This window comes from Leucobacter sp. VD1, assembly GCF_037150695.1.
Lineage (GTDB): Bacteria > Actinomycetota > Actinomycetes > Actinomycetales > Microbacteriaceae > Leucobacter.
Genome location: NZ_JBBCPO010000003.1, coordinates 1 through 113,530, shown reverse-complemented (window position 1 = coordinate 113,530; position 113,530 = coordinate 1). Strand labels below are relative to the sequence as shown.

109 protein-coding genes, 2 tRNA genes and 3 pseudogenes (1 of these 114 cut by a window edge) are annotated in these 113,530 nt (G+C 66.5%); 64 read left to right on the top strand and 50 right to left on the bottom strand.

The window, feature by feature from the left end:
* Positions 1-1,357, top strand: partial view of an RNA degradosome polyphosphate kinase gene (locus WFL22_RS09570; RefSeq protein WP_336992535.1) — the 3' portion only. The gene continues 770 nt to the left of window position 1, outside the view; only the last 1,357 of its 2,127 coding nucleotides appear in the window; its start codon lies beyond the left edge, outside the window; its stop codon occupies positions 1,355-1,357.
* A complete protein-coding gene (locus WFL22_RS09565; RefSeq protein ID WP_336992533.1) occupies positions 1,354-2,370 on the top strand; it encodes an NUDIX hydrolase in 1,017 nt (338 codons plus the stop codon). Before WFL22_RS09570 ends, WFL22_RS09565 begins: the two co-directional genes overlap by 4 nt.
* Positions 2,371-2,377: 7 nt before the next feature.
* On the opposite strand, the gene WFL22_RS09560 is transcribed toward WFL22_RS09565, so the two are convergent.
* Positions 2,378-3,364 carry a LacI family DNA-binding transcriptional regulator gene (locus WFL22_RS09560; protein WP_336992531.1) on the bottom strand — a complete coding sequence of 329 codons (987 nt, stop codon included), beginning with the start codon at positions 3,362-3,364 and terminating at the stop codon, positions 2,378-2,380.
* A 155-nt stretch (positions 3,365-3,519) separates the two neighbouring features.
* On the opposite strand from WFL22_RS09560, the gene WFL22_RS09555 reads away from it, so the two are divergent.
* The 6 genes from WFL22_RS09555 (at position 3,520) to WFL22_RS09530 (ending at position 9,144) form a co-directional block, all read left to right on the top strand.
* Positions 3,520-4,392 carry an ABC transporter substrate-binding protein gene (locus tag WFL22_RS09555; protein ID WP_336992530.1) on the top strand — a complete coding sequence of 291 codons (873 nt, stop codon included), beginning with the start codon at positions 3,520-3,522 and terminating at the stop codon, positions 4,390-4,392.
* Entirely contained in the window at positions 4,389-5,492 is a 1,104-nt protein-coding gene (locus tag WFL22_RS09550; protein WP_336992529.1) for an amino acid ABC transporter permease, read from the top strand. Before WFL22_RS09555 ends, WFL22_RS09550 begins: the two co-directional genes overlap by 4 nt.
* A 4-nt stretch (positions 5,493-5,496) precedes the next feature.
* Positions 5,497-6,240 carry an amino acid ABC transporter ATP-binding protein gene (locus tag WFL22_RS09545; protein WP_336652078.1) on the top strand — a complete coding sequence of 248 codons (744 nt, stop codon included), beginning with the start codon at positions 5,497-5,499 and terminating at the stop codon, positions 6,238-6,240.
* A gap of 35 nt (positions 6,241-6,275) precedes the next feature.
* Complete coding sequence (locus WFL22_RS12445) at positions 6,276-7,046, top strand: type 1 glutamine amidotransferase (protein ID WP_442918974.1); 771 nt, start codon at positions 6,276-6,278, stop codon at positions 7,044-7,046.
* Positions 7,047-7,144: 98 nt separating this feature from the next.
* Positions 7,145-8,425 (top strand): diaminopimelate decarboxylase, encoded by a 1,281-nt coding sequence (locus WFL22_RS09535; RefSeq protein WP_336992525.1) that lies wholly within the window; start codon positions 7,145-7,147, stop codon positions 8,423-8,425.
* Positions 8,422-9,144 carry a type 1 glutamine amidotransferase gene (locus WFL22_RS09530; RefSeq protein ID WP_336992523.1) on the top strand — a complete coding sequence of 241 codons (723 nt, stop codon included), beginning with the start codon at positions 8,422-8,424 and terminating at the stop codon, positions 9,142-9,144. The genes WFL22_RS09535 and WFL22_RS09530 overlap by 4 nt, the downstream gene beginning before the upstream one ends.
* On the opposite strand, the gene WFL22_RS09525 is transcribed toward WFL22_RS09530, so the two are convergent.
* A complete protein-coding gene (locus tag WFL22_RS09525; protein ID WP_442918649.1) occupies positions 9,131-10,375 on the bottom strand; it encodes a CapA family protein in 1,245 nt (414 codons plus the stop codon). The two genes, WFL22_RS09530 and WFL22_RS09525, sit on opposite strands and share 14 nt — an antisense overlap.
* A gap of 153 nt (positions 10,376-10,528) precedes the next feature.
* Here WFL22_RS09525 and pstS point away from each other — a divergent pair, with 153 nt between their 5' ends.
* The 5 genes from pstS (at position 10,529) to WFL22_RS09500 (ending at position 14,886) form a co-directional block, all read left to right on the top strand.
* Positions 10,529-11,623 carry a phosphate ABC transporter substrate-binding protein PstS gene (gene pstS, locus WFL22_RS09520; RefSeq protein WP_336992521.1) on the top strand — a complete coding sequence of 365 codons (1,095 nt, stop codon included), beginning with the start codon at positions 10,529-10,531 and terminating at the stop codon, positions 11,621-11,623.
* 149 nt (positions 11,624-11,772) lie between these two features.
* Positions 11,773-12,711 carry a phosphate ABC transporter permease subunit PstC gene (pstC, locus tag WFL22_RS09515; protein WP_336652084.1) on the top strand — a complete coding sequence of 313 codons (939 nt, stop codon included), beginning with the start codon at positions 11,773-11,775 and terminating at the stop codon, positions 12,709-12,711.
* 2 nt (positions 12,712-12,713) lie between these two features.
* Positions 12,714-13,793 carry a phosphate ABC transporter permease PstA gene (gene pstA, locus WFL22_RS09510; RefSeq protein WP_336992519.1) on the top strand — a complete coding sequence of 360 codons (1,080 nt, stop codon included), beginning with the start codon at positions 12,714-12,716 and terminating at the stop codon, positions 13,791-13,793.
* Positions 13,794-13,844: 51 nt separating this feature from the next.
* A complete protein-coding gene (gene pstB, locus WFL22_RS09505) occupies positions 13,845-14,624 on the top strand; it encodes a phosphate ABC transporter ATP-binding protein PstB (protein WP_336652086.1) in 780 nt (259 codons plus the stop codon).
* 187 nt (positions 14,625-14,811) lie between these two features.
* A tRNA-Lys gene (locus tag WFL22_RS09500) sits at positions 14,812-14,886 on the top strand.
* Between the two features lie 5 nt (positions 14,887-14,891).
* Here the strand turns inward: WFL22_RS09500 and WFL22_RS09495 are convergent.
* Positions 14,892-16,970, bottom strand: coding sequence for an Ig-like domain-containing protein (locus WFL22_RS09495; RefSeq protein ID WP_336992517.1), 2,079 nt, complete (start codon positions 16,968-16,970; stop codon positions 14,892-14,894).
* A gap of 227 nt (positions 16,971-17,197) precedes the next feature.
* Here WFL22_RS09495 and WFL22_RS09490 point away from each other — a divergent pair, with 227 nt between their 5' ends.
* Positions 17,198-17,830 (top strand): hypothetical protein, encoded by a 633-nt coding sequence (locus WFL22_RS09490; protein ID WP_336652088.1) that lies wholly within the window; start codon positions 17,198-17,200, stop codon positions 17,828-17,830.
* 332 nt (positions 17,831-18,162) lie between these two features.
* Positions 18,163-19,002, top strand: coding sequence for an SDR family oxidoreductase (locus WFL22_RS09485; RefSeq protein ID WP_336992515.1), 840 nt, complete (start codon positions 18,163-18,165; stop codon positions 19,000-19,002).
* 32 nt (positions 19,003-19,034) lie between these two features.
* On the opposite strand, the gene WFL22_RS09480 is transcribed toward WFL22_RS09485, so the two are convergent.
* On the bottom strand, positions 19,035-20,096 hold the full coding sequence (locus tag WFL22_RS09480) for an NYN domain-containing protein (protein WP_336992513.1): 1,062 nt from the start codon (positions 20,094-20,096) through the stop codon (positions 19,035-19,037).
* Between the two features lie 189 nt (positions 20,097-20,285).
* Here WFL22_RS09480 and WFL22_RS09475 point away from each other — a divergent pair, with 189 nt between their 5' ends.
* The 3 genes from WFL22_RS09475 to WFL22_RS09465 are packed head-to-tail and all read left to right on the top strand — an operon-like array spanning position 20,286 to position 23,094.
* Positions 20,286-21,722, top strand: coding sequence for a ferredoxin reductase family protein (locus WFL22_RS09475; protein ID WP_336992512.1), 1,437 nt, complete (start codon positions 20,286-20,288; stop codon positions 21,720-21,722).
* Positions 21,719-22,237 (top strand): FMN-binding protein, encoded by a 519-nt coding sequence (locus WFL22_RS09470; protein WP_336992510.1) that lies wholly within the window; start codon positions 21,719-21,721, stop codon positions 22,235-22,237. The genes WFL22_RS09475 and WFL22_RS09470 overlap by 4 nt, the downstream gene beginning before the upstream one ends.
* Positions 22,234-23,094 (top strand): FAD:protein FMN transferase, encoded by an 861-nt coding sequence (locus WFL22_RS09465; RefSeq protein WP_336992508.1) that lies wholly within the window; start codon positions 22,234-22,236, stop codon positions 23,092-23,094. The genes WFL22_RS09470 and WFL22_RS09465 overlap by 4 nt, the downstream gene beginning before the upstream one ends.
* A 12-nt stretch (positions 23,095-23,106) precedes the next feature.
* Here WFL22_RS09465 and WFL22_RS09460 read toward each other — a convergent pair whose 3' ends face one another.
* The 5 genes from WFL22_RS09460 to WFL22_RS09440 form a co-directional block, all read right to left on the bottom strand.
* Positions 23,107-24,099 (bottom strand): sensor histidine kinase, encoded by a 993-nt coding sequence (locus WFL22_RS09460; RefSeq protein WP_336992507.1) that lies wholly within the window; start codon positions 24,097-24,099, stop codon positions 23,107-23,109.
* The gene (locus tag WFL22_RS09455; RefSeq protein ID WP_336992506.1) at positions 24,096-24,767 is read right to left on the bottom strand and encodes a response regulator transcription factor; all 672 of its coding nucleotides are present in this window, start codon (positions 24,765-24,767) and stop codon (positions 24,096-24,098) included. The genes WFL22_RS09460 and WFL22_RS09455 overlap by 4 nt, the downstream gene beginning before the upstream one ends.
* Before the next feature lie 29 nt (positions 24,768-24,796).
* Positions 24,797-25,693 (bottom strand): hypothetical protein, encoded by an 897-nt coding sequence (locus WFL22_RS09450; protein ID WP_442918973.1) that lies wholly within the window; start codon positions 25,691-25,693, stop codon positions 24,797-24,799.
* An 89-nt stretch (positions 25,694-25,782) separates the two neighbouring features.
* Positions 25,783-27,390 carry an ABC transporter permease gene (locus tag WFL22_RS09445; protein WP_336992504.1) on the bottom strand — a complete coding sequence of 536 codons (1,608 nt, stop codon included), beginning with the start codon at positions 27,388-27,390 and terminating at the stop codon, positions 25,783-25,785.
* Complete coding sequence (locus WFL22_RS09440) at positions 27,387-28,157, bottom strand: ABC transporter ATP-binding protein (RefSeq protein WP_336992502.1); 771 nt, start codon at positions 28,155-28,157, stop codon at positions 27,387-27,389. The genes WFL22_RS09445 and WFL22_RS09440 overlap by 4 nt, the downstream gene beginning before the upstream one ends.
* A gap of 603 nt (positions 28,158-28,760) precedes the next feature.
* On the opposite strand from WFL22_RS09440, the gene WFL22_RS09435 reads away from it, so the two are divergent.
* From WFL22_RS09435 to WFL22_RS09420, 4 genes are all read left to right on the top strand, one after another.
* Positions 28,761-29,189 (top strand): hypothetical protein, encoded by a 429-nt coding sequence (locus tag WFL22_RS09435; RefSeq protein ID WP_336652099.1) that lies wholly within the window; start codon positions 28,761-28,763, stop codon positions 29,187-29,189.
* A 1-nt stretch (position 29,190) separates the two neighbouring features.
* A complete protein-coding gene (locus WFL22_RS09430; protein ID WP_336992500.1) occupies positions 29,191-29,424 on the top strand; it encodes a helix-turn-helix transcriptional regulator in 234 nt (77 codons plus the stop codon).
* A gap of 5 nt (positions 29,425-29,429) precedes the next feature.
* Positions 29,430-30,377, top strand: a complete 948-nt coding sequence (locus WFL22_RS09425) for an NAD(P)-dependent alcohol dehydrogenase (protein WP_336992498.1) — start codon at positions 29,430-29,432, stop codon at positions 30,375-30,377.
* Positions 30,378-30,496: 119 nt separating this feature from the next.
* On the top strand, positions 30,497-32,116 hold the full coding sequence (locus tag WFL22_RS09420; protein ID WP_336992496.1) for an MFS transporter: 1,620 nt from the start codon (positions 30,497-30,499) through the stop codon (positions 32,114-32,116).
* A 52-nt stretch (positions 32,117-32,168) separates the two neighbouring features.
* On the opposite strand, the gene WFL22_RS09415 is transcribed toward WFL22_RS09420, so the two are convergent.
* The 5 genes from WFL22_RS09415 to WFL22_RS09395 form a co-directional block, all read right to left on the bottom strand.
* Positions 32,169-32,549, bottom strand: coding sequence for a rhodanese-like domain-containing protein (locus WFL22_RS09415; RefSeq protein WP_336992494.1), 381 nt, complete (start codon positions 32,547-32,549; stop codon positions 32,169-32,171).
* An 11-nt stretch (positions 32,550-32,560) separates the two neighbouring features.
* Complete coding sequence (locus WFL22_RS09410) at positions 32,561-33,157, bottom strand: DUF4395 domain-containing protein (protein WP_336992492.1); 597 nt, start codon at positions 33,155-33,157, stop codon at positions 32,561-32,563.
* 169 nt (positions 33,158-33,326) lie between these two features.
* Entirely contained in the window at positions 33,327-34,757 is a 1,431-nt protein-coding gene (locus tag WFL22_RS09405; protein ID WP_336992490.1) for an MBL fold metallo-hydrolase, read from the bottom strand.
* Positions 34,758-34,921: 164 nt separating this feature from the next.
* On the bottom strand, positions 34,922-35,323 hold the full coding sequence (gene trxA, locus WFL22_RS09400; RefSeq protein ID WP_336992488.1) for a thioredoxin: 402 nt from the start codon (positions 35,321-35,323) through the stop codon (positions 34,922-34,924).
* Between the two features lie 21 nt (positions 35,324-35,344).
* A complete protein-coding gene (locus WFL22_RS09395) occupies positions 35,345-35,530 on the bottom strand; it encodes a hypothetical protein (protein ID WP_336652107.1) in 186 nt (61 codons plus the stop codon).
* Between the two features lie 1,627 nt (positions 35,531-37,157).
* On the opposite strand from WFL22_RS09395, the gene WFL22_RS09390 reads away from it, so the two are divergent.
* Together WFL22_RS09390 and WFL22_RS09385 are read left to right on the top strand one after the other, a co-directional pair.
* Positions 37,158-38,201: a tyrosine-type recombinase/integrase gene (locus WFL22_RS09390; RefSeq protein ID WP_336992486.1), complete on the top strand. Its 1,044-nt coding sequence runs from the start codon at positions 37,158-37,160 to the stop codon at positions 38,199-38,201.
* 111 nt (positions 38,202-38,312) lie between these two features.
* Positions 38,313-38,678 (top strand): hypothetical protein, encoded by a 366-nt coding sequence (locus WFL22_RS09385; RefSeq protein ID WP_336992484.1) that lies wholly within the window; start codon positions 38,313-38,315, stop codon positions 38,676-38,678.
* 39 nt (positions 38,679-38,717) lie between these two features.
* On the opposite strand, the gene WFL22_RS09380 is transcribed toward WFL22_RS09385, so the two are convergent.
* Both WFL22_RS09380 and WFL22_RS09375 read right to left on the bottom strand, forming a co-directional pair.
* On the bottom strand, positions 38,718-39,395 hold the full coding sequence (locus tag WFL22_RS09380) for a DUF2290 domain-containing protein (RefSeq protein ID WP_336992482.1): 678 nt from the start codon (positions 39,393-39,395) through the stop codon (positions 38,718-38,720).
* Positions 39,388-41,553, bottom strand: a complete 2,166-nt coding sequence (locus WFL22_RS09375; protein WP_336992481.1) for a DEAD/DEAH box helicase — start codon at positions 41,551-41,553, stop codon at positions 39,388-39,390. The genes WFL22_RS09380 and WFL22_RS09375 overlap by 8 nt, the downstream gene beginning before the upstream one ends.
* Before the next feature lie 79 nt (positions 41,554-41,632).
* Between WFL22_RS09375 and WFL22_RS09370 the strand changes: the two genes are divergently transcribed.
* The gene (locus WFL22_RS09370) at positions 41,633-42,088 is read left to right on the top strand and encodes a very short patch repair endonuclease (protein WP_336992479.1); all 456 of its coding nucleotides are present in this window, start codon (positions 41,633-41,635) and stop codon (positions 42,086-42,088) included.
* Positions 42,089-42,170: 82 nt separating this feature from the next.
* On the opposite strand, the gene WFL22_RS09365 is transcribed toward WFL22_RS09370, so the two are convergent.
* Positions 42,171-42,998, bottom strand: coding sequence for an endonuclease (locus tag WFL22_RS09365; RefSeq protein ID WP_336992477.1), 828 nt, complete (start codon positions 42,996-42,998; stop codon positions 42,171-42,173).
* 2 nt (positions 42,999-43,000) lie between these two features.
* Positions 43,001-44,305 carry a DNA cytosine methyltransferase gene (locus tag WFL22_RS09360; RefSeq protein ID WP_336992475.1) on the bottom strand — a complete coding sequence of 435 codons (1,305 nt, stop codon included), beginning with the start codon at positions 44,303-44,305 and terminating at the stop codon, positions 43,001-43,003.
* 437 nt (positions 44,306-44,742) lie between these two features.
* Here WFL22_RS09360 and WFL22_RS09355 point away from each other — a divergent pair, with 437 nt between their 5' ends.
* Entirely contained in the window at positions 44,743-45,177 is a 435-nt protein-coding gene (locus WFL22_RS09355) for a hypothetical protein (protein WP_336992473.1), read from the top strand.
* A 172-nt stretch (positions 45,178-45,349) separates the two neighbouring features.
* On the opposite strand, the gene WFL22_RS09350 is transcribed toward WFL22_RS09355, so the two are convergent.
* The 4 genes from WFL22_RS09350 to WFL22_RS09335 all read right to left on the bottom strand — a co-directional run bounded on the left by WFL22_RS09350 (position 45,350) and on the right by WFL22_RS09335 (position 48,635).
* Complete coding sequence (locus WFL22_RS09350) at positions 45,350-45,742, bottom strand: helix-turn-helix domain-containing protein (RefSeq protein WP_336992471.1); 393 nt, start codon at positions 45,740-45,742, stop codon at positions 45,350-45,352.
* Positions 45,743-46,182: 440 nt separating this feature from the next.
* A complete protein-coding gene (locus tag WFL22_RS09345) occupies positions 46,183-46,386 on the bottom strand; it encodes a hypothetical protein (protein WP_336992469.1) in 204 nt (67 codons plus the stop codon).
* A gap of 49 nt (positions 46,387-46,435) precedes the next feature.
* Positions 46,436-47,707, bottom strand: a complete 1,272-nt coding sequence (locus tag WFL22_RS09340) for a tyrosine-type recombinase/integrase (protein ID WP_336992467.1) — start codon at positions 47,705-47,707, stop codon at positions 46,436-46,438.
* 121 nt (positions 47,708-47,828) lie between these two features.
* On the bottom strand, positions 47,829-48,635 hold the full coding sequence (locus WFL22_RS09335) for a hypothetical protein (RefSeq protein WP_336992465.1): 807 nt from the start codon (positions 48,633-48,635) through the stop codon (positions 47,829-47,831).
* Between the two features lie 175 nt (positions 48,636-48,810).
* On the opposite strand from WFL22_RS09335, the gene WFL22_RS09330 reads away from it, so the two are divergent.
* Entirely contained in the window at positions 48,811-49,677 is an 867-nt protein-coding gene (locus WFL22_RS09330) for a hypothetical protein (RefSeq protein WP_336992464.1), read from the top strand.
* Positions 49,678-49,789: 112 nt separating this feature from the next.
* Here the strand turns inward: WFL22_RS09330 and WFL22_RS09325 are convergent, their stop codons facing one another.
* Positions 49,790-50,179, bottom strand: a complete 390-nt coding sequence (locus WFL22_RS09325) for a hypothetical protein (RefSeq protein WP_336992462.1) — start codon at positions 50,177-50,179, stop codon at positions 49,790-49,792.
* Between the two features lie 242 nt (positions 50,180-50,421).
* Between WFL22_RS09325 and WFL22_RS09320 the strand changes: the two genes are divergently transcribed.
* Positions 50,422-50,916, top strand: a complete 495-nt coding sequence (locus WFL22_RS09320; RefSeq protein ID WP_336992460.1) for a hypothetical protein — start codon at positions 50,422-50,424, stop codon at positions 50,914-50,916.
* 5 nt (positions 50,917-50,921) lie between these two features.
* Here the strand turns inward: WFL22_RS09320 and mobF are convergent, their stop codons facing one another.
* Both mobF and WFL22_RS09310 read right to left on the bottom strand, forming a co-directional pair.
* Positions 50,922-54,470, bottom strand: a complete 3,549-nt coding sequence (gene mobF / locus WFL22_RS09315) for a MobF family relaxase (protein WP_442918975.1) — start codon at positions 54,468-54,470, stop codon at positions 50,922-50,924.
* Between the two features lie 140 nt (positions 54,471-54,610).
* Entirely contained in the window at positions 54,611-55,477 is an 867-nt protein-coding gene (locus WFL22_RS09310; RefSeq protein WP_336992456.1) for a hypothetical protein, read from the bottom strand.
* Between the two features lie 272 nt (positions 55,478-55,749).
* Here WFL22_RS09310 and WFL22_RS09305 point away from each other — a divergent pair.
* The 4 genes and pseudogenes from WFL22_RS09305 to WFL22_RS09290 form a co-directional block, all read left to right on the top strand.
* Positions 55,750-56,085: pseudogene (locus WFL22_RS09305) on the top strand (DNA cytosine methyltransferase); the annotation flags it as partial.
* A gap of 91 nt (positions 56,086-56,176) precedes the next feature.
* Positions 56,177-56,605 (top strand): hypothetical protein, encoded by a 429-nt coding sequence (locus WFL22_RS09300; RefSeq protein WP_336993006.1) that lies wholly within the window; start codon positions 56,177-56,179, stop codon positions 56,603-56,605.
* A gap of 255 nt (positions 56,606-56,860) precedes the next feature.
* Positions 56,861-57,664: a MerR family transcriptional regulator gene (locus WFL22_RS09295; protein ID WP_336992454.1), complete on the top strand. Its 804-nt coding sequence runs from the start codon at positions 56,861-56,863 to the stop codon at positions 57,662-57,664.
* Between the two features lie 53 nt (positions 57,665-57,717).
* Positions 57,718-58,551 carry a TrmH family RNA methyltransferase gene (locus WFL22_RS09290; protein ID WP_336992452.1) on the top strand — a complete coding sequence of 278 codons (834 nt, stop codon included), beginning with the start codon at positions 57,718-57,720 and terminating at the stop codon, positions 58,549-58,551.
* 8 nt (positions 58,552-58,559) lie between these two features.
* On the opposite strand, the gene WFL22_RS09285 is transcribed toward WFL22_RS09290, so the two are convergent.
* Entirely contained in the window at positions 58,560-59,534 is a 975-nt protein-coding gene (locus WFL22_RS09285; RefSeq protein WP_336992450.1) for a helix-turn-helix transcriptional regulator, read from the bottom strand.
* Positions 59,535-59,660: 126 nt separating this feature from the next.
* Between WFL22_RS09285 and WFL22_RS09280 the strand changes: the two genes are divergently transcribed.
* The 19 genes from WFL22_RS09280 (at position 59,661) to WFL22_RS09190 (ending at position 76,737) form a co-directional block, all read left to right on the top strand.
* On the top strand, positions 59,661-60,062 hold the full coding sequence (locus WFL22_RS09280) for a RidA family protein (protein WP_336992449.1): 402 nt from the start codon (positions 59,661-59,663) through the stop codon (positions 60,060-60,062).
* An 82-nt stretch (positions 60,063-60,144) separates the two neighbouring features.
* Positions 60,145-60,534, top strand: a complete 390-nt coding sequence (locus WFL22_RS09275; RefSeq protein ID WP_336992448.1) for a DUF4186 domain-containing protein — start codon at positions 60,145-60,147, stop codon at positions 60,532-60,534.
* Entirely contained in the window at positions 60,531-61,847 is a 1,317-nt protein-coding gene (locus tag WFL22_RS09270; RefSeq protein WP_336992446.1) for a replication-associated recombination protein A, read from the top strand. The genes WFL22_RS09275 and WFL22_RS09270 overlap by 4 nt, the downstream gene beginning before the upstream one ends.
* Entirely contained in the window at positions 61,844-62,188 is a 345-nt protein-coding gene (locus tag WFL22_RS09265) for a TraR/DksA family transcriptional regulator (protein WP_336992444.1), read from the top strand. The genes WFL22_RS09270 and WFL22_RS09265 overlap by 4 nt, the downstream gene beginning before the upstream one ends.
* A gap of 264 nt (positions 62,189-62,452) precedes the next feature.
* A complete protein-coding gene (locus tag WFL22_RS09260) occupies positions 62,453-63,295 on the top strand; it encodes a helix-turn-helix transcriptional regulator (protein WP_336992442.1) in 843 nt (280 codons plus the stop codon).
* A 216-nt stretch (positions 63,296-63,511) separates the two neighbouring features.
* A complete protein-coding gene (locus tag WFL22_RS09255) occupies positions 63,512-64,618 on the top strand; it encodes an ArdC-like ssDNA-binding domain-containing protein (RefSeq protein ID WP_336992440.1) in 1,107 nt (368 codons plus the stop codon).
* The gene (locus WFL22_RS09250) at positions 64,618-65,523 is read left to right on the top strand and encodes a bifunctional DNA primase/polymerase (protein WP_336992438.1); all 906 of its coding nucleotides are present in this window, start codon (positions 64,618-64,620) and stop codon (positions 65,521-65,523) included. Before WFL22_RS09255 ends, WFL22_RS09250 begins: the two co-directional genes overlap by 1 nt.
* Positions 65,520-66,356: a DUF2637 domain-containing protein gene (locus tag WFL22_RS09245; RefSeq protein WP_336992437.1), complete on the top strand. Its 837-nt coding sequence runs from the start codon at positions 65,520-65,522 to the stop codon at positions 66,354-66,356. The genes WFL22_RS09250 and WFL22_RS09245 overlap by 4 nt, the downstream gene beginning before the upstream one ends.
* Positions 66,353-66,844 carry a hypothetical protein gene (locus WFL22_RS09240; RefSeq protein ID WP_336992436.1) on the top strand — a complete coding sequence of 164 codons (492 nt, stop codon included), beginning with the start codon at positions 66,353-66,355 and terminating at the stop codon, positions 66,842-66,844. The genes WFL22_RS09245 and WFL22_RS09240 overlap by 4 nt, the downstream gene beginning before the upstream one ends.
* A 93-nt stretch (positions 66,845-66,937) precedes the next feature.
* Positions 66,938-67,816, top strand: coding sequence for a hypothetical protein (locus WFL22_RS09235; RefSeq protein WP_336992435.1), 879 nt, complete (start codon positions 66,938-66,940; stop codon positions 67,814-67,816).
* Positions 67,803-68,906 (top strand): ParB N-terminal domain-containing protein, encoded by a 1,104-nt coding sequence (locus WFL22_RS09230; RefSeq protein WP_336992434.1) that lies wholly within the window; start codon positions 67,803-67,805, stop codon positions 68,904-68,906. The genes WFL22_RS09235 and WFL22_RS09230 overlap by 14 nt, the downstream gene beginning before the upstream one ends.
* A 91-nt stretch (positions 68,907-68,997) precedes the next feature.
* Positions 68,998-69,657, top strand: a complete 660-nt coding sequence (locus tag WFL22_RS09225) for a hypothetical protein (protein ID WP_336992433.1) — start codon at positions 68,998-69,000, stop codon at positions 69,655-69,657.
* A gap of 9 nt (positions 69,658-69,666) precedes the next feature.
* Positions 69,667-70,833 (top strand): M23 family metallopeptidase, encoded by a 1,167-nt coding sequence (locus WFL22_RS09220; RefSeq protein WP_336992432.1) that lies wholly within the window; start codon positions 69,667-69,669, stop codon positions 70,831-70,833.
* Complete coding sequence (locus WFL22_RS09215; RefSeq protein ID WP_336992431.1) at positions 70,833-71,099, top strand: DUF6112 family protein; 267 nt, start codon at positions 70,833-70,835, stop codon at positions 71,097-71,099. Before WFL22_RS09220 ends, WFL22_RS09215 begins: the two co-directional genes overlap by 1 nt.
* 163 nt (positions 71,100-71,262) lie before the next feature.
* On the top strand, positions 71,263-71,535 hold the full coding sequence (locus WFL22_RS09210) for a DUF6112 family protein (RefSeq protein WP_053385960.1): 273 nt from the start codon (positions 71,263-71,265) through the stop codon (positions 71,533-71,535).
* A gap of 15 nt (positions 71,536-71,550) precedes the next feature.
* On the top strand, positions 71,551-72,864 hold the full coding sequence (locus tag WFL22_RS09205) for a conjugal transfer protein TrbL (protein WP_336992430.1): 1,314 nt from the start codon (positions 71,551-71,553) through the stop codon (positions 72,862-72,864).
* Positions 72,861-74,321 carry an SCO6880 family protein gene (locus WFL22_RS09200; protein WP_336992429.1) on the top strand — a complete coding sequence of 487 codons (1,461 nt, stop codon included), beginning with the start codon at positions 72,861-72,863 and terminating at the stop codon, positions 74,319-74,321. Before WFL22_RS09205 ends, WFL22_RS09200 begins: the two co-directional genes overlap by 4 nt.
* An 80-nt stretch (positions 74,322-74,401) precedes the next feature.
* Positions 74,402-75,256: a hypothetical protein gene (locus WFL22_RS09195; protein ID WP_336992428.1), complete on the top strand. Its 855-nt coding sequence runs from the start codon at positions 74,402-74,404 to the stop codon at positions 75,254-75,256.
* Positions 75,253-76,737: an ATP-binding protein gene (locus WFL22_RS09190; RefSeq protein WP_336992427.1), complete on the top strand. Its 1,485-nt coding sequence runs from the start codon at positions 75,253-75,255 to the stop codon at positions 76,735-76,737. The genes WFL22_RS09195 and WFL22_RS09190 overlap by 4 nt, the downstream gene beginning before the upstream one ends.
* Positions 76,738-76,759: 22 nt before the next feature.
* Here the strand turns inward: WFL22_RS09190 and WFL22_RS09185 are convergent, their stop codons facing one another.
* Together WFL22_RS09185 and WFL22_RS09180 are read right to left on the bottom strand one after the other, a co-directional pair.
* Positions 76,760-77,614, bottom strand: coding sequence for a hypothetical protein (locus tag WFL22_RS09185; RefSeq protein ID WP_336992426.1), 855 nt, complete (start codon positions 77,612-77,614; stop codon positions 76,760-76,762).
* Entirely contained in the window at positions 77,611-78,960 is a 1,350-nt protein-coding gene (locus WFL22_RS09180) for an AAA family ATPase (protein ID WP_336992425.1), read from the bottom strand. Before WFL22_RS09180 ends, WFL22_RS09185 begins: the two co-directional genes overlap by 4 nt.
* Positions 78,961-79,087: 127 nt before the next feature.
* Between WFL22_RS09180 and WFL22_RS09175 the strand changes: the two genes are divergently transcribed.
* The 8 genes from WFL22_RS09175 to WFL22_RS09140 all read left to right on the top strand — a co-directional run bounded on the left by WFL22_RS09175 (position 79,088) and on the right by WFL22_RS09140 (position 87,762).
* On the top strand, positions 79,088-81,727 hold the full coding sequence (locus WFL22_RS09175; RefSeq protein WP_336992423.1) for a hypothetical protein: 2,640 nt from the start codon (positions 79,088-79,090) through the stop codon (positions 81,725-81,727).
* Between the two features lie 120 nt (positions 81,728-81,847).
* Positions 81,848-82,846: a DNA-processing protein DprA gene (locus tag WFL22_RS09170; protein WP_336992422.1), complete on the top strand. Its 999-nt coding sequence runs from the start codon at positions 81,848-81,850 to the stop codon at positions 82,844-82,846.
* 71 nt (positions 82,847-82,917) lie between these two features.
* Positions 82,918-83,460, top strand: a complete 543-nt coding sequence (locus WFL22_RS09165; protein ID WP_336992420.1) for a hypothetical protein — start codon at positions 82,918-82,920, stop codon at positions 83,458-83,460.
* Positions 83,457-85,283, top strand: coding sequence for a type IV secretory system conjugative DNA transfer family protein (locus WFL22_RS09160; protein ID WP_336992419.1), 1,827 nt, complete (start codon positions 83,457-83,459; stop codon positions 85,281-85,283). Before WFL22_RS09165 ends, WFL22_RS09160 begins: the two co-directional genes overlap by 4 nt.
* Before the next feature lie 45 nt (positions 85,284-85,328).
* Positions 85,329-85,784 carry a single-stranded DNA-binding protein gene (locus WFL22_RS09155; protein ID WP_336992418.1) on the top strand — a complete coding sequence of 152 codons (456 nt, stop codon included), beginning with the start codon at positions 85,329-85,331 and terminating at the stop codon, positions 85,782-85,784.
* A 5-nt stretch (positions 85,785-85,789) separates the two neighbouring features.
* Positions 85,790-86,395, top strand: coding sequence for a hypothetical protein (locus WFL22_RS09150; RefSeq protein WP_336992417.1), 606 nt, complete (start codon positions 85,790-85,792; stop codon positions 86,393-86,395).
* Complete coding sequence (locus WFL22_RS09145; RefSeq protein WP_336992416.1) at positions 86,370-86,570, top strand: helix-turn-helix domain-containing protein; 201 nt, start codon at positions 86,370-86,372, stop codon at positions 86,568-86,570. The genes WFL22_RS09150 and WFL22_RS09145 overlap by 26 nt, the downstream gene beginning before the upstream one ends.
* The gene (locus WFL22_RS09140; RefSeq protein ID WP_336992415.1) at positions 86,563-87,762 is read left to right on the top strand and encodes a tyrosine-type recombinase/integrase; all 1,200 of its coding nucleotides are present in this window, start codon (positions 86,563-86,565) and stop codon (positions 87,760-87,762) included. Before WFL22_RS09145 ends, WFL22_RS09140 begins: the two co-directional genes overlap by 8 nt.
* A gap of 232 nt (positions 87,763-87,994) precedes the next feature.
* Here WFL22_RS09140 and WFL22_RS09135 read toward each other — a convergent pair.
* A tRNA-Pro gene (locus tag WFL22_RS09135) sits at positions 87,995-88,068 on the bottom strand.
* Positions 88,069-88,235: 167 nt separating this feature from the next.
* Complete coding sequence (locus WFL22_RS09130; RefSeq protein WP_336992414.1) at positions 88,236-88,673, bottom strand: pyridoxamine 5'-phosphate oxidase family protein; 438 nt, start codon at positions 88,671-88,673, stop codon at positions 88,236-88,238.
* 78 nt (positions 88,674-88,751) lie between these two features.
* Between WFL22_RS09130 and WFL22_RS09125 the strand changes: the two genes are divergently transcribed.
* Positions 88,752-89,663, top strand: coding sequence for an NUDIX hydrolase (locus WFL22_RS09125; RefSeq protein WP_336992412.1), 912 nt, complete (start codon positions 88,752-88,754; stop codon positions 89,661-89,663).
* Here WFL22_RS09125 and WFL22_RS09120 read toward each other — a convergent pair.
* On the bottom strand, positions 89,623-90,378 hold the full coding sequence (locus WFL22_RS09120) for a lysoplasmalogenase family protein (protein ID WP_336992411.1): 756 nt from the start codon (positions 90,376-90,378) through the stop codon (positions 89,623-89,625). The two genes, WFL22_RS09125 and WFL22_RS09120, sit on opposite strands and share 41 nt — an antisense overlap.
* Positions 90,379-90,404: 26 nt before the next feature.
* Entirely contained in the window at positions 90,405-90,875 is a 471-nt protein-coding gene (rraA, locus tag WFL22_RS09115) for a ribonuclease E activity regulator RraA (RefSeq protein ID WP_336652175.1), read from the bottom strand.
* Positions 90,876-91,046: 171 nt separating this feature from the next.
* On the opposite strand from rraA, the gene WFL22_RS09110 reads away from it, so the two are divergent.
* From WFL22_RS09110 to WFL22_RS09100, 3 genes are all read left to right on the top strand, one after another.
* On the top strand, positions 91,047-91,640 hold the full coding sequence (locus WFL22_RS09110) for a TetR/AcrR family transcriptional regulator (RefSeq protein WP_336652176.1): 594 nt from the start codon (positions 91,047-91,049) through the stop codon (positions 91,638-91,640).
* Positions 91,641-91,809: 169 nt separating this feature from the next.
* Positions 91,810-93,357 (top strand): MFS transporter, encoded by a 1,548-nt coding sequence (locus tag WFL22_RS09105; protein ID WP_336992410.1) that lies wholly within the window; start codon positions 91,810-91,812, stop codon positions 93,355-93,357.
* 280 nt (positions 93,358-93,637) lie between these two features.
* Positions 93,638-94,006, top strand: coding sequence for a DUF4190 domain-containing protein (locus tag WFL22_RS09100; RefSeq protein ID WP_336652178.1), 369 nt, complete (start codon positions 93,638-93,640; stop codon positions 94,004-94,006).
* 93 nt (positions 94,007-94,099) lie between these two features.
* Here WFL22_RS09100 and WFL22_RS09095 read toward each other — a convergent pair.
* The 18 genes and pseudogenes from WFL22_RS09095 to WFL22_RS09010 form a co-directional block, all read right to left on the bottom strand.
* A pseudogene (locus tag WFL22_RS09095) lies at positions 94,100-94,390 on the bottom strand (DUF817 family protein); the annotation flags it as partial.
* Positions 94,391-94,529: 139 nt separating this feature from the next.
* Entirely contained in the window at positions 94,530-96,083 is a 1,554-nt protein-coding gene (gene der, locus WFL22_RS09090) for a ribosome biogenesis GTPase Der (protein WP_336652179.1), read from the bottom strand.
* Complete coding sequence (gene cmk / locus WFL22_RS09085) at positions 96,080-96,838, bottom strand: (d)CMP kinase (RefSeq protein WP_442918972.1); 759 nt, start codon at positions 96,836-96,838, stop codon at positions 96,080-96,082. Before cmk ends, der begins: the two co-directional genes overlap by 4 nt.
* On the bottom strand, positions 96,823-97,911 hold the full coding sequence (locus WFL22_RS09080) for a prephenate dehydrogenase (RefSeq protein WP_336652180.1): 1,089 nt from the start codon (positions 97,909-97,911) through the stop codon (positions 96,823-96,825). Before WFL22_RS09080 ends, cmk begins: the two co-directional genes overlap by 16 nt.
* A gap of 419 nt (positions 97,912-98,330) precedes the next feature.
* Positions 98,331-99,116: pseudogene (locus tag WFL22_RS09075) on the bottom strand (pseudouridine synthase); the annotation flags it as partial.
* A 61-nt stretch (positions 99,117-99,177) separates the two neighbouring features.
* Positions 99,178-99,900 (bottom strand): SMC-Scp complex subunit ScpB, encoded by a 723-nt coding sequence (gene scpB, locus WFL22_RS09070; RefSeq protein ID WP_336992409.1) that lies wholly within the window; start codon positions 99,898-99,900, stop codon positions 99,178-99,180.
* Positions 99,893-100,753 (bottom strand): segregation and condensation protein A, encoded by an 861-nt coding sequence (locus tag WFL22_RS09065; protein WP_336992408.1) that lies wholly within the window; start codon positions 100,751-100,753, stop codon positions 99,893-99,895. Before WFL22_RS09065 ends, scpB begins: the two co-directional genes overlap by 8 nt.
* An 8-nt stretch (positions 100,754-100,761) precedes the next feature.
* Positions 100,762-101,616 (bottom strand): ParA family protein, encoded by an 855-nt coding sequence (locus WFL22_RS09060; RefSeq protein WP_336652183.1) that lies wholly within the window; start codon positions 101,614-101,616, stop codon positions 100,762-100,764.
* Positions 101,617-101,674: 58 nt separating this feature from the next.
* Positions 101,675-102,772 carry a site-specific tyrosine recombinase XerD gene (locus WFL22_RS09055; protein ID WP_336992407.1) on the bottom strand — a complete coding sequence of 366 codons (1,098 nt, stop codon included), beginning with the start codon at positions 102,770-102,772 and terminating at the stop codon, positions 101,675-101,677.
* Positions 102,772-103,458: an NUDIX hydrolase gene (locus WFL22_RS09050; protein ID WP_336992405.1), complete on the bottom strand. Its 687-nt coding sequence runs from the start codon at positions 103,456-103,458 to the stop codon at positions 102,772-102,774. Before WFL22_RS09050 ends, WFL22_RS09055 begins: the two co-directional genes overlap by 1 nt.
* Positions 103,459-103,463: 5 nt before the next feature.
* Positions 103,464-105,158, bottom strand: a complete 1,695-nt coding sequence (locus WFL22_RS09045) for a CTP synthase (RefSeq protein ID WP_336652186.1) — start codon at positions 105,156-105,158, stop codon at positions 103,464-103,466.
* A 55-nt stretch (positions 105,159-105,213) separates the two neighbouring features.
* Positions 105,214-106,476 carry an AI-2E family transporter gene (locus WFL22_RS09040; RefSeq protein ID WP_336652187.1) on the bottom strand — a complete coding sequence of 421 codons (1,263 nt, stop codon included), beginning with the start codon at positions 106,474-106,476 and terminating at the stop codon, positions 105,214-105,216.
* A 25-nt stretch (positions 106,477-106,501) separates the two neighbouring features.
* Entirely contained in the window at positions 106,502-108,190 is a 1,689-nt protein-coding gene (gene recN / locus WFL22_RS09035) for a DNA repair protein RecN (protein WP_336652188.1), read from the bottom strand.
* Complete coding sequence (locus WFL22_RS09030; RefSeq protein ID WP_336652189.1) at positions 108,187-109,119, bottom strand: NAD kinase; 933 nt, start codon at positions 109,117-109,119, stop codon at positions 108,187-108,189. The genes recN and WFL22_RS09030 overlap by 4 nt, the downstream gene beginning before the upstream one ends.
* Positions 109,116-110,060, bottom strand: a complete 945-nt coding sequence (locus WFL22_RS09025; protein ID WP_336992404.1) for a TlyA family RNA methyltransferase — start codon at positions 110,058-110,060, stop codon at positions 109,116-109,118. Before WFL22_RS09025 ends, WFL22_RS09030 begins: the two co-directional genes overlap by 4 nt.
* Entirely contained in the window at positions 110,047-110,196 is a 150-nt protein-coding gene (locus WFL22_RS09020) for a hypothetical protein (RefSeq protein WP_336652191.1), read from the bottom strand. The genes WFL22_RS09025 and WFL22_RS09020 overlap by 14 nt, the downstream gene beginning before the upstream one ends.
* Positions 110,197-110,287: 91 nt before the next feature.
* Positions 110,288-111,328, bottom strand: a complete 1,041-nt coding sequence (locus tag WFL22_RS09015) for an HAD-IIA family hydrolase (protein WP_336992403.1) — start codon at positions 111,326-111,328, stop codon at positions 110,288-110,290.
* Positions 111,328-112,266: a hypothetical protein gene (locus WFL22_RS09010; RefSeq protein WP_336992402.1), complete on the bottom strand. Its 939-nt coding sequence runs from the start codon at positions 112,264-112,266 to the stop codon at positions 111,328-111,330. The genes WFL22_RS09015 and WFL22_RS09010 overlap by 1 nt, the downstream gene beginning before the upstream one ends.
* A 9-nt stretch (positions 112,267-112,275) precedes the next feature.
* Here WFL22_RS09010 and WFL22_RS09005 point away from each other — a divergent pair.
* A partial coding sequence (locus WFL22_RS09005) for a hypothetical protein (protein WP_336992401.1) occupies positions 112,276-113,530 on the top strand: 1,255 nt, incomplete at its 3' end.

Sequence of the window (113,530 nt, the reverse complement as noted above, 5' to 3'; positions counted from 1 at the left end):
CCAGGCGCTCGAGAAGGAGCTGCTGCGCCGTCGCTTCGGCCCGCCGATCCGCCTCGAGATCTCCGACGACATGGACGAAGCCACCCTGGGGCTGCTCGTCACCGAGTTCGACATCGACGAAGAGCAGGTCTACACGCTGCCCGCACCGCTCGACCTCAGCGGGCTCTTCGCACTGTCAGGCATCCGCCGCCCCGATCTCAAGTTCAAGCCGCACATTCCGGTGACGCATCCGCAGTTCCGCACGAACTCGCCCAGCGAGAAGCCTGACGTGTTCGGGGCGATCGCCCGCCGCGAGGTGTTGGTGCACCACCCCTACGAGTCGTTCTCCACGAGCGTGCAGGCCTTCGTCGAGCAGGCCGCAACCGACCCTGATGTGCTCGCCATCAAGCAGACCCTCTACCGCACCTCCGGCGACAGCCCCATCGTCGCCTCGCTCATCAAAGCGGCCGAGGCCGGCAAGCAGGTGCTCGCGCTCGTCGAGGTGAAGGCTCGCTTCGACGAAGAAGCCAACATCACGTGGGCCCGCAAGCTCGAGCAGGCGGGCGTGCACGTCGTTTACGGCCTCGTAGGTTTCAAGACCCACTGCAAGCTCGTGCACGTGATCCGCCAGGAGCAGGACCGTCTCGCCCACTACTGCCATATCGGCACCGGCAACTACAACCCGAAGACCAGCCGCATCTACGAAGACTTCGGCCTGTTCACCTCGTCGCCCGAGGTAGGCCGCGACGTCACCAAGCTGTTCAACGTGCTGTCGGGGTATGCCATCGAAACCGACTACGACAGGCTGCTCGTCGCACCACTGCAGCTGCGCAGCGGTCTGCTCGAACGCATCGAACGCGAGGCTGAGCACGCGCGCGCCGGCCGCCCCAGCGGCATCAAGCTGAAAGCCAACTCGATGGTCGATGAGGCCATCATCGACGCGCTCTATCGCGCTGGCCAGGATGGCGTGCCCATCGAGATCTGGGTGCGCGGCATCTGCTCGATCCGCGCCGGTGTGCCGGGGCTCTCCGAAAACATCAGGGTGCGCTCGGTGCTGGGCCGTTACCTCGAGCACTCCCGCATCTACGCCTTCGAGAACGCCGGCGAGCGCGAAGTGTTCATCGGCAGTGCCGACCTCATGCACCGCAACCTCGACCGTCGCATCGAGGTGCTCGTGCGCATCGAAGATCGCGAGCACCTGGCCCGCATCGACCGTTTCTTCGCCTTCGCGTTCAGCGACGATGTATCCTCCTGGCGCATGCTGCCAGACGGCAGCTGGCAGCGCCGTGTCGTGAGCGAGGAAGGCGAGCCGCTGCCCGATCTGCAAGACCTCGTCATGCTCGACCGCACGGAGGCCCGCTCCCGGAGAAGCCGTTGAGCCCCACCGCCACGAAGAAGCGCCCCAAGAAACGCGAGGCGCCCGTCAGCACAGTCGCCAAGCCGAGCGAGGTGCTGGCAGCGGGCACCGTCTGTTGGCGGCGGGTGTACGACGAGCACGGCGATCCGCGCGTCCTGGTGCTGCTCATCCACCGTGCCAAGCAACGCGACGTGTCCTTCCCGAAGGGCAAGCTCGACCCCGGCGAGAGCATGCCGCAGGCGGCAGTGCGCGAGACCTGGGAAGAAACCGGCTATCGGGTGCGCCTCGGCGTCAACCTCGGCACGATCCACTACGCGCTCAGCGGCGGCCGCTCGAAGACGGTGCAGTACTGGGCGGCGAAGGTCACCGCAAAGGCCGAGGCGAGCGCCAAGTTCGTGCCCGGCGACGAGGTGCAGGCCATCGAGTGGGTGCCCGCAGAAGAGGCGCGCGAGCGCCTCAGCTACGCAGCCGACCGCGAGCTGTACGACGTGTTCCTGCAGCTCGCCGAGCACGACCTGGTCGACACCTTTTCGGTGACGCTGCTGCGGCACGCGAAGGCCGAACCCCGCAGTGCAGCCTTCCCTGTCGATCACCTGCGCCCGCTCGCCGATGACGGCGAAGCGCAGGCCGAGACCCTGGTGCCCATGCTGCAAGCCTTCGGCCCGCGCCGTATCTACTCCTCAACGGCGACGCGCTGCCTGTCGACAGTGGCACCGCTCGCCGAACGCCTCGGCAAGCGAGTGCGGGCGAAGCGCTCGCTCAGCCAAGACAACTGGGACGAAGGCGACCTCAGCTCGATGCGCAAACTCGTCGCGAAGGTTGTGGGTCGCGGTCGCAACACGATCCTCTGCAGCCACCGACCCGTGCTGCCTGATCTCGCGCGCGAACTGGCACTCGCCACCGGCAGCCCGCAGGGCCGCTACCTCGCTGAGGCGGCCGCGCTGCCCCCCGCCGGATTCTCAGTGCTGCACTTCTCGCGCAGCCGCCCCGAGGCTGGCATCGTGGCAGTCGAGACCTACCCCATCAAGCACTGAATAGAGTTCAGCCTCGCAACGACATGGGGAGGAGGACGTCCTCCGCGTCGCGGCCTTCGAGCATTTGTACGAGGGTGCGCACGCACTGTCGACCCGATTCGAGCGGATCGAGCGCAAGTGAGATCAGGCGGGGGTCGACTGCGGCATCGAGTTCCTCGCTCGCTACGGCGATGGCCAGCTCATCGGGCACCGTGATACGCAACTCTGAGGCAGCTGCCAGCGCCGCTCTTGAATACGTACCGTTGACGCAGTAGAGACTGTCGAAGCTCTCTCCCGCCCCGTTCAAGAGAACACGAGCGCCGTGAATCGGCGATTCTCCCTCCCCGAGCACATACTGCACTGGGGTATGTCCATGTGCCGCGCACCATTCCTGATACACCTGCTCGGAGAGATCCGTATACAGGTCGCGCGAACACCCGCGAAAGAACGCTGGGCGTCCCGCACCACGGCGCTTGAGCTCATCAAGGGCCAACGGGAGCCCCGTCACTATGTCGGTACGCACCGTGCGCAGGCGACCCGGCGGTGGCGTTCCGAGATAGCCTCCCTCGGCGATCACCGCGATGCCTTCGGCAAGCGCCTGAGCGACTGTGGGATCGCCAGGTTGCGGGTCCACCACGATAATCCCGTCGAGGGAGAGCCTGTCAACAAATGATCCATCAGCTTCGACTTTCAACGCCGTGACGGTGTAACCGTGCTCGAGCCCTTCCATCGCTGCACCAGCAATGATGCCGTGATAGTAGGGCAGGTAGGTACGCTCCCAGATCGGCGTATCTCCGTGCAACACTGCTACCCCAATAATGTTGGTTCTGCCAGATCGAAATACTTTGCTGATCCATCCGGGCTTATAGCCGAGCCGCTCCCCTTCCCGTAGCACTCTTTCTCGGGTGGCCTGAGCAACCTCTCCCTTGTCGTTGTAGACCAGGGATACCGTCGCTGGGGATACGCCAGCAGCCAGTGCCACCTCTCGGATAGTGACTTTCCGGGGTGCGCTCATGTGATCGATACTCCGGGGTCGTGGGACAACTTTCCGATGGCCGGTCGGCAGTCAGCATCCGATGTAGCTCAGCGAATTGACAACGCGGCGATGACCTGAATACTATCAGGGCGAACCTAAACCGGTTTAAGTACCGTACATCTGAGAGGTATTCAATGAAGAATCACGTCCTGACGAGCCTTGCCCTCACCGCGACCGCCGCCGCACTCCTTACCGGTTGCAGCGCCGCATCCGACACCGCCGAAAGTAAAGCCAAGCCTTACGGTGACTGCGAAGTCACGGGAACCGCAGGCGAGTTCAGCCTCGACACGCTCACCGAAGGCACGCTGACCGTGAAGGCTGATCTGCCGAGCAAAGGTTGGTACAACGGCGACACTGTAGAGTCCATCACCGACGGTGTCGACTACTGCATCCTCGCGAACATCGCTTACCGTTCAGGCATCGAGAACATCGATCTGAAGAACGCATCTTTCGATGGCCTGATCGCGGGCAAGGCCGGCGACATGGATCTCACCCTCAACCAAATCACCATCACTGACGAACGACGGAAGATCTTCGACTTCTCCGAACCATACTTCTCGTCGACCGCTGGCATCGTCGTCCCCCAGGGCTCAACCATCACTGAAGACACCATCGCCGAAGCGAAAATCGGAGTCAAGCAGGGCACGACCGAGCAGATTTTCGTGGACGAAGTACTCAAGCCGACACAGCAGGTTTCAGTCTTCCCCGGCGACGCTGAGCTCGATGCGGCCGTCGCGGCCGGTCAGATCGATGCCGCAGTGCAGGATCTCAGTGTCGCTCTCGGTGCAGCCAATGCTTCAAACGGACGGATCGAAGTAATCGGACAGTTCGATAGTGGCCAGCAAATGGGGGTACTCCTCCCGAAGGACTCACCCAACACGGCAGTCATCAGCGACATCATCATACAGATGCGCGAGGACGGCACCATCGACGCACTCGCCTCGAAATATCTCAGCGCCGCATACGGCACCGATCCGACCGACATCCCCGTGTGGAGCACCAAGTGACTCTAAGCTCGGCAACCCGCCCAATCCGCATCCGCGAACGGATCACCTCCGATCGCGACTCCTCTGGCACTGCGCTTCTCGTCGGCGCACTCTGCTGCCTCCTCGCCACGGCGTCCGCAATTCTCTCTGCCCTCACTCTTCCCGGCGCAGCCGAGGGAATCTGGCGCGTCACCATTGGCCTCGCACTGTGGGGACTCGTCGGCCTGGCCGTGCTCGCTGGGCTCCCGGTGCTCCGCGGCCTCGCGCATCGGCGCGCGGCCAGCGAGGCCGCATCAGCAGGCAGGAGCACCCAGGCACGTGCGTTCCGCTTCCGCGCGACTCAGTCTGGTTGGATCGCGGCCGGCTATGCTCTGCCACTCCTCGTGATCGTCGGATTCGCCCAGTTCCTCGGAGCGAATAACCATGCTGTGCAGACGACCTTTTTCGACGTGCCGTTCATGCTCCAGAGCATCGGTGACGTTACCGTTGGATTCTGGCAGAACGTGCAGATCGCCGTGCTCGCTGAGATCCTCGTGCTCATCTGGGCAATGGTCATTGCCCTCGCCCGTATCATGCCGGGGCGCGCCGGGCGCCCGATCCGCTGGCTCGCGACCGCGTATATCGACGCGTTCCGTGCAGTACCGTCGATCATCGTTATCTACCTCGTCGGTTTCGGTTTGCCGCTCGCCGGTATCCCATTCTTCAGCGAACTCGGCCCGCTCTGGTCTTCTGTGCTCGCGCTCACACTCACCTACGGTGCCTACGTCGCCGAGGTGTACCGCTCAGGCATCGACGGGGTGCATTGGTCACAGGTCGCTGCGGCTCGTTCGCTCGGCCTGAGCTACGGGAAGACCATGCGCTTTGTCGTAGTCCCCCAGGCCGTGCGAAGAGTGATGCCGCCACTACTTAACGATTTCATCGGGCTTCAGAAGGACACAGCGCTCGTCACCATCATCGGTACGGTCGATGCCTTCACACAAGCAAAGATCCTCGCAAACAACTACTTCAATCTCTCGTCCGTGACGGTCGTAGCGATCCTGTTCATCATCATCACCATTCCGCAGACCCGGTTCGTCGACCGGCTGATCGAGCGCGATAACCGCGCCAAGACGAGGGGATAAGCGCATGGCGTTTCTCGAACTCAATGACGTCCAGAAGTCCTACGGCGAGCATGCAGTGCTCCGCGGCATTGATCTCCACGTCGAGGAGCACGAAGTGGTCTGCCTCATCGGAGCCTCTGGCTGCGGCAAATCCACTCTGCTCCGCACCATCAATGGCCTCGAAGAGATTCAAGGAGGGGACATCGTACTCGACGGGGAGTGCATCTCCGGCGAAGGCGTTGACCTGGACCGACTCCGCACCCGCATCGGCATCGTGTTCCAGAGCTTTAACCTGTTTCCACACATGACCGTACTCGAAAATGTCACGCTCGGCCCTCGGCGCGTACTGGGCGTAAAGCCAGTGGAAGCCGACGAGTACGCACGGAAGCTCCTCGACCGTGTCGGACTCGCGCACAAGGCGGACGCCTATCCAGATCAGCTCTCCGGCGGGCAGCAGCAGCGCGTCGCTATTGTGCGAGCCGTGGCAATGAACACCGATGTCCTCCTGCTTGATGAAATCACCTCTGCCCTCGACCCCGAGCTCGTCGCCGAGGTGCTGAGTATCGTGAAGTCACTCGCCGCCGACGGCCTCACCATCCTCATGGCGACCCACGAGATGAACTTCGCCCGCGAGGTCGCCGACTCGATCGCGTTCCTTCATGAGGGCCGTGTGCTCGAACAGGGCCCTCCCGAGCAAATCTTCGGCGAACCCCAGGAAGCCCGCACCCGCGAATTCCTCGGCCAGATCATTGCGGCAGGACGGCTGTGAGCGCCCCGCAAGACACAGCGACGAGGTCTCCGAATATGTTCGCGTCCGCTGCCCGATCATCATCATCAGCTGCAAAGGTACTCGTCGTGGAGCATGAGCACGATGCTGGGGCCCAACGTCTTGGCGCCGTACTCATTGAATCGGGTGCCGAACTCACTGTGGTTGGACCGGACGCGGGGGCCGCCATACCGGAAACACTCGACGACTTCGATGCTCTTGTCGTACTCGGCGGAACCCCTGGCCCGAATGACGATGCGGTCGCTCCCTGGCTGCCAGCGACCCGCGCACTCGTATCCGAGGCCCTTCGGCATGAGATCCCTTACCTTGGTGTGTGTCTCGGCGCACAAATCCTCGCTGTCGTGGCCGGTGGAACAGTGTCTACGGCAGCGCAACCGGAGGTCGGCCTTGCTGCATTCGCCCTCACTGATGCCGCGGCGGGCGACCCTCTCCTCGACGGACTCGATCGACTCGAATGTGCCAACACCGCTTCGCCCCTTCGTGCGCTCCAGTGGCATTTTCTCGAAGTAACCCAACTCCCCACGGGGAGTACCGCCCTAGCGAGCAACCAGGCCTGCCGTAACCAGGCCTTCCGCGTAGGGTCATGCGCGTGGGGCGTTCAGTTCCATCTCGAGGCAAACTCGGAAACCGCGAGCGCCTGGGCCACTCCCGCGCGTTCACGCCCTGAGCTCGCGGCGCATGGGCTCACTGCAGACGGCATCATCTCCGAGATGCTCGCGCATGAAAGCCACCTTTCGAGGACCTGGGGCACGCTCACTCGACGTTGGCTGGCACTGGTGCAGAAATGAACGAAACTGAAACCGGGCCGACCTTTAGAGGGCGCGCCATATCTGCCGCGATCCGCACCGGACGGCTCTCATCGGAGAGCGCACCGCTCGCAGCATTCGTGGACCTCGATGGGCTCGAAGCGAACGTGCAAGCACTTGGCAGAGCCTTCTCCCGCGCACTTCCTCCTGGCACCCCAGTGCTCCATGCCTTCGCCGTAAAGGCACACAGCGAAATACCAATGCTCAGGGAGCTCCACGACATGGGCATGGGTTGCGAGGTGGCGAGTGAAGGCGAGTTGGCTCAGGCGCTCGCCGCCGGGGTGCCTCCGCACATGATCGTCTTCGACTCGCCGGCGAAATCACGGAGCGAGCTGGTGTGGGCGATCTCTGCCGGGGTATCCGTGAACGCCGATAGCTTCCAGGAGCTCGACAGGATAACCGAGATTCTCAGCTCCGCCGAGGAGCGAACCGCAGACAGCTGCAATCCAGCAGTCCCCGGCGAAGCGCGCGGATCGGTGTTCGGAGTGCGTATCAACCCGCAAAGCGGGCTCGGAGCGATCGCCGCGATGAGCACCGCAGGCAAACACTCGAAGTTTGGTATCCCGTTGCGCGACTCAGGCAACCGCGAACGCCTCGTCAGTGCATTCCTCAACCGACCGTGGCTCAGTCGGGTTCACGCGCACGTAGGATCACAGGGGGTGCCCGTCGCTCTGGCGGCAGACGGCATCGCAGCGATCGTTGAATTCGCGGATGAGGTGAACCGGCGCGCCAAGCGGTCTCAGGTCACTTCGATAGACATCGGCGGCGGCATCTCTGTCGATTTTTCGCGAGAGGACCCGTTCACCGACTGGGACGGCTATGTGAAAGAACTTCGCGAACGAGTGCCACGGCTTTTCAGCGGAGAATTCGGGATCATCACAGAGTTCGGCCGCGGTGTACTAGCGAAGTTCGGCTGGATCGCCGCGTTCGTGGAGTACACGAAGGTAGCGGACGGCCGCGCTATTGCGATTACCCACGCCGGCGCCCAAGTCGCTACACGGACCACGTTCATGCCAGAAGCCTGGCCGATTCGCGTGGAAGCACGAGACCCTCAAGGGGCACTCCTCACTGGAGCACCGGTAATGAGCGACATCGCCGGACCGTGCTGCTTCGCTGGCGACCTCGTGGCGAGCGAGCGCCCGCTCCCGCCCATCACGCCTGGGGACATCGTCACGCTCCTGGACACCGGTGCCTATTACGCCTCAACCGGGTTCCGGTATAACTCGCTGCTCGAACCCGGCATCTACGGGATCCGCCGCTGCGGCGACGAGCTTAATTTCTCAACAATCCGCGCACCTGAGACACTCGAAACGCTGCTCACTCGCACACCACTCTCCTCGCAAGAAAAGGGTCAGTCATGAACTGTGTGCTTGTCATTCAGAATGAGGCCGATGCGGGTCTCGGCCAGTTTTGCGGACGCCTCGAAGCCGCCGGATTCGAGGTGCGGCTGGTGGGGGCCGGAGTCGCAGACGCCATGCCTGCTGGGCTCAACGGAGTATGCGGATTGATCATGCTCGGTGGCTCACCCGCGCCCGATGACGACGCGCGAGCTCCATGGCTGCCCCAGGCGCGTCGACTCGTCGCCGAAAGCGTCGAGCGCAGAATCCCCTATTTCGGCGTGTGTCTCGGCGCTCAAGTGCTTGCGGTGGTCGCCGGCGGTCGCGTTGCTCCCGCCGACACGCCCGAACTCGGACTCGTGACGCTCTCCCGAACCGATGCAGCATTGAATGATCCCCTATTCTCGGCACTCCCACTCAGCTTTTCCGCCGTGGAGTGGCACTTCGACGAGATCACGAGGCTCCCTCCCAACGCGCAATCAGCCGCAACAAGCCCGGCCTGCTCCAATCAAGCCTTCCGAGTCGGAGAATACGCCTGGGGAGTCCAGTTCCACCCCGAACTGCTTGCTAACGGCTTCGCTGCATGGGCAGATGCGGCGCCCCACGCATTCGCCCGGACGCGCTCAGAACCAATCGTGCTGGGCCGACACATCAGCGACGCAGAGGCCGAACTGCAACGCACCGGGGGGTCCCTGTTCGACCGCTGGATCGCAATCGTCAAGCAACAGCTCACTCCTGCGTGATGAGCCATTCCCGGGCGCCCGAGTCGGCTGCTCCCATCGCGTTGGCCGTGGCGCGGGTGCGCTCCAGAACGCCCGCGTCGATCTCGGGTGACTGGCAGACGCCCTGCGGCTGATCCGGCATCACCGAGCACCACTTGTAGCGGCCGTCCTGCATGTTCGTCGCGGCGTTCCACGCGAGATCGTTCGTGACCCATGTGCCGTCGGGCTGCTTCGCGAACTGCACGCGCGCCATCAGAAACTCGTTGTTCACCCGCTGCGCAGGCGGCGCAGACTCGCTGATGGTATTGCCCGTGCCGTACAGGATCCACTTCCCGTTGTAGCTCTCGAAGGGCTGCACTGCGTGTGCATGATGCTGATAGACGAAGTCAAATTGGCCGCTGTCGTGCAACTGGTGGGCGAGCTCGATCTGACCACCGGTGGGCTCCGACCAGTACTCCTCACCGATGTGCTGCAGCCCGATCACGATCTCGGCACCCATCTCGCGGGCCTTCTGCGCTTTCGCGATAGCCCGCTCAGGATCCACCCGCGGCTCCTGTTCCCGGTAGTCGACCTGCCAGTCGTAGTCGGCGTAAAGCCCGTTGAGCGAGAACGTCGAGGTGATGACCGCGACCTTCACGCCGTTCGCCTCGACAATGAGGGGCACGTCGCGCTCCCCTTCGGCACGGTACGAACCGGTGTGCGCGATACCCGCTTGGTCGAGCACGTCGAGGGTGCGCACCAGGCCCTCCGTGCCCTGGTCGATCGTGTGGTTCGACGCAGTCGTGCATACGTCGTAGCCGACGTTCTTCACCGCGGCGGCGAGCTCAGGCGGCGTGCTGAACGCAGGGTAACCGGCGTAGGGGCCACCGACGGGAGCCAAAGGGGTTTCCATCTGGCAGATCGCCAGATCGGATCGGTTGAGATACGCGCGCTGCCCCTCAAGCAGCGGCACGAAGTCGAAGTTCTGCCCCGCCTCATTCGTGGGAATCGCGTACTGACTCCACAGCCCCTCGTGGAACAGCAGATCACCCGAGACTGCCACGCTCACGCAGTGGTCGGTGGGGCAGGCCGGCCCCACGCCGGGCTTCGGCTCCGGGGTTGGCTCCGGGGTCGCGGTCGGCTTGGGGGCCGTCGTTGGTTTCGGATCCGCTTCCGGTTCTGGGGCGCAACCCACCAGGCCCACCCCGCCGGCGAGCACCGCGAGCGCCGCCCCAAACACCGCGATTCGTCTCTTCCCAGTCACCCGCCCCATGCTACCTGCCATGCCAGACCCCGCCGAGAGCACTGCGAGTTCACCCGCTGTTCACCTGCTGGCAGACCAGGGGACACGAAGGCTCCCTAGCGTGGAGGTGTGGCCGTTCGCGGTCATTCCCTCACCTCAGATCGAGATTGGAATCTACTCGCCGTGAAGCTTTCAGCATTCGCAAAGGTCGCCGCCATCGGCGGTATCGCCGCACTCACCCTCACCTCGTGCGCCGCGAACGAGGGCGCACCGGCCGAGGGCGACGCCCAGGCTTCGTCGCTCACCGGCACCCTTGTGGGCGGCGGCGCGTCGTCGCAGGGCTCGGCTCAGGAGGCTTGGGTTGCCGGCTTCCAGACCGCGCACGCCGATGTCACCGTGAACTACGATCCCGCCGGCTCGGGTGCGGGCCGCGAAACCTTCCAGCAGGGTGCCTCCGCCTTCGCCGGCAGCGACCGCGCGTTCAAGACCGATGAGATCACCGCCGGCCCCTTCGACAGCTGCGCCACCGACGCCGTCGTCGAGTTCCCCGCGTACATCTCCCCCATCGCCGTCATCTTCAACGTCGACGGTGTCGATTCTCTGAACCTCGACGCGGCCACCGTCGCAAAGATCTTCAACGGCACGATCACCAAGTGGAACGATCCCGCGATCGCCGGCCAGAACCCCGACGCCACGCTGCCGGACCAGAACATCACCGCCGTGCACCGCTCCGACGAGTCGGGCACGACCGGCAACTTCACCGACTATCTCTCCGCAGCAGCACCCTCCGACTGGACCGTGGGCTCGATCGAGAGCTGGCCGACCGAGTTCGGCGGCGAGGGCGCCCAGGGCACCTCGGGCGTCGTTGAGGCAGTCACCAACGGTGTCGGCACCATCGGCTACGCCGATGCTTCGCGCGCCGAGGGCCTCGGCACCGTCGCGATCAAGGTCGGCGAGGAGTACGTCGAGTACTCGCCCGAGGCCGCAGCCGCGATCGTCGACGCCTCCTCCGTCGAGGAAGGCCGTGGTGAGCACGACATCGCGATCAAGCTCGACCGCACCAGCACCGAGGCGGGCGTCTACCCGATCGTGCTTGTCAGCTACCTCATCGGCTGCGAGGAGTACAAGGACTCGGCCAACACCGAGCTCGTCAAGGAGTACTTCGGCTACATCGTGAGCGAAGAGGGCCAGAAGCTCGCGGCCGAGGCCGCCGGCAGCGCCCCCATCTCGGCCGATCTGCGCAGCAAGATCGAGCCCGCGATCGCGGCCATCAAGTAACGCCTTCCTGTGTCAGGCTGGAGGGAGTCGTCAGCCTGCGCGAACATGAGCGAGTCGCAGGGTCCGAGTGATCCTGCGACTCGCTCCTCGCGCGGTCGACGCTCCCCCAGCCCGCACCTCCTCCCGCACACCCCAACCCAGGAGCCCGAGTGACCTCCACCTCCGCCACGTCCAAGCCCGTGCTGAGCCTCGGCGACCGCATCTTCTCGCGCTCCGCGGTGTTCGCGGGCAGCATGATCCTCGTCACCCTGGCGGCGGTCGCGATCTTCCTGATCGCGCAGAGCCTGCCCGCCTTCGTCGCGACGAACGAGTCGGCCTCGCTGCTGACCGACAATTTCTGGTCGTATGTGTGGCCGCTCGTGTTCGGCACGGTGTGGGCCGCGGTGCTGGCGCTGGTGATCTCGCTGCCGCTGGCGATCGGGATCGCGCTCTTCATCTCCCACTACGCGCCCCGCAAGGTCTCCGCGGTGCTCGGCTACGTCGTCGATCTGCTCGCCGCTGTGCCGAGCGTCGTCTTCGGCCTGTGGGGCATCGGGGTGCTCGCCCCCGCAGCACAGCCCGTGTTCGTCTGGCTCAACACCTACCTGGGTTGGATCCCCTTCTTCAGCGGCACCGTCTCGGGCACGGGCCGCACCATCCTCACCGCGGCGATCGTGCTGGGCGTCATGGTGCTGCCGATCATGACCGCGATCTGCCGTGAGATCTTCCTGCAGGCCCCCGTGCTGCACGAGGAGGCGGCGCTCGCGCTCGGCGCGACGCGCTGGGAGATGATCCGCCTCGCCGTGCTGCCCTTCGGCCGCCCCGGCATCGTGTCGGCTGCGATGCTCGGCCTGGGTCGCGCCCTCGGCGAGACGATGGCCGTCGCGATGGTACTCTCGGCGACGGGACTCGTGAGCTTCCGTCTGCTCACCAGCGAAAACCCGTCGACAATCGCCGCGAACATCGCCCTCTCCTTCCCTGAGGCCTACGGAGAGAACGTCAACGTGCTCATCGCCACCGGTCTCATCCTCTTCATCGTCACCTTCCTCGTCAACGCTGTCGCCCGCTGGATTGTGAGCCGCCGCGCCGAGTTCTCTGGAGCCAACTGATCATGGCACTCACCGTTCGCCCCGTCTCCTCAGGTTCCGTGCTCACCGGCAATCGGCTGCCGAAGGCCGCGCCGTGGATCATCCTCGCGGCGAGTCTCGTCGTGTCGATCGCCCTCTTCGGCCTGCTCTCGTCCGCAAACGGCAGCGAGTTCAATCTCGTCGGTGCGGTGCTCGTCGGCCTAATCCTGCATCTCGTGACCACGACCATCATCTCCGCCGCTGTCGAGGGCCGCCGTCAGGCCACCGACCGTTTCATCACGAACCTCGTCACGGGCGCGTTCCTGCTCGCAATGGTGCCGCTCATCTCCGTGGCGATCACGGTGGTGAGCAACGGCGTCGCACGCCTCGACCCCGAGTTTTTCAACTCTTCGATGCGCAACGTCACGGGTGAGGGCGGCGGCGCGCTGCACGCGATGGTTGGCACGCTGTTGATCACGCTCGCAGCGACGATCATCTCGGTGCCGCTGGGCCTGATGACCTCCATCTACCTGGTCGAGTACGGTCGTGGCCGGCTCGCGAAGACGATCACCTTCCTCGTTGATGTGATGACGGGTATCCCGTCGATTGTCGCCGGCCTCTTCGCCTACGCCGCGTTCGCGCTCTTCCTGGGGCCGGGGGTGCGCATGGGCATCATCGGCGCTGTGGCGCTGTCGGTGCTGATGATCCCCGTCGTGGTGCGATCGAGTGAGGAGATGCTGCGCCTCGTGCCCAACGAACTGCGCGAGGCGTCGTACGCGCTGGGTGTCTCGAAGTGGCTGACGATCATGAAGGTGGTGCTGCCCACCTCTATCGCGGGTATCACCACGGGCATTATGCTGTCGATCTCCCGCGTCATCGGCGAGACCGCACCGCTGCTCATCACCGCCGGCTTCACCGCAAGCATGAACTACAACCTCTTCAACGACCGCATGCAGTCGCTGCCGGTGTACGTGTACACGCAGTTCGCCAACCAGGGCAACCCCGCGTGGGCCTTCCTGGAGCGCGCCTGGGCTGCAGCGCTTGTGCTCATCCTCATCGTTATGGCGCTCAACCTCGTGGCCCGCTTCGTCGCGAAGAAGTTCTCGCCCAGCACCGGGCGCTGACCCGCAGCCCGCCTCAGTCTTACTCCACCGTCTCAGAACCAAGGGAACGCAATGTCCAAGCGCATCGAAGTCAACGATCTCAACGTCTACTACGGCAGCTTCCTCGCTGTCGAGGGCGTCTCCATCAACATCGAGCCGCGCAGCGTCACCGCCTTCATCGGCCCTTCGGGCTGTGGCAAGTCGACCTTCCTGCGCACCCTCAACCGCATGCACGAGGTGATTCCCGGCGCTCGTGTCGAGGGCGAAGTGCTGCTCGACGGTGACGACCTGTATGGCCCGGGTGTTGACCCGGTGCTGGTGCGCCGCCAGGTGGGTATGGTGTTCCAGCGCCCCAACCCGTTCCCCACGATGTCGATCCGTGAGAACGTGCTCGCCGGCGTGAACCTCAACAATCGCCGCATTTCAAAGAGCGACGCCGATGAGCTTGTGGAACGTTCGCTGCAGGGCGCGAATCTCTGGAACGAGGTGAAGGATCGCCTCGACAAGCCCGGCTCAGGCCTCTCGGGCGGCCAGCAGCAGCGTCTCTGCATCGCCCGCGCAATTGCGGTCTCCCCCGAGGTGCTGCTCATGGATGAGCCCTGCTCGGCGCTCGACCCGATCTCGACGCTCGCCATCGAAGACCTCATCGATGAGCTGAAGCAGGAGTACACGATCGTGATCGTGACCCACAACATGCAGCAGGCCTCGCGTGTCTCGGATCGCACCGCGTTCTTCAACATCGCGGGCACCGGTAAGCCGGGCAAGCTGATCGAGTACGACGACACCTCGAAGATCTTCTCCACCCCGTCGGTGAAGGCCACCGAAGACTACGTCTCGGGCCGATTCGGGTAAACCCTCGCGGCTGTTCACGAACACCGAAGCCCCGTTCCGCAGTTCATCTCAGATGAGCATGGAACGGGGCTTTTGCGATGGTGGCGGATCGCGGATCAGCCTGCGGTGTTCCCCTGTTGGCGCGAACACGGTGTCGGCGCGCCTCCGCAACGGCACCTCGCACGAATCCGGTAAGCTAGCTGAGTTGGCCCCTATAGCTCAGCGGTAGAGCTACGGACTTTTAATCCGCAGGTCGTAGGTTCGATCCCTACTGGGGGCACCACAGTGTCAGACGCTTCGCCTGGTTCGGCGACGCACCATCAGCATGCCTCCGAGGAGCAGCGCCCCTGCCGCGAGCAGCAGCCCCGACGAGTCAGCTCCGGTGCGCGCAAGCTGCGCGGTGGCGGGGCGAGCCCCGGCCCCGGCGGGCGCATTCGTGCCCGTCGTCGGCACGGTCAGGTTGATTCTGAAGGCCTGATCGGCAAACTGACCGACCCTGTCGGTGGCGCGCACAATGAGTTCGTACTGCGTGTTCACCGCCATGCCTCGCGTGTCGACGGTGACGAGACCGGCGTCGTTTACCGTGGCGGGGCCTGTTGGGAGCTGCATCGAGAACATCGAGAATACCGAGAGCTGCGGGGCAGGGGCGAAGTTCGCCGGGCCCGGCTTCGGCAGCGCGGTCGGCTGCTGCAGCACGATGAATGCCCCGGTCTCGGGCAGGTTGCCTGGCAGCAGTGCCCCAGCGTCGAACTGCACCAGATCGCCAATTTTGACAGTCTTGGTGACAAGGCTGGGCTCGGTGTGCGCGAAGATCGGCTTCGGCAGCACACCAATCGTGACTGTTCCGGTATCGGCACCGCCCTTGACATCGGTGATGGTGTAGCTGAGCGAGATCTGATGCACGGCCTCGCCTGCGTTCCAAGCGTGGCTCGGCACGATCTCGACTGTGCCTGCGGCCAAATTGGGTGCAACGGCCGCATCTCCCGAGACAAGGGTGACGGCGGTGAGGGTCTTGCCGTCTCCGCTAGCGCCGTCGAGCAGGTCGAGCACGAACGACTCGTCGGGCTGCTCCATCGCCAGGTCGGGAGCGACCGCACCGTTGAATGCCTCGAAGCGCACCTCGGCGGTCTCCGACTGCCCGACGATGTCGGTGACCTTCACCGTGACACTGTCGATTGCGCCCCACGGCATCGAGGTCGGCGCCGAATAGGTGACCACACCGGCATCATTCACTGTCGCAGTGCCCGTGTTGGGCGGCGTGACGATGGTGTAGCCCCCGGTTGCGGGGATCGCCGACTCGTTCAAGACCTCGATCGCCGAGGTCGCGCTGCCGCCGATGGGCACGCCACGCAGCTGCGTCGGTGCGGTGATCACCGGCGGACGCAACACCCGCACGTTGATCTGCGCCGTTGCGGGGCCGTTGTCGTCGGTGACGGTGTACGGAGCGGCAAAGGTGTAGCCGTTCTGCAGCGGGTTCCAGACAACGGCGGGAGGCGTGAAGTTCGCGCCTGTTGCGTCGAAGGTCACGGAGGCGTTGCCCGGGTTGGCCATCACGCTCGTGAGACGCGCGTTCACGCCTCGGGCATGGTTGGGCAGCACATCCACGCGGGTGCTCGTGTTGCCGCCGCCGTAGGGGATGTTGACGTTGAAGGTGTCGGCTTCAGCGGTGCCTTTGATTCTGAAGGTCAGCGGCTGGTAGGTTTCGCCCGACTGTCCGTACTTGTCGGTGGCGAGGATCCGCACCGATGCAGTGCTGTTAGGCGCGGCGTTCGCGGGGGCCGTGTAGGTGACGATTCCGTTGCTCGCCACAGTGGCGGATCCCATTGTCGGCTGCGCTTTGACCGAGTAGCTACTCCCGCCGGTCGCCACGCCGGACACGAACTCTTCGCCGCGAGCCTCGACCCGCAGCTGCACCGTCTCGCCGGCGGCGACAACGGCATCGGCCGGCCCGGAGGCGAACACCCACGGCTTGTGCACGAAGGTGAGGTTGAGCTGCCCACTGGCGTTCTCGCCCGTGCGCTCGACCGTGTACCCCACTGTCGCCTGGGTGCGGTGTTGAGGGAAAGCCGGCGTCTGCGTCGGCGAGACCCCGATCTGGGTGGGACCTAGAAAGCCCGCACTCACCCCCGCCGACGGACTCAATGCGACGATCGTACTTCCAGCCTCGAGGTGGCTCTGGAGATCGATATTTCCGTTGTTCGCGGGAATCGTGAGATCGATGGCCGGGGCCGCAGGCGGCGCAGCCTGAGCCGGTACGGCGACACCGACGAGGGCACCAGTCGCGACGAGGAACGCCAGCGCACCCGACACGAAACGAGCAGCTCCAGAACGGTGTTCCGCGCGCTGGGAATGCGATTGCAGCATCATCTGTGATCCCCCAAGACAGATCGCCGCGCCCACTTCCTCAGCGAACTTGGACGGCGTCCACTCGAGGAGTGTATCAGCGCAGGTTCTCGCGCAAGAACCCAGCAAGCCACAATTTTACCGAGCGTTCCCGAGCGCACGGTCCACAAACAGGCCACCCCCGCGGCGTAGACTCGCGAGGCGCGCGGGATCCGCCGCCCGAATGCCGCCACCCCAAACTGAGGAGAAACGTGACCCGAGAGCACCAACGCCCCGTGCTCCAGCCGACCGCCGATTTCGACTGGATCATCGGCTCCGACGAGCCCGGCGCTGCGCACCGCCTCGCCCAGCAGACCTCCTGGGCGCTGCTCGACCGGGTGCGTTCAGGCGCCGACCCGGAGGTTGTCGAGCGCGTGGTGGGGTTGGCTTCCTCAGGCCCGGGCATCGATGACATCGCCGAGCTGTGGGCACAGGAAGGCACGCACTCGCTCGCGGGCGTGCTGTGGCGGCTCTACCTGCTGCGGCGGGTGGTGGCCGGCGATGCGGAGGGCTCGGCAGATCTCTTTCGGCGCGGATCAACCGTAGCCACAACCATCGACCCTGTTGTTGCGGGGGCGGCCGAGCCCGTCACTCCGGGGTCGATCGGCGAGCTGTGCGACACGATTCTGCGCGGGGCGTTCGTGGGAGATCTCGGTGCCGCGCTCGACCGGGCCGCGAGTTACTGCCGGGTGATGGCGCTCGGCGCAGCCGACCTCGCCGACACGCGCGACACGCATGACGACGCCCACGCCGGGCAGCTCACCACTCGTGCGCTGCGCTATTCGAAGATGGCGCAGGAGCTCCACGCCGGCGCCCGCCGCTGGCGCGACGGCTCCCTCGCCTGAGCGAATCCGCTGCGTTAGACTGGTGCCGCCGGGCCGCAGTAACCCCGGGCTCCAATTTTTGCCGCTTCGAGCGGCCTTCCGCCGAGAGGCGTTTCTGCGGTCCGGTTCTTCATGCCCGGCACATGAAACCCGGCATTTCGCTGTACGCCCGCTGCCCAGCCCAGCTGGTCTGCGCCCACGCCCTCCCATTGTCAGATCCGTCGGCTGGCACGATACTGGAGCCGTGGACGGCGTCGACGTGCACCCGGGCCAGGCCGTTCCACCGGCGCGCCACGGCACGCCGGAATGGCTCGGCGCCCCGTGCGCGGGGCGATTCCCTGAAAGGAACCACCATGTCACGCACCTATGTCATCACCGGCGCCGCCTCGGGCATCGGCAAGACCACAGCCGAACTGCTGCGAGCCGAAGGTCACACCGTGATCGGCGTCGACCTCGCGGGCGCGGAGGTCGATGGAGACCTCTCGACTCCTGCGGGGCGTCACGCCGCAGCGGAGGCAGCCACCCAGCAGGCCGGCGGCACCGTGGATGCGGTGATCACCTGTGCCGGTCTCTCCCTGCCAAAGGCCATCACCGCGTCGGTCAACTACTTCGGCATGACCGAGTTTCTGGAGGCGATGCGCCCCGCGCTCGCGCAGTCCACTGCGCCGCGGGCAGCCCTGGTGTCATCGTTGTCATCGGTGCAGCCGGTGTACCCTCCGCTTGTCGACGCGTTCCTGCGTGACGACGAGGCAGCCGCGGTTGGCATCGCCGAGGAGCTCGCCCAGAACGAGCAGACCGGCGGGCTCATCTACGCGTCATCGAAGCAGGCGATCTCGCGCTGGGTGCATCGGGAGGCGGTGACCGAGCGCTGGGCCGGGGCGGATATCCCGCTGAACGCGGTTGCTCCGGGTGTGGTGAACACCCCGATGACGTCCGAGCTACGCGCAACCCCGGGCGGCACGGCCCTGATCGACACCGTGGTGCCGATGCCGCTGGGCTACCACCAGGAGCCGGAGAGCATCGCGAAGCTGCTGATCTGGCTCACCTCGGTCGACAACACGCACTGCTGCGGCCAGACGATCTACTGCGACGGCGGCGCAGAAGCTGTGCTGCGCGGCGAGGACGTGTGGTCGTGGAACAACGATGCGATCGCCCAGAAGTTCACCGAACTGTTCTCGCAGCTCGGTCGCTGAACCTCCCGAGGTGCCGGGCGCGGGGCGAGCCGCTAAGGCTGCTGCTCACGCAGGCGCACGAGACGCTCGTGCCCGGTCTCCTCGAGTTCGGCGATATCGGATCGAGATTTCAGGAAGTCCGAGAACGAGCGGAAGCCGAGTGCTTTCTCGTTGAATGATGGATCCATCCGGCGCATCTGCTGCTTCACGGCCGAGCTGTGCAACCACCCGGAGTCGTCCTTCTCCTGCCCCAGCCAGAGCGCCCGAATAAGGAGCCCCGTCACGGCGATGTCGAGATCGTCATCGCTCTCGTCGGTGAGGTCATCGCTGAGATCATCGGCGATGTCATCTTGTACTGCAGGATCCGCTTCGATCACCGCGCCACGGCCGCGGCGCCGCGAGCCGCGCCCGCCACCTCCCGCGGTTTCAGCGCTCTGCTCTGCCACGGTCTCAGCCTCGGTGACTTCGATCCCGACCGGCTCGCGGGAGGCAGTCACGGCTTTTCCGCGCCGCTGGCGTTTGGCGGGCTGCTCCTGCTCGCGGCGGGGCAGTTCGACGCCGGGCAGCGCGTCGTAGGAAGCGAACTCGTCGCAGGCCGCAGTGAGGGCCTTCGCGGTGGAGCCTGCAACCCCAATGCCCACGACGTAGCGGCCGAGCCGCTTGCAGCGCTGCGCGAGCGGCACGTAGTCGGAGTCGCCTGCGACGATCACCACGTGGGTGAGGTCATCGAGGCGGAACATGTCTTCAACGGCGTCGACCGCGAGCCGGATATCGGCACCGTTCTTGGCGTAGGCCGCGGCGGGGAAGAGCTGCACGAGATCGACAGCGCGCGCAACGAGCTGCGCGCGGTAGTCGGCGTTGATGGGTGACGACCAGTCGGCGTATGCGCGGGTCAGTACGAGCGTGCCGAAGGAGGAGGCGTAGTCGATGACGGCGCCCACGTCGACGACTGCCGCGCGCAGGCGGGCGGCGATCTCAGTGTCGGAGGGATCTTCGGCGATCCGCTGCCTGTCTCGGGCATAGGAGTTGCGTCCGTGCACCCGGTCGTACCAGGAGAGCACGATGTTGTCGAAGTCGAGGTAGACGGCCACACGGCCGTTCTGAGTATTCGCCACGGTCTCAGTCTGACAGGCAACAAGGCGTCGCGCGGGCGCAGCCACGATTCACAGCACACGCGGAGGCCACGGAAACACGCATCGCGCCCAGCCCTGGCCCTTTTTGTGTTCACCTAGAGACAGCTGCAAGATTGCTGAGCGCGCCGCTTTCTGAGACTCGTCTGAGATGGTGCGGCGCACGCTGAGCGCATGACCACTCTCGCATCAACCCAGCAGCCTCCGGCAGCCCTCCGCCGCTCACGCCCGCAGGCGTGGCGCGCCGCCGCAACGGCGACAGTCTGGCTCACCAGCCTGGCGACCCTCGCCCTCTGGGTCGGGGGCGGTGGCCTGCAGTCGATCGCCGCGCTGACCCCGGAAAGCCTCGCGAGTGTCGCACGCATCGCCGGGCTCGTCTCCGCCAATCTCCTGCTGCTGCAGGTGCTGCTCATGGCGCGCGTGCCCCTGTTCGAGCGGGGCTTCGGACGCTCGGGCATCACGCGGATGCATCGCCTGACGGGGATCTGGTCGGTCTCACTGCTCGCGGTGCACATCGTGCTCATCGTTGCGGCCTATGCGTTGCAGGACGGCGTGAATCTGATCGCCGAAGCCTGGGACGTGATCTGGGGATCCCCTGGGGTGTTCGCAGCGAGCCTCGGGGTGATCGCGCTGATCGGAGTGATGGCGAGCTCGGCGCGTCGGGCCAGGCAGCGGCTTCGCTACGAGACCTGGCACCTGCTGCACCTCTACGCCTACTTCGGTGTCGCCATCTCGGTGCCCCATATGCTGCTCACCGGGCACGAGTTCGTCGGCAATCCCGTGGCGAGCTGGTATTGGTGGACGCTCTGGGCCGTCGCGGCAGGCTGCGTGCTTGTGTTCCGTATGGCGGTGCCCCTGTGGCGGTCGGCACGGAGCCGGATCCGAGTTGCCGAGGTGGTCTCGGAGGGCAGCCGCGGGGTGACGGTGCGCCTGCACGGCCGTGGCTTGCACAGGCTCGGGGCCCGCGCCGGTCAGCACTTCGTGTGGCGTTTTCTCGACGGGCCGGGGTGGAGCCGCGGCCACCCGTTCTCGCTCTCCGCGGCTCCCACCGCCGATCGCCTGCAGCTGTCGGCTCGGGTCGTGGGTGATGGCACCCGCCGTTTGGCCGATCTCGCCCCCGGCACCCCGGTGATGATCGAGGGGCCCTACGGCAGCATGACCGGCGCTGCACGCACCCAGCCGGGGCTGCTGATGATCGGCGCAGGGGCTGGGGTCGCGCCGCTTGTCGCGATTCTCGAGGATGAGCCCTTCGCGCCGGGTGAAGCGGTGCTCGTCACCCGCGAACGCGCGGCAAAGGAGACGATGCTCGGCGAGTCGATCCGCCGTCTCATCACCGACCGCGGCCTGGTGCATTACACGCTGCTCGGGCCCCGGGCCCAGGGCGGGCCGTCGTGGCTGCCCGCGCAGTATGCGCATCACGACGGCGCTGAGCTGCTGCAGAGTCTCGCACCGGGCGGGGCCGACGGGCTGGCCCGCTGCGACGTCTATCTCTGCGGGCCACCGGCGTGGATGACTGCCGTGCAGCATGATCTCCTCGCCGCTGGCGTCGCTCCGGCCCACCTGCACACCGAACACTTCACCCAAGAACGATCGACAGGAGGCGCATCATGAAGCGCATCATCTACGCACTGCTCAGCACGCTCAGCGCCGCGGTGCTCGTCGGCAGCTATTACTTCTCACTGCACGACGCCGGAGCCCCCGCGAGCACGGCCACGGCCACCAGCGTCGGCAGCACGCCAAGCACCGCCGATACTGGCGCCACGCCCAGCACCGGCAGCAGCACCTCAGGCGCGCTGTCAGGCAGCGGCGACAGCACCAGCTCGACCGCGGTCGGGCAGGCGACGTTCACCGATGGCAACTACACCGGGACTGCGGTGCAGACCCGCTATGGTCCGGTGCAGGTGGCAATCACGGTGTCAGGGGGGCGGATCGCGGATGTGCAGGTGCCCCAGTACCCGAGCGGCGGCGGGCGGGAGCAGCGCATAAACTCCGATGCGGTGCCGCAGCTCGTCGACGAGACGCTCGCTGCGCAGTCCGCGCACATCGATATGGTGTCCGGCGCGACCTACACGATGAGCGGGTACCTGTCCTCGCTGCAGAACGCACTCGATCAGGCACGATCATGAACGAGCGCTCCCGCCTCAGCCGCACCGCCGAAATCATGGGCACCGTGGTCAGCGTGCACGCCATCGCCGCCGGATCCGCCGATCCACAGGCTGAGGCGCGGGTCGCAGCCGCCGCCGACGCCGCATTCGAGGATCTGCGGGACGCCGAGCGCGTCTTCTCGACGTTTCGACCCGATTCGGAAATCTCACGGTTGCGCGATGGCTCCCTCGACGCCGCGCTCGCTGACCCGCGCATCGAGGAGGTGCGTCGGGCGTGCTTGCGGGCTGAGACCGAAACAAGCCATCGCTTCTCCGCGGCATGGCGGGGGTGGTTCGACCCCACCGGCTACGTGAAAGGCTGGGCCGCAGCCGGCGCGTTCGACAGACACCTCCGTTCCCTGCTCGACGAACCCGCAATTGCGGCCGTAGGCATCAACGCTGGCGGAGACATGCAGCTGGCAACTGCTGCGAGCGCCGACTGGGAGTGGCGGGTGGGCATCGCCGATCCGCTGCGCCCTGGTGCGCTGCTCGCCACGGTGCAGCTGCGCAACGGCGCGGTGGCCACCTCGGGCAGCGCCGAGCGCGGCGCCCATATCCTCGACCCGCGCACGGGTCTCGCTGCGCACGGCGCGGTCAGCGCCACCGTCGTTGCAGAGCGGCTCGTTGACGCGGATGTGTGGGCTACTGCGGCCGTAGTGGCCGGCATCGAAGATCTGGGGTGGATCGGGGCAGCGGCGCACACGCGCGGTGTCATCGTGGGTGCCGACGGGCGCACCAGGCGGTGGGCTTCCGGTGTCGAGTGGGCAGCAGCCGACCGTGCAGCTCTCGACAGTGCAGCTCTCGGCGGCGTGGGTATCGACGGCGCCAGGCACCGCTGATTCAGCGGCCGGTCACACGCTCGGCATGCGCAGCAGAAATACGGTGCCCTCTGGCGAACTCGTCTCAACGCCGACGCTGCCACCGGCCCGCCGAGCGAGATCCCTGGCGAGCGCGAGCCCTAACCCGAAGCCGCGTCGCTGCCCGGTCTCGGAGCCGCGCGCGAAGCGTTCAAAGATGCGATCGCGATCCGCTGCTGCAACCCCCGGCCCGTGATCGGTGACGCGAATCTCTACCGCGGCGCCGCTCCGTCGGCACGCGACCGCAACCGTCGCGCCGACGGGGCTGTGCCCGATCGCATTGTCGATGAGCACCATGCAGGCCCGCGCCAGCTCGGAGGCAGCCAGCCCGACATGCACCTGCGCTGCGTCGCCCAGATCGCAGGAGAGCCGCACCCCGCGCGCTTCGGCGAGCGGTGCCAGCCGTTCAGCCGCCGTCGTCACACCCTCACCCACCGCGCCGCTGCGGTGCCGCTCTGCAGCGGCCGCATCGGCCTCGCCGGACGCGGCGACCAGCAGCTCGTCTAGGGTTTCGCCCATCGACGCAGCATCATCGCCGAGCTTCGCGATCACCTCATCGATCGGATCGCCGCGCTCGCGACGGCGCTCAAGAATCTGAATACGACTCACGAGCGCCGTCAAGGGGGTGCGCAGCTCATGGCTCGCATCGGCGACGAACTCGCGTTGCAAACGCAGCGCGTCGGCGAGCGGTCGCACCGCGCGCGCCGCGGACACCCAGGCGATCACACCGAGGAGCACCACAGCCACCACGCCGAAGCCGATCACCCACGGCACCACCTGGTCCGCATCGACGACCACGTGATCCGCATCCCCCCGCTCACCTCCAGGGCCGCGCTCAGGCCGCGCCGTCGCGACAATCACGAGCACGAGCACCGTAATCCCCACCGCGATGATCAGCGCTGACGATACCCCCACGAGCAGCGCGATGCGCCGCGCAGCCGCCCGCACCCGCGCATTGTCTGCAGACCCGCAACGTTCCTGGCTCACTCGGGCACCCCCAGCCGGTAGCCTCTGCCGCGCACCGTCTCGATCAGGCTGTGGCCGGCTTTGCTGCGCACATAGTGCACGTAGGTCTCCACCGATCCGGGGCTGACCGGGGCCTCGCCAGAGGCGAAGACGGCCGCAAGCAACTCGTCACGAGTAAACACGTGCTCAGGGCTTGCGGCGAGCGCGGCGAGCAGTCGGGTCTCTGTATCGGTGAGGGTGATCCTCGCCCCGCTCTCCGTGTAGAGCGCTTGCGTCTCGGGCACGAGAGTCCACGATCCGATCTCGCAGCGTCGCCCCGCAGTCGCCGCTGAGCGCGTGAGGGCGCGCAGGCGGGCGAGCAGTTCTTCGAAGGCGAAGGGTTTCACCAGGTAGTCGTTGGCGCCGGCGTCGAGGCCGGTGACACGGTCATCGATGGCCCCGAGCGCTGTCAGCAGCAGGATCGGCGTGGCAATGCGGGCTGTGCGGATCGCCCGCACCAGTTCGACCCCGTCCATGCCGGGGAGGCGCCTGTCGAGCACCATCACCGCGTAGGGGCGGCGGAGTGCCTGCGCCAGGGCCGCGTTGCCGTCGCTTTCGTGGTCGACATCGTACTGCTCAGAGAGCACCTCGATCGTCATCTCGGCGATCTCGAGGTCGTCCTCCGCATAGAGCAGTGCAGGAAGGTGCATGTGCCCAGAGTACGACCCCGGCACTGAAATCACACGGGCGTGTCGTCCGAGTCGGCTCGTGCTTTCCCTGATCCGCGTGTCACCGCAGCAGCGGCCCGCTTCGCGGAGCGCCCCACCGCACCGGCACCCGCCGCGATCGACCCGCCGGCGCTGCGGGCTCCCCGCAGCACGCGGCGCTCGATCCGTTCCGCCCCCTCGCGCGGCGCCAGCTCAGGGGCGAAGCCCACTGGGGCCGGGCCGAAGGATCGGCGCGACGCCGCAACCACGCGGCGTCCCAGAATGTGGTTGCCGGCGCCACCCACCGCGGCGCCGATCCCGAACGGCAGCGCCTTGCCCACGATCGAGCCGCCACCAATCTTCGCGAAGTGTTGCACGAAGGAGCGCTGCAGCTTGTCGAGCACCGGGCGCACCGCGCCGCGGGGCAACGACTTCGTCACCACCTCACCCCAGAACCCGGAACGCCCGATGCCGCCGCCCGCGACCTGCTGTGTGAACTGCCCCAGGAGCTCCCCTGCCTCCTGCCCAAGCATGAGCGTCATCACGAGCATCCTGGCACGGTCGGGGTTTTCGACGGGGATGCCGTGCACCTCCGCCACCGACTGCGCGAACAGGGACGTGCTCTCCAAGAACCCCACGGTCTCTACCCCTGAGAGCGCGAGTGTCGCCGGGGTGCTGATCGCTGGGATGACTGCGGTTGCACCGACCGCGGCACCGCCGCTCGTGATCGCGAGCAGGTAGCGGCGCTCCAGAATGCGGATCACCTGATCGGGGGTGGCGTGCGGGGAGCGCAGGCGCACACTGCGGATGTGGGCCAGCACCACCGGGCGCTGCACCGCCAGCGCCCGGTCGAGCGCCCTCGCAAAGGCGGGGCGCTGCACTGAGGGCTCTGGGGCCGTGACGACGACGAGGTGCTGCTGTTCATTCACGCCGCGATTGTACGGAGCCGGTATGGGAGCAGTCGGCATGTTACGCCGTGGGCGGAGGGGGTTGCCAGGCGGATACGGGTGAAGGCGGTCTATGCGCTTACAAGGTCTCGGTTGCGGAAGCGCACCAGGGCGAGCGCCGAGAAAGCGACGGCCGCCGCCGCCATCAGCCACACCGGCCACCACGACGGATCGGGGCTGCCGGGCTGCGGCACTGCCCAGAACGGGGTCGCCTGCACCACATCGTGCGGGATGCCGAGCACATCACCGAGCGCGGCGAGCAGCACCAGCACCCCGTACACCGACCACGCAGTTGCTGCGGCAACCCGGGGCAACCAGGCAGCGAGCAGCGCGGTCACCCCGATAACGAGTGCCACAGCCGGCCAGTAGGCGAGGGCACCGACGGCGTAGCGCCAAGCCTGCCCCGGATCGCCCGTCTGCGCGCCGTAGGCGGCACCCTGTAGCAGCCCGCCGATGCCCAGCATCAACGCCGAGGCGACCGCAGGAATCGCGATCCGCACCCTCGTCCACGACCACCGAGACACCGCAGCGGACCATTCGAGCTCACCGTGTGCAGCTTCGTCGCCGCGGAGCGCAAGCGTCGATTCGACCGCGAAGCCCGCGACGAGCACGGCGAGAAACACGAGTAGAAACCCGAGGAGCCCATCAACCGGGGTGTCGGTGCCGCTCGTGAGCGCCGCGCCGATCGGCGAGGAGCCAAGATCGGTGATGAGCTGCTCCATGAGCTTCGCGATACCGCCGAAGAACAAGCCGCAGACGGCGACCCCGAGCGTCCAGGCGATGAGCGAGGTGCGCTGCAAACGGAGAGGCACCCCCAGAACCGTGCTCAGTAACGGCGAGGCGTGACTTGGCCCCGGCCGGGCGGGAATGATGCCCTCGCCGAGGTCGCGACGGTTCTCTAGCGCGAGCGCCCCGGCTGCGCAGGCCAGCGCAAAGCCGAACGGCAGTAGCAGCACCCACCAGGTGTTCTCACCGAAGGATCGTGTCTGCTGCCCCCAGCCGATCGGTGACACCCAGCTCAGCCAGAGCGGGGTCTCCCCTGTCGCGTTCACATCGGCGATGGCGCGTACGAGGTAGGCGGCGGCGAGCGCGAGACCCGCCCACGCGTTTGCCGCGCGCGCGGTCGAGGCGAGCTGTCCGGTGAGCGCCGCGATACCGATGAATGCGATCGCAACACCGGAGTAGGAGAGCCCCATGAGCATCGAGCCATCGACGGGGAGGCCCGTGAGGATCGCGGCGATGCCGGAGAGGAGACCGGTGACCAGCGCGAAGCCTGCGGCGAGGAGCCATCCTGCCACGGTGGGGGCGTGCCTGCCGAGCGCGGTGGCGCGCAGGAGTTCAGTGCGGCCGGCTTCTTCTTCGGCCCGGCGGTTGCGGGTGACGAGAAAGATGCTCACGAGCGAGAGCGCGATGGCGTTCGACATCCAGAGCTTGATGTTGAGGATGCCGCCGGCGGTGGCCGCGGCGTAAGGTAGCCCGGTGAGAGCGGCAACCGATGGGGTGTTCGCGATCGCCGCGTAAGCGTCCCGGTCTGCCTGGGTGGGGAAGAGCGACTGCTGATACGCGACGACGAACATCACCAGCGCGGGGATGACGAGCGCCCAGATGAGCATGCGCAGCCAGGAACGGCGCAGCTGAAAGGCCAGCATCTTGCCGAGACCGGCGAAGTTGCCGTTCATGCCTCGCCTCCGCGCTGTCGGTGCCGCCCCACCGCGGTGTCGGTAGATCCCGCGGCGGATCCGCCGGTGAGTTCCGCAGTGCCGTAGTGTGCGAGGAAGCGAGCTTCCAGGTCTTGCTCCCCCTGCACTGGAGATACTTCGACGGTGCGCCCCTTGCGGATGATCGTCACATCGTCGCAGAGCCGCTGCACCTCGGAGATGAAGTGGCTCGAGAGCAGCACGGTGCGGCCGTCGGCGCGTATCTCCTCGACGCACTCACGGAACACCTGTTCCATGAGCGGATCGAGGCCGCTTGTGGGTTCGTCGAAGATGAAGAGCTCGGCGCGCGATGCGAGTGCGGCGATGAGCGCAACCTTTTGCCGGTTGCCTTTCGAGTAGCTGCGAGCCTTCTTCGAGGGGTCGAGGTCGAAGCGTTCGACGAAGTGGGCGATGCGGGCCGGGTCGTGGTCGCCGCGGAGCGAACCCACGATATCGATGGCCTGCCCGCCGGTGAGATTCGGCCAGAGCGTGGTCTCGCCCGGCACGTAGGCGATGCGCCGGTGCAGTGCGACCGCGTCGCGCCAGGGGTCTCCGCCGAGCACACTCGCACGGCCGGCGTTCGCGCGGATGAGCCCGAGGAGCACGCGAATCGTCGTCGATTTGCCCGAGCCATTCGGGCCGAGGAAGCCGTGCACCGTGCCCGTCGGCACGGTGAGGTCGAGCCCGTCGAGCGCGAGCGTTTTGCCGAATCGTTTGCTGAGGCCTCTAGCCTCGATCGCGCTGCCCATCTGACTTCCTTCTCTCGCGGAACGGCGGGGCTTCCGGCGCGGAGGCCTCACTATCGCGAGTGTACGCCCGCGATGGAATGCTGCGGTACCCATCCCTGTGCGTTCATCGCGCGTCTCACCTGACTCCGGGAGCCTCGCAGCGGTCGCTACATACACCGAGCGCCCTGGTGCGTCAAGCACTGGTTGTGGTGGCGGCGCTGACCGTACGGTGAGATTCCCGGATTCTCGCGGAAGACGGCGGTGCTTCCCGGATCCCGGATCCCCTTCGCGCTGCATGGACGATCGAGGAGACCGCAATGACTCTGGATAGCTCTCAGCGGCAGACGTGTCTGGGGCAGGGCGCTGCGTCGGCGCCAATGCCGCCGCCCGCTCGCGCGGGGTTCGTCGCCAGACTTGGTGCCTCTGTTCGTGAGGCGGCGGGTGCGATGGGGCTGATCCGCCGCCGCCGCAGGCGCACCGAAACCGCGCTGCTGCCCGATGATCCATACGCGCGATATCTGGAGTGGTCACGGAGGAGCGAGTAAAACTTTCTTGACATGATGTGCAGAACGCTTTACCTTTGACGTGTCAAAGATATTTGACGCACTCGGTGAAGGAGGAAGCGTGTCTCACGAGGAGAAAAACACTTGGGCGTTCGGCATCATCGCCCCGCTCGGTTTCGTGGCGTATCTGACGCTCAGCTACATCAACGGCGACGGCCCACTCGACCCGAAGGGGTACCTGTGGCCGATGATCTGGTCGATCATCGGTGCGATCGTTGCGGGCATTCTTGCCGGCATCGTGATCGGCATCGTTGACGGCACCTCAGGCCTGCGGGGCGCCGGCCGGGTGGATCGCCGCGACAAGGAGATCGGCTGGCTCGGCGATCGGGTGGGCAACTCGTTCATCACCATCGGCGGCTCAGGCGCGATCGTGCTCTGCTTCATCGAGGCGCCGCACGTGTACATTGCGAACGCCTTGTACCTCTGCTTTATTCTTGCGGCGATCCTGCAGACGATCACGAAGCTCATCGCCTACCGCAGGGGGTTCTGACATGGCGAAGCCAACGCGCGTTACCAACAAGATCCGCTCCCTGCGCTTCTCGGCCGGAGAGATGACGCAGGCCGATCTCGCCGACCGCATCGGGGTCACCCGGCAGACGGTTATCGCGATCGAACAGGGCAAGTATTCGCCGTCGCTTGAGATGGCGTTCCAGATCGCTCACGTCTTCGGGGTGGGCCTCGATGACGTGTTCAGCTACGAACAGGAAGCAGGTGAGGCACGATGAAAGCTGTGGTGAGGCACACGTATGGAAGCCCGTCGACGCTGCGCGTGGAGGAGGTGGCCGAGCCGTCGCTCGAGCCGGGGCACGTCATCGTCAAGGTGGCAGCCGCGGGCGTCAACATGGCGGAGTGGCATTTGACGACTGGTGAGCCGCGGATCGCGAGACTCGCCCTGGGCTTCCCGCGCCCGAAACGGATCACGCTCGGCGAGGATGTCGCCGGCGTGGTGGCGGCCGTGGGCCCGGGGGTCACGCGCGTTCGGGTGGGCGACGCGGTGTTCGGTTCGGCGCGCGGATCCTGGGCTGAGCTTGTGAGCGCAACAGAGGAGCTCCTGCAGCCAATGCCCGAGGGTGTCACCTTCGAGCAGGCGGCGGGACTGCCGATGTCGGGCTACACGGCCTTGCAGGCTCTGCGCGCTTGCGGGCCGGTTCAGGGGAAGCGGATCGCGGTGACGGGCGCTGGGGGCGGCGTGGGTTCCGCGCTCGTGCAGTTGGCGTCGGCACGCGGGGCGCGGGTGACGGCGGTGTGCAGCACCGCGAAGGTAGGTTTTGTGCGCGAGCTGGGGGCGCACGAGGTGATCGACTACACGGTGGCAGATCCCACCGCGGTCGGACAACGGTTCGACGTGGTGCTCGACTTCGCGGGCAACCTGCCGATCCGCCAGTGGAAGCCGGCCATCGTGGCCGGCGGCGTGCTCGTGCTAGGCGGCGGCGAGGGCGGCGGGAAGATGCTTGGGGCGGTGTCGCGGTCACTGCAGGCGCCATTCACCCGCGGGATCAAGGTCGTCACCCTCATGGCGATGCCGAAGGGCGAAGACCTCGCTGCGCTCGCGCAGGCGGTCGCCGCAGGCGAGATCCGCCCCACCTTCGCGCGCAGCTACACCTTCGCGGAGGCCACGCAGGCCGTGGATGCCGTGCGCTCCGCTGCATACGCGGGGAAGGTGGCACTCACCCCCTAGTTGCCGACAGGGCGTCGATAAGATATTTTGCTGTCATCATCTTCGCGACGCCCTACACTGCTGCTACTCCCGGCACGAGGGCGGGAGCCGCGAGAACCCCCACAGAAAACAGGTATCTGATGAATTCGACGCGCAAAAAGTGGTTCGGTCTCCTCTTCATCAGTCTTGCCGTCGCGATGATCATCGTCGATGCAACGATTGTGAACGTTGCGATTCCGAGCATCATCGACGACATCGGCATCACCTCAACTCAGGTGCAGTGGGTGCAGGAGAGCTACACGCTGGTGTTCGCTGCGCTGCTGCTCGTCTTCGGCTCACTCGCCGACCGGCACGGGCGCAAGCGACTCCTCATACTCGGTATCGCAGTATTCGGTGCGGCTTCGATATTCGCGGCGCTCGCACCCAACGGAGAGTTGCTGATCCTCGCACGCGTGCTGCAAGGGGTGGGCGGCGCCATGGTGCTCCCCACCACCCTTTCGATCATCAACACCGGATTCGCCGGCCGCGAGCGCGGAATCGCGTTTGCCGTCTGGGGCGCGACAATCGGCGGCACCGTAGCTTTGGGCCCGCTGCTCGGAGGATGGCTGACCGAGTACTACTCATGGCGGTGGGCGTTCGGCATCAACATTCCGCTGGGATTGATCATTATCATCGGCCTCCTCGCGACCGTGTCCGATCATCGAGACCCCAGCGCACAGGGACGCATCGATTTCGGCGGCGCCATCATCTCCGTATTCGCCAGCGCGTCACTCGTGTTCGGGCTCATCGAGGGGCGAACCTATGGCTGGTGGGCGGTGAATCCTGCCAACACCTTCACCATCGGCTCCTGGGAGTGGCCGTTTGCCGTATCAGTCGTCCCGCTATCTTTCACGGTGACGGTGATCTCAGTGGTGCTCTTCATCGTGCGTGCGCGGCGACGCGAACGGCTTGGCCAGGCGTCGTTTCTTTCGCTTTCACTGTTCACCATCCCCTCGTTCCGCAACGGCAACGTGGCGGCGCTCATTGTGTCACTCGGCGAGTTCGGCATTCTCCTCGCGATCCCGCTCTGGCTCCAAAACGTCGCCGGGTACGGCGCGCTTGAAACCGGCTTCGTGCTCCTCGCCCTTGCGATCGGTTCGTTCGTCGCAAGCGGCCTCTCGAGCGGCCTGCTCAAAGTGATGTCCCCCCTCGTGATCGTTCGCATCGGGCTCTTGCTCGAGTTCGTGGGTGTCCTCGCCCTCGGCATCGGTCTTGCCGCCACCTCGACGTGGGTGCTCCTCGCGCCGTGCCTCTTCATCTATGGCTTGGGAGTGGGTCTCGCCACCGCCCAACTCACTGGGGTGATCCTTGTCGACGTGCCCAAGCAGCTCTCTGGACAGGCCTCGGGCACCCAGAGCACCGCCCGTCAGATCGGCTCCGCTCTCGGCATTGCTGTGCTCGGCACCGTGCTCTTCACCGTAAGCTCCACCAGCTTCGCCACCACACTGGACCAACAGTTCAGCTCGATCCCGAGCAGCGCACGGTCCCAGCTCGTCACCACCCTCGACCGTTCAGCAGGGGCGGCGATCCCTGCGCTGAGGGCACAAGATCCGTCAGTCGGCGTCGCTGCCGCAGATGCATTCACCGCTGGCACACAATGGTCGGCTTACGTCGGATCCGCGTTTCTCATCTTTGGGTTTGCAGCGACTTTTCGCCTGCACCCGCAGCGGCCAGAAGGCTCTGACGCTGAGGTCGCGAAGGATCCCGCGACTGAGAGCTGACGCCTGCTCTGCACCCGTCGGATTCTGGGTGGAGACCGCGGGTCCACGATGACTACCGCACGATGCTGACTCCTGTGGCATCCGCAGCTCGCTCAAGAGAACCCAGGTTGGTGAGGCTGGTGAATCCGGCCTGCTCCATGAGCGTGAGCGCTTGGCCTGCACGGTTCCCGGATCGGCAATAAATGAGGTAGGCCGCGTTGGGGTCGAGATCTGGGATGGCTTCCGCGACTTCACCAGCATTCAAGTCAAGCAGTTTCGCTCCTTCGAGGTGCCCTGTCGCGTACTCCGCGGGAGTGCGCACATCGAGAATAACGGCATTCTCTGGGATCTCGGGGGCACCCGCAGGGGCGAGTGCACTGGAGCAGGCTGCGAGGCCGAGGGCGAGCGCGCCAGCGGCTACCGGAAGAGCGATTTTGGTGAGCGTTCGAAGCATTGTGGGTCCTGTCAATCTACGGAAGGGGTGATCTGTGAGCGAGTAGGGGGTTCGGGCACGGGCACAGTGGCGTCAGGCATCTCGCAGGTGCCGCCTGCGCAGTACTGCGGTGGGGTGCGCGAGAAGAGGGACTGAAGTCGGCATCCTACGCAGATGCCGAACGCTGTTTCCAAGAAGAGGAAGGTAAGACACACACCGCAGAGGATGAGCGTGACCCAGAGCGGCGCCTGGAGAATGCCGGTCGCGAGACAGGCCGCGAGCCCCATGCTGTAGCCAAGCCACCATGCGAACATCTTTTGGGATGCGCCGACCCATTCGGGCTGCTGCCGGGCGACAATCATGCGTGCGAGGGCGAGGGAGGGCGCGAATCTGTCGCCGGCGAGGACGCGGATCAGCATGTCGAGCACGAACACTGCACCGAAGGGCTTCAACGGGTCGGCGCTTCCCGTGTGAACGGCATTGAGATAGAGCACGATACCGGGGAGGAAAAGGAGGCCTGCTGCGGCTCTTGCCTCACGTTCGTTGATCACCGGAACGGTGTAGCCCGGGATAATCCGGCCGATGCGCGGCCGAGCGGCTGCGGATGCGCGGTGAGTTGTGCGGTTCACGCGAAGCCTTTCATGAGGTTCGGGGCTTCCTGAGTGAGGACGAATGCACCCATGGCGAGCAGAGGAGCCCCAGCACGAAACCGACAAGCACCGCAAGCAGCGGGGCAATGATGAGCGTCAGTTCCATGCGGGGCCCCGAGCGGGGAAATACGGTCACCCGTGAGACCGCTCAGACTGTGGCCAGTGCGCCGATCTCGGGCACGTTGCCTGCTGCCTTCCAGGCCGCGTAGCTGCCATCGAGCTCGGCGACATCGTAGCCAGCGCGGCGCAGCGCGCTGGCCGCAACGCTATTCCGCACTCCGCTCTGGCAGTACGTGACGATCGTGCCGGCTCCAGGGTCGGGGAGCAGGTCGAGGTTCCACATCACGCGCCCACCTGAGAGCTGCCGCGCACCGGGCAGGTGGCCCTCCGCAAACTCGGTCTTGTTGCGCACGTCGAGCAGCAAGACCCGCTCGACACTGTCGAGTTCCTCCGGTTGCACAAGCCTCGGAGTCACCAGATCGAGACCGCTGAGCGAGGTGACGTACCCACGCACCGTGTCGATGCCGACGCGAACCAGGTGATCCCGCATCGCCTCGGCCTCATCAAGGTCGGCGGCGAGAAGCACCAGGGGACGCTGCTCGACCAAGGGGTCAACCACCCAAGCTCCGTAGCTGGCAGCTTTGTCGACACCGGGGATGTTGAGCGAACGCTCGACAGTGCCGCGGTGCACGTCACTGTTGTGTCGGGTATCGACCAGGATGACCGTATCGGCGGCAAGTTCCGCTGACAGTTGCTCGGCTGTGTATTCGACGAGCTCGGGCTGCTCACCGATCACAGCGGGCCCGACCTTGTTCTCCATTTTCATCCGCCCGAAGTAGGCGTGCGCATCGGGCTGCCCGCTGAGGAGCTCATCGATGAAGCCTTGTTCATCATCGTTCTTCAGGTACCGACTCCACCAGGAGAAATTGCGTTCGTAGCCGACAGTCGTTGAGGGGATCGCGCCGAGCGCTTTGCCGCAGGCGCTGCCCGAGCCGTGCGCCGGGAGCACCTGCACGTAGTCGGGCAGCGTGAGGAAGCGGTCGCGCAGGCTCGTGAAGAGATCCTTCGCGCCTTGAAAGCGGGTGTCGATGAAGCCCGCGGCTTCGTCGAGGAGGTCGGGACGGCCAAGATCACCCACGAACACGAAGTCTCCGGTGAGCATGAATCCCGGTTCGTCTGTCTGCGCGCCGTCCGTGATGAGGAAGGACATATGCTCGGGAGTGTGGCCAGGCGTGTGCACCGCCTCAAGGACGATGTTGCCGAGCCTGATCCGGTGGCCGTGCTTCATCCGCACTGCACTGTCGAAGTCGGAGCCGTAGGTCCAGTCCGGGCCGCCCTCGTCGGAGATGTACATCCGCGCGCCGGTCCTCGCGGCGAGCTCGCGGGTGCCCGAAAGGTAGTCGGCGTGGATGTGTGTCTCGGTGACAGCGACAATGCTCATGGCGTGCTTCGCAGCGAGCTCAAGGTATACGTCGAGGTCGCGGCGCGGGTCGACGACGATTGCCTCGCCCCTCGCCTGGCAGCCGATGAAGTAGCTCGCCTGCGCAAGATCCTCGTCGTAAATGCGTTCCAACAGCATGATCAGATCCTTCGATGTCGTAAACGGAGCAGCTTCACTGGCAGCTGCAGCGGTCGGCTTCGGGAACCCCTGCGAGGGCTTCGTCGATGTGCTGGCCGCAACCGGCCCAGGTGGGCTTTCCGCAAATCGAGCAGGTGATTCGAGCGCACATAGTGGGGTCCTCTCTAACGATGTGCCTGTGGATGGGTGGGTGCTGAAGATGCGGGCTGAGCGTTGCGTTCGGTGAGCTGCCTGCGGATGTCCTCCATATCGAGATCGCGAGCGCCTTCGATGAGCTGATCGAGCTGCGGGGCGCGGAGGGCGCCTGGTTGCGCGTAGACCATGATCCCGTCACGGAACACCATCAGCGTCGGAATCGACGTGATGCGGAACTCTGCGGCGAGCTGCTGCTCGGCCTCGGTATCGACTTTTGCGAACACGATGTCCGGATGCTGCGCCGAGGCCTGCTCGAATACGGGAGCGAACGCCCGGCATGGTCCACACCACGCCGCCCAGAAGTCAACAAACACGATGCCCGAGGCAACTGTTTCAGCGAAGTCGGCCCGAGTCAGGTTCTTCGTCGTCATGGCTCTGTTCCTGTTCGTCGTTCAGCGACCGAAGAGCCGGGAGAAGAACCCTCCCCGCTCGGCCTTCGCCGCGTCGATCTGGGCCTGCGAGTGCTTGCCGCCGCACCACTCCGACGCCGGCACGCTCGCTTTCACCATGGCCACGTGCTGACCACAGCCCGCCCAGGTCGTCTTTCCGCAGGTGCGGCACTTCGTCGCTCGACACATACTGTGCTCCTCATCTTTCGCGTAAGTCCCAATACCCTGGGGAGTATTTTCAACTATCGTCACTATACCCCCTGGGGTATCCAGCTTGTCAAGTTCTTCTCCTGCGACGAGGGCTCAGCTTGCCAACAGACACCCCCAACACCCGCGTCGACACTGGAGCCCCGAACGGGCGCACCCAGGAAACTGACGGCTGACTCTCCCCGCGAGAGCAACCTCGCGAAGAACAAGAAACAGCAGCAGATACGCAGCGCGGTAAGCACCCGACCTCGGGGCTTCATCGAACTGCCCACGTGAAGTCGCAACCCGCGAAGGCTAGCCGGACAGCCTCCTCGAACGACTCATCGACAAGGCCGCGCACAGGATCCTGACAGTGCGGGCGGCCCCATTCCGCAGCGAGCCCGCCTGGCGCTGGCCACTCAGCCCCACATCGCGGCCACGGGCACCACACACAATGTGCTCGCACTCGAGAAATTCAAGCCCCGCACCGGCAGGTGCGTGCTGACCACCAGACCTCAGGAAGCACGGTCGCCTGAAGTCGGGGTTTCCGCGAAGGGTACGCCGCGCGGAGCCACCACCTGAAGCGCCCCAAGACCCCACGGGAAGCTGTGCGCAATGGCGGCCCCGGACTGCGCGCAGCCCCCAAAGATCACTCCCCCGAGGCTCGCGCACAACGCCGCCTCGCGCACCTGCAACGCAACACCTACAAGGCCTGCCACCACCAGATCAGAAACGGTTTCAGAGAGAATGCCAATGGACCGACCAGCAAGCTCGGCGGAGCACGCACCATGGAAGATGCTGAACATGAGCAAACGCCCTCACTGACGCCCGCACCAGGCCGAACCAGCATTTAGATGAGCCCTCTACGGCACCGGCCTCGACGCTTCGGAACGCGTCTGGCCCCGCGCTGGCCGGGCCAGACACAGTTAGACAATCCCGGCCGCATCCGCATGATCTGCTGCATTGAGCTTCTGATGCCCCGTTTGCAAGGGGCTTGCAGCACACTTGATCCAGACGAGACACCTTGTGCCCACTAGGACTGTCCCAAATCCGCCAGAAGCCCCGATGAAACATGCATTTCATCAGAGCTTCACTGTCGGGCTGACAGGATTTGAACCTGCGACCCCTTGACCCCCAGGTAAGAAGCTGGCCGATTTACCGCACTTGACCGGGGTTATTCCTTTTCTCCCGTTGCACAGCGCGTCATGGATTTCATGCGTTGCAAGGCGTTGACCACTAGATTGGCCCACTAGCTTCGCGGCCTCAGGTACTGCAAGAACGAAGTTTGTGGTGAGTTTATGGCAGCTAGCTATGGTCGCCTTGGGCTCCTGTCGCCTACCCGTGCAGGCAGGCGGCTGAGCACCCGAACCTCTGATCGACAGCGGGCGCCCACTTCCAAGACATAGTTATGTCCGCACCTTGTCGGGAGTTCTTATAGCTTCGAGAAAAAGAAGAGAGGACAGTAACCGTGCCAAGACCTCCTATCCCTGCGGGTGAAATCGGCAAGATCCAAATCGTGCAGATTGCAGATGGAGGTTATAGGGCGAGAGCGCGCGCTCGCGACAATGCCGGAGCAATTCGCCAGGCTCGGGCGACCGGGCGAACAGCCGATGAAGCACGTGCCCGTCTCATGAGGAGCCTGGCACGATACGGAGTTGCTGGAACAACGGGCCTTTCTCCCGCGAGCACCGTCGAGGAAGCCTGCAACGCATGGCTCAAGAGCATCCGCATTCGCGCCGCTACGGGCAGCTTGTCCCATTCGACGTTTGAGTCCTACGAATCCACGGTTCGCTTGACGATCGTTCCACGATGCGGCGGGGTTGCGTTGGATGCGTTGACAGCAGGGCGCTGTGACAGGATCATTCAGTTAATCCTCCTCGAGCAGTCGTTGTCGTCTGCACGACGAGCGCGTTCGGTTCTAGGGCTTGTATGCGGCTATGCGGTCCGCGACGAAGCTCTTCCTCGCAACCCCGTACGCGACGTGCAGCGGCTTCCCCGCCCCGCGAAGAAGACCTTTGTCCTCTCTCCTGAGCAGATCATCGCGATACGCGACTTGATGGAGCACTGGCGCGAGTCGGGAGGCATGGGACCACGACCGAATTTCCGCGCATTGGCCGACGGCATGGACATAATGCTGGGAACTTCGGCCAGAATCGGCGAATGCCTCGCACTGAGGCGTTGCGACGTGGATCTAACCTCGGCTCCTCCAACCATTTCCATAAACGGGACCATCGTGCAGAACAGCGCCCAGGGGATCTTCCGAAAGGACTCGCCAAAGCACTCGCGGCAACGCCGCCGCATTGCGCTTCCTGCCATGGCTGCATCCGCTCTTCGCCGCCGCCTTGCGCTCGCGCCGAGTGGCGAGAACGCGTTGCTATTCCAAACGAGCACTGGCCGGCCGATGAGCGTCAGCAATTACGAGCGACTGCTTCGATCCTTCATCGACGATAACCGCGAATCCCTTACGCATATCGGCGTCGACGTCGAGAAATACTCGACACACGCCTACCGGCGAACGGTAGCGACGCAAGTCGAACGCCGGGCGGGCATTACTCTCGCATCGCGTTTGCTTGGACATGCGAGCGAACAGACCACACGCAGCAGCTACGTCGTATCGTGCGAAAATGTCGACGCATCGACGGCAGATATCATGGACCAAATCCTTGGCACGTAGTCTGTTCGATGCATAGGGCAGTGATTGCCGCTGCGGCACAAGGATCATTGGTGGAATGGGCCGAGAAGGTAGCGTCCTAGCCGAGCCTGTTCAAGCTACAAGGAGCCCGAAATGCGCAGTGTCGAGAGCTTCGAGTACCTCGACCGTAGCCTCGCGGAGCCAGGCGAGTATGTAATCACCACCGCAAACGGAAGTGTCTATCGCGTGGTCGTTGGACCCGGTGGGTCGAGCGATCTCCTACGGAGGCGAGAGCAGGCTCCCAGAGATCCTGAGTACGGCATGGAATCGAAAGAGCTCTACGGCGACGGTCAGGCGATCCCGCTCCTTGATTGGCGCGCATTCCGAGACATTCGAGGCGCCGTTTTCATGTTCTACGCGGAAGGAGCCCGCCAGGTAGAGTGCGTCGAAGACTACCTCGGCACTGTCCGACACACCTCTGCCGTAGTCGCTATCGAGCGCGTCGATCCCGGCTCATGATCGGAGGGCAGCATGGGAACCGCACGAGGTGCTGGTTGTTCAGGAGAGCATTGGAAACATCATATGGACGTGCGCTCGTTCGACGTCGGTGATCGAGTCGATTAGGCCATCGACGTACGAGGGGAAGTCGACTGGCTTCGACGCCGGGGTCGAGTAGAAATTCCGCACGATAAAGGATACGAAGTCGGTAGGAGCCAATGGTCGCACTACCGGAAGGCGACAGTGTTGGTACTGCCCCAGCGTCAAATGTGAGACCGGGTGCGTGACTTCGACCGCAACGCCTTCTCTTGCATCGAAGTCGAAGCGGATCGGGACGGGAACGACTTGATAGCCCACGATGTCCACGAAATGAAGCTCGTGGAAGTACAGCTCCGGGTCGTTCTGAAAAGGTTCGAGGCTGGGAGACGGCAAGTAGGAAAGGCGGTGCCGGATCAGTGCCTCTCCCGCCCCTTCGTAAGAGAATTGAAGCATTGCGCCGTCGAGGAGCAGCGCACCGTAGGTATTGTTCTCGCGTAGCGAGGCATACACGTTGGCGTAGGGGCGCTTCTTCAATGCCATAGCGAGGTCAGGGCCGTCCGTGGATACCGCCCACCGGCCATCGGCCAGTTTCCTCTCAGAGGGGAAGTTCTGGGAATCCGCTAGGCCTACCTCGACTAGTTTCCCGATGAGCTCGTCGAGCTCGCGCTTGATCGAGTTCGCAAGCGTTGACTTAGCCATTCTCTTCCCGGTCGAGGAGGTCCTTCAACTCGTCGAGGAGATCCTTCGGCAGATCCTCGCGATACAGCTGGCCCGAGCGGACCCCGTCGATGAATTGCCGGAAGGCCGTTCCCGCCTCCACTATCTGCTCGTCTTCGACTTTCGATACCTCGCGATGGACGATACGCAGGAGGTCTCGTTGCTCATCAGTCGGATAGTCGAAGCTCAGCTGGAACTTCGCTTTCTTCACGGCTTCGAACTCTTCGGCGAGCGACTCCATCTCAGGACCCACTCCGCAAATGCGAACCCACGCTTTGCTTCGGGTGATCGCGGTGAATAGGCGGTTTCTCACAACTGCGAGGTTTCGTCGTTCGTCGTTCCCCTCATGCGCGTTGACGACATAGACCATGCCAGCCTCGTTGCCCTTGGCGCGGTTGATCCCGGTGAAGGTAATGGATTCATGTTCCGGAGCGAAGAAGATGTCGGCGGAGAGGTCGACTCCAGCCAGATGATTCGCGATGTTTCGGTCGATGAGTCCCTTTCGGAGCGGCCCCAAGTTCGAGCGCGCTGTGAACGGGTTGGGGTTGATGACCATGATGTCGTCGTGACGTAGCTCATCCTCGGTGAGGTTACGTTCGATTTCGCTGGCGACCCATTCATATTGTTCAGCCTGCGAGTCGAAGACCTTGAACTGAATCAGATCGTCTTGCGGTGAATGGGCTTCGAGGAACTGGGGGCTCGATTCAGGTGACCTTGCCAACGTGACTGGATGACCTGGCAGCAGATCGCCTCCGGCGACGTGATACCCGATATCTCGCCAGAGCTTGGGCTGATCGAACATCTGCACGAGTCCGATCTCATCTACGGATCGCGCTTTCCGTGCCGTGCCGAATCCGATGCCGTGAGCGGAGACGAGCACGGGACGGGAATTCCGATAGCACTTCTCGAGGACGATGTCGCGCCGCGCGCCGAGGTCATAGCTCGAGGGCTCGAACGATACGAGTGGCTCTCCGTCCGCGGTGAGGCCGAAGATCGCCCCTGGATCGGGAAGGCCTGCTCCGGTCAGGCTCTGCAACTCGTCGTAAGCGTAGACGAGTCGACGTTCTTCGCCGAGCATCAGATAGCACATGCGGAGGAACTCCGGCGGGAAGTCTTGCGCTTCGTCTACGAGGATGACGTCGTAGATTTTCTTGGAAGAGCTCGTCTCGTCAAGCGCCGCACGAACTATTTTCGTGAAGGCATCTCCCTTGCCGAACTCGTTCGCGGCTGCTTGGAAGTCGTAGTAGGTGGCGTCGTTGGCATCGCAGAATTGCTTGTATATGCCGGTCCGCTCTGGCCCCCCACGGCCGCCCCATGCATTGATGATGTGGATGCGGTCCCAGTCCGGTTCGACGCCGGACTGCTCCACGCAGAAGGTGGTGATCAACTGCCGGAACTGTTCTTTAAGTGCGCGAGTGTAGAAGGTCACGGCGATTCGCCAGTCGGGGTGGCGGCCGTGCAGGTAGGCAGCCTTGAGTGCAAGGATGATTGTCTTGCCGGAGCCGGCGAGTCCGCGTATCCGCTGCACTCCATCGATCGTCTCGATGACGGCGTGGTGTTGGCGGTTGTCCAGCGTCGCGATTGAGCTCTCGAGCTGTAAGAGCTTCGCCCCTCGGGAGTCCTCTTTAGCGACGACGCGGGTTTGTCGGGCTCGCCTGATCGATGAGATGGTCTGAGCCGAGGAGAGCAGATGCTGGAACAGTTCTTCGTCGAGCTCCTGATGCCCGAGAGCTTTTATCGCTTCCCTCATGTTCGATGCGTTCGCGGCGATCACTTCGTCTTCGAAGCGCGCGATGCTCGTCCCGGGGGCGAAGGTCACTACCTTGGGCTCGACCAGGAGCTTGCGGCGTTGGACTAGTGCACGATTCTGGAAAAGGCGCGCCTGAAAGAGACGGAACAGGTCTTCCTGTCGTCGTTCGAAGTTGCCTACTTCGGTTCCCTCGACGAGGTCGAAGAGGACTGGCCCGTACTCTTGTGAGAGCCAGAGCGCATCAGGCGTCGCATCATCCGCCTGGCCACCCAAGTTCGGAAAGCCAAGGATCAATTGTCCGTCCAGATCCGTCGCACCCGAAAAGAACCGAACCAGTTCATCCGTTGCGGCTGGCTTGGTAGTTGCGCCTCGAATGATTTCAACGGTCATGCTTGGGATGATACCGGCCTACTCGATACTTCATGGAGCTTCCAAGCCCTCCTCTATGCATCGCGTCTAGTCTGGGCGCATGGATAGCAGGCCTTCTCCTCGCGATGTGTCCGGCCAGCCAGAGGCGCCTATTTCTCTTCGGAGACGTATCATGCAGGCGAATCGACGCCGTGATACGAAGCCCGAGATTTCCCTGCGTTCTGCTCTCCACCGAGCCGGGCTCCGGTACCGGTGCGATCTTCGGATCGACTTGCCGGGTGGAAGGGTGCGCCCGGATATCGTGTTCACGCGACGGAAGGTCGCTGTGTTCGTCGATGGATGTTTCTGGCACCGTTGCCCCGAGCACGCCTCTCAGCCGAAGTCCAACACGGACTACTGGTCGCAGAAGTTCGCGCGCAACGTGGAACGCGATATCAGGAACACGGAACTTCTCGTCGACGCCGGATGGTCCGTCGTGCGCGTCTGGGAGCACGAAGAACTCTCAGATGCAGTCGAGCGAGTCCTGGCGGCCCTGAGTTCCTCGAAGGAAGCCTAGCGGCCTCAGCACCAAGCGGCAGTGTCCGCCCAGGATCTCGTGGTCTTCGCGCCGATTCCTCGGACCGGGATGCCGCCCCACATTAGATGTCGTCGGTTGCTGCGAGTCCGTATCCGGCGAGGTCGGCAGGCGAGATCTCCTTCGCGGGGACGAGCTTGTAGTGGGATTCGCGTCGCACGCGCACCTGGTCATCTTGGAGTGCGAGCTCGAAGAGGGCGATCCTGCCGTCGTCGGCGAACTGCGCCGAGATCGGACGGCAGATCATGTTCGGCCACTTCTCGGCGCATACGGCCATATCCTGCTCGGTCTGCGTGATGCCGATCTCGTCGGATCCGCCCTTGGCCTGCACGGGGAGGATGAACTGCCTCCCGTTCCGGTCTACGGCGACGTAGACCTCGTCGACCTCGACCTGGCCGACGCCCTTCGCTGTGGTACGGAGGTGGTTCTGCAACGAGTAGGAGGCCACGCCGAGGAAGATGTCAATGAGCCGGTTGTAGCGGACCAGGGCAAGCAGCGCCTGCTCGTCGCCGAGTGCGCTGGATGCGATGATCTCGGGAGTGGCGTCGGGGATCTTCGTGACGGTGAGCGCGAGGTTCGGCTTCACTCTGACCTGGGCGGGGATGAGGTCGAAGGCATACTTCGAGCGTCCGATGGAGCGGATGATCCATTCCTTGCCCTCCGGTGCTGCAGCCAGCATGGCCTCGGGGAAGCTGATGCGGTAGCGGATCGCGTAGACGACGTCCCCGAGGTTCTTCGGCAGGTCGATCCCGAGTGCTTCGGCTGCCTCCGGTAGCTCGTCCCGAGTCCATTCGACGCGGGTGGCGCCATCGACGTAGTGCTTGGCGAAGACCCATGCGGCGAGCTGCTGGTAGCGGTTCTGCTTCGCCGGTTCCAGTGGCTTCTCTCCCACGCCTAACCGACCTTCCTATCACGCTGCGGGATCACTCGCTCCTTGAGCCCGAAGTACTCGTGGGCCTGTCCCGAGGTCATGTAAAGCAGGTCCTCGGAGCCGAGCTTCACAGGCTTCCGGGTTCTCTGCGGTTCGACTCCGTCAGCTTCCAGCAACGCTGCGCCCACCGCTCGGCCCAGGAAAGCCGGTACGGAGTTGCCGATCTCCCGGAAGCCGTTCCACTTCGTGACGTGGAATCGGAACCAATCAGGATATCCGTGGAGCCTCGCGGCTTCCCGAACGGTGATGACGCGCGGGTGCGTCGGGTGGATCGGGCGGGGCGCCGTGTAGGCGCCCCGGTCGGAGGCGGTTCCCGCTCGCAGCGTGTTGCACAGTCCTTCTGGGTGAAGTCGGAGGAAGCGGCTCACCGGCTCGGTGCTGCCGGGCTCGGCCCCCTTGAAGCGGTCGATGGACTTCTTCGTGTGCACCGTGCGCGCGGAAGAGGTCAGTTCGTCGGCCAGGTGCGGGCGCGGGCGGGAGAAGTCGGTCGCATCCTTCTTCGTCCCGCGCAGTCTCGCTGCGTAGTCGCTGGGCTTGCCGTAGACGACCTTGTCGACGTTGTCGTCGTGGAGGAGCTCGTCGAAGTCGTCTGCGTCCGGCAGGTCGCCAATGGCGTCGAGCACGCTCGGGCCGAGCGGAAGGCCGCCCTTCCGCTGCGCGGGGACCGTGCCCTTGATGGTTCGCGGGAGGTGCGTCGCCTCCGGGTACGCTGGGAGCTCCACGTCGTTGCGCGCGCCCAGGAGGATGACGCGGCGTCGCGACTGCGGCGTCCCGTAGTCCGCCGCTTGGAGCACCTTGATGGGAGTGACGACGCGGTAGTCTCCGCTGGCCTCGACCATGTCGACGACTTCGTCGATGAGTTGGCGGTGGTCTCCGACCATCAGTCCGGCGACGTTCTCCATGAGGAAGTAGCGGGGCTTGAGTTCGAGGACGACGCGGATGAACTCCTTCAGCAGGGAGTTTCGGGGGTCGTCGATGGCCCGGCGCCCGATCATCGATATGCCCTGGCAGGGAGGGCCACCTGCGACGAGGTGGATCTCGCGGTCGCCGATCTCCGATTCTTCGCGGATCTGCTTCCCGGTGATCTTCGACACGTCCTTGCAGAACGTCTTCCCCTGGGGGAAGTTGAACTCGTGGACTGCCGCGTGGATGGGATCGTATTCGACCGCCGCTGCAATCTCATATCCGGCCTGCTCGAGCCCCAGGGAGAGTCCGCCGGCTCCGGCGAAGAGGTCTACTGCCAGCGGGCGGCGAACATCGATCGACATGGGAAGAGGATATCCTCGTCGATCGATGTTCGTCGAACTGACACGCGCAATGGGGGCGACCGCCGTGCACTATGGGGCGCCCCGGCTAGGCTCGGGCTATGGATCCTCGTCTTCATTCCACTCAGGAGCGCCGTGCCTTCCTGGGGTGCACCTACTGGGGGCGCTCGTTCGCCGATGACGAGGAAATCGAATCGCTGCGTGCCCTTGGCGACGTTGGGCTGTTCGAGGATGCGGAAGAGCGGCGGCGGACGAGAGGCCACGTCCCTTCGAAAGCGCTGCTAGACGACCCTCTCCCGACGACCTTGCCTACTGTCGCATGCTGCCGAAGGTGCAACAACGGCTTCTCTCGTGGAGAGCGGTACCTGGCTTGCCTATTGGAATGCGTGGTCTCCGGCGGAACCGACCCGACGCGGTTCGAGCGCGCGAAGGTAGCACGCATGTTCCAGGAGCCCGGTTCGGCGAGTCTCCGCGAGCGCATCTCCGAGGCGAGACGCGAGTCCGCTGACGGCCTCGCCTGGGAGATGGATCGAGAGCAGGTCCTCCCGGTCGTGGAGAAGCTAGCTCGGGGCCACGTCGCCTACGAGGAATATCCTCGGCTCGCAGGGCCGACCAGCATATCGATCCACCCGCTCGCCTGCATGAGCGAACTCGAACGGCGAGAGTTCGAGGACGGTGCCGGCTGCGGCCGCCTCTTCCCAGAGCTGGGAAGCCTTGCGCTCGCCCGGGTGAGCAAGGAGGCCTTCGAAGACTCCTGGGTGGAGGTGCAGACCGGCCGCTACCGCTATTCGTTCTCGGTCTTCGACACTCACCTCTCCGTTCGGATCGTAGTTCGCGAGTACCTCGCCTGCGAGGCGATCTGGGATTGCGCGTGACGGCCTGCCGGTCTCCACATAGGGCTTTGATCGGCATTCGGCTGTAATCGACGGCGTGCGTTAGGCCGCGGAGCGATCCTTGCGCGGCCGCGATGCCGAGCGCTCTTGACCGTGAATCGAACTGCAGCGCGGAAGCTGTTTCCGGTTCTTTCGATGCGTCTAGCGGCGGAGATCAGCCAGCGTAGTAGCCACGGTGGGTGTTCTGCTTGATGAAGTCCATCAGGGATTCGCGGGAGACGTACTTCCGGGACCCGATGCGGGTGTGCTCGAGTTCGCCCTTGTTCGTGAGCTCGTAGACGGCGGAGTACGGGATGCCGAGCGCTGCTCCCGCATCCTTCAGGGAGAGCAGCATGGGCCCGGTCTCCGACAGGAGATTCGGGCGGATCACTGTGGTCTGCTCGGCTTCCACGACTTCCACTTCAGAGGCGGTAGTCTTCCAGGCACCGAAGTAGCCGTAGGGACGATCGAACTCTTCCTGGACCTTCTGGGAGGCGTGTTCTTCGTCGGTGGCGCGTACCCAGCGCTCGGCGACCTGGACCCGGGTCACGACGACTTTGTACTTCATGTAGGTCTCCTGCTTGCTGACTTGCTTAACCGAGATCTTCCGAGGCTTCGCGGGCTTGGGCTTGCTGATCTTCCGCATCGCTCTTACTGTCGCCCCGGCCCGCGGATCTGGCTCCGCATACACCGTGATCTTCGAGCCTGAGCCGGGGTCATGCGCGCTGAGTTCGCGCTGCTTCGCCTGCTCCTGGCGCTTCCGCGCTTCCTCGTCTTCTGCGATTGCGGCGGGCCAGGCTTTTCCGCGTTCGGTGAGCCAGGCCCGCCACCTCTACCCGTGTCCAGACACTTGGACGAGGCCGCGGCTCTGAAGCGCCCGCGCGGAAATGCGATGGCTGTAGTTGTCTTCCGGATAGGCGCCTGCCGGGCATCCGTTCTTGATCCATTCGAGTACCGCGATCTGCGCGGGGTTCAGTATGATCGTGCTGCGCGGCCCGGCTTCGTTCATCAGCGCTTGTGCTCGAACGGGTCGACGACGCTGTGCACTCCGTGGCTGGGGCAAACGAATATGATGCGTATGCCGTTCCCGCCAGAGCCGCTCGGCTCGGGCACGCAATCACCGCCGCATTCCGGGCAGGTGCGGTAACCGCTGTCCGGGTTCCAGACGCGGATCTCGAGATCACCGGGGATCTCCACGCCGTCGTACTCCATATCTCGACCCTATGCGAAGACCCCTCTGCGGGAAACAGGAGCAGGAAACCTACTCGGGCTGCGCGGCCGGAGAACGGCCCGGGCGGGCGGGCCTGCCGAATCGCAGTTCAAGCATCGTTGCGGTGGACGGGTCTACGAGATCGTCTCGCACGACGTAGTGCTGCTGGGTGATCCTCGGATCCGTGTGGCCGAGGAGCCCGGCGGCGAGCTCGATGCCGCCTGCCTGGTAGATCGTCGTCGCGCCGGTTCGGCGGAAGCGGTGCGGGGTGACGCCTTGGAGGCCGGCCGCGTCCATGATGGCGCGGAGCTGACTGCGGACGTTGTTCGTGGTCAGCGGCCCGCCGGTGCGGTTGCAGAAGAGCAGCGCGTCGGGGTCGATCGAGAGCCGGTTCCTCATCCGTTCCCGGATCGCCCTGACAGCGAACTGCGGGAGCGCGATCGTCCGCACCGAGCGGGAGGTCTTCGGGTGGCTCTGCCGGTGCGTGGGCTCGCCCTTGCGGCTGATGATCGTGCCGCAGATCCGCACCGTGGGCTGTGCGCCACGGAGGTCGAGGTCGCGGATGCGGATCGCGAGGACCTCTCCGATCCGCGCCGAGGTGCCGAGCAGCGCCTCGACGATCTGGCCGAGCTGCCCGTCTGGCCTTGGCCCGGCCGTGATCGGGCGCTCCTCCCATTCGCGGATCGCGTCTCGGATCATCGAGACCTCGGGGTCCTCGAACGCATCGGGAGCCCTCGCCGGACGCCGCAAGCGAGATACGTGGTCGATGGGGTTCCTGGGAATGACCTCGTGCCGAACAGCGAGGCCGAGGGCAAGTCGCAGTACGACCCGCGCCTGCCGGGCGCGGTTGTAGCTTCGCGTGGCGAGTCGTTTGATGAAGTAGTCGCAGCGGGCGACGCCGATCTCTCGGAGCGCGAGCTCCTCGAAGGACGGGGCGACGAGGGTTCGCATGTTCCGCTCGTAGAGGAGCCGGGTGGTGAGCGAGAGGCGGTCTTCGATCTCCATGTCCTCGAGCCAGTATTCGACGAGTTGGGAGAAGCGGCTGTCGGCGCTGAGCCCGACGAAGCCTGGCTGGAAGAGAGAGCGCTCGGAGAGCTTTCTCTTGAGGGCGAGCTCGGCTGCCGCCGCGCTGGACCCGGTGGACTGGACCGCACGGAGCCTCCCATCCCAGTCTCGGTAGCGGGCACGAGCCTCGCATCTCCCCTTGCCCAGGTTCCGGTGGCTGATCTTCCCGAATGTGCCTATCGGCGTTCGGGGCCTAGCCAAGGCGCACCACCGAAAGGGCAACTCGGGAGGCTTGCTCGCAGCGAATGGGACATGCATGGTGTCGGCATGGATTCATCCTGCCAGCCTGCCAGTTGCCAAGTCGCGACGCGGGTGCGAAGCTAGCTAGCTCGGGCGTCCCTCCTGTTCGGAAGCGCGAGCGTGGCTCGTGCTCGCGCCGTCAAACGAGGGCAGTCGAGAACTTCAGCATCGAGATCGGAACCGGCGAATCCGCGGGGAGAGAGGGCAGGTCCACCGAGGGAAGGACGAGCTGCACGTCGGCGATCTCCTCCACGGGGCATTGGAGGAAGTCGGTGCAGTCCGCGTGGGGAAGTTCCTCCAAAAGCGACTGGTCTGCCAGCAACAAGCTGAACGGCGGGAAGTGAATCACCGCCGACAGCGTCGGCCTCGCAACCATCTCCCCTTCGCTCGAGAGCACCAGGGCGGTTCCTCCATGGCATCCTTCGACATGCGGGCGGGCGCTCTCCGGCGCGACTCCCATTAGGAACCGGAGGTCTTGCGGCAATGCGGTAGGCGTTCCTTCCCTCACCGCTCGGATGAGTTCAGGATGGGTGTCGATGAGGTTCGGCGCCAGCGCCGTCATTCCTGCGAGCGCGGCGCGGATGAACCTACCGGGCCTGACTTCCGGGAGCGTGCCCGCCACATGCTCGCGTTCGCCTTTCCACTCGGATACGCGCAGAGAGCGCGCAAATATCTTCGCCCACTCGATGTACTCGTCGTCCCAGGGCGATGTGCGGGCACGACATTCTTCGCAGTGCGCCGGGATCCGGAAACCGCCTGATCGAGGACGCCCATAGGCCAATGCGAGACCGTCTTCGAGCCCGCCGAAGGCCGCGTTGCCACGGTTGAGCGCGCCCATCGGCGGCATGTGCGCAACCGTCAGCTTCGCCCGCTCGCCGCAGAGCGTGCACTTCCCGCTCTTGGCGTGCAGTCGAGGGCTCGTCGGCATGAATCCTTGCTCGCCCATGGCTGCCGCCTCCCATCTGTCCTTGATATCCGAGTTTCGCATAGCGGGAGACCCCCTGTGGCGCTTCGGGAGCATTCGGCTCCATGTGCGAGGCAGCCGAGCATGCCGTCCGAGCGGGCCGACATGCTCCGCGAGTCGAGCGCGCGGCCAGCGGGCGTTTCGTTAGCCTGGGCTAGTGGCAAGCGAGAAGACCCAGGTCATCGAGTGGATATTCCTCGAGCGGAAGTACGATGCGACTACAGGCATGCTTGCCGACCACATCGTCACGATGGACGATATTGCCGACGGCATCAGGGCGACCGGCGCGAACCTCAAGCCGAGCGCGAACCGTGCGAATTTCTGGAAGGACCTGACCCGAGGCGGAGCGAAGAGCCTGAACAGGAACTGGCCGACCCAGGTCTTCGCACATGGCTTCACCGGAGACGACGCGATCGGGCTCCGTGCCGGAGCCGTCTTCATGTTCGTCCCCGTGCCGGACGGGCAATCGGCACCGTTCGTAGATGAGCTACCTTTCGACGGTCAGCTCCCGATCAGACAGTTGCAGTCCCTTTCGATGCCCCAGGCGATGAAGGTGCTTGGCCGATCCGGAGAGAACTGGCACTCTCAAGTCGCGGATCGGCTCAACGTGGTCTCATCGTTCTTCGCGCTCTGCTCTCCGCGCAATGTTCCGCCTCGCAGCGTGCACGAGGTGAATTTTCTGCAGACCGGCATCAAGATGAAGGGCAGCGAGACGGATGCCGCATTCAGCCTGCTCGCCGACGACGGCCAGTGGCTGGTCTCCGCAGAGGTGAAGGGCAGACGAGAGCAGCTCCACCTTCCTCAGATCGCTCGCGCAGCGCACACATTGCAAACCACTGTCGCGTCGGCGAAGTCATCGACGTTGGGAGCCATCGATGGCGTCATTCCCCTCGGCATCAAGGTCGTGGGAAGGTCGAGACTCTGGGCGGTCGAGTTCCAGCCCGTTGAGACTCCCGACTCGCGTCTCGCGAAAGTGGCGGAGGGAGTCTTCGAACTCGTGCCGCACGTCCCAGGCATCGACTAGCACGAACCGAATCCAGCCGACATATCCGCAGAGGCATCTTGACGACCTTCCGTCGACGGACGAGAGCGCTTCGCATACACCTCCTCGCACGCATAGTCGAAGGTTCCTTGACTCATTGGAAATCGGAGGGAGAGGTTAGTTTGGCGCTTTCTTCCACTTCCCGTGCAATCCGCTCTCGACGCCGCACGTTCCAGCGAGAGGCTGCTTCCTTCATGCAGGTCTTCGCGAGCAGCAGCAAGCTGATCGGGCCGAGTGCGAGGAAGGCGATTCCCATGACGAGACAGCACAGGAGCGGCACGCTGAACCAGAGGTTTCCGCCGCCCTCGAGGACGCGCTTGAAGATGTTTGCGAGGAGGAAGTAGGGCACCGAGACGAGCATCGCGGGTACGCCCCATTTCAGGCCATCGCGCCGGCAGATGCGGGAGATCAGTCGCGGACCGGGCGCGTAGCGGGCCAGGAGGTAGTAGGTGCGTGCAACTCCGGCGAAGATGAATCGAAGCATGGTGTTCCTCTCGTAGCGCATAGCCGTGAAGGCGGCGCTTTGAGAGTTGCCCGGAGGCCTGCCCGAAAGGGCTATCAAGAGTTATCGCAGGGGTCTGCCGCCCTGCCCTCTACTGTAGGTCGGGTTGCTCGGAACGGGAACCCCCATGCCGCGCGGCGTCCAAGCGAAAGCGGCGCATATACCGCCGCGAGGCGCCGTCGGGTCGATCAAGCACGTCAGGGGTTCGCATTAGGCTCGACGTCATGGAGTGGATAGCGACAGCGGTAGCCGTCATCGCGGCGCTGGTAGCGGGGTGGCAGGCATGGGAGGCGCGCCGTTCGCGGCTCGACGCGAAGGACTCTGCGGCGTCCGCTCAAGATCACGAGGCTCGGGCAGTCGCGGCGTCCGAACGTATTGCCTCAGCAATAGAGGAGCAACTTTCACAGCAACGTGCTGAGCGCGAGCGCTACAAAAATCCTTGGACCATGGTCGCCCAGCCGGTGTCCGCCGGCCGGGCGTGGAAGTTCCAGCTCGGCGGCGAGGAACCTGTAACAGGCGTCACGCTCAAGGTCGACGAGAAGTATGCCGCCCAGGAGTCTTTGAGACTTGCGATGCCAGAGACCGAAGACATGAGGCCCGGCCAGTTCTTCCGCGTCGATTGGTGGCAAAGCATGGCCTCGCCATCACAGATTACGGCTGAACTGCACTGGGTGCGACCGAACGGCGATAAGCGCGATTGCGTAGTCACGCTCGGATAGGCTCCTTATAGGAGTCGGGTGCCCCGGCTGGCGGAGGCGTTCCTCGCTACTGCGAGCCGAGGCCGTTGCGTCGTGAGCAGCTTCGCTCGCTGGGTTGCCTGCGCGGCTCGGGCTTGGTCGATCTTCTGCGCGACCCCATCAGGCTCCGGCCCGAGCGCGTCGGTGCTGGTGATCCTGTAGCGGTCACGATAGGCAGCGACCGTGCGGACATGCCGGTTCCAGGCGTCCTGCTTCCGCGGTTCATCAGGGCGAGTCCCGAGCGCCTGAATCCACGCAGCGCCATCGGCGACCGCCTGCGCGGCGAGGCTGGTCGCACGGTTCTCGATGAGTTGGTGCCGTTCCGCGAGCGCCTGCTTCATGCCGGGGTCGGTGATCCCGGCCGCGACAGGGATAAGTCCAGCGATGAGCCGCGGCGCCCGGCGGGTGCGCCCCGCGCTCGCAGGTTTGGCGGTGGCGTTTGTGACGCGCCAGTGGAGCACGGAGGCGATGTCGTCGGCGTCGTCGAAGCCGCGCGCGGCGACCAGGCGGGGCATGAGCTGGTCGACGTCGTGATGGTTCGCTTCGGCGCGGCGCAGTTCGGCGGCGAGTGCCCCGAACGCTTCCGATGAGAGTGCGGCCTCTGCTTGCGTGTCGGTGAGGCCGGAGGCGCGGATGAGAGTGGCCCAACGGTCGTGCTGGGCTTCGGTCGCGATCGTCTCGTACTCGGCCGCAAGCTGCAGGATCGACCCCCACCGTTCCTGCTCGGCCTGGATCGTCTCGTGCACGGAGAGTTCAGCCCCAGAATGGTGCAGCACCCCGTAGAGCACCCGGCGGGCTGCCTCTTCCATGTCTTCGACCTCGTGCGGATGCGCATGCGCATGATCTGGGGCATCGGTAGCGACGTAGGCAAGGTTCGCGTCCTTGCCGCGGGTCAACGCAACGTACAGGTTCTCGCGCGTCATGGAAGGGTCGACCAGCACATGCGAGGTATCGACCGTCACCCCTTGTGCCCGGTATGCGGTGACGGCGTAGCCGAGGTCGAGGTGCTGGGCGACGTACTCCGCGGGGAGCACGATCGACTCGCCACGGCCTGGGCCAGCGGGGCGCACGGTCACTGATCCATCGCGGCGCACTTTCGTGATCGTCCACCTGTTCCCGTTCTGTACCCACGAGAACCGGGTGCGCAGCTTCCTCTCGTTCTTCCGCGTGATCACCGTGTCGCCGACAGAGGCTTGGACTCCGCCGTTGAGCGTGACTTCGCCGCGGAGCGGGTTCACGACATCGGCGAGGATGAGCTCGGTGCGGGCGCGCAGATTCAGCGCCGCAACCGCGTCGCCGGAGTCCGAGACAAGGATCGACGCGATCCCGGCTTCACGGTCCGCCCTCCACGCCTCATAGGCTCTCGCGGTCATGTCGTCGGTGGTGCCGCCGATAATCCGGTCGGCATCCTCGTAGACTCCGATCACCTCGGGTTCCCCGAGGCGGAGCCGCAGCGATGCGGTCTTCTCCCATTCGTGCGTAAAGCGGTGGATCGTGGAAAGCTCCGGGGTGTCGTGACGGTCGCCGGCGAGGAGCCCGAACGCACCTGCCGCTGCCGGAGATTGGAGCTGCCCGTAGTCGCCGACGAGCAGAATCTTCGCACCCGCCTTCGCCGCAGCCCCGGTGATGCGGTCGAGTGCGAGGGTGCCGGCGAGGCTCGCCTCGTCCACGATCACAAGCTGACCGGCCCGGAAGGTTCGGCCGGTCATGATGTGCAGCGTCCACCAGCGTGCCGTGTTCTCGGTCTTGATCCCGAGATCTCCGGCGAGCACTTCCGCAGCGACCGCTGACGGGGCGAGTCCGACGACAGACCCGGCGCCGTGCTGCTGTTCCCAGGCGGTGCGGAGCGCGAGCATCGCGGTCGTCTTCCCGGTGCCAGCCGGGCCGACGAGGAGATCGAGCTGACGGCCTGAGACCGCGATCCTGGTAAGCGCGTCGGCCTGGTCAGGGCCGAGCATCCGCCCCTCCCGATCCGGCCGCCTGATGACTCGTTCGATCAGGGCGAGCGGAAGCTCGGGACCGGTCAAGGTGCGGGAGCGTTCGAGAAGCCGCTTCTCCGCATCGAGCAGCGCCTCGGACGAGTACAATGTGCCGTGGCGGGGACGGAACGCGCTCGACCCATCCGGACGCTGGAACCGGGCCGGCGTCGACGCGAGTTCCGGCGGAGTCAGCCGCAACGAGGCACGCTCGGCGGCATCGACGACCATTCCGGTGACGGCCTCCCGATCCCGTGTCGAAGCGAAACGGTACTCCATCGTCTGCCGTGCGGCCTCGGCGGTCAGGTTCCAGCGGTGCCAGGTCGACCGCTTCTCACCCACCGCCTCCATCACAGCGCGGCCGATCCTCTCGATCTCATCCAAAGGAAGGTCGTCGGCGCGCAGCACCCGTGCGGGTGCTGCCGGGATCGCCTCTCGCACCCATTCCGACGCCTCCCGCCCCAGCAGTGCTGTGGCCCGCTTGCGCCACTCGGTCGTGAGATCGGCGAGGGATCGCACCTGCTTCTCGGGCCTCGTGGACAAGGTGGCTTGAGCACGGAGCTTGATGATCGCCGCGGCCGAGGGCTGCCGCCCGTGCTTCTCGACGTATTCCGCGATGAGGCGGTCTTTCTCAGCGTCGATCTGGCGGGCGCGGGTGGAGAACTCGAGCACGAGCTCTTCCGGCACCGCCCTGATCGCCCAGGCCGGGTTGCGGTCACGGCCCCGATCCCGCGCCTCCCACTCCACGCCCAGCAGCCGAGTGAGATGGTCCGCGATGATCGCCTCGTGCAACTCGGAGAGCGCGACGGTCGCGGCGTGCATCGGTCGCCCGTCCAAGGACCGCCACCGCCCGTCGAGCGTGGTCTTCACCTTGTTCGACACGACGACATGCGTATGGAGGTGCGGGTCGGAGCTGCGAGAATCGTAGTGGTCGTATGCCGTCGCGGCGAGCCCGAAGGTATCGACCTGCGCGACCGCTCCACCGTCAGCGCCGGTCATGCCGACACGGGTGGCGGCGACTTCGCGTTCCATGAAGTCGAGCACTTCGGCGATCGCCGCGTGATGCGCCTCGGCGATGAGCGCTTGAGTACCAGCATCGGCGACCGCCCACAGCACCGACGCTGACTTCGGCAGCGAAAAGGTGTAGTCGTACCCGGCAACGGCCTTCCTGCTGCCGCGCCCTTGTTCCTCGGCTTTGATCTCGGCTATTGCTTCCGCGCGCGAGGCCGGGCCGAGGTTCGGGTCGAGGGCTTCGACGCGCTCGGCGATGCGCTCGGCCGGGGTCTTGTAGACGGGGAAGGCGCGGCCGAGCGGGTCGCCTGTCACGGGGTCGCAGCCCATCCCGATGAGGAGCTGGAGTTGCTGCTCCGATACGTCCTCGCCGGGAGTGATGCGACCTTCGCCGAGCTGGGTGAGGCCAGAGCCGAGCCAGCGGCCGGGAGGATTCCCGACCTCGGCATAGTAGCGAGTCAGCGGCGTCGAAAGACTCCGGTCGCCGTCGCCCGCAACGACGGAGCGCAGCAGGTACTTATAGCCGTCACCGGCGCTCATCACGCGCATCGAGACCGTCACATCAGATAGGTGCGATCACGATGCCTCTGTTCTATCAACCATCAGCGCGTGGTCGGCAGTCGGGTTACATGGCATCATGCAGGGATTGCAGTTCACCGATGTCCCGAGACATAACAAGGGATTGCAGTTCATGGCGCCGCAACCCGCGATGCAACCCCATGCAGCCGTGTGGCTCTCCCAGGGTTGCGCCAGGTGGCGAGTTCGTAGCCTTGCTCGTTGAGGAGGGTCACCGCGATATCAAGGAGTTCAGCGATGAAGAGCACTAGTTCGGCTAGCAGGTTCTCATCAGTCTCGTAGTGGGCACCGCCCTCATGCACGCCAGTAAGCTTCGATTCTTGCGCGAACCGGAGCGTTGAGATCAACTGTCCGTGAGCGTGTGCTGAGGTGATTGCCCAGAACCGGAATGTGCGAAGGGTGTTGCCGGAGACCCGGTGGGCGATCTTTCTCGTGATGGAGGAGGGATCAATCGCCCGCTCTTCAAGATAGGTGTCTGGGTCGAGTTCGATTGCCTGGGCAGTGGCGCGGATGATGCCTTCCAGAGCGGCGATGCCTTGTGCGGTCTTGTCGTCAGGGAACCTCGCCTTGCCGAGTTCCTTCACGAACCTCGATCCGTGGGAGTATTCGATCTTCGCGATATCCATTGCGCGTTTGATGCGCTGGGCCGGTTCCGTGCCGTCCAGAATCCAGATGGCCTCGACGAGCCCTTCGACCACCGGCCGGAACAGTGTGTAATCAGCTGCGAGATGCAGGAGGAGCCCCGTCTCGTCGTCCTGGCTGTCTGCGAGCTCTGCCCAAGCCGACAAATGGTCAGCAACGGAGCCGATCAGCCCGGACACGATCAAGTGAGGGATAACGACGTTGCCAGCGAGCTGTTGATCGGATTCGATTGCTGAACCGGCACGCACTCGGGGCACTCCTGCCTTGACGGTTGCTGCAAAGGCGCGAAACCCATCTACAGCGCCACCAAGCACGGCAACGGGATCTTGCGTCGTCATGCCACGAGCCTATCGGCGGCCATAGGTGACGAATCGGAGTTCGGCGTTTGAGGCGAGGGCTCGAACCTCATCTGCAAGACGCGTGGAAGCTCAGGAGCGAGGCGAACGTCGAGGTGGCCTGCGGTGCTCGGCGAGGCGGCCTGATTGGGCGGCGGCGGTGCGGCTTGCGTGTGCTGGGCAGGCGCTCGGGATGGGTGCTGGGCGCACCTGAGAGGTGACCATCCGGCAGCACTCCGCGTGCGGGCCGGGATCGCCGATCACCGGGAGCCCCAATGCGAGAAGACCCCGCCAAGCACGTCGGCCCCGTGCCGCTGCGCATCGGGTCGTTATTCTCGGGCTACGGCGGCCTCGACCTCGCCGTCGAGCACGTCTTCCGCGCGCAGACGATCTGGTTCTCCGAGATCAGCCCGGTACAGCACGTCTTCGCGCACCACTGGCCGGACGCCCCGAACCTCGGCGACATCACCTCCATCGACTGGGCTCAGGTGCCGCCGGTGGACATCCTCTGCGGCGGGTTCCCCTGCCAAGACGTCTCCACTGTCGGGAAGATGGCCGGCCTCGCACCCGGCACCCGCTCCGGCCTCTGGTCGCACCTGGCCGACGCGATCGACCGCCTGCGCCCCGAGTATGTCGTGATCGAGAACGTGCGCGGCCTCCTCTCCGCATCCGCCGTTCGTGCAACCCCCGAAGGAGCCTCTGATGCAACCCCCGACCCTGCAACCCTTCGCCACGTGGAACCCGACCTCTGGGGTCTGGGAGACGAGCCAGCTCGACCTCTCCGGGCGCTCGGCGCCGTACTCGGAGACCTGGCCGACCTCGGGTATGACGCGAGGTGGGTCGGCCTACCCGCTTCCGCTGTCGGTGCTCCGCATCCTCGGTTTCGCGTCTTCGTCCTCGCGCGCCGCACCGATCCTGTTCCGCACCCCGCTCGCCTCCGACGCCTCGCGCGGCGGGGAGAGCCTGGACCAGGTGCGGGCGCGTCGGGGAACGATCGCGCTCTCGCACCAGATCATCGACCTCGCTCTGAACGGCCCGAACGGCTTACGCGAATGGAAGCGCGAGTCGGAGACGCTGTGGTCGCTGATCGAGGGCATCTTCACCGCTGGGGACGATACGCCGTTGCAATAGCCCGATGGGAGCACATCACCGATAGGGAGGCTCCGAGTCCGGCGCTCGTTCACGAGTCCGGAGCACCAAGACCGGCCCCGGCGTTCCTCGAATGGCTCATGGGGCTTGAAGGTGGCTGGGTTACGGACCTGGCCTGCAATCTGACCGCGAACCAGCAGATGGCTGCACTTGGCAACGGCGTGCTCCCGCTCCAGGCAGCCGCGGCTCTCGGAGCCCTCCTGCGACAATGGGAGTAGTTCGACGGAAGGAGGCTCGATGTCCACGCTCACGTCTTCTGACGCGCTCACGGTGGGCGCGGTCTCTGATCTGGTCGGGATTAGCGTGCGCACCCTGCACCATTGGGATCAGGTCGGGCTGGTGCGCCCGTCATCGCGGACGAGCGCAGGCTATCGCAGCTATGCGGCCGAGGACGTGGCCCGCATCCATCGGGTCCTCGTGTACCGTGAGCTCGGGTTCAGCCTTACCGCGATCGCAGGCCTGTTGGACGATCCCGCGGTGGACGAGGTGCAGCATCTCCGTGAACAGCATCATCTTCTCGAATCGCAGATCGCCGAGTTGCAGCGCACGGCGGATGCCGTCGCCCAGGTACTCGCACGCAGAGTAGCCGGGGTCGTGCTCACCGCGCAGGAGCAGGCTGAGATCTTCGGGCGGGGCTGGCGTGAGGACTGGGCCGACGAAGCGCAGGAGCGCTGGGGTGAGTCCGAGCAGTGGCGGCAGTTCGAGGCGAACGCAGCCGGACTCTCCGCCGAGGAACGTTCCGCGGTGCAGCAGGCCGGCCAAGCCCTGTACGAGGAGATGGCCGACGCCAAAAGGTCCGGCATCCTGCCGTCCGCCCCGGAAGCGGTCGCGCTCGCCGAGCGGCACCGGGCGATGATCGGTACCCTCTTCGCCTGCACCCCGTCGATGCACGCGCTGCTCGGACGCATGTACGTCGAAGACACCCGCTTCCGCGAGGGCTTCGAAGCGACCGAGCCCGGCCTGGCCGTGTGGCTGCGGGACGCGATCTTCACGGCAGCCCGAGCGTACGGCGTCGACCCGGATGCCGCGGTCTGGGAGTAGCCCGGCCAGCGCGGATTTGACCCTCACGCTGCGTGAGGCCGGACGCTGGACGTATGACCAGCGGCAGCATCCTCGAAGCGGCACCCGCGCCGACGCTGCCCGCCGCAATCATCGATGATCCCCGTCACCCTGCGGTGAGGCGGGTCGCCGACGTGCTCCGTTCCCGCGCGGCAAGGCCGCGGACGATCCTGATCGATGACGAGGAGAACATGGCCCAGGCGGCCCGAGCGGGCGTCGAGCTCATCGCCCTGTACGTCTCAGCGAGTCGCCTTGAAGACATCAGCCCGGCTTGCATTCCGGCGTCGGCCCCGGAACTCCATGCGCTCAGCCGCGAGGTGCTGCGCGGGCTGTTTACCGGCGAGAAGCACAGTCGCGTGTTCGCCCTCGCCCGCGCACCACGGCCGGCATCGTTGCGCGACCTCATCACGGCGGGAGGCGACCTGCTGGTTCTCGACGGAGTACGTATCCCCGGCAACATCGGCGCGATCCTGCGCTCTGCCCGCGCCTTCGGTGCCGCCGGCATCGTCCTGCTCGACAGTGGCCTGACCTCGATCTACGACCGCCGCCTGATCCGCGCCAGCCGCGGCCTCCTCTTCACCCTCCCGGTACTCACCGCCACCCGCTCCGAGCTCACCGAGTTCCTACAGGACGAGAAAATCCCGCTCGCAGCGATGTCCGCAGACGCCGACGACTCCCTCGACGCGATCAGCCAGGTGCCGGGCCGGCTCGCGATCCTGTTGGGCTCCGAGCGCACCGGCCCCTCCGATACTCTTGCCAAGCTCGCGGCATGCCGCTATGCCGTGCCAATGCTGCCCGGTGTGGAATCGCTCAACGTTTCCGTCGCCGCAGGAATCGTCCTCCACGAACGACGCCGGCTCACCAGATAGCCGACCGACTACTGTTTCGCTGTGTAGCGGGCGGCGAGTTCGGCGGTTCGGCGGAGCAGCGCGGATCGCAGCTCCTCAGGGGCGAGGGCTTCGGCATCGGTCTCGAGTTGCCAGAGCGCCCAGATCGCGTGCCGGAGGTCTTGGAAGGTTGCTTCGAGTCGCAGCCAGCCGTCATCATCGGTGGTCTCTGAATGGATCGCAAGCGCGGTGGTGGCGAGTTCGTCTCGGCGGGCCGGGTTCATGCGCAGCAGCACGGTGAGCTGGTCGCCGCCGCTGCGGAAGCGGGCGCTGCGTTCTTCCCAGAGCCGTTCGAGATCGACGTGCGCGGGTCGGTCGGCAGCCTCAGGCAGCTCTTCGGCGGCGATGATCCGTGAGAGTCGATAGGTGCGATCGGCACCCTCCACGGCCGCGAGCAGGTAGCCCTTGGCGCGCACCGTGACGAGTCCGATCGGATCGACGGTGCGCCACTTCGGCTCGCGATCGACCGCGGCGTAGTGGATGCGCAGCTTGCGCCCGGCGAGCACGGCCCGGCGCACCTCGGCCAGCATCTCGCCGTCGAGTTCTTCGGCGCTCTGCTTTCGCGACAGCAGGTCGCGCTCGGGCTCGATGAGCAGTCTTCGGGCCGCGTCGCTCGCGCTGGCCTGGTGCGTGTTCGGGAGCGCATCGACGACCTTGCGCATAGCCGAGGCGAGCGGCGTGCTGAGCCCGAAGACGTGACCATCTCGGCTCGACCCCGCCGTGAGCAGCGCCAGCGCCTCATCGGGGTTCAGGCCGGTGAGCTCGGTGCGGAACCCGGGCAGCAGCTCGAAGCCGCCGTGCCTGCCCCGCTCGGCGTAGACCGGCACGCCGGCGGCCCCGAGGGCTTCGATGTCGCGCAGCACTGTGCGGGTGGAGACTTCGAGTTCCTGGGCGAGCGCTTCGGCGGACATGCGGCCGCGCTGGCGCAGCAACAGCACCAGAGAGACCAGACGATCCGCACGCATATTTCTATTCTGCTTGAAATACCTGACACAAGGTGTCGTGATTCATCGAAAGAGTGGATAGTGCGACGTTGAACCGGCAGCAAGCGTGCGGCCGGGCGTGGTGCCTTCAACAGAACGGAGACGAAGATGACAGTCGAACGAACCGCAGTGAACCCGGTGCAGTGGTCATTGGAGATGGGCTTCAACCAGGGCGAGATCGTCACCGGCGAGACCCGCACTCTCTACATCTCGGGGCAGACCGCGATGAGCGCGGAGGGCCGGCCCGAGCACGACGGCGATATGGCCGGGCAGCTCGGGCTCGCGGTGGACAACCTCGAAGCCGTGCTCGCTGAGGCCGGCATGACGCTCGCGAACCTCGTGCGCCTGAACGTCTACACGACCGATGTGGACGCGCTGTTCCCGCACTACGGGGTGCTCGCCGGGCGGCTCGGCGCGGCCGGTGTCGCCCCGACGACCACGATGCTCGGCGTGACCCGCCTAGCGGTGCCGGGGCAGATGGTCGAGCTCGAAGGCACCGCGGTCGCGTAGCGTCCCGTCGTCCGGCGCTCGCGCTTCCGTCTGGGGGCGCGAGCACCGGGCACAATGCGGCGGACTTGCACCCTTTGAAATCATGGACGAACTGGACGCGCGACTTCACCGCATCGGGCGCCACCCTTTTCGAGCGAAGTTCAGACTCAGCGGTCGCGAGCGAGGCATGGTCGAGCAGCGAGGCATGGGGACGATCCGCGAGCACGCGGCTGAGTTGATCGGTCGGCGGCTCGCCCCGGCGCAGCCCCGTAACGACGGCCGTCAAACCCCGTACCGCGGGCATCCGGTGTTCGTTGCGCAGCATGCGACAGCCACATGTTGCCGCACCTGCCTGAACAAGTGGCACGGCATCTCCGCCGGGCGAGAACTCGAACACGATGAACGCGCTTATGTTGTCGAGGCGATCTGCCGATGGATCATCCACCAGTGCCGCACCGAGGTTCCGAGGCAAGAAGGACGACACAAACAATGAATGTACGCACGCCCACTGCGCCTCTCGCCGTGCGGATGCGCCCCCGGAATCTTGATGAGGTAGTCGGTCAAGCGCATCTATTGCGCCCCGGCTCGCCGTTGCGGGCACTGGCTGCCGAAGCCAGTGCGACCAGCAGCACAGTATCGCTGATCCTCTGGGGGCCGCCGGGAACAGGCAAGACCACGCTGGCGCAAGTCGTTGCCCAATCAAGCGGCCGGAGGTTCGTGGAGCTCTCTGCGGTCACGGCAGGCGTCAAGGATGTGCGCACCGTCATGGAGCGTGCCGTGAACGAGCGCGATCTCTACGGTTCGCCGACGGTGCTGTTCCTCGATGAGATCCACCGCTTCACCAAAGCGCAACAAGATGCACTCCTGCCCGGTGTCGAGAACGGCTGGGTCACCCTGATCGCCGCCACCACGGAGAACCCCTCGTTCTCAGTCATCAGCCCCCTGCTGTCGCGTTCTCTACTGCTCACGCTCGAACCGCTCGCTGACGATGAACTGCGAACGCTCCTGGTGCGGGCAAGTGAAGATGATCGAGGCCTCGCACGCACCGTTGCGGTCGATGCGGAGGCATTCGACGCTCTCGTGCAGATCGCATCGGGTGACGCGCGAAGAGCTCTCATCGGGCTCGAAGCAGCAGCGGCTGCAGCCCGCGGGTCTGCTGCGGAACCAAGAGTGACCGCAGAGCTCGTCGCCTCCTCGGTCGATCGAGCCTTACTCCGCTACGACAGGAACGGTGACGAGCACCATGACGTAGTCAGCGCGTTCATCAAGTCCATGCGTGGCTCCGACCCCGATGCGGCCCTGCACTATCTCGCCCGAATGATCGAGGCGGGCGAGGACCCAAGATTCATCGCCCGGCGGCTCATCGTCCATGCCGCCGAGGACGTGGGCCTCGCCGATCCATATGCGCTGCAGGTCGCCGTTGCCGCCGCCGAAGCCGCACAGTTGATCGGGCTGCCCGAGGCCAGAATCCCGCTCGCCGAAGCCACGATCTACATCGCGACCGCACCGAAGTCGAACGCCGTCATCTCTGCAATCGACGCCGCGATCTCCGACGTGCGGCGCGGCGGTTTCGGCGTCGTACCGAAGCATCTGCGGCACTCGCACAATCGTGGCGCCAAGCTCCTCGGGCACGGCAAAGGATACAAGTCTCCGCACAACGACCCCCGTGGTGTCGTGCCCCAGCAGCACCTCCCGGACGAGCTCATGGATCGCGTCTACTACCAACCCACCGAACACGGTGGTGAGCGAGCAGTGCAAGAACGCCTGGTCAAGATACGGAACATCACCAAGGGGAACAGAACATGACCAGAGAGGATCACCTCCGAGCGTTACTCGATCAGGAACAGCAACGCGTTCGCGCCCGAGTCACGAAACTTGAAGCTGAACTGGGACAGCTCACCCACGCCCGCCGGAGCGAATCAGACGACGATGAACACGACCCGGAAGGCGTCACGCTCTCTTCGCAGTGGTCGATGCTCGCCGGACTAGTCAGTTCCGCTCAGGAAGATGCCCGTCAGGCCGAAGAAGCGATGCGACGCTTCAACTCGGGAAGCTATGGTCTCTGCGCAGCCTGCACACAGCCGATCCCGGCAGGCCAGCTCGAAGCACGGCCGTTCCGGGAACGATGCGTACCATGCGCAAGCTAACCCCTCGTTCTTGCTCGCCAAGCCCTGGGGGAAGGGGATTACGTCCCAGAAGCCCCAGCTCGGGTGGAGTTCTCGGGCAGCTCAGCTTGAGGCCGACGTAGGGTCAGGGTCTGTCCTGGTGAGATGAGTGCGGCAGAGATGAGGAGCGGGAGCGCCGGGCTTTCGCGGGCGAGTCATGGCCTGGCGGCTGCTGGGGGCTTCCAGCCGTTGCTCGCTCGCACCCGCACCTTCCACCGTCCTGTGGGACCGGCGACCTACGACTGTGTGAAGCTCATCACCGTCCGCGACGGGTCGGCACTCGTCTACAGCGAGTTCGGCGAGAAGCACGCGAAGGTCGGCGACGTGCTCCTGCTCGGCGCGAACGTGCTCTGCGGCGCTCAGCCCGAAGGGCACGTCACCGTCACAGTGATCTACCTGGACTTGGACTTCATCCTGGATCAGTTCTTCTGGCAGCACATCGATCTCGTCCGGGATCGCTTCACTTCCCAGCGGATCGCGGACACAATCTACACGGAGCCGGCCCAGTTGATGCGGCTGGGTGAGGATCGGGCCGGGATGCTGATGCCCTGGCTGGACGAGCTGGTCTCGCTCAGCGTTGACGGGCAATATCGGGAGCGGTTTCACCGGATGCAGGCGCTGTGGCATTCCGTGATCGATCAGGTCTCCCCGTTCATCCACGTCTCACCGACCCGCACCCTCCCGAGTCAGCGGGCCCGCACCCGGCCGTCGGTTCCGCGGGGGCGGCGGTTCGCGCCGCTGCGCGCCGAGGCACGTATGGCCCGTGACCTGCTGCACTCGGACATCTGCCACTCGTGGTCCATACCGGAGCTGGCGAATGCGGTGCACCTGTCTTCGACGCAGCTCGTCCGCGTCTTCGCTGACGCCTATGGGAAGACCCCGCTCGCGTACCTGACGATGCTCCGTGTCGAGGAGATGGCACGGCTTCTCTGCGAGTCCGATGCGTCGATCGCGGAGGCCGGAAGTGCGGTGGGGTGGGCGTCTCGGAACCGGGCTGCGGCCGCGTTCCGGGAGTGCACGGGCGTGACCCCGGGCCGTTACCGTGCAATGCAGCACGAGGCGGCTATGCCCAGTATTTCGCCATCTTGAGCGCAGCAAATCGCCGCAGTTCGTCGGATCGGCACCGGCGCTACCGTTGAAGCTGCTATCCGTGGTGCTACGTCAGGTGCCGACATGGGTTCCTGACGGCCAACCTACCGCTTCGACTGTTCGCTGACCGTCTCGACCCGCTGCCGGTATCGCCGGCGTACCTCGCTTGCACGGGTGCCCTGTTCTCGGGTCGCCCGTTGACGAGAGGAGGCGGTCATGGCTGCGAGGAGAACTCCCGAGGAGGCGCGTGCCGCGCGGGAGGCGAAGCTCGATGAAGTGCGCGAACAGCTCACCGAGCAGGTCGAGAAGCTGGTCACCGGTGAGGACTGGAAGCAGGCGCTGACGTTCGCGGCGAAGTTCCGGTCGCGCAGCGTGAACAACTCGTGGCTGATCTTCGCCCAGCACCAGTCCGCCTTTGAGGCGGGCCGGGTGCCGGAGCCGATGCCGACCTATGTGGCCGGGTTCCGGCAATGGGAACAGCTCGGACGTCAGGTTCAGAAGGGTCAGAAGGGGTACGCGATCCTCGCCCCCGTCACGGGGAAGTTCGCGTCGAAGACTCCGGCTGATCCGATGTCGTGGCGCAAGCTCGCCCCGAAAGAGGCACCGAAACCGGGCGAAGTGGTGCGGTCGCGGATGATCGGCGCGAAAGTCGCCTACGTCTTCGACATCTCCCAAACGTCCGGCCCCGACGTGCCGCTCCCGCCGACTCCGCAGCTCCTTCAAGGTGAGGCTCCTGCCGGGCTGCGCGATGGTCTGGTTCGTCAGGTTGTGGAGGCGGGGTTCCAGTTTCTGCCGGTGCCGCATGAAGGCACGATTCACGGCGCGAACGGGCTCACCAACTTCGACACGAAGCAGGTCGCGGTGCGGACGAACATGGATGACGCCGCCCAGGTGAAGACGCTCGTGCACGAGCTCGCGCACGTGAAGATGCACGGCCCCGACCAGGAGGAGGCGCGGCAGCATCGTGGGGTCGGCGAGGTCGAAGCGGAGTCCGTCGCGCTCATGGTCGGTGCTGCGCACGGGATGGACACCAGCGCGTACACGATCCCGTACGTGTCGGGGTGGGCGATGGCCGCCGACGGCAAGAACCCGGTCCAGGTGGTGCAGGCGACCGCGGAGCGGGTGCGGAAGGCCGCGGTCGAGATTCTGGACCGCCTCGACACGGCACAGATCAGCGACGGCACCCCGCCCGGCCTCACCCGCGAGGGCCCCGAAGTTTCGACGGCGAAGCAGGCCGAGCGCAAGCTGCCGGCCCGGTCATCAGCGCGGAGGGAGCCGGCGGCGCGGTCTGCACGTTCCTCGTCTCTGGTGCGGGGGCTGTGATGGATGCCGAACAGTTCCTTGCTCCGGTCGCCGGGATGAGCCTTGCGGAGGCCGCCGCGCACTACGCGAGTCTCGGGGTGCCGGTGTTTCCGTGTGTGCCGGGTGAGAAGCGACCGCTCGTCGCGCACGGTTTCAAAGACGCCAGCGCCGATCCCGCACAGGTTGAGGCGTGGTGGCGGCGGTGGCCGGAGGCGAACGTCGGCATCCCGACCGGGCCGGCCTCCGGGGTCGAGGTCGTCGACGTCGATGTGAAGGGCGATCCGCCGCGCGGCCCCGAGTCGTGGCTGCGCGCCACCCGGGCCGGCCTCCTCGACGGGTGGGCTGCACAGGTGGTCACCCCGTCCGGGGGCCTGCACGCCTACTATCCCGCCGCCGAGACCGAGCAACGGTCCTGGGCGTCGGGTGCAGCGCAGCTCGATTTCCGGGGCACCGCCGGGTACATCGTCGCACCGCCCTCGAGAACGATCATCGACGGCGAGATCGTCGCGTATCAGCTCCTCGACCTCGCGACCGGCGACGTGCAACCCGTCAATGCAGCGGCATTGCGGGAGTTCCTGGACCCGAAACCGCAGCGCGCGTCGTGGGAGGCGCGCCCGTTCCGCGGCACCTTGGAAGAACGCACCCAGCGGATCGCGACCTGGCTGGAAGGTCAGGGCGAGGGCGAACGGAACCAGGGGCTCTTCTGGGCGTCGTGCCGCCTCGCGGAGAACGGCGCCACCTTGCCCGAAGCATTCGCTGCCCTCGGGCCGGTCGCGGAAGGGATCGGCCTGCCGCCGCGGGAGATCGAGCGCACGATCCGCTCCGCCTACCGCAACCCAGGCACCACCCCGCCGGCGGCCGCGTCCGCTGCGTCGCGGCCGGTCGCGCAGCGTACGCCGGCAGATCGAGGGCGGGTGCTCGCATGAACGGCACAGGAGCACGTCGGGGTGGCCGACTTGCGGTGGTGACCGCGGTGGCGGGCACGGTGCTGATCGCGGGCGGAGCGTTCTGGCTCTCCTTCACCGCGCTCGCTGATCTCGCCCGCCGATCCGGGATCGAGGCGGGGCAGGCGTGGGCGTGGCCACTGATCGTGGACGGCATCATCGTCGTCGCAACCGTCGCCGTCGTCGCCCTCGCCGGCACCCGGACCGCCTGGTACCCGTGGATGCTGCTGATATGCGGGGCGGGTCTCTCGGTGACGGCGAACGGGGTGCACGCGATTGTCGCCGCCGATGCCGACGTGCCCCCGGTGCTCGCGGCATCGGTCGCGGCCGTGCCGCCTCTCGTGCTGCTCGCGATCACGCACCTCACCGTGATCCTCACCCGCCACCAACCCGACGAACACACCGAGCCGTCGAGCGAGGAACTCGCAGAACTGCGGGCCGAGGCTGCAGAGCTCCGGGCCGAACCGGTACCGGTGGCGTCGCTGAGATCGGCGTTCCGGGTGCCGGTGCTCGCCGCGCCACCAGAGCCCGAGCCGGACGACTCGCCGACGCCCGTGCCGGGTGAGGTGCCGGGGCGGAACGAATCGAGGCGTGAAGCCGCGGAGGTGCTGCGTGCGGGCGGCTGGTCGAACAAGAAGATCGCCCGCTACCTCGACGTTCACCCATCGACCGTCGGCCGCTGGCTCCCGCAAGTCGACACCATGCCAACGACAGGACACAACGCCGGCCCGTCGGCAGGGGCCGGTCAGGACTCCGGAGCTGTGCCAGTGATGCCGGCTGCAGAAGATCCCCGAGACGAGGAGGAACACTCATGAACCCCGAACCTGACGCCGAAGCGGCGGAGGCGGCGCGGTCGCGCCTACATCCCGCGCTCGCTGCGGCGATGAACGCCGAACGCGCACCCATCCCGGACCCGGCCGCCCCTGACCGGGCAGAAGCGGAGCGGTCGATGCTCGCCGTCCACCGGGACCCCTCCTTGGCGTCGCGCGACCATGCGGAGCACGATACACCGGAGACCGGGGGCCCGGAGTCGGAGGCCGAGCAGGAGGCGAAGCGGCGGACGCAGGTGCGGTGGGTGCGTCCGACCGAGCTGGCGATGCAGGGCGGCGCCCGCGCGACCGGGTGGGGGCTCGATCTGCGGGCGGACCTCGCCCAGCGCCTCCGCGACGCCCGCACGGACCGACAGCAGCACCGCGCTGCTGCGCGGAGTGAGCGGGCGTCACGGCTGCCGGATCTGTCGATCGGCGGACGCAAACGCCAGACGCGGCCGGAGCCGTCTCGTTCGGGGATGGGGCTGAGGTGATCCGCGATGCACGACTCAACATCCCAGTTCGCGCAGGACCTCCCAGGCCCCATGCACGTGGGGAGCACCTGTCCCGTAGGAGGTGCCGAGACCATGAACCTGACCCGCACGATGAGAACCCCTGCCGCGCAGCCCGAACCGGGCTCGCGGTGGGGGTTCGAGCATTCCGAAGGGCTGCGCGCCCTGCTCATCCGCCTGCACGAGGAGGGCCGGTGGGCGTGGCGGCACGATCCCGTAGTCGCTGCGCTCATGCGGCACGCGGCCGAGAGGTATGCGGCGCTCGCGCGCCGGCACGGGCTCGACCCGTGGGAGGCGGCGGCTGCGGCGTTCGATGCGATGCGCACGGGTGCCGTGCGCCGCGCCGACGATCCCTGGGCCGTCGTCACCCGCGCCGTGAAAGTGACCTGCATCGCCGAAGAACGCGCCAACGGGCTGCTGTGCTCCGTGCACCAAGCTCGTCGGCCGAAGTTCTCCGCGCACCACGATGCGGAGCGGTTCAGCGATCGGGAGAACCCGCTGACCGACTACCACGACAGCCTCACGATCCCTGCGCCCGACTACTTCGAGGAACCCGAGGACAGCGAGACTTCGGTGCGGGTGGGGCAGGCCGTCGAAGACGCGGTCGCGTTGTTCCATCTGCTCGGCTGGCCGGCGGAGGCTGCGCGGGGCGGGATCGAGTACATCGTGACCCGGCTCGCTGAGTCAGCGTCCCGGGCGTCGGCGTTCGAATCGTTGCGCCGCGACTACCACGCCCGCGCCCTCCTCGACATGCCCGCCGCCTCCTGGCTGGCCATGCTCAGGGTGGTGCTCGGCACTCCGGACCAGAATCAGGCGCACACCAGCGCCGCCCGAGGCATCCTGCACCGCCTGGTCACCGGCGAACCTCTCCGCGCGCTCCTCGCCGACGACGGGGTGCTGTCGGAAATGGTGCTGTCCGCCCCGGACGGGGGTGGATGCCATGGCTGCGAGTAGTCCGGGGCATATCGAGCTGGAACGCGCCCTCGATTCCATCACCATCGGCCAGCGCCACCGCACCGACCTCGGCGACATCCAAGCGCTTGCCGAGTCCATCCGCAGCGAGGGCCTGTTGCAGCCGATCACCGTCACCCCGGACGGGGCGCTCGTCTGCGGCCGCCGCAGGCTCGAAGCGCTGCGTCTTCTCGGGCATCGTTCCACGAACGTGTGGGTGCGGTCGAACCTCTCCGATAGGCTCTCCCAGCTCCTCGCGGAGCAGAACGACAACTCGCTGCACAAGCCCCTCTCCCTGATCGAAGCCGAATCCCTGTACCGGGAACTGAAAGTCGTACTCGCCGAAGACGCCGCACGCCGGCAAGCGGCCACGAGGTTCGGTGCCGAGGGCGGGAACCCGCAGGATTCTGCGGCAGCCACCGGTGCCGCCGAATCGGCGGCACCGCAATCAACGGGCGAAGCGCGTGCGCAGGCGGCCAGGATGGTGACGGGCCGGAAGTCGTATTCGATGCTCGAAGAGGTGGGCCGGCTGAAAGACCTCGCAAGCGACGAACGCCGTCCCGCGCACATCCGATCGCAGGCCGCAGAAGAGGTCGCCCGGATCGAAGCCGGCGGGAAAGTCCACGGCGCACACCTGCGCATGAACACCGCCCTCTCGCTGGACGAGCTCGACCGGATCGCCGCCGACCCCACCCAACCGGAACCTGTTCGGGCACAAGCCGTCTCGTCTGCCGAGGAGGTGCGGGCGGCAGCAGCGCAGGAGGCACGGACGGCGGAGCTTGCCGCACTCGCGGCGGAAGCGATCGCACGGGTCACCGCCGAAGGCCGCGGCAAGGGCAAGAAGCGGGCACAGCCTGTGGAGCGTCCGAAGCTGACGCTCGTGGTGCTGCCGCCGCGCGCGTTCGTGGCGCTCTGGGCCGATATGGAGGGGTGGACGCAGAAATACGACGCGACAGGCCTTGCCGCAGCGCTCACCGTGTCGGAGTGGGAGTGCGCCGAAGCAGTGCTCGCCGAGACCGTCGCCTTCTTCGCCCTCATCCGCACCGCACGCGCGCAGGCTCCCGCTGGCGGCCCCGAGGCGCGCGTCGTCTGACCCCGCCGGCTGTCCGCCGGTCTCTGGCTGCGGGGTGGGGGTGTGCACCTTCCGGATACCGAACTCGCCCGTTCGCCGGAAGGGAACCCCTATGCGTCAGACCACCGCACCGGAGCAGGCGTCGCGCCGCCTCCGTATCGCCCTGATCGGCGGCGGCCTCGTGCTTGCGCTGCTCGTCGGCATCGGCATCTACGGGCTGCTGCGCGGCCCCGCGCCGACGCCCGAGCCGATCCCGAATGCGGCGACGGCGACCCCGGATTCCCGCCCAAACCTCGCACCACGCGAGCTGCCGGCGAGCACGACCCCCGAACGGTTCGCCCGCAACGTGGCGGAGGGGTTGTTCGCGTGGGATACCGGCCTCGGCTACGGCTCGCAGGAGTACATGCAGGCGATCGTCGATGTCGCCGATCGTGACGAAGCGCCCGGCCTCACCGCAGACCTCCGCGCTTACTTCCCAGACGATGATGCCTGGGCCGAACTACGCCACTATGCGACCCGGCAGTGGCTCACGATCGACACGATCGCCGTGCCCGGGAGCTGGGCGGGCATCGTCGCGGACGCCCGCCCCGGGACGCTTCCGCCGGGTGCGACCGCGTACACGATTACGGGCACCCGGCATCGGGCCGGCGTCTGGGAAGGGCAGGACGTTATCGACTCGCGCCCGGTGTCGTTCACGATCTTCGGCGCCTGCCCCGACGACGGGGGCTGTCGGCTGCTGCGGCTCTCCGCTGTCGATACCCCGCTCCGATAGGCGGCGGTGATGGTGAAGAAGCTGCTCGTCCTGCTGCTGGTGCTGTTCTGCGTCGGCCCGTCGACCGCGCTGGTGGGCCTGGGGGCGTTCATGGGGCCGTTGGGGTTCTGCCTCACGGATTCGCTGACGGTCGGCCCGATCCCCGACAGCCTCACCGCGACCACCGCCGACGGCACCACTGTCACGCTCGAGAAGCGGCAGCTCACCCATGCCGCGACGATCATCACCACCGGCGCGGGCATCCCCGGTGTCGGGCAGGCCGGGGTGCGGGTCGCGCTCATGGCGGCGCTCACCGAGTCCCGCCTGCTCATGCTCGCCAACACCGGCGCCTACCCGGAATCGGCGGACTATCCCAACGACGGCGACGCCTCCGACCACGACAGCTTGGGGTTGTTCCAGATGCGGCCCGCCGCAGGCTGGGGCACGGTCGCCGAGCTCATGAACCCGACGTATCAGGCGAAGGCGTTCTACGGCGGGGAACACGGGCCGAACTTCCCCTCGCCGCGGGGCCTGCTCGACATACCGGGGTGGCAGCAGATGGACCCCGGCAGTGCGGCGCAGGCGGTCGAAGTGTCCGCGTATCCGGACCGGTATCGGAACTGGCAGCCCGTCGCCGACGCGATCCTCACCGCTCTCACGCAGCCCGCCCCCGGCGGCGGGAATGATGGTGGTGGGGTGGTGCCGGAGACCAGCCGCGTCGTGTTCCCGCTCCCGGAAGGGTCGTACACGAGCACGGATAGTTTCGGGTGGCGCACCGACCCCTTCACCGGGGAGCGCCAGTTCCACTCCGGTTCCGATCTTGCCGCCGCCGACGGCACCCCGGTCTACGCCATCGCCAACGGTCGCGTGACCGTCGCGGAGTTCAGCGGCGGCTGGGGCGGCCTCATCGTCATCGAGCACACCGTCAGCGGCAGCCGGGTCGCGTCGTACTACGCGCACATGTGGCAGGACGGCATCTACGTCACCTCCGGCGAGACCGTCGCGGCCGGGCAGCACATCGGCGATGTCGGTTCCTCGGGCCGTTCCACCGGCCCCCACCTGCACGTGGAGATCCGCCCCGGCGGGCAGGGCCAGCCGCCCGTGAACGCGGTCGAGTGGCTGGCGCAGCATGGCGCAGTCCCCAGTGACGGCAGCACGCAAGCGCCCGGATGCCGGGCGAACCTTGGAGGTCTGTGATGAACGTGTTTCCCGATTTCGGAGCGGTCGGAGCGTCTGGGGAGTTCGCGTCGGTGATCGGCGCGCTCCTCACCTACGTCCTCATCGGCTCCGTACTCACCCTCCTCGTCTCCGCGATCATCTGGGCCGTCGCCTCCTCTGCCGGAAACCCCTACACGGCGCAGAAAGCCCGCATCGGCGTCTTCGTCGCCCTCGGCACGGCGGCACTCAGCGGAGCCGGGATTGCCTGGGCGAACTTCCTCCTCGCCGTCGGCGACCGCATCTAAGGACCCGGAACGGGCCACTTGCTCGCCTGTGCTCCGTTCCAGCGTCGGAACGCGTGGCAAGGACCGTGTCGCCGGGGATGCGGTCACATCGATGGGTCCACGGGTGCACCTGATTCTCGGACGGTTCGCGTCCACCTCACCGACTGGCAAGGAGCAGCACCTCATGATCGATATTGACCCGAACAGCAACGGGCTTCCGGGGATCGCGCAGCTGCGCGACATCGTCGGCGCGGTGATGACTGTCGGCCTCATCCTCTCAGTCCTCGCGCTCATCGTCTCGGCGATCGTCTGGGGCTTCGGCGCGAACTCGTCCAACCCGCACCTCGCATCCAGGGGCAAGACAGGCGTCCTCGTCTCGTGCGGGGCGGCGGTGCTGTGCGGGGCGGCGGTGACGCTCATCAACTTCTTCTGGACCGTCGGCCAGGCCGTCAACTAACGGCGGCGATTCACGGTGAGTATCTGCGACATCCCTGGCATCTCCACCGTCTGCACTGCGATCGGCGAGGGCCCCGCCGGACTGTTCTTCGGGTGGATCGCCTCAGCGATGGGCCTCGCCGTGTCCACCCTGTTCCAGGGCATGTGGGAAGTGTTCTCCACCACCACCTCCGTCGACGTCACCTCCGACGGGTACGTGAAGGTCTACAATATCCTGTTCGGGATCGCCGTGTTCATCACGCTGCTGTTCTTCTGCTTCCAGCTCATCACGGGACTTGCCCGCCGCGACCCCACCGCGCTCGCCCGCGCCGCCCTCGGACTTGCGAAGAGCGTGCTGGGGTCGTTCGTGCTCATCACCTGCACCGCCCTGCTCCTCGAAATCACCGATCAGCTCTGCGTCGGCGTGATCCAGGCGACCGGGCAGACCATCGAGAGCATGGGCGACCGGCTCGCGCTCCTCATCACCGCCGTCACCATCACGAGCGTGGCCGGCGGCGCGGGGGCGCTGCTGACGATCTTCCTCGCAGGGCTCATGGTCGCGGCGATCTTCATCCTCTGGTTCTCCCTCCTCATCCGCAAAGCCCTGCTCCTCGTCGCGATCGTGTTCGGCCCGGTCGCCCTCGCCGGCCTCACCTGGGAAGCCTCCCGCACCTGGTTCGGAAAGTGGGCGACGTTCGTGGTCGCGCTGATTGCGTCGAAGCTCGTGATCGTGGTGATCTTCCTCATCGCCACCACCCAGGTCGCCGCCCCCATCAGCCTCGACCTGAAATCCCTCTCCGAACCCATCGCCGGGATCGTGCTGCTGTTCGTCGCAGCGTTCGCGCCCTACATGGCATACAAGTTCCTCTCCTTCGTGGGCTTCGACATGTATCAGGCGTCCTCGATGGAGCAGGAAGCGAAGAACGCCCTCAACCGGCCCATCCCGCTCCCCTCGAAGCCGAACGGCCCCGCACCGAAGCAGGTCCTCGACAGCGGCGACAGCAGCACCCCCGCCCAACAGGCCCCGACCCCGGCTCCGACGCCCGCCGCGGCTCCCGCGACGGAGGCCGGCACCGGGGCCGCCGCCGGAGAAGGCGCAGCCGGAGCGACCGCTGCCGCCCCGCCCGTCGCCGCCGCGGTCGCGGCCGGCGTCGTGGTGAAGGAGACCGCGACCGCCGGCCCGAAGATCGGTGCCGCGATCGGTGAAGCCGCCGACTCACACGCCGGCAGCGCATCCGAGCAGGCATCGCCACCTCCGGGGAACGCGCCAGTGCAGCAACCGCCCGCGGTACTCCCGCCACCGCCGCCGCGGAACGATCCGCCCGCCCCGACCGGGAAGGACCGACCATGAGCGCCAGCACGTCTGATGCGTTCGAGCTGCGGCCGGTGCAGTTCTCCCGCCTCACCAAGCGGGGCCTGCTCCTCGGGCTCTCCCTGCCGCAGCTGCTCGTCCTCGCCACCGCCCTCGGCATCGTCGTCACCGGCCTCTACACGGCAGGCGGCCAAGGCCTCGCCTGGTCGTCCCCGGCCTGGGCGTCGCTGGTCGCGATCGCGTGGGTGCCCGTCAGCGGGCGGAAGCTGATCGAGTGGGCGCCGATCGTCACCCGCTGGCTCCTCCGCACCACAGCGAAGCAGACCACCTATCGGCGGCGGGTGGTGAAGCCGAGGCCGGCGGGCACGCTCGCGCTCCCCGGCGACCTGGCGCCGCTCCGGGAATGGGTGGACCCGGAGTCGGGGGCGGCGATGGTGCATGATCCGCACGCACAGACCCTGACGGTGGTGTGCGGGGTGGCGCATCCCGCGTTCGTGCTCCTCGACCCGGGCGAGCAGCAGCGCCGCGTCGCCGGGTGGGGCCGGGTACTTGCCGCCGCCTGTCGTTCCGGGAAGATCGCCCGCATCCAGGTCATGGAGCGCACCCTCCCGGATTCCGGGTCAGGGCTCACCGAATGGTGGCGCGAGCACGGCCACGACGACGGCTCCTGGGCGGCGACCACCTACCGGGAACTCATCGAGCGCGCCGGCCCCGCCGGGGAGCGCCACGCGACCACCGTGTCGCTGTCGCTCGACATGCGCCAAGCAGCCCGGCAGATCCGTTCCGCGGGCGGCGGAATGAAGGGGGCGGCTGCGGTGCTAGGGCAAGAGATGCAGGCGTTCCAGAATGCGCTCCGCAGCGCCGAACTGCACCTGACCGGGTGGCTCACCCCGGGAGATGTCGCCCTGATCCTCCGCACCGCCTACGACCCCGCCGCAGGACCCGCCCTGGAACGACACGGCACCCTCGGCCGCGACCTCGCAACGGCGGGCCCGGTCGCGGTGAACGAATCGTGGGACCGGCTGCGCTCCGACAGCGCACACCACGCGGTGCTGTGGATCAGCGAATGGCCCAGAGCCCAGGCTTTCCCCGGATTCCTCGCCCCGCTGATCCTCACCGGCGGAGTGCTGCGCTCCCTGTCGCTGCACTACCTCCCGGTGCGGGCGGATCAGGCGGCCAGGGATCTGCGGCGGAAGAAGACCGAGATGGTCGCCGACGCCGCGCAGCGCCGGAAGATCGGCCAAGTCGAAGACACGCAAGCGTCGGCGGAGTACGGCGACGTGCTGCAGCAAGAATCCGAGCTGACCGCCGGGCACGGGGTGCTCCGCGTCGTCGGCTTCGTCTCGATTTCCGCGCCAACCGCCGGGGAGCTGGATGCGGCGGTGTCGCAGATCGAGCAGGCCGCGATCCAGGCCTCGTGCGAAACCCGGCGCCTGGTCGGCCAGCAAGCGCAGGCGTTCACCGCGGCGGCGCTCCCGCTCTGCCGATCCATCTGACCTGCGGCCACCCGCTGCAATCGGAGTGCACCGGCGCACCTTGCACATGAACCGACCACCCCGAGATTGGAGCCCCGATCATGCCGACGTTCACCGATCCCGTCGCCGACGCCGCGGAGATGTCCGAGGCGATGCGGGCGCTCGCCCACGCCAGCCGCACCTTCGACCAGCCGGAAGACATGTACGGGGTGCTCGGCGACCTCCTCGGCGGCGTCCGCTCGCTCGAACAAGTCCTCACCCAGATCGCGACCGTGCACGCGAACTTGCGCGGGCGTGCCGCGGACGATGCCGGGGATCGTGCCGCCGGGAGTCGTGATGCGCTTGCGGCGGCTGCAGAACTGCGGCAAGCGGCGGCGCTGATCGGCGAGGCAGAACGGCGCCTCGACGCAGCGTCCGCGGCGGCGGCCCGGATCGCCTGGCACCTCACGGCTAACATGCAGGAGAGCACGGGGCGGCTCATCAACGTGGTCTTCCTGCAAGGCGGCGAGGCCGACCGGTTCCTCGACCTCATCGACGAGGGCGGGCCGGATGCGGTGGTGCAGGAGCTCGCGGGCTACGACTACGGCGACGAGACCGTGGACGCCGCGCTCGAGAACGGGTACGTCTACGACACGCCCCCGCAAGGACCACTCGACCGAGTGGCCCGGCTCGATGCGTACACGCTGGTCTACAACCAGGATCACCGGCACCTCGGCCTCTACCGGAACGCAGACGCCCTCCCATCCCCGGTGTTCCTCGGCCTCGAAGAACCCCGCCACGCCGCCGACACCGAGTCGCTGCCGTCCGCGGCGACCGCCGCGGCTTCAGGCGTGATGGCGGGTCCGATCCTCGCGCGAGAAGCAGCGCGCGAGCAGTCGAGGCGGGAACGCCTCGGCACCCCGACCATCCACCGCCAGCAACCCGGCAGACAGACCGGGTTGGGTCTCGGCCGATGACCGACGAGACCGACCCCGACCGCCTGCACACCTCGGTGCTGGTCGGCCCGGAAGGAGAACTCCGCAAGCACCGGAAAGCACGTGCCCAGGCAGCCGCCCGCATCGCAACCCAAGCCCGCACCGATGCCGCAGCCAATGCCCGCGCGGAGGCGGCCGCGGAGCGCGAAGCACGCCGCGCCACTCGCTACCTACCACGGGCCGGGGAAGACGGGCCGTGGGCGTTGCGCACGCCGGGACAGTTCCGGCTCCCACGCCACCAAGACACCAGCGCCACGCTGAGCGGGCACTACCCATTTCTCGCCGAAGGAGGTCTCGGCTCGGCCGGCACCTTCATCGGGCAGGATCTCTACTCGGGCGGCAGCTTCGTGTACGACCCGTGGGCGCTGTACCGGCAGGGCGTCATCACGGCGCCGAACATGATCCTGGCGGGGATCGTCGGCTCCGGGAAATCGTCGCTGGCGAAATCGCTCTACACCCGCTCTCTCCCGTTCGGGCGCCGCGTCTACGTTCCCGGGGACCCGAAAGGCGAGCACACCGCGGTCGCGCGGGCGGTCGGCGGGCGGGCGATCGTGCTCGGCCCGTCGCTTCCCGCACGCCTGAACCCGCTCGATGCGGGATACCGGGCATCGGGGATCCCCGAGGAGGACTGGAAGGCGCAGGTCGCCGCCCGCCGCCGCGACCTGATCGGCGCGCTCAGCGAGACCGTGCTCGATCGGCGACTGTCGCCCGTCGAGCACACCGCGATCGACGTGGCATTGGCGGACGCGGTGAGATCGGCCGAGGTGCCGATCCTGCCGATGGTCGTCGACCGCATCCTCGCCCCCTCCGCAGCCGATGACCCCGACGGGCGGCTGACAGAAGACGGCCGCATGGTGGGGCACGCGCTGCGCCGCCTCGTCGCCGGCGACCTGTCCGGGATGTTCGACGGGCCGTCGACGGAACGGTTCGACCCGACGCTCCCGATGCTCTCCCTCGATCTCTCCCGCGTCGCCGAGAACGCGGCCCTCCTCGCCGTACTCATGACATGCAGCTCCGCATGGATGGAGAGCGCCCTCCAAGACCCGAATGGGGGAAGGCGGCTCGTGGTCTACGACGAAGCTTGGCGCCTGATGACGTACCCGAGTCTGCTTGCGAGGATGGATGCTCAGTGGAGGCTGGCAAGGCACTACGGGATCAGCAATCTCTTGATCTTCCACAAGCTCACCGATTTGGAAAACGTGGGTGATAGCGGGTCGCAGATGCGCGCGCTCGCCTCATCGCTGCTCGCGAATGCCGAGGTCAGAGTCACCTACCGGCAGGAGAGCGATCAGCTCGGCACGACCGCGCAGGCCCTCGGCCTCACCGGCACCGAACGCTCCCTCCTGCCGGGGCTGGGGATCGGGCAGGGGCTCTGGAAGATCAAGGACCGCAGCTTTGTGGTGCAGCACCAGCTCCACCCCGCCGAACTCGAGCTCTTCGACACTCGCTCCCGGATGCTCTGAGAAAGGTTCAATAGAAGCATTCTTACGTTGCGCATGGGCAGACGAACAGCTTGCGCCCGTAGCGCTCGCCCCAGGAGGCGAGGCTGCCGCACCAATCAGTCGACGTTAAATGTGAACACAGGATGCCAGCTAAGAATGTTGTAACCAACGAGTCCGAGCTTGCATGAACGCCTTTGCTCTTAAGCACTCGGCCGAGTGCCCCGAAGAAGTCATGGTCACCAAAAAGGTATTTAATCTCAATGTCTTTATGCGAGGTCTCCGCATCAACCATCCCGGACAGATCAGTGGCTGTCAGCGAAGTATTTGAGCGGCTGACTGCGATCTCTGACAGAGACGAGTTTGACGCCGGTAGGTCAGAGACTTTTCCAAAGGGGAAGTCCTGAAAGTTGAGACCGTAGCCGTGCCGTTCGTTCACAATCCGCAAGGGCGCAAGGGCGGCAGCGAGTTCGCATGCTTCAGCCCAAACTGCAGAAGTGGAAAACTGCACTCCTTTGCGTCTTGCCTTCCGGCTATGGCTATCGATGATCTTCTCCACCTGGATGGGGCTCTGGAAAAGCAGATCCGTCACCACGTCGTGAGTCGTCGAAACCAGGACATTCGCAGGGTACTGAACGGGCGGTGAAACGAAACGGTCGAGGTCTGAATCGACCAGAAACCGCACGCCTCCTACTTTCCGCGCGTCAGCAAGGCTCGCAGCACGAAGCACATTGCCCTTACCGCCATTTCCGGCAATCAGAACAACATCATGGTGGTTGAGATGATCTTTCAGAATGAAATGATCATCATCGCCTTCAACAACAATTAGCAAAGCATGCGATGCCTGTCGCGCCATCGCAACAGTTGCAAAAACGGTGTTCTCGTTTAAGGCTCCCTTCATGCGAAAGGCACTTCTTCTGGCCCCAATGCTGTGGCTCGATCCCAGGCATCGTTGATGATCTGCGGGGAGTGCGTGGCAACCACAAATCGGAAACCAGCGAGCTCGGCGATTCGTTGCACATCCGGTATGAAGGCTAGCTGCCATACTACGTGCAGTGAAATCTCTGGCTCGTCGATCAGAACCAGTGCCCCTCTTGGAACATTGAAGAGCAAATCGAACATAAGGATAATCTCGTGCTGCTCACCCGACGAAAGTGAGTCAAGATCGATCGATCGGCCAGATTCATTGTGCTGGACTCGCAGTCCATCTTTGGCCGTCACACGAAGCTTCTTGCGCAGTAGGCGGGTGTTGATGATCTCCTCGAGAAGCTCAATCTTTTTGAGGAGTTCCTCAAAGGGAGCCAGCTTCTTCTTGGCATCTTCTAGATAGAGGGCAAGGAGGCGGAGTTCCCAATTTTCAAGTTCGCGATCGGGAAGGGATAGCGGTTCTGCCAGACCAACCGATGCCACTCTTCCAAGTCGGCTTCGGAACTCATCTTGCTCTTCATACCGCTGTCTAATTTGAGCAGAGTCCAACAGCGAACGTGCATCTGTATTCTCAAGAACTCTGTTAGGGAAGGTTCGATCAAGTTGTTGGGTAATCGTTGAATGATGGGTTTGCGCATCATTCACGAGGTTCCTCATCTTTGCTGCATGCTCAGCGATCTTAGAGGAGTGCTTTCTCCGATGTCCTGGCCTGATAGGCATGCCGCGACGAGGCTCAAGGGCATTCTCGATTCGCAGTCGTTGCGTTTCAATCAGGTAGCTGTTGATCGAGCGTCGAAGTCCGCGGAAAACTGCCGGGTATGAGTCGCCAGCACCCTCTGTCTTGGAGAAGCGATGCTGCAACTCCTCAAGGGAGCAGAGCTCTCCGTCGTGGAGATCTTCCCACAGGAAGTCGTCAAACTGTCTCCAGGAAGTGTTCTCGGCGAGCCAATCCTCGAAGCTGTCTCCTCGGTAGAACCAAACTTCTGAATCCTCGACTCCGCGCCGGAGCTCAAACCGAAGATTCCGGGTACGCTGACGCTTCTCGCTGGAATCAGTATCTAGCTCATCAGCGGAACTAACCTGCAGGGTGGTCGCATCCGAGAATCTGAGTTCGGCTTCCCTGAATGGCAAGCGGCTTAGCGTGCGCCCGTCCAGTCGGGACATGGCATGGATAATCTCGAGGAACTTGGTCTTGCCGACGCCATTCGGCCCGTAGATAATCGCAAACTCTTCCTCGGCGGGGAAGGAGAGCTGGTGGTCGTACTCACCGAGAACACCTCTGGCTTCAGCTTCGACGAGAGATATTCCATGAGAGCTCATGGGCAGATTATCCCACAGCGGGAGGCCGCTGGTATCGCTCTCAACTTTCGTGTGCGCCAGTGCGCACCTGGATGTTGGCTGCCGTCAATCCTGGCGGCGGCGTTTCATCGTCCAGTCAGGAGTTCCCATGTCCACAGCGCTCGAACACGTCGCAGCGGCGAGACCGCCCGGCCGAGCCACCTCGCGGTACGCCGCGATCTTCACCATCCTGCTCATGCTCGTCAGCGGCTTCTTCTTCGCCCCGACCCCGGCTCAGGCCGCGACCCTCGGCGTCGGTTATGGCAACGAAGACCTGTGGCTCGGGTCGTTCTCGTCGCATGACCGGCAGGCGTACTGCATGGATCTCGACGCGCTCCCACCGTACGGGTCGACGCAGCATCCCGAGCTGCAGACCACGCTCGACAGCCTGAGCGATGCCGAGCTGGCCCGCCTGAACTACGTCATGGGGCGCTGGGGTGAATCCCAGGACCCAAATGTGACGGCGGCGGTGCAGATGTACGTGTGGGATGTCGCCGACCACGGCAACTACACCAGCCGCGGCGGGGATGCGCACTTCCTCACCCGCGTTCCCGCGGGCGTGCAGAGCACCGTGCTCGCGAACCTGAACGCCATGCGGGAAGCAGCCGCAGCGAATGCGGTGGCGAATCCGTCAGTGTCGATGTCGATCAGCATGAGCGACCAGTACGACGGTCAGCTGACGATCACCGCGAACCCGGCATCCGCGACCGGCGTGGTCACGCTCACTGGTGGAACCTTCAGAGAAGGTTCCACGTCGGCGACGCTGGGTGCGGGCACGCACCAGATCGTCGGCACCCCGCCCGAGGCCGCACCCGACTACCAGATCACCGCCAGCATCACGGCCCCCGCTCTCGGCTACGGGGCCGGGGTGGACTTGTTCTACACGCCGGGTGAGCAGCGCATCCTCGGCACCGCGTCCTTCGAACCGCTGTCGGCAGTGGCGAAGTCCCCGGTGATCCCGCTGGACTTCCAGCCGGTGATCGAGACGGTCGTGGATGCGAAGTTCGTGCAGGCCGGTGACGTGTTCACCGACAAGCTCACGGTGTCGGTGACGAAGCACTCCTGGATCAAGGTGAACGGCACCCCCGTGCCGGTGCTCGCAGAGGGCACCCTGTACGGGCCGTTCGAGGCGCAGCCAGCCGAGGCGAGCGCGCCCCCGGAGGGCGCGCCCGTCCTCGGAACGGAGACGCTGACACTCACGCACCCCGGCAACTACGTCTCGCCGGGCACCCTCACCGCTCCCGAGTCGGGCTTCTACACCTGGGTGTGGAAGATCGACAAGGGCAAGCAGGGCGGCAACGCCAAGTACCTCACCGGCTCCTTCACGGATCGGTTCGGGCGGATCGCGGAAACCTCGATCGCCCCGTTCCAGCCCGAGGCGGTGTCGAAGGCGAACGGGCGACTGGTGGAGCCCGGCGACCAGGTGACCGACACGATCACGGTCTCTTCGACCAATGGGGCCTGGCTGAAGCACAACGACGAGCCGATCCCCGTGATCTTCGAGGGCACCGCCTACCAGGTGCCCGGCACCCTGCCACCAGCACAGGGGGCGGAGGTGCCGTCGGGTGCGGTGCCGATCGGCACGGTGCAGGTGACGGCGACCGGACCCGGCACCTACGAATCACCCGAAGTGACGCTGCCCGATGCCGGATTCGTGACCTGGGTCTGGCAGGTGAAGAAGGCGTCACAGCCGGAGTGGGTGCGCCCCTACATCGCGAGCGACTGGCAGGACGACTACGGGATCAACATCGAGTCGCACTCGATGCGCTGGCCGCTGACGATCACCTCGGAAGTGCGCGAGTACAACGTCCACAAGGGCGGGCGCGCCTTCGACCGGATCACCGTCTCGGGGTTCCCCGACAACCACCCCTCATTCGAGGGCGACGGCTACTGGGGCCCCGATGCAAAGGAGCTCACGCACACCGTCTACGGCCCGTTCAAGACCGACATGGTACTGACGGACGAACTCGACCTCGAGAACGCTCCGGTGCTGACGACAATCACGACGCCCGCGAAGAATGGCATCTACGACATCGGCTACGGAGACGACGATCGTATCCAGCCGGAGGATCCCGGCTACTACGTGATCGTCACGACGTTCCAAGGCGATGACCGGGTGCAGCCGTTCCAGTCGTCGCCGGCGGACATCTGGGAGCGGTTCTACGTCCCCGACGACGAGCAGCCGGTCTCCGTCATCACGCAGGCCACCCCCGTCGTCGGCGTCGGCGAGGAGTTCGACGATGCCGCACTCGTGCAGGGATCGAAGATCCCCGAAAGCGCGTACCTCGTCTTCCGCGCCTACGGCCCCCACGACCCCGACGCCGAACCGGTGTGCGAGGTGCCGTTCTTCGCCTCCGAGAATATCCCGGTCACGCAGGCAGGCATCTACCGTTCCGGGAAGACCAGCGTTGACCGTGCCGGGCACGTCTACTGGGTCGAAACGCTCTACGACAAGGACGGCAAGGTCATCGCAGAAGGAACGTGCGGTGCACCCGGTGAGACCACGGTCGTGACCGGCACCCCGCCGGTGGTGCCGCCGACGCCAGAACAGCCGGAGCTTCCGAAGAAGCCCACCGAGCTGGCGGTGACCGGCGGCGGGTTTCCGTGGGTGATCGCCGGAGGCGGCGCGGCAGCGCTCATCGCGGCCGGGATCACGCTGTGGTTCGGGCGCAGGCTTGCGCTCTACCGGGAGCGCAATGGCTACGTCAGAGAGGAGGACACCGGTATCGAAGAACTCATGAACGAGTAACGCACCCCGAGGACGGGCGGAGCTTGCACATCACCCCCGGATGTGCGGGCTCCGCCCGTTCCGCATGTCCGCCCGGTGTACCTCACCTGCATCAGCATTCACGGAGAGGACGGGCCGGCGATGGATTTCAGCGAAGACACGAGGGCGCGGATGGAGATCGCCGCGCTCACCGAGCCCGGCCACCCCGTCACCGGGCAGCTCATCCGCGCGATCGGGCCGGCCGACACCCTCGCGCTCGCCCGCAACCCGGACGCGCCGATCCCCGCGGCGGTGGACCCGCTTGCAGGAGTGCGCTGGCGGCAGACGGCCGCGGCCTGGCAAGCCGAAGGGCTCGGTGACCGGATGGCACGGTTCACCGAGGGGTACGGCCTCCGCGCGCTCACACCCGCAACCGCGGGATGGCCGGCGTCGCTTGCCGATCTCGGCGACCGTGCACCGATCGTCCTGTGGGCGAAGGGGAACCCGGAGCTGCTGACCTCGTCGCTGTCGTCACGGGTGACGATCACCGGCGCCCGCGCCGCCACCGGGTATGGCATCCAGGTCGCCGGAGAGCTCGCGTCCAGTCTCGCCGAGCAGCCGCGCATCCTCGTCTCCGGTGGCGGATACGGGATCGACGCCGCCGTGCACCGTGCCGCACTCGCGACCCGCCCGGCGTCCACGATCGCGGTCCTCGCCGGCGGCTTGGACCGCGCCTATCCGGCGGCGCACAGCGACCTGTTCCAGCAGATCGCCGACGGCGGCGGGGTGCAGGTCAGCGAGGCCCCGCCGGAGGCGCTGCTGACGAAGGGGCGGTTCACCGCCCGCGCACGGCTCCTCGCCGCGCTCGGCGGGGTGACCGTCATTCCCGAGGCAGGCTGGCGTTCCGGGTCGCTCCTGGTCGCGGCCCGCGCCGTCGAGCTCGGCCGCCCGGTCGGCGCGATCCCCGGCCCCGTCACCTCCGCCGCCTCGGCCGGGTGCCACCGGCTCCTACGGGAGGGCCTGGCCGAGGTCATCACCCACACGGGTGACGTGCGAGAGCTGCTCGAACCGACACCGTTCCCGCTCGCCCCCGCCTACCAGCAGGTCGCCCGTCGCGCCGCACCCGACGCAAGCCGTGCCGCGCACCGCACCGCCCTCTGACCAGCCCGCATCTCCCTGCCTCCGCCGGGTCCGGCGGAGGCATATCCACGACCTCACGAAGGAGACCCTGCATGTCCAAGCGTGCCCGCACGAAGACGGACCCGGCCGCGGTGGTGATGGTGCGGATGACCGTCACCGACGACGGCACCCTGCACGTCACCGTCGACGGCGCACCATATCTGCCGCCCGAGTTCTCCCCACCGTGGCGGCGGGGATCGTTCCCGACGATCGTGGACGCGATCAGCGAACAGACCGGCCGCACCCTCCGGGTCGATGTCGTCGAGACCGACGGCCGCGTCATGACCGACTTCTACACCCCACACCTACCCCGCCGCACCACCCTGGCTGAAGTGGCCGCGCAGCCCAAGCTGCAGGCTCCTGCGGTTGAAGCCGCACCAGTCGCGCCGCCACCGCGCTTACTGCAGTTCGCCGGGTCCGGGATGGTGCCGGGCGAGGATGTCGCGGTCGCGATCATCATCGCGCACACCGAGACCGGCCCAGACGGCATCGCCCGCGCGAACATTGATTCCCGCTACCTCGACCACGCACCGACCGGTGAAGTTATCCTCCTCGGCCGCATCTCCGCCACCGTCTGTGTCGGGAGGCCGCGGTGAGTTCCCCGATCCGTCCGACGGGGAGCCTCGGCGACGAACTCACCAATGCCGCACTCGTCGTCCTCGCAGCCCTCGCCCTCACCGCCGCGCTGCTCCGAGCGGCGGCCAGTATCACCGCGTTCCTCACCGGCCTCCCGCAGCCCGACGCCGGCCTCGGCGCCGGGGCCGGGGTGCTCCTGCACCCCGGCGACCCAGGAGCGGCGCTGGGCGCGCCGGGTCTAAACCTGGTCGTGTACTGGCTCGTCGCCGGCAGCCTGATCCTCGGCGCGGCTATTGGCGCGTGGTGGGTGTGGTCGCTGCTCCGGTATCACGGACGTAAGCAGGCGATGGACCCGTACCGGATCGCCGGGATCGCGACCCGCGCCGAAGTCGCAAAAGCCGGATCACCCAGAGCGCTGCTCGCCCGGGCTGGGAACCTGCGCCCCTCGCTCGAGAACCCCACACCAGCAGATGTGGGCTACCGGGTCGGGGCGTCGCGCGGGGTCGAGGTGTGGGCGTCGGTCGAGGACTCGATCCTCCTCATCGGGCCACCCCGGAGCGGGAAGGGCGTGCACATCGTCATCAACGCGATCCTCGACGCACCCGGCGCCGTCGTCACCACGAGTACGCGCCCCGATAACGTGACCGCGACGATCCGGGCGCGGGAGCAGGTGGGGCCGGTGGCGGTGTTCGATCCGCAGCACCTCGCCGACGGCATCCCCGCGGGGCTCCGTTGGTCGCCCGTCCGCGGTTGCAACGACCCGCTCACCTCCATGATCCGCGCCGCCGGGCTCGCCTCCGCGACCGGGCTCGGGAAAGGGGGCGTCGAGGGCGGCGACTTCTGGGAAGCGAAAACTCGGGTCGCGCTCCAATGCCTGCTGCACGCCGCCGCCCTCGATGGCCGGCAGCCCGCTGATTTGTTCAGGTGGACGCTCGACCCGGCTGCCGCCGGCGACGCTGTGTCCATCCTCGCCACGCACCCGCTCGCGGCCGGGGGCTGGGCGGAAGCGTTGCAGGCGATGATCGAGGCCGATCCGCGCACCAGGGATTCGATCTGGCAGGGCGTCTCCCTCGCTCTTGCCGCTCTCGCTGATCCTCGCGTGCTCAATGCGGTCACGCCGGGGCCGGAAGAGGTGTTCGATCCCGAAGCGTTCCTCGAACAGAAAGGCACCCTGTATCTCCTCGCGACCGCAGCCGGCGCAAACAACAGCGCCCCGCTGGTCGCAGCGCTCATCGAAGACGTGGTGGAGGCCGCACGGCGACTCGCGGCGCGTTCTGCGGGAGCGCGGCTCGATCCGCCGTTGTTGCTTTGCCTGGACGAAGTCGCGAACCTCAGCCCGCTGCCATCGTTGCCGACGCTCATGGCCGAAGGCGGCGGCACGGGCATCACGACCATGCCCGTCCTGCAATCCCTCGCACAAGCACGAGAACAATGGTCTGAGAACGCCGCCAGCGCGATCTGGGATGCCGCGATCGTGAAGATCATCCTCGGCGGCGCCTCCAACAGCAAGGATCTCCAAGACCTGTCCACGCTCATCGGGGAACGCGACGAAATCACCGACTCCACCACCGTCGGCGACCACGGCTCCCGCTCCGCGCAACGCTCCATCCGCCGAGTCCCGATCATGCCCCCGGACGCGATCCGCCGCCTCCCGTTCGGCACTGGCCTCGTACTACTGCGCGCAGCACCACCGATCGTGACCAGGCTGCGCCGCTGGATCCAACGCCCCGACGGCAAGCAACTCGTCGCGGACCGGCGCGCGGTCGAAGCACTACTCCACTACCGGGAGGGCGAGCCGGGTGCGGATGGTTCGTCATGCACGGACGGAGCACCTGACTCGTAGAGATGTCGTGCAGAGCGCGCGACCGTGAATGAGAAGGACGACGCGATGGAACTGCGCACCAAGACGGCTCTCCCGGGCTACCTCTCCCGCACCCCGCAGCTCAAGCGTCTTCCTGATGGGCTCGCACTGTTCATCGGCCAGCTCGGGCAGAAGCAGTACCGGGACGAAGCAGACGGAAGCCTGACGCTCCTCGGCACCAAGTACATCAAACTCGTCCTGCTCGGCGAGAACGCTGAGGAAGCGATCGCCGACTTCGTGGAGGGCGACGACGTGGTTGCCATCGGCGGCTTCAAGACGCGCAGCTACGAGCATCGCGGGCAGAGGGTCGAGGAACGTCAGTTCCAGGCCGTCAAACTCCTCTTCGACACCACGCGCGCTCGCTACCAGGTCGAACGGAAACCCCGGCGTCGCATGGAGGTGGCTCGGGAAACGCCGCGTGCAGCGGGCGCCGTCGAGTTCCGGGCAGCTCTGCCCGCCCGTGCGCTGGCGATGGGGCGGTGAGCGAGATGAACGACGCTCCCGGTGCTGACGATGAGCTCGGCGACGACCTTGATGCCGAAATCGAAGACGATGACCTGTACGACCTGGTCATGGCGAGCACCGTACTGCCGGAGCCGCCTCGCCCGATCAACTGGAATCTGCTCTCGTCCGGTGACGCGGAGGCAGAATGGCTGGCACTGAATCAGTGGGTCGATCAGATCCGCCGCACCTACGGGCTGCCCGCTTCGGTGATCCCGCCGTTCTGGTACCGGCACCCAGAACTGGTGTGGGAGCTCTCCGCCCTGCACCTGCACTGGATCGCGAGCTACGACCCGGAGCAGGACGCTTCGGGGCCGATTGCCTGGCACACCGATTTCGCGCTCGCACGCGAACGGCTCCGCGAGTGGGTGGCGACCTGCGGTACCCGCCTCGACCGGGACCGCCCGACCCGGCAGACCACCTGGCCGGGAGAGACGCCACAGCCGCCTATCGAGGATGAGGTGATAGCGAATCGGATGGAGGACTTCATCGCGTTCGTGGCCGCCGATGTACAGGCGCGCCAGGGCATCGAGGATGATTTCATTCGTGCGAAGCGAGCGGCTGATCGTGCCCGCGACGACGAGCCAGGTTGAGCCGTTGTGGAACTCGCGCGAAGCATCCGAGTTCCTGAACGTCTCGCAGGCGACCCTGTCGAGGTGGCGAAGGCAGCACGAAGGGCCGCCGTTCGTGAGCGTCGGCGGCCTCGCCCGCTACAACCCGCCGACCGTGCGCGCCTGGGTGCTGGAACGCGAGCGCGAACATGGCTGACCCGCGCCAGCACAAGATGCCGCCTATCGGAGTGAAACTCTCCACCAGCATCGAGAGCCGCGGCAACGGGTATCTCGCGCGCGTGCGCTGGACCGACCCGCACACGAAGAAGCGGCCCAGCCGTTCCGAGTTCGTCGCGACACCAGAAGACGCGGAAACGTTCTTCACGACGATGCAGCAGGCGACCGAAACCGGCGCCGACCTGCTCGTCACATTTGCTGACTACGTCGAGTCCATCGGCGACCGTTGGGAACGCGGCCTCGACGTCACCTCCACGGTCGCCGGGTACGGTGCCAGTCTCAGGCTCCGGGTGGTGCCGGCGTTCGGTCACATCAAGGTCAGCAAGATCACCACCGGGCTGATCGATCGCACCATCGACCAGTGGGAGACCGAGTACAGCCCGTCCACCATCAAGACCTCCATCGGCGTACTTGTGCGGGTGCTGGACGTTGCCGTGCGCGACGAAGTGATCCCGTCGAACCCGACGAAGAACCGGGCGCGACGCTCCTTCAACCACGTGTCGGCGCTCGAACCAGGCTCCATGCGCGCGTTCGCGATCCAGGACGTGGAGACGCTGAACGCGCTCGCAGCGAAATGCGCGGAGGTGCACCAGAGCTATTCGGATCACGTCATGCTCTGCGCGTTGCTCTCCGCGCGCGGCTCCGAGGTCTCAGGGCTCGAGGTCGGAGACATCGACTGGAAGAACCGTATCGTCAAGATCGAACGGCAGATCTACCCCGGCAAGGGAGGTCTCGTTCGCAAGCAGACCAAGGGCCGTAAGACCCGGTTCGTGCCGATCCTCGATGAGCTCGAACCAGTGCTCGTTCGCCTCTCTGCGGGCAAGAAGCCCAGCGATCCTCTCCTGCGCGGGCCTCGGGGCGGCGTGCTCACGACCGCGACCGTCCGAGACGCGACGAACTGGGATCAGGTCGTGGTCGACCTCGGGCTGCCGAATCTCACCCGGCATGGCCTCCGTCACACCGGCGCGACCTGGCTCGCTGATGCCGGGGTGCCGCTCCATGTGTTGCAGCGGATCCTCGGTCACGCTTCGATCGAGACGACCAAGGGCTACCTGCATCCCGATCACCGGCAGCTGAACGAGGCAGCCCAACTCGCGAACCAGTTCCTCGCGCGACCGAAGACGCGACAGAACAGGAAGGAGTCGCCCCGCCGCACCGGACCCCAGCTCTAACGAACCATCCGCCGTCCTCGGCTTCCGCGAGGGAGTCGAGGCCTTGTCCTGCCCGAAAAATGGCCCACTAGATTTCCACTTTTTGGCCCACTAGAGCAATATCTGGCCGATGAGCGACCGAAGCGAGACGCGGCTCACGGACCCAGTCTTGCACCCGACCCGAGCCTCAGCGAAGGTCACCAGAAACGACAGAAGCCCTGACGAGAAATGGCTTCTCATCAGGGCTTTTCCGTCGGGATGACAGGATTTGAACCTGCGACCCCCTGACCCCCAGTCAGGTGCGCTACCAAGCTGCGCCACATCCCGTTATTCAGCTGTAAGTCTTCGTGCTGAGGGCTATTGCCTTTGACCCCCAGTCAAGTGCGCTACCAAGCTGCGCCACAGCCCGTTGCTACTGCGCCTTCGCGAAGCAACCCCTCTATCTTACCCATACTTTGGGGGCGCAAATGACCACTGTGGCAAAAGCGGTGCGGTTAGCCCTCTTGCTGGTCTTCGCGGCGCGGCTCCTCCCCGAAGCGGTACTCACGGCCGCCGATCGAAAGCGTCTCGATGCGCACGAAGGTGGGTTTCAGCGTCGGCACGAACGGCTTCAGCGGCAACGCTTCGGCTTCGGCAATCTCAGCCTCGGCCTCGAGCACCCGCGCATTGCCTCGCAGCACGACGCTCCAGCCTGACTCCTCACCGATTTCGTCGACTTCGAACAGCACGGTGTGGTTGATGGTCAGTTCGGCGAGTTTGTTGCCCGCCGCGGTGCGAAAGACCACGGTGCGGCCGTCGACAACGAAGTTGATCGGCACGAGGTCGACCACATCTCTCACGCTCGTGACGAGCCGGCCCACGCGCTGCGATGCCAGCCGCTCCCAGCACTCGTCCTCCGCAAGCACGGTCACGACACTCTGGTTCTCGCTCATACCTCATTCTCTCCCCAACACCGCTCAGGCGAAAGGGTCACCACGAACGCACCCAGCCCCGCCCGCTACGCTGACACCATGAGCGATCTCCGAAATCCCGGCGATGCGTGGGTCACGGCAGCCGACGGCGGGCGCTACTGGGGCCGTTTCGGTGCCGCCGGTCTCCTAGCCCACGATCGATCGCTCGACGCGATTCTGCTGCAGCACCGTGTCACGTGGAGCGACCACGGAGACACCTGGGGTATTCCCGGGGGTGCGCGCCATGAGGGCGAGTCCGCAGTCGATGGCGCGATCCGCGAGTCTCAGGAGGAAGCGGGGGTGCCTGATCACTCGGTGACCCCCCGCTACACACACGTGCTCGACCGCGGCGGCTGGACCTACACCACGCTCATCGCCGACGTGGCAACCCCGTTCGCGCCCCGCATCACCGACCCCGAGAGTCACGCGCTCGCCTGGGTGCCCGTGGACGAAGTCGAACGCCTGCCGCTGCATCCCGCGTTCGCGGCGAGTTGGCGGCTGCTGTGGCCGCTGCTTGCGGCTCGTCCCGCGGTAGTGGTCGACTCCGCGAACGTTGTCGGATCGGTGCCCGATGGCTGGTGGCGGGATCGCCGCGGCGCCGCGGAGCGCCTGCGCGACCGGCTCGAGCAGCTGGCGGCAGACGCGGCTGGGATCCGCAGCGGCTTCCTCGATCTCCCCGAAACCCTTGTGCCCGGCCTCGACCGCGCCTACCCGGAATGGACGATGGTGGTGGAGGGTGCCGCGAAGGGCATCGACAGCAGCCCCCGCGTGCGAGTGGTCGATGCCCCCGGGCTCGGCGACGACACGATCGTCGCGGAGGCCGCCGCCCTCACTTCCTCAGACCATGCGGTGACTGTTGTGACGAGCGACGCCGAGTTGCAGGCTCGGGCGCAGGCGGTGGGTGCCGCGACGCGCGGTGCGAAGAAGCTGCTCAGCTTGTTTGCGGCGGATCCGGGCGCTTCAGCATCCTGACGCGCAGTGCACGCACGATGCCGTACGCGATCAGCCCCTGCCCCAGCGTGTAGGTGAGCATCACAGCGCCAGCCGTCCAGGTCGGCATGATCTCGGGCATGAAGATGCGCAGCGAAAGAATCGCGTCGGACACGAGAAACCAGGCCCCGCCCCACGCCACGACGGGCCCGCAACGCGACGCCATCGCCGCTGTACCGGCGAGCAGCAGCCCGTACACCATGACTGGAACGGTGAGGTTGCCGGTGCGCGGGATGAGCAGCAAGATGAGCGCCGCGTAGGCGAGCGCGTAGACGGCGGCCCAGGCAGGCAAGCGGCGTCTGGCGACGCCCCGCGCCCGCCACATGAGCAGCAGGTAGCCCACATGTGCGAGTCCGAAGCAGAGCAGCATCATGGGCAGCTCGTCGTCGAACATCGGGAAGAAGGTGGCGGCTCCGTCGCCGAGCCAGGAGAACAAGATCGCGGCCACCAGCAGCGCGACCGCCGCGGGAGCACCGCGCAGCGCACTCGACGCACTCGGAGCACCCACGCCCCCGCCACCCGCAACCGCAGCCGCGGGCATTGCGGCAGCCCAGATCACTGCGAGCGCCAGCGCCGGCATCAGGGCGAGTTTGCTGGGCGGTGCGAAGGAGCTGCCTGCGAAGAGCGCACTGACGTGCACGACGGAGATCGCCGCGTACGGCAGGAATGGAATGAGGAAGCGGATCCGCGATCCCATATGCGCTCCTCGCGTCCGGCCGGGCCTCAGCCCTCGACCAGGATCCCGTCTTCGTCGCACCACACGGTCGCGCCGGGCTGAAATACAACCCCGCCGATCTCGACGGGCACGTCGGTTTCGCCCTCGCCGGTTTTGGTGGATTTGGCGGGGTTCGATCCGAGCGCCTTCACGCCGAGCGGCAGGGTGCCAAGGGCGACGCGGTCGCGGATGGCGCCGTGCACGATGAGGCCGGCCCAACCGTTGTCGACTGCGAGGCTGCCAATGACGTCGCCCACGAGCGCGGTTTCCAGCGATCCGCCGCCGTCGATCACGAGCACTGCACCCTCGCCCGGTGACGAGAGCAGCGCTTTGAGGCGGGCGTTGTCCTGGAAGCAGCGCACTGTGCGCACCGGGCCGGTGAACCCGCTGAGCCCGCCGATGTTCTGAAACTGCAGCGACACCGACCGCAGTTCGTCGCCCCGTTCGTCGTACAGGTCTGCGGTGCTGATCTGAGCCATGCCGGCTCCTCCCCTCGATGCGCGGCCAAGTGACCGCTTCGTATCCTCCACGCTACCGGCAGCCTCGGACATTTGGGCGAGACTGCGCAGAACTCCGCAAAGTTGCGCAACAGAACGAAGCTCCTGTACAAAAGTACATGTACAGATGTCCATGAGCGAAAGGAGACACCCGTGAGCGACACCGCCACAGATGCTCCTGCGCCCGGACGTCGCGATCCCGAGGGCCGCCGCCGCGCCATCCTCACTGCAGCCACCGAAATCGTCGTGGAGCAGGGCCCCGCCGCACTCACGCATCGCGCCATCGCGACGCGCGCCGGCGTCGCCCTCGGCTCGACCACGCAGTACTTCGCCTCCATCGACGAGCTGCGCGACCTGGCTCTGCAGCAGCTCGCCGACGAGATCGACACCTCACTCACCCAGCTCGAGCCCCTGCTCGAAGGCTTCCCGCACAACCCAGCCCCGGCCATCGCCGAAATCCACGACTTCCTCCGAGACGCGCGCGCAGTGCACGCCGACGTGGCCCTCATGAGCACGGGCAGCACCGACCCCCGCATGCGGGCTCTCGCGCAGCGATGGACCGACAGGGTGATCGACCTGCTCGCCGTGCACGTCAGCCGCGAACGCGCCACGGCCATCGCCGTCTACCTTGACGGGGCCACGATTCACGCCGCACTCCACGACGCGCCGCTCGACCGAGACCACCTCGAACGGGTTCTCCTGGCACTGTGCGCGATGCCGGATCCGGCGCTCCCCGCCACCTCGTAGCTGTAGCGACCCGATCCGGCTCCCCGCCCCGGCGCCCCGCAACGACAGGCTAACGCACCGCACCGCCGGCAGCAGGCCCGCGATCCGCCACTCAACCGCAGCAGCGGAGCAGCACCGGGGCACCCGTCTCACACCTCAACCACCCACCATCGAACACGAAAGCGAACTCATGTCCACCCCCGCCCCCATCACGCCCGCACCGTCGCCGCTCAGCCGCTCGCGACGCTGGGCCGCCGTCGCCGTGCTCACCGCGAGCCTGCTCGTCATCACGATGGACATGACGATCCTCAACATCGCGCTGCCCGAGATGGCTGCCGAACTACACCCCACCTCCGACCAGCAGCTGTGGATCATCGACGTCTACTCCCTGGTGCTCGCGGGCCTGCTCGTCTCCTTCGCGGCGATCGCCGACCGATGGGGCCGCAAGCGCATGCTGCTCACCGGCTACGCCATTTTCGGCGGCGCCTCGCTGCTCGTGCTGTTGGCGAACAGCGCCGAATCGGTGATCGCGATCCGTGCCCTGCTGGGCGTGGGCGGTGCCATGATCATGCCGATCACCCTGTCGCTGATCCGCGTCATCTTCACCGACCCGAAGGAGCGCGCGACGGCGCTCAGCATCTGGGCGGCCGTGTCGGGTCTTGGTGCCGCGGTGGGCCCGCTCGTGGGCGGGCTGCTGCTTGAGCACTTCTCGTGGCACGCGGCGTTTCTCATCAACGTGCCGCTCATGGTCGCGGGCGTCATCGCGGGCATCATGATCCTGCCCGAGTCGCGGGTGCCCAACCCCGGCCGCTGGGACGCGATCGCTGCGGTGCTCTCGCTCGCGGGCATGACGCTCGTGGTGTGGGCCGTGAAGACCTTCGGCAAGGAGGCGAGCTTCCTGGTGCCGGAGGCGCTCGTGGCGTTCGCTGCCGGTGCCGCACTGCTGGCCTGGTTCATTGTGCGCTGCGTGCGCAGCGACTCGCCGCTGCTCGAACTGCGACTCTTCCGTAACCGGGAGTTCTCGGCCGGCATTGTCGCCGCGCTCGGGTCGATGTTCGCGATGGCGGCGGCCCTGCTGCTCATCGCCCAGTGGATGCAGCTCGTCGACGGTGCCACACCGGTGGAGGCGGGCGTGCGCCTCTTCCCCATCGCGATCGCCGGCGCCATCGCGTCGCTCGCGGCTCCCCCGCTCGCCCGCATCTTCGGCGCTCGCACGGTGCTTGCCGGCGGGGTGGCCCTGGCCGGGGTTGGCATGCTCATCATCGCGCTGCAGCCAGGCACGCTGTCGACGATCACCGTGCTGATCGCGCTGACTCTGGTAGGCGCGGGCACCGGCTCGCTCGCGATCGGGTCGGCGATGATCATGCACGGCTCCCCCGAGGAGAAGGCCGGCAACGCAGGCGCCCTCGAAGAGACCTCGTATGAGCTTGGTGCGGTGCTCGGCGTCGCAATTCTGGGCAGCATTTCCGCGCTCATGTACCGGGCCGAGCTGGTTGCGAGCGGCGCGCTTGCGGGGCTCGACGCGAAGCTGAGCGCGCAGGCGGAGGCGTCGCTGGGTGCCGCGGTGGCGATCGCCGACGAGGCGGGGATTCCCGCGCTCGCCAGCGAGGCCGGGGTGGCGTTCACCCACTCGCTGCAGGCGACGGGGATCACCGGCGGCATCATCATGCTCGCGGTCGCCGCGGCAGTGTTCGTGATGACGCCCAAGGGCACCGACGTCTCGGGCGTCTCTCACTGACCGGTGTGCTCGTCGGTGCCGGTCGGGTCGCGGCCGGCACCGACGAGCGGTGCCTGCTGAGGTGGCGGATCGCGAGGCTGCGGCGGCTCTCGGCACAGGGGCAGATTCGAGACGAACCGCCGCAGCACGGAGTGCCTCCGCGAAGGTTCCCGGGTGCCACTTCGAGGGTGGTACCCGGGTATGAGCGGGTCAGTACCTGGGCAGGACGCGGGGCTTGGGGCTGCGAACGTAACGTTGAAGCATCATCACATCACAGGCTTCTCTCGAAAGGATCCGCACCATGAGCACCACAGTTCTCCCCTCCGACACCACCCCCGAGTTCGCCGCCGCTCAGCAGTCCGCGCAGCCGCAGCAGGCTCCGCAAGCTGCGCAGCCTGAACCGACCGCAGCCGATACTTCCCGCACCTTCGCGATCACCAGCTTTGTGCTCGGCATCGCTTCGGTGGTGAGCGGCTGGACCTTCATCGCACCGATCACCGGCCTGGTCTTCGGGGTGCTCGCGCTGCGTCGCAAGACGGGTGAGCGCACGCTGGCGCTCTGGGGTGTGTGGCTGAACGCCGCGATGCTGGCGCTCACGGCGCTCGCCGTGCTGGTGATCGTCGCGCTGCTGGGGTTCGGCCTCCTCACGATCCCCTTCATGGCCGCCTGAGCCGAGTGAGCGGCCCGATGGGCCGCAATGCCTGGCACGACTGCGCGCCCGGTGCGATCTCCACTCGAGATCGCTCCGGGCGCGCAGTCGTATTCAGAGCGTCACCCGCTCTTCGTCCGATAGATCGGGCGTTCGGGGCGGGTACACCCACGTCACCATCACCACAGAGATGATCATCAGCAGGAACCAGGCGATGAGCTTCTGCGGCGACACCAGCTCCCAGCCGCCCTGCTGATGGGGGTAGAGCCACGCCCCGCCCCAGGTCGCGACATTCTCGGCAATCCAGACGAAGAGGGCCACTCCGGCGAACACCAGCAGCAGCGGCACGCGCAGCGTGGCGCGCCACACCCGGAAGTGCATGACCGTGCGCCCCCAGAGCAGCAGCGCACCGAACACGCACGCCCAAGCCTGCTTGAGCAGGAACACCGCGCACTCGATGGCTACGGAGCCGCGGCCCCCGCACCCTGAAACACCACGTCGCCCCGAGGCAGCCTGGCTACCTCGGGGCGACGTGTATACGCGCTTAGCGGCGTTGGCGACGCTCGCGGATGCGCATGTTGAGCACGATGGGCGTGCCTTCGAAGCCGTAGCGCTCACGCAGACGGCGCTGGATGAAGCGACGGTAGCCGGGGTCGAGGAAGCCCGAGGTGAACAGCACGAATGTGGGCGGGCGGTTCTGCACCTGCGTGCCGAAGAGGATGCGCGGCTGCTTGCCACCGCGCAGCGGGTGCGGGTGCTCCTGCACGAGTTCGGCGACGAAGGCGTTGAACTTGGCGGTGGGGATGCGGGTGTCCCACGACTCGAGCGCTGCTTCGAGCGCCGGCACCAGCTTTTCGAGGTGCCGCCCGGTGCGGGCCGAGATGTTGACGCGGGGCGCCCAATCGACGTGCGCAAGATCCTGCTCGATCTCGCGCTCCAGGTAGCGGCGGCGATCGTCGTCGAGCAGATCCCACTTGTTGAACGCGAGCACGAGCGCGCGGCCAGACTCGAGCACGAGGTCGATGATGCGCAGATCTTGGTCGCTGATCTCCTGGGTCACGTCGATGAGCACGACCGCAACCTCGGCCTTCTCAAGCGCGGCTGCAGTGCGCAGCGAGGCGTAGAAGTCTGCACCCTTCTGCAGGTGCACCCGACGGCGGATACCCGCCGTGTCGACGAAGGTCCAGACGCGACCGGCGATCTCCACCTGCTCGTCAACGGGGTCGCGGGTGGTGCCCGAAAGCTCGTTGACTACCACGCGCTCTTCGCCGGCAGCCTTGTTCAGCAGGCTCGACTTGCCCACATTAGGGCGGCCGAGCAGTGCGACGCGACGGGGGCCGGCAAGCTTCGGCTGCGCCACAGCCGACTCCTCGGGCAGCGCCTCGACGATGAGGTCAAGCAGATCGGCCACACCGCGCCCGTGCAAGGCGGAGACAGGGTGCGGCTCGCCCAGACCGAGCGACCACAGCTGTGCCACCTCGGGCTCGAGCACTGCGTCGTCGACCTTGTTGGCGACCAGGAAGACGGGCTTGTTGGTGCGACGCAGCAGCTGCACCACGCGCTCGTCGGTTGCGGTGGGCCCCACGCGCGAATCGACAACGAACATGACCACGTCGCAGAGTTCGATGGCCACCTCGGCCTGCAGTGCAACGGAGGCGTCGATGCCACGGGCGTCAGGCTCCCAGCCGCCGGTGTCGACGAGCGTGAAACGAGTGTCGAGCCACTCGGCGGAGTAGCTGACGCGGTCGCGGGTCACGCCGGGCACGTCTTCGACAACGGCTTCACGGCGTCCGAGGATGCGGTTGACGAGCGCCGACTTGCCCACGTTGGGGCGACCCACGATCGCAACGACGGGCAGGGCTTCGGCGAGCGGTTCGGAGAATCCGAGAAACTCGCCGTCGTCACTGATGATTGCGAGGTCGTCGTCCTCGAGGTCGAAGCCGTCGAGGTTCGAGCGCATCGCGCGCAGGCGCTCCTCGTCGGTGACGTCAACGTCGAAGTCGTCGCCGACGATGATCTCGTCTTCTGAGATGGCGGAGGCGTCGAACACCTCGGTCTCGCCTGGTTCGGCTGCCGCGCCGGGAATCTGCTCGTTCATTGCTTGCTCTCTTCTGCGGCACTCGGCGCCGCTCGTACGATATCGACCACAGCCTGCACCGACTGCTCGAAGTTAAGGTCGCTCGTGTCTACGAGCGTCACCCCCGGTGCGGGGGTGAAGAATTCGACCACGAGCGCGTCTTTCGCGTCGCGGGCGATGATGTCGGCGAGCACCTGCTCGTGCGACATACCGGCCAGTTCACCGGCTCGGCGCTGAGCGCGCACCTCCGGCGAGGCCGTCATGAGAATGCGCACCGGCGCTTCCGGGGCGACGACGGTGGTGATGTCACGCCCCTCGATCACCACACCGGGCAGCCCCGACTGTGCGACGATGCGCCGGAACATCTCGTTGAGTTGCTCGCGCACGGCGGGGTGCTTCGAGACGCGGCTCACCTGACCGCTCACTGCGGGGTCGCGGATCTCGGCGGTGACGTCGATGGGCTCTCCTGTGCCGCCCTCGGCCGCCGGCAGCGCCACGGTGACCCACTGCTCACCGCGCAGGGTGATGGTGAATCCCCAGCCGGCCAGCAGCGCGAGCACCGCGGCTTCATCGTCGAGGTCGATGCCTGAGTGGAGTGCCGCCCACGCAAGCGAGCGGTAGGCCGCACCGGTGTCGAGGATGCCGAATCCGAGGCTGTCGGCCGCAGCGCGTGACACGCTCGACTTGCCGCTGCCCGCGGGGCCGTCGATCGCGACCAGCAGGGGCGCAGGCACAGTGTTGGCGTGCATCGCAGCGTTGTTCACAGCGTCCTCCATCCGCGTTCGGCGAGCCCCTCGATCGCTCGTTCGGCTACCTCAGGCAGCACCGCGATCTCTGCGAACCCGATCTGCGCGCCCGGCGAATGCTCAAGGCGCAAGTCTTCCATGTTAATGCCCAGTTCTCCGAGTTCGGTGAGCAGGCGCGCGATCTGCCCGGGCCTGTCGTCGACCAGCACGGTGAGTGTGGTGAAGCGCTCGGACGATCCGTGCTTGCCGGGGATGCGCGCCACGCCTCGATTGCCGGCCGCGAGCAGGTCGGCGATGCGCCGCTTCGCGCCCGCCTGGGCGGGGTCGCGCAGTGCCTGGGTGAAGGAGGAGATGTCGGCGGCGAGCGCGTCGAGCAGTTCGACCACCGGCTCGCGGTTTGCGCCCAGAATCTGCACCCACAGCTCGGGGTCGCTCGATGCGATGCGGGTGGTGTCGCGCAGCCCCGCCCCTGCCAGGCCGATCGCTTGTTCGGTTGCCGGCACCAGGCGCGCTGCGAGCAGGCTCGACATCACCTGCGGCAGATGAGAGACGAGGCCCACGGAGCGGTCGTGCTCTTCCGGCGTCATTTCGATGAGCACTGCGCCGAGATCGAGTGCGACCGCTTCGACGAGCGCGAGTGCTTCGGCAGGGGTGTCGCGGTCGCGGCACACCACCCAGGGGCGGGCGGTGAAGAGATCGGCGCGAGCCATGATCGCGCCGCCGCGTTCGCGCCCGGCCATGGGGTGAGAGCCGACGTAGTTGGTGAGATCGATGCCACGGCGCGTGAGCTCGAGGAACGGCGCCAGCTTGACGCTCGCGACGTCGGTGACCACGGAGCTCGGGTATTCAGCGAGAGCGCGCTCGACGACGTCGGCAGTGACGTCGGGAGGCGTCGCGACGACCACGAGCGCGGGGGCCTGATCTTCGGCGGTGCGCACTCGCCCGGCTCCGTAGTCTGCGGCGAGCGCGACCGTGGTGGGCGACAGATCTTCAAGAGTCACATCGACGCCGTGTTCACGCAGACCGAGCCCCACGCTCGCACCGAGCAGCCCGGCTCCGATAATGTGCACGGTCCCGCGCGTGCGCGCCTGCAATTCGTTCATCGTGCACCTCCCTTTCCGCCGCCGCGTGGCCCCTGCTTTCGCGGGCCACCACTGGCGCGGCCCGGCTGGGCGGATCCGCCTCGCGGTGGTTTTCCAGTCTGCGGGCGACCACTGACATTTCTGCCGGCCCCTGATCCGCCACGCTTCCCGCGGGCGTCAGCGCCCGCAGCACCACCGGCACCCCCAGCACCACCGGCGCCCGAGCCGCCGCCAGCTTTCGCCCCGCGCCCGCTCACACCCTGCGCGCCGCGACGGTTGTGCGGGTTGCCCTTGGCCGCCACACCGCGCATACCTCTCGCGCCGGCGCCGTCACCCGGTCGCCCGCCCGTCGCCGCGCCACGCGCCCTGCGGTCGCCGCCACGCGATCCGCCGCCATCCTCAGGGCCGTCACCGCGATCAGCGTCGCTTCCGCCGTCTTCTGCCGCCGACAGCAACGCGCCGCGCTCGGCAGCCGACAGCTCGCGCATCTCGCCCGCGCGCAGCGTGCCGAGGTGCAGCGGGCCGAATTGGCGTCGCACGAGCTCTTCGACGGGGTGGCCCACTTCGGCGAGCATGCGCCGCACGATGCGGTTGCGACCGGAGTGCAGGGTCACCTCGACGAGGGAGTGCGAACGGGTCGAGCCGTCGGGCAGCAGCTTCGCGCGGTCGGCGTGGATGGGGCCGTCTGCGAGCTGCACGCCGTCTTTGAGGCGCTGGATCACGGCAGCGGTCACCCGGCCGCGCACCTTCGCGATGTAGGTCTTCTGCACGCCAAAGCTGGGGTGGGCGAGACGGTGCGCGAGCTCGCCGTCGTTCGTGAGGATCAGCAGCCCGCTGGTGTCGGTGTCGAGGCGGCCCACGTTGTAGAGGCGGTCGTCAACCTGATCGGCGAACTCGCGCAGATCCGGCCGGCCGCCCTCATCGCGCATCGTGGAGACCACGCCTCGCGGCTTGTTGAGCACGAAGTAGCGCTTCGAGACGTCGAGCTGCACCACCACGCCATCGACGCGCACGTCGTCGTTCTCGGGGTCGATACGGCTACCCAGTTCGCGCTGCACCTCACCGTTCACGGTCACGCGACCGCTGGTGATGAGCGTTTCGCAGGCGCGCCGCGATGCGACGCCCGCGTGTGCGAGCGCCTTCTGTAAGCGCACCCGGCCGTCGTCCTCGGGCCGCGCTTCGGCTCTCTCGCCCGAGACGGGACGATCCCAGCCCCACTCGGCCATGTCGATCTCGACGGCCTGGCCGTCGACCTCGAACTGCCCGCCGGGCCCGCCCGATTCTTGTTCAGAGCGATTCATGCTCGAATCCTTCCGCAGGGTCGTCGAGCAGCGGCGCGATAGGCGGCAGCTCGGAAATGTCGTCAATGCCGAGGTGCCGCAGCAGAGCCTCGGAAGTGCCGTAGAGGGTGGCCGTGGTTTCGGGGTCTTGCCCCACCTCGGTGATGAGCCCGCGCGCGAGCAGCGTGCGCACCACCGAGTCGACGTTGACTGCGCGAATCGACGCGATCGCACCGCGGGAGATCGGCTGGCGGTAGGCGACCACGGCGAGCGTTTCGAGTGCGGCCTGCGACAGCTTTGCGGGGGTCTGCTGCTGCACGAAGTCGGCCACCACGGGGTCGAGACTTTCGCGCACGTAGAAGCGGTAGCCGCCGGCGACCTCGCGCAGTTCGAATCCGCGGGGGGAGGCTGCGGCCGCGAAGGCTGAGGCATCCGAGGCGGCGGATCCGGGCGCGGCGAGCGCGCCATCGTACTCGGCGATGAGTCCGGCCAGTGCGGCCTTCACTTCGCGCAGCGGCCTGTCGGTTGCCGTCGCGAGTGCGACAACGCTCAGCGGCTCGTCGGCCACGATCAGCAGGGCTTCGAGCTGCTGCGCAAGGGTGTGGGTTTCGCGGGCGCGCGCGAGTTCGGCGTCAGCCGAGCTCTGGCCGCTTGCCGCTTCGGTGTTGGGCTCCGGCCTCGCAGTCGGCGCCTCCGACGATCCCTGCGCCGTCTCCTCATGCTCAGTCATAGTCGCTCCCCAGAGTAGCCAGTTCGTCGTCCGACCAGTGCTCGCCGGTCCACTGCACGTACAGTTCGCCCAGCGGTTCGGCTTGCTCGAAGGTCACGGCGGCTCGCCGATACAGTTCGAGGATCGCGAGAAATCGTGCCACGATCACTCCACGCTCCCCCACCGCGTCGACTCCCGCAATGAGTTCGCGGAACGACCGCGCCCCGCCGCGCCCAGCTGCTGGGCGCAGCATTGCCACCACGACGGCGGCCTGTTCGCGGATCGACACGAGCGGGGCGTGCAGGTGGTCGAGCCCGACCGTGGGGATCTCGCGGGGTGCGAAGGCGAGTGTGGCGATCGCGGCAAAGTCGGCGGCAGACAGCGCCCATGCGAGTTCGGGGGTGCGCTCACGATATTTGGGGTCGAGCGGCACAAGGCGCGGATGCCTGGCGTTCTCGGCGTCGAGGCGAGCCTGAAACCAGGCGCTGGCCTGTTTGAACGCCCGGTATTGCAGCAGGCGGGCGAAGAGCAGGTCGCGCGCTTCGAGCAGCGCGATGTCTTCTGCGTCGACGGCTTCGCCCTGCGGCAGCAGGCTCGCGATCTTCAGGTCGAGCAGTGTGGCGGCGACCACGAGAAACTCTGAGGCACGGTCGAGTTCGACGAGCCCCTGCCCTTCGAAGGAGGCCAGGTAGGCGATGAACTCGTCGGTGACGAGGCTGAGCGACACCTCGGTGATGTCGAGTTCGTGCTTGCCGATGAGATTGAGAAGCAGGTCGAAGGGGCCGTCGAACACTTCGAGGCTGACACGGAAGCCGCCCTCGTCGGCACTGGCCGCGGCTTCGCTCGATCTGTGCTCGCCTGCAGACACGGTCATAGCGGCACTCAGGCGACGACGCCCCGCTGCACGAGCTCGCGGGCGAGTTTGAGGTATGCCTCCGAAGCAGCGTTGGCCGGCGCGTAGTCAAGGATCGGCTTCGCCGCGATCTGCGCGTCGGGCAGCTTCACGGTGCGACCGATGACGGTGTCGAAGACTTTGTCGCCGAAGGTGTCGACCACCCGCTCAAGCACCTCGCGCGCGTGCAGGGTGCGGGCGTCGTACATGGTGGCGAGAATGCCATCGAGTTCGAGAGCGGGGTTGAGGCGATCCTTCACCTTGTCGACGGTTTCCACGAGCAGTGCGACACCGCGCAGCGCGAAGTACTCGCAGGCGAGCGGGATCAGCACGCCGTGGCTGGCGGTGAGCGCGTTGACGGTGAGCAGCCCCAGCGAGGGCTGGCAGTCGATGAGGATGACGTCGTAGTCGTCGGCCACTTTGCGCAGCACGCCGGCAAGGATCTGCTCGCGGGCCACCTCGGTAACGAGGTGCACCTCTGCTGCTGAGAGGTCGATATTGGCGGGAATCACGTCGAGGCCCGCGGTGTCGGTGCGCTGAATGACCTCCCGCGGATCACGCTCCTTGCCGAGCATCAGATCGTAGATCGTGGGCACGTCGTGCGCGGGCACGCCGAGCCCAGCCGAGAGGGCGCCCTGGGGGTCGAAGTCGACGGCGAGCACGCGACGGCCGTAGCGCGCAAGCGCTGCTGCGAGGTTGATCGTGCTGGTGGTTTTGCCGACGCCGCCCTTTTGGTTACACATCGCGATGATGCGCGCCGGCCCGTGCCTGTCGAGCTTCGGGGGCGGGGGAATCACGCGCTCGGGGCGGCCGGTCGGTCCCAGCTCAAACAGCGTGTTCGCCATACCCGGCCCCTCTCTCGTGCTCGCTAACGCTCCATCCTATCGCGCGATGGGCTGCAACTCACCGCGCTCGCGGATGCGACATGAGGTAGTGCTCTCGCAGCGTGTCTGCGGTGACCTGCGTGTAGATCTGCGTGGTGCTGACGGAAGCGTGTCCGAGCAGCTCCTGCACGGTGCGCACATCGGCGCCGCCGGCGAGCAGGTGGGTTGCGAAGGAGTGCCGCAGAGTGTGCGGTGACACTTCGGCTGTGATGCCTGCGCGTTCGGCGGCGGCGCGGATCACCAGCCAGGCGCTTTGCCGTGACAGCCTGCCGCCGCGCGGTCCCACAAAGAGCGCCGGAGTGCCGGCACCGTTCGCGGCCATCGCAGGCCGGGCGCGCACGAGGTAGGCGGCGAGCGCCTTCCCGGCGTAACTGCCGTAGGGCACGATGCGCTGCTTCGATCCTTTGCCGGTGACGCGCAGAAACCCGCCTTCGCCGAGCGCGCGCTCGGGGTCACCCCATGCGTCGCCGTTTCCGGGGGCGGCGAGCAGGTCGTCGATGTCGAGCGCGGTGATCTCGCTCACTCGCGCACCGCTCGCGTAGAGCAGCTCGAGCAGTGCGCGATCTCGCAGGGCGACGGGGGCGTCTGCGGCGGCGTCTTCTCCGCCGCCGGCCGCGGCGAGCAGCGCTTCGACGTCGGCTACGGGCAGTGCTTTGGGCAGACGCAGGGCGCGTTTCGGGGTGCGCACGCCACTGCCTGCGTGGCTTTCGAGCATGCCTTCTTCGAAGAGGAAGCGGTGCATGCCGCGCACAGTGGAGAGCCTGCGGGTGATCGAAGCGGGGGCGAGAGGGGTGGGCACGCGGGTCGCGGCGGCGGTGTTCTCGGTGGCGGATCCGGATCCGCATCCCGCGCCTGCCGCGGCCTGGCCGCCGGCAGCGCCCGCCGGCCCCGGGCCCGTGCCCAGCTCAGCAACGCCACACCCGTTGAGTTCGGCGACGTAGGCCGACAGCGTGTCGGGGGTGACCTGGGCGAGGTCGTCGATGCCGTGCTGTTCGAGCCAGGCTGCGTAGGCGGAGAGGTCGCGACGGTATGCGGCGAGGCTATTGGCAGAAAGCCCACGTTCGAGGGTGACGTGGCGCAGAAACCGTTCGGCGCCCTGCTGCGCGGTGACGCCCATCAGCGTGAGCGCGCGCCTCGCGCGGCCTCGCGGGCAGTCCAGGGCAGCTCGGGGTCGCGCAGCGTCGCCCAGTCGCCCGCGCGAGAAGCCCAGGCCGCGAGCGCGGCGCTAACGGTGACGGCGTTCTGCACCCGCCCGGCAAGCGCGGCCGCCACCACATCGTCGAGCGGCACCCAGCGGGGCACGAGTTCGGCTTCTTCTTCGCCGCGCACGTAGTCATGCTCAACCACTGACAGGTCTCTCGCGAGGAAGATGCGCATGGCCTCGCTCGTGCCGCCCGGCGAGAGGTAGACGTCGAGCAGCAGATCCCAGCGAGCTGCCTGCACATCGGCCTCTTCGGCGAGTTCGCGCTGCGCGGCGCGCAGCCCTGCTTCGCCTGGGGCGTCCATAAGACCGGCTGGAATCTCCCAGTCGCGGTGCGCAATCGGGTGGCGGTACTGCTGAATCAGCAGCATCCTGTCGTCGGCGTCGAGCGCGACCACAGCAACGGCCCCGGTGTGATCGAGGTAATCACGGGTAAGCACTTCACCGCCGAACTCGAAGCGGTCGCGGCGCACATCCCACACGCGCCCCTGCACGAGCAGTTCGCTGTCGAGCACACGCACCTGGGCTGGCTGGTCGGCGAGGGGTGCGGATCCGCCATCGTATCTGGCGGCCCACGCCGCCGCGCTGTCCTCGCCGACCACGTGAACTACTCGGTCTCTTCGACCTCGAACAGCTGTGCGGCATCGCGGCGGTCGATCGCCGCCCCCACCAGGCCCGCGAACAGCGGGTGAGGGGTGCCGGGGCGCGACTTCAGCTCAGGGTGCGCCTGGGTGGCGATGTAGAAGGGGTGCACCTCGCGGGGCAGCTCGACGTATTCGACGAGTGCGCCGTCGGGGCTGGTGCCCGAGAACGAGAGGCCCGACTGGGCGATCTGATCGCGGTAACGGTTGCTCACCTCGTAGCGGTGGCGGTGGCGCTCACTCGCGCTGGGCGCACCGTAGAGCTCTGCCGCGAGGGAGCCTTCGGCGAGCGCAGCCTCGTAGAGGCCGAGGCGCATCGTGCCGCCGAGATCGCCGCCGTCGATGATGTCGACCTGCTCGGCCATCGTCGCAATGACGGGCACGGGGGTCTCGGGGTCGAACTCCGTTGAGGAGGCGCCCTCGAGGCCGGTCACGTTGCGGGCGTACTCGATCACCATGCACTGCAGGCCGAGGCACAGGCCGAGCGTGGGGATGCCGTTCTCGCGGGCGAAGCGCAGCGCGCCGAGCTTGCCTTCGATACCGCGGATGCCGAAGCCGCCGGGCACGCAGATGCCGTCGACGTCGCCGAGCGCTTCGCGCGCCCCTTCGGGGGTTTCGCAGTTGTCGGAGGGCACCCACTTGAGGTTGACCTTCGTGGAGTGCGCGAAACCGCCAGCCCGAAGCGCCTCGGTCACCGAGAGGTAGGCGTCGGGCAGGTCGATGTACTTGCCCACGAGTGCGAGCGTGACCTCGCCCTTGGGCTGATGCACGGCGTCGAGCACGGGCTGCCAGCCGGTCCAGTCGACGTCGGTGGCGCGCTCGGTGAGACCGAGGTGCTCGACGATGGTCTGGTCGAGCCCCTGGTCGTTGAGCAGTCGGGGGAGGTCATAGATGCTGGGCACGTCGATGGCGTTGACCACGGCGTCTTCGTCGACATCGCACATGAGGGCGATCTTGCGCAGGTTGTCGTCGGTGACAGGGCGGTCGCTGCGCAGCACGAGCGCGTCGGGCTGAATGCCGATGGAGCGCAGCGCGGCGACCGAGTGCTGGGTGGGCTTCGTCTTCTGCTCACCCGAGGCACCCATGAAGGGGACGAGCGAGACGTGCACGAAGAACACGTTCTTGCGGCCCAACTCGTGGCGCACCTGGCGCGCCGACTCGAGGAACGGCTGCGACTCAATATCGCCGACCGTGCCGCCGACCTCGGTGATGATCACGTCGGGGCGGGGGTCTTCTTCTGACTGCAACCGCATGCGGCGCTTGATCTCGTTGGTGATGTGCGGGATCACCTGCACGGTGTCGCCGAGGTATTCGCCGCGACGCTCCTTGGCGATGACGGTCGAGTAGATCTGGCCGGTGGTGACGTTCGCGGCCTGCGACAGATTGATGCCGAGGAAGCGCTCGTAGTGCCCGATGTCGAGGTCGGTTTCAGCACCGTCGTCGGTGACGAACACCTCGCCGTGCTGGAAGGGGTTCATGGTGCCGGGATCGACGTTGAGGTACGGATCCAACTTCTGCATCACGACGTGCAACCCGCGCGCCGTAAGGAGATTGCCGAGACTCGCGGCGGTCAGCCCTTTACCGAGAGAGGAGACAACACCCCCGGTCACGAAGATGTGCTTGGTGATGCCGGTCTGGTCCGCGCGCTGCTCTGTTCCCACGGGCTTCGATCCTATCAGTTGAATGCGGGTATGCGTACGGGCACCTCGAAGACTGCTAGCGCAGCTCCTGCCTGGGCATCCACACCTGTTTGATGATCATGAGCACCATCGCCGTGACAGGAATGGAGATGAGGGCACCCAGCAGGCCGAGGAGCGTGCCGCCGGCGAGCGCGCCGATCACCACGAGCGAACCGGGCACCGACACCACGCGGTTCATGATGCGCGGCGTCAGCAGGTACGACTCGATTTGCATGTAGATCAGGTAATACGCGGCGGCGATGATTGCTGTCATCGGCGAATCGAAGAGCGCCACGCCCGACACGAGCACAGTGGCCAGCACCGAGCCGATGAGCGGGATGAGCGCGAGGAAGAACACGCCCACGGCCACCAGGCCGGCGAAGGGCACCCCGACGATGGTCATCATGACGAAACCGAGCACCGCGTTCGTGAAGGCGAGCACCACCATGCCGCTGACGTAGCCGCCCACCGACTTGGTCACCTGCTCGGTGATGTCGATCACCTTCGCTCGCCCCGAACGAGGCACGAGGGAGTAGAACGCGCGCTTCACGCTGCGAAGCGAGGCGAGCAAGTAGAGGGTGAGGATCAGCACGATCAGCCCGGCGGTGAGGCCGTTGGCGATGCCGATACCGGCCTGCCACACACCACCCGCCATCTGCGCCAGGTTCTGCGGATCGGCGATGAAGTTCTGGCCCATCTTCAGCAGGCCGTCGAAGTCGATAAAATCACCGAAGCGATGATTGATGTCGATGAACCAGGGTTGGTTGTTCAGGTCTCGCACCAGCGCCGGGGCGCTGCGCACGAGCAGGGTGACCTGGTTCGCGATCATCGGGATGATGATGCCCAGCAGCACGCCGATCACCAGCACAAAACTGCCGAACACGATGGCGATGCCGAGCGGCCGTTTGATGCCGCGTTGCTCCAGGCGGCGCACCACGGGGTCGAGGCCGAGGGCGATGAAGAGCGCAGCAGCCACGTACATGATGATGGTGCTGAGCTGCCCCACCATCGACCCGAACAAGAGCGCAACGAGCACACCGAGTGTGACGGTGAAGCCGAGCTGGAACGGACTGCGCACCACGAAGGCCCGCGTGTGCGATTTGGCTCGCTCCTCGCGAGCGTCGACCGCGGCTTCGCGGGCATCACGGTACATCTCGCGGGTTTCGGAGTCGAGCTGTTCGAGGTCGACGTGCACCACAGCAGGGTGCGTGTCGAGGTACTCGGCCTTCGCGGCCGCGTCGTCGCTCAGCGTCGGTTTTGCAGTGCCATCATGCGAGCGGCGGCTGAAGAACTTCACCATGCCTGGAGCGTAGCACCTGCCACCGTCACTGCTCGCGCAGCGCGAGCAGTTCTGCGGCGTGCTCGAGTGCACTCCCCGAGTCGCTGAGGCCGGAGAGCAGCCGGGCCATCTCTGCAAGGCGCTCTTCGCCGTCGAGGCGGCGGCAGCTGCTCTCGGTGAATCCGCCCGAGGAGTCTTTCACGACCTGCAGGTGGTTGTTCGCGAAGGCGGCGACCTGCGCGAGGTGCGTCACCACGATCACCTGCGACGATCGTGCGAGACGCGCAAGGCGGCGGCCGATCTCGATGGCGGCGGCACCGCCTACACCGGCGTCGACCTCATCGAACACGAAGGTGGGCACCGGATCGACCCCGGCGACAACAACCTCGAGCGCGAGCATCACCCGTGAGAGTTCGCCCCCGGATGCCGACTTCGCGATGGGCCTCGGCTGAGCGCCCGGGTGCGGTGCGAGCAGCAGCTGCACCTCGTCGCCGCCCGAAGCGCCGAGCGCATCGAGGGGGGTGACGCGCACCACGAACTCGGCGTCGGGCAGGGCCAGCTGCCGCAGCTCGACAGTGACGAGTGCGGCAAGCCGCTCAGCGGCGTCGGTGCGCAGCTCGGTGAGCCGGGCGGCGAGGGAGCGTTCCTGCTCGTCGAGCTGCGCGAGGCGCGCCGTGAGCTCGTCGATGCGCTCGTCGTCGCCGTCGAGCTCGGTGAGACGGCTCGCGGCGTCGGCCGCGTACGCCACAACGGCGGCCGAGTCGGTGCCGTATGCGCGGAACAGGCCGTTCAGGGCGGCAAGCCTGTCATTCGCCTGCGCCAGTTCCCCCGGCCCCTCCTGATCGAGATCGGCGGCGTAGGCGGCGAGCTCGCGGGCGGCGTCGGCCAACTGGAAGCTCGCACTGCGCAGCGTCTCGAGCACGGCTTCGAGGCGATGGTCGTGACCGGCGACGCGTTCGACCTCGCGCACGGCCTCGTCGACGAGCGTGCTCGCGTCTCGGCTCATCGGGTCGTCGGAGTCGGTCGCGAGCGCCTCGTGCGCGGTCGATGTCGCCGCTCGCAGTGCTTCGACGTTGCTCAGCAGGTCGATGCGCTGCACCAGCTCCTGCTCTTCGCCAGCCTGCGGATCGACCGCGGCGATCTCCTCAAGCTCGGTGCGCAGGCGCACGGCCTCGGCAGCGCGCTCGTCTCTGGCCGCCGTGAGTTCGGAGACTTGGGCGCTCAGCGCCTGGCGCTCGCGATGCGCCGAGCGGTACTCGCGCAGCGTCTGGGCGAGCGGGTCGCCTCCGAAGCGGTCGAGGGTGTCGCGCTGTGCTGAAGCCGAGCGCAGGCGCAGCTGCTCAGACTGCCCATGCACCGCGAACAGACGCTCGGCCAGTCTCGCCAGACTGCCCACCGGAGCGCTCGTGCCGCCCACGCTCGCGCGGCTGCGGCCCTCGGCACTGACGGTGCGGCTGAGCACCAGCTCGTCGTCTTCGAGGTCGCCGCCGAGATCGTCGACGATCTCAGCAACCGCAGCGTCGGAGGTGCGCACGATGCCGCCAACACGCGCCTGCGAGGCACCGCTGCGCACCGCACCGGCGTCGCTGCGTTCGCCCATGAGCAAACCCAGGGCGCTCACCACCATGGTCTTGCCGGCCCCGGTCTCACCGGTGATCGCCGTGAATCCGGGCCCGAGCGGCAGGGTCGCGTCGGCGATCACACCGAGGTCTCTGATGTGCAGCTCTTCGATCACGCGGCGCCTCCGTTCTCGCGGCGAGAGCCGCGCCAGCCCGACACAGGGAGGTGGAACTTGCGCACCAGACGGTCAGAGAACACGGCCTCGTTGAGCCGGGCCAGCCGCACCGAGTGCGTGGATCGGCGCACGCGCACCACCGAGCCTGCCGGCAGCTCGGTGCGGCGTCGGCCGTCGCACCACATGACGCCGGGGCCGATATTCTCGGGCAGGATGCGCACGCTCAGCTCGGAGTCGACGCCCGTCACGAGGGGGCGGTCGAAAAGCGCATGGGCGGCGATCGGCACCATCAGCATGGCCTGCACGGTGGGCCAGACCACCGGGCCGCCCGCCGAGAATGCGTAGGCCGTCGAGCCTGTGGGGGTGGCGAGCACGACGCCGTCGCAGGCGAAGTTCGAGACGGGCAGGCCATCGACACCGATCTCGACCTCGAGCATGCGCCGCCGCTTCTCGACCGAAGCCTCATTGAGCGCCCAGGTCTCGGCGATCACTTCACCGTCGCAGCTGGCCTGCACATCAACGGTCATGCGCTCCTCGACCTCATAGTCGCGGCGCAGCACCCGGTCGATGGTTTCGGCGAGGTCGTAGTTCTCCATTTCGGCGAGAAAGCCGACGTGCCCGAGGTTGACGCCCACGATGGGGCATTCGGATCCGCGCAGCAGCTCTGCGGCGCGCAGAATCGTGCCATCGCCGCCGAGCACGATGGCGGCCTCCAACTCGTGGATGCTCACCTCGCGGCCGAGTTCGGCGATGGTCTCGACGTTCAAGTGAGGCGCGAACTCCTGCCGGTCGTGCTCATCGAACACGGGCTCGGCGCCCGCGGCGCGCAGCGCCGACACGGCGGCGACGGTGGCCGCGACGGCCTCGTCTCGATGGGTGTGGGAGACGACGAGAAAGCGCCTCGTACCCGCTGCATGCGCAGTGCTCATGGCTCTCCGTTCGCTCGGTTGCGGGGACGGGCTCGGGCCGGCGATGCATCTCCGGCACCTTCGCAGAGCTCCGCGATCCGCCCCTCCCATTCTGTCGGATGCGCGTCGCCGTCGTCAGCGAAATGCACCAGGAATTCGCGGTTGCCCGAGCCACCCGAGATGGGCGACGCTGTCAGGCGGCGGGCGGTAAGGCCGTGCTCGTGGGCGGCGTGTAGCACGGTGCGGATCGCCTCGGCCCAGAGCGCCGGATCGGTGACCACGCCATCGCGAACCCGGCCCACCTCGAACTGCGGCTTGATGAGCAGCACGACGTCGGCGCCGGGAGCCGCGCACTGGGCGATTGCCGGAAGGATCAGCGTGAGCGAGATGAATGAGAGATCGGCGACCACGAGCGTCGGCGCCTCGGCCACGCCGGTATCGGCCGCGAGATTCTGCGGGGTGAGCTCGCGGGCGTTGCGCCCCTCGACGAGACGCACCCGGGGGTCGTCGCGCAGTTCAGGCACGAGCTGATCGTGCCCCACGTCGATGGCCAGCACTGTCTTCGCGCCGCGTTCGAGCAGCACCTGCGTGAAGCCGCCTGTCGAGGCGCCGAGATCGAGCGCGAGCCGCCCAGACGGGTCGACGCCGAAGGCATCGAGCGCCGCGAGGAGTTTGTGCGCGGCGCGGCTCACGTAGTGATCGGCGCCAACGACGGCGATCTGCGATCCATCACTCACTTTGGCGCTCGACTTCGTGACGGTCGCGCCGTCGACGAGCACGCTGCCTTCGGCGATCAGCTCGGTTGCCTGACTGCGGGATCGTGCGAGACCCAGCAGCGGCAGCACGCGGTCGAGCCGCTGCGGCTCTCCCTGCCAGACCGCCTCGGCGGCCCGGGCGCTCGCGATTCGCGCAGTGCTCTCGCAGGGCACCGCGCTCTCGGTGCCTGCCTCAAGAGCCGCCATGATCGCCCCGCTGCAGTTCTGCGAGAAGCTCGTCGTGCAGCTGCTCGAACTTCGACGCGCGCTGCTCCAACGGCTGCGCCTCGATCACTTCGATGCGCCCGAGCAGTCCGTCTTCGCTGTGGGGCTCCCTGTCCATGCGTCAAGCCTAGCCGCGGCCACTGACACGCTCACGCACAGGGCACGCCGGCCTCGTCGAAGTCTCGACGGGCCGGCACACCAGCACGGTCTCAGCGCCAGTGATCCTCGTAGAGGATCTCGGGCACCTGCAGCCCGTAAATTGCGAGGCCGGATCCCCAGACCGCGGCGCATCCGGCACGCAGCAAGTTGATCGCCGAATCGCCCTCCGCGACAACACGCGCAATGTGCCCGTCCATGCGCACTTTGGCAGACCCCACCTGCATGGTGCCGTCTTTCAACTGCTCGGTGGTGGGGTAGGGTTCGTGTAGCTCGGCGAGTGTGGCCACGATGTAGTCAGGCTGCATGTCGCGCGACGCGGCGATGAGCTGCTTCGGCCTGTCGACGCCGGTGAGCACCTGCAGTGAGGGGATTCCCGCCGCACGCGCGCCCTTGATATCGGTGTCGAGCCTGTCACCCAGCATGAGCGCGTTGCGCGTGCCGAAGCGGGTGAATGCGGCCTCGAAAATCGGCGTCTCGGGCTTGCCCGCGAACACCGGCAGCCGCTGCACCGCAGTGTGCACTGCCGAAACCAGCGTTCCGTTGCCGGGTGCGAGCCCGCGGGCCACGGGGATGGTCCAGTCGGTGTTCGTGGCGATCCAGGGCAGCGGATCGCGGCCCGGCTGCTCCGCAAGCGCGAACGCCGCTTCCGCAAGGTGCGTCCACCCCACTTCGGGAGCGAAGCCCTGCACCACCGCGGCGGGATCGTCGTCGGCGCTGCGAGTCACCTCGAAGCCGGCTTTGCGCAGCTCGTCGACGAGGCCGTCGCCGCCCACGACCAGCACCCGCGAACCGGCGGGCACGGTCTCAGCGAGCAGCGCGGTTGCGGCCTGGGGTGAGGTCACCACGTCTTCGGCGCGGGCCCGCAGGCCGAGGCTCTGCAGGTGCTCGGCAACCGAGACGTCGGTGCGGGAAGCGTTGTTCGTGATGTACGCGAGGCGCGTGTGCTCTGCCGCGAGATTGAGCTGTTCGACGGCACCGGGAATGGCACCGGGCCCGCGGTACACCACGCCGTCGAGGTCCGAGAGCAGCAACTCTCGGCCCTCGATCGGCGCGGCGCCCAGAGGAGTGCGCTTCTTCCCGAACAGTGCCACTACGACCGATCCTCGGTGCTCTCCGGCTGGCCGGCTTCCCCGATGCCTGCCTCTGCAAGCAGCTCGGCGACTTCAGCCGCGATGTCATCTTCAGTGGGCGAAGCGCTCTGCTTGGCATCCGCGTGATCGGTCTGCGCATCGGAGCCGTCAGCGGCAGCGTTTACCGCGTCGCTGTGCGCTGCGGCGTCGGCCTTCTCTGCTGCTTCTGCGCTCACTTCGGCTTCGAAGTGCTCCTCGGCGTCAGCTTCGTCTGCGGCGTCGATCTCCTCATGAGATTCGTGGATCTCGAACACCTCGAGCTCGTCGAGCGAGCCCAGGTGGTCTTGCAGGGCTCCTGCGGCACGGTCAGCGTGGCGGTACCACTCGCGCGCTTCTTCATCTCGGCCGAGGTCTTCGAGAACTGCAGCGTAGGCACCGAAGAGCTCTGGGCTCCAAGAGAAGGCACGCTGAGGGTTAAGCTCGGGGATCTCAAGTTCGAAGAGCGCCTGCTGGGTCTGTCCGAGGTCGAGTCGGGCACCGGACATCGCGATGGCGAGGTGCACACGCTGCTCGGTGTCGAGCTTCGAGGTGTCGGCTTCGAGGCCGGTCTCGAGCGCCTTCTCGGGGCGACCGAGGCCGCGCTCGCTGTCGACCATCAGTGCGAGGTGGCCGTCGAGCCCGCTCAGGCGGCGGTAGGTGCGCAGCTCGCGCAACGCCAGGGCGAAGTCTCCGGTGCGGTACGCGGTGATCGCGAGCGTTTCGCGGGCGACAGGGATGCGCCCTGCACGTCGGCTCGCCGAGAGGGCGTGCTGGTGCGCGAGCGCGGGGTCGTCGTCGATGAGCAGCGCCACCATTGCCAGGTGGCGGGCGACGCGCTCCTGCACATCGGCCTGCAGCGTCTTCAGCTCGTTGCGAGCCGCCGGGTGCAAATCATTGGGGCGGATGTCATCGGGGATCACGGGATCCTGATGCTCCGCGCGCACGGGCCGCAGCTCGTGCTGGAGGCGCTCGGCCTCTGTGTACTCGCGCTCACGGCCGCCGCGGTCGCTGCGGCCGCCTCCGCGGGTGCCGCCACGACCGTAGCTCTCCTGGTGACCCCCCTGCGGGCGGTCGCCACGGAAGCCACCGTCTCGGCGATCGCCGCGGTTGCCGCGGGAATCGCCGTCACGCCGGAAGTCACCATCGCGCCGGGGCGCACGGTCGTCGCCATCGCGGCGGGGGCGGCGTTCATCGCGGAAGTCACCGTCACGACGGGGGCGGCGCTCCTGTCCACCGTCACCACCACGGTAGGGGCGACGGTCTCCGCCACCCTGGTACCCGCCGCGACGGTCATCGCCGTCACGGCGCGGGCGCCGATCATCGCGGAAGTCACCATCGCGGGAGGGACGACGCTCCTGGCCACCCTCACCACCACGGTAGGGGCGACGCTCTCCCCCACCCTGGTACCCGCCGCGCTCGCCGGAGCGATCATCACGACGATCACCGCGGAATCCGCCTTCGCCGCCGCGATAGGGGCGACGGTCCCCGCCACCCTGGTACCCACCACGCTCGCCACCGCGACGGTCATCGCCGTCACGGCGGGGGCGGCGGTCATCACGGAAGTCACCTTCACGACGGGAGCGGCGCTCCTGGCCATCTTCGCCACCACGGTAGGGGCGACGCTCCCCCCCACCCTGGTACTCGCGACGCTCGCCGGAGCGATCATCACGACGATCACCACGGAAGCCGCCGCCGTCGCGCTGCTGGCGCTGATCGTTGCGGAAGCCACCTTCGCGGCGGGGCGCACGGTCATCCCCGTTGCGCTGCGGGCCGCGGTCATCACGGAAGTCACCGTCTCGGCGGGGTCGGCGGTCATCGCGATCGCCGAAGTCACGGCGCTGGCCGCCCTCGCGACGCTGACCACCATCACGGTAGCCGCCCTCGCGACGCTGACCACCATCGCGCTGACCGCCGTCACGGTAGCCACCGGCACGGGGTTGCCCGTGGTCGCGACGCTGGTCGTCGTTGCGCTTTCGGGGGCCGCGATCCGCGGATTCGTCCCGCTGGGGTCGTTCGTTCATGGAAGGCCTCCCGAAAAGTGCGCTATCGAATTGCAAGTCTTTAAATGGGTAGAGGGTCGCACGGTGAGCACCTTCTGTGGTGTTCACGGTACGACCCTCTGTAAAAGGTGTCCGGCGGTGTCCTACTCTCCCACGAGGTCCCCCTCGCAGTACCATCGGCGCT

Coding starts and splice junctions, on each gene's coding strand:
- WFL22_RS09055 (WP_336992407.1), bottom strand. CDS start 102,772: ATGGGCGTCACCGCGCAGCAGGGCGCCGAACGGTTTCTGCGCCACGTC.
- WFL22_RS09360 (WP_336992475.1), bottom strand. CDS start 44,305: ATGTCGATCGATGTTCGCCGCCCGCTGGCAGTAGACCTCTTCGCCGGA.
- WFL22_RS09200 (WP_336992429.1), top strand. CDS start 72,861: ATGAGCGCCAGCACGTCTGATGCGTTCGAGCTGCGGCCGGTGCAGTTC.
- WFL22_RS09245 (WP_336992437.1), top strand. CDS start 65,520: ATGAACGGCACAGGAGCACGTCGGGGTGGCCGACTTGCGGTGGTGACC.
- WFL22_RS09455 (WP_336992506.1), bottom strand. CDS start 24,767: ATGCACCTTCCTGCACTGCTCTATGCGGAGGACGACCTCGAGATCGCC.
- WFL22_RS09250 (WP_336992438.1), top strand. CDS start 64,618: ATGGATGCCGAACAGTTCCTTGCTCCGGTCGCCGGGATGAGCCTTGCG.
- WFL22_RS09215 (WP_336992431.1), top strand. CDS start 70,833: ATGAACGTGTTTCCCGATTTCGGAGCGGTCGGAGCGTCTGGGGAGTTC.
- WFL22_RS09025 (WP_336992404.1), bottom strand. CDS start 110,060: ATGGCGGCTCTTGAGGCAGGCACCGAGAGCGCGGTGCCCTGCGAGAGC.
- WFL22_RS09380 (WP_336992482.1), bottom strand. CDS start 39,395: ATGGCTAAGTCAACGCTTGCGAACTCGATCAAGCGCGAGCTCGACGAG.
- WFL22_RS09190 (WP_336992427.1), top strand. CDS start 75,253: ATGACCGACGAGACCGACCCCGACCGCCTGCACACCTCGGTGCTGGTC.
- WFL22_RS09270 (WP_336992446.1), top strand. CDS start 60,531: ATGAATGTACGCACGCCCACTGCGCCTCTCGCCGTGCGGATGCGCCCC.
- rraA (WP_336652175.1), bottom strand. CDS start 90,875: ATGGCTCAGATCAGCACCGCAGACCTGTACGACGAACGGGGCGACGAA.
- WFL22_RS09345 (WP_336992469.1), bottom strand. CDS start 46,386: ATGGAGTACGACGGCGTGGAGATCCCCGGTGATCTCGAGATCCGCGTC.
- WFL22_RS09555 (WP_336992530.1), top strand. CDS start 3,520: ATGAAGAATCACGTCCTGACGAGCCTTGCCCTCACCGCGACCGCCGCC.
- WFL22_RS09060 (WP_336652183.1), bottom strand. CDS start 101,616: ATGGCGAACACGCTGTTTGAGCTGGGACCGACCGGCCGCCCCGAGCGC.
- WFL22_RS09395 (WP_336652107.1), bottom strand. CDS start 35,530: ATGTGTCGAGCGACGAAGTGCCGCACCTGCGGAAAGACGACCTGGGCG.
- WFL22_RS09180 (WP_336992425.1), bottom strand. CDS start 78,960: ATGAGCTCTCATGGAATATCTCTCGTCGAAGCTGAAGCCAGAGGTGTT.
- WFL22_RS09255 (WP_336992440.1), top strand. CDS start 63,512: ATGGCTGCGAGGAGAACTCCCGAGGAGGCGCGTGCCGCGCGGGAGGCG.
- WFL22_RS09235 (WP_336992435.1), top strand. CDS start 66,938: ATGAACCTGACCCGCACGATGAGAACCCCTGCCGCGCAGCCCGAACCG.
- WFL22_RS09295 (WP_336992454.1), top strand. CDS start 56,861: ATGTCCACGCTCACGTCTTCTGACGCGCTCACGGTGGGCGCGGTCTCT.
- WFL22_RS09040 (WP_336652187.1), bottom strand. CDS start 106,476: ATGGTGAAGTTCTTCAGCCGCCGCTCGCATGATGGCACTGCAAAACCG.
- WFL22_RS09065 (WP_336992408.1), bottom strand. CDS start 100,753: ATGACCGTGTCTGCAGGCGAGCACAGATCGAGCGAAGCCGCGGCCAGT.
- WFL22_RS09155 (WP_336992418.1), top strand. CDS start 85,329: ATGGAACTGCGCACCAAGACGGCTCTCCCGGGCTACCTCTCCCGCACC.
- WFL22_RS09320 (WP_336992460.1), top strand. CDS start 50,422: ATGGAGTGGATAGCGACAGCGGTAGCCGTCATCGCGGCGCTGGTAGCG.
- WFL22_RS09495 (WP_336992517.1), bottom strand. CDS start 16,970: ATGATGCTGCAATCGCATTCCCAGCGCGCGGAACACCGTTCTGGAGCT.
- WFL22_RS09370 (WP_336992479.1), top strand. CDS start 41,633: ATGGATAGCAGGCCTTCTCCTCGCGATGTGTCCGGCCAGCCAGAGGCG.
- WFL22_RS09485 (WP_336992515.1), top strand. CDS start 18,163: ATGTCACGCACCTATGTCATCACCGGCGCCGCCTCGGGCATCGGCAAG.
- WFL22_RS09415 (WP_336992494.1), bottom strand. CDS start 32,549: ATGCTTCGAACGCTCACCAAAATCGCTCTTCCGGTAGCCGCTGGCGCG.
- WFL22_RS09440 (WP_336992502.1), bottom strand. CDS start 28,157: ATGGGCAGCGCGATCGAGGCTAGAGGCCTCAGCAAACGATTCGGCAAA.
- WFL22_RS09105 (WP_336992410.1), top strand. CDS start 91,810: ATGTCCACCCCCGCCCCCATCACGCCCGCACCGTCGCCGCTCAGCCGC.
- WFL22_RS09420 (WP_336992496.1), top strand. CDS start 30,497: ATGAATTCGACGCGCAAAAAGTGGTTCGGTCTCCTCTTCATCAGTCTT.
- WFL22_RS09445 (WP_336992504.1), bottom strand. CDS start 27,390: ATGAACGGCAACTTCGCCGGTCTCGGCAAGATGCTGGCCTTTCAGCTG.
- WFL22_RS09165 (WP_336992420.1), top strand. CDS start 82,918: ATGTCCAAGCGTGCCCGCACGAAGACGGACCCGGCCGCGGTGGTGATG.
- WFL22_RS09470 (WP_336992510.1), top strand. CDS start 21,719: ATGAAGCGCATCATCTACGCACTGCTCAGCACGCTCAGCGCCGCGGTG.
- WFL22_RS09280 (WP_336992449.1), top strand. CDS start 59,661: ATGACAGTCGAACGAACCGCAGTGAACCCGGTGCAGTGGTCATTGGAG.
- WFL22_RS09080 (WP_336652180.1), bottom strand. CDS start 97,911: ATGAACGAATTGCAGGCGCGCACGCGCGGGACCGTGCACATTATCGGA.
- WFL22_RS09220 (WP_336992432.1), top strand. CDS start 69,667: ATGGTGAAGAAGCTGCTCGTCCTGCTGCTGGTGCTGTTCTGCGTCGGC.
- WFL22_RS09140 (WP_336992415.1), top strand. CDS start 86,563: ATGGCTGACCCGCGCCAGCACAAGATGCCGCCTATCGGAGTGAAACTC.
- WFL22_RS09430 (WP_336992500.1), top strand. CDS start 29,191: ATGGCGAAGCCAACGCGCGTTACCAACAAGATCCGCTCCCTGCGCTTC.
- WFL22_RS09150 (WP_336992417.1), top strand. CDS start 85,790: ATGAACGACGCTCCCGGTGCTGACGATGAGCTCGGCGACGACCTTGAT.
- WFL22_RS09030 (WP_336652189.1), bottom strand. CDS start 109,119: ATGAGCACTGCGCATGCAGCGGGTACGAGGCGCTTTCTCGTCGTCTCC.
- WFL22_RS09290 (WP_336992452.1), top strand. CDS start 57,718: ATGACCAGCGGCAGCATCCTCGAAGCGGCACCCGCGCCGACGCTGCCC.
- WFL22_RS09545 (WP_336652078.1), top strand. CDS start 5,497: ATGGCGTTTCTCGAACTCAATGACGTCCAGAAGTCCTACGGCGAGCAT.
- WFL22_RS09210 (WP_053385960.1), top strand. CDS start 71,263: ATGATCGATATTGACCCGAACAGCAACGGGCTTCCGGGGATCGCGCAG.
- WFL22_RS09405 (WP_336992490.1), bottom strand. CDS start 34,757: ATGCTGTTGGAACGCATTTACGACGAGGATCTTGCGCAGGCGAGCTAC.
- WFL22_RS09285 (WP_336992450.1), bottom strand. CDS start 59,534: ATGCGTGCGGATCGTCTGGTCTCTCTGGTGCTGTTGCTGCGCCAGCGC.
- WFL22_RS09020 (WP_336652191.1), bottom strand. CDS start 110,196: ATGGACAGGGAGCCCCACAGCGAAGACGGACTGCTCGGGCGCATCGAA.
- WFL22_RS09340 (WP_336992467.1), bottom strand. CDS start 47,707: ATGCATGTCCCATTCGCTGCGAGCAAGCCTCCCGAGTTGCCCTTTCGG.
- WFL22_RS09390 (WP_336992486.1), top strand. CDS start 37,158: ATGAGGAGCCTGGCACGATACGGAGTTGCTGGAACAACGGGCCTTTCT.
- pstA (WP_336992519.1), top strand. CDS start 12,714: ATGGCACTCACCGTTCGCCCCGTCTCCTCAGGTTCCGTGCTCACCGGC.
- WFL22_RS09265 (WP_336992444.1), top strand. CDS start 61,844: ATGACCAGAGAGGATCACCTCCGAGCGTTACTCGATCAGGAACAGCAA.
- WFL22_RS09130 (WP_336992414.1), bottom strand. CDS start 88,673: ATGAGCGAGAACCAGAGTGTCGTGACCGTGCTTGCGGAGGACGAGTGC.
- der (WP_336652179.1), bottom strand. CDS start 96,083: ATGAACGAGCAGATTCCCGGCGCGGCAGCCGAACCAGGCGAGACCGAG.
- pstB (WP_336652086.1), top strand. CDS start 13,845: ATGTCCAAGCGCATCGAAGTCAACGATCTCAACGTCTACTACGGCAGC.
- WFL22_RS09525 (WP_442918649.1), bottom strand. CDS start 10,375: ATGGGGCGGGTGACTGGGAAGAGACGAATCGCGGTGTTTGGGGCGGCG.
- WFL22_RS12445 (WP_442918974.1), top strand. CDS start 6,276: ATGTTCGCGTCCGCTGCCCGATCATCATCATCAGCTGCAAAGGTACTC.
- WFL22_RS09170 (WP_336992422.1), top strand. CDS start 81,848: ATGGATTTCAGCGAAGACACGAGGGCGCGGATGGAGATCGCCGCGCTC.
- WFL22_RS09530 (WP_336992523.1), top strand. CDS start 8,422: ATGAACTGTGTGCTTGTCATTCAGAATGAGGCCGATGCGGGTCTCGGC.
- WFL22_RS09560 (WP_336992531.1), bottom strand. CDS start 3,364: ATGAGCGCACCCCGGAAAGTCACTATCCGAGAGGTGGCACTGGCTGCT.
- WFL22_RS09335 (WP_336992465.1), bottom strand. CDS start 48,635: ATGGGCGAGCAAGGATTCATGCCGACGAGCCCTCGACTGCACGCCAAG.
- WFL22_RS09120 (WP_336992411.1), bottom strand. CDS start 90,378: ATGGGATCGCGGATCCGCTTCCTCATTCCATTCCTGCCGTACGCGGCG.
- WFL22_RS09300 (WP_336993006.1), top strand. CDS start 56,177: ATGCAACCCCCGACCCTGCAACCCTTCGCCACGTGGAACCCGACCTCT.
- mobF (WP_442918975.1), bottom strand. CDS start 54,470: ATGCGCGTGATGAGCGCCGGTGACGGCTATAAGTACCTGCTGCGCTCC.
- WFL22_RS09385 (WP_336992484.1), top strand. CDS start 38,313: ATGCGCAGTGTCGAGAGCTTCGAGTACCTCGACCGTAGCCTCGCGGAG.
- WFL22_RS09310 (WP_336992456.1), bottom strand. CDS start 55,477: ATGACGACGCAAGATCCCGTTGCCGTGCTTGGTGGCGCTGTAGATGGG.
- WFL22_RS09185 (WP_336992426.1), bottom strand. CDS start 77,614: ATGAAGGGAGCCTTAAACGAGAACACCGTTTTTGCAACTGTTGCGATG.
- WFL22_RS09475 (WP_336992512.1), top strand. CDS start 20,286: ATGACCACTCTCGCATCAACCCAGCAGCCTCCGGCAGCCCTCCGCCGC.
- cmk (WP_442918972.1), bottom strand. CDS start 96,838: ATGGAGGACGCTGTGAACAACGCTGCGATGCACGCCAACACTGTGCCT.
- WFL22_RS09240 (WP_336992436.1), top strand. CDS start 66,353: ATGAACCCCGAACCTGACGCCGAAGCGGCGGAGGCGGCGCGGTCGCGC.
- trxA (WP_336992488.1), bottom strand. CDS start 35,323: ATGACGACGAAGAACCTGACTCGGGCCGACTTCGCTGAAACAGTTGCC.
- WFL22_RS09175 (WP_336992423.1), top strand. CDS start 79,088: ATGTCCACAGCGCTCGAACACGTCGCAGCGGCGAGACCGCCCGGCCGA.
- WFL22_RS09350 (WP_336992471.1), bottom strand. CDS start 45,742: ATGAAGTACAAAGTCGTCGTGACCCGGGTCCAGGTCGCCGAGCGCTGG.
- scpB (WP_336992409.1), bottom strand. CDS start 99,900: ATGACTGAGCATGAGGAGACGGCGCAGGGATCGTCGGAGGCGCCGACT.
- WFL22_RS09195 (WP_336992428.1), top strand. CDS start 74,402: ATGCCGACGTTCACCGATCCCGTCGCCGACGCCGCGGAGATGTCCGAG.
- WFL22_RS09125 (WP_336992412.1), top strand. CDS start 88,752: ATGAGCGATCTCCGAAATCCCGGCGATGCGTGGGTCACGGCAGCCGAC.
- WFL22_RS09355 (WP_336992473.1), top strand. CDS start 44,743: ATGTTCCAGGAGCCCGGTTCGGCGAGTCTCCGCGAGCGCATCTCCGAG.
- WFL22_RS09230 (WP_336992434.1), top strand. CDS start 67,803: ATGGCTGCGAGTAGTCCGGGGCATATCGAGCTGGAACGCGCCCTCGAT.
- WFL22_RS09325 (WP_336992462.1), bottom strand. CDS start 50,179: ATGCTTCGATTCATCTTCGCCGGAGTTGCACGCACCTACTACCTCCTG.
- WFL22_RS09375 (WP_336992481.1), bottom strand. CDS start 41,553: ATGACCGTTGAAATCATTCGAGGCGCAACTACCAAGCCAGCCGCAACG.
- WFL22_RS09275 (WP_336992448.1), top strand. CDS start 60,145: ATGGACGAACTGGACGCGCGACTTCACCGCATCGGGCGCCACCCTTTT.
- WFL22_RS09465 (WP_336992508.1), top strand. CDS start 22,234: ATGAACGAGCGCTCCCGCCTCAGCCGCACCGCCGAAATCATGGGCACC.
- WFL22_RS09100 (WP_336652178.1), top strand. CDS start 93,638: ATGAGCACCACAGTTCTCCCCTCCGACACCACCCCCGAGTTCGCCGCC.
- WFL22_RS09225 (WP_336992433.1), top strand. CDS start 68,998: ATGCGTCAGACCACCGCACCGGAGCAGGCGTCGCGCCGCCTCCGTATC.